Here is a 115,343-nt window from a genome sequence, read left to right as displayed (position 1 = left end):
GCTTGACAACTGACAACTTTAGTGATACTGTTGCTGGCTTAAATTTTTTAGTTTCTACCATCCAGCGGCGGTAACGCTTAATGTCGTCTTTAGTAACTGCGGCTGGATGAAGATTTATGCGATCGCACCAGTTCACAAACTGCTGAACCTGGCGGCGGTAGGTATTGACGGTATCAGCTGCAGCATCTCCTGCTGCCACATCGATATCGAGGAAATCAGCAAAAGCTTCTAGTAGGTTTGCTGTAGTAATGGTCAGGTGGTCAGGTTGAGGGGTGATTTGGTTTGGGGTATGACTATCCACGGTGCCATTGGTGCCATTAACGTGAAGTTGTTAAGCATTTAATACTATTATAGCCTATTTAAGTACCGATAATCCCCCAACTCGGCGTTATACAAGCGTTTCTCAATGTAATACCAAATCCGTTTGTCAAAACCCCTTTATAAAAATCGACAAAATCTTTGTATGCCAGGAATCTATGGCTATGCGGATAAGGGGGGTATGGGAACAGGATTTGGTATAACTAATACTCCTGGGGATTAAGATGTTCGGAAGTCCTGGAAAGGTAAGTATAGCGACCGGGGAATCAGAAAGATTTGGCAAAGTATGCAGAAGAGGTGGGACTCAGTAAGCGCATTTCACCCCATCAGTTGCGTCACTTTCTGCTCACTTGGTTGAAAAAAACAAGGGATTGATGATGCCCTCATCCAACCCTATTCCGGGCATTCTTCTCGACAGTCATTGGAAGTGTATTCAAGACTGAGTATAGGGGAAGTTCAAGAAATTTATGACCAAGTGATGGTGAAGTTTCTTGTATGAAAGGGTTTCAGGTACTTTGGCACTTCGTGATAGCTTCTCTAGCATTACGCCTTGAACGAGGATTTCAACAATGGAATTGATGCAGTGCTGGATGGTGTGGACTTTGAGGGAGGCATTAGAGCCTATGCCGACCTGATTGAAACGGCCTCAGGGAACAGCTGTTTTGTCCCTGCCCTGTTCATTGGCACCATTGGGTTGATAAATTCCGATTGATTGGGGATTGGATGGCGTGAACCACCTGGTGTCAATCTTGCTTTTGTTGGTCGCGCGTCTAGCGTATCAGGCTCCTTTGAGGTGTTCGTTCAAGTGGGAGTTGTTGATAACTATCAACCATCAATAAGTTTACTAGTCCTAACGAAAGTATTGTAATCACAGCTACAGAAAGCAGCATCATAAATAAAGCAGATACGGGATCAGCCAGAATCATAAGGAAAATAGATGAGGGATCAGTCAGATCAATAGGATTGCTTCGTCTACGCGAGGGTACATACGGTTTTTCTTCTGGTCTTGGTCGTGGTGGTCTTGGTTCTGGTTCTGGCACGCGATAGTTATCACTGTGCTTATACATCAGCCTTTTTACCCGAGAAAGTTCAACGTCGTTACTGAAATAAAACCATTCGGTACCTCCTCCGGCAGTGCTGGCATGAGATCGCAATATTGCATGGAGTTTAGACTCCACTTCACTCGGTCGGCTTGTTTCTATTACATATTCGATGGTCAAAGGGAAGTCGTTACCAGTTTGGAGTTCTTTCAGTCTTATCTCTGGACTCCTCTTTGTTTTTCCTATTTTGAATGCGCCGGTAAAGTGCCCACTACTAGGGTTTATCTTTGCTATTAGGTAGACGTATGGCAAGCCTAGGTTGTTCTCCTTTGTATCGTTCTTTAGCGATCGCAGTGACTGTGAAAGGCTCAGGGGAGTGAAGATTGACCGGGGCTGGTATCCGTTGTGATTACGGAACCTCACCAAGGTGGGTAGAGGGAGTTTGACACTCCCAAATCGGTATGACCTGTTCAAAGCTCTTTCTAGACTATACCGAATAAGGTTCCTACGAGGCAAGGTTACCAAGGCTGAAGCTCTGCGTCTTGCTCAACTGGAGCTGTTGCAGAGCGAGGCATTTAATCTCCCCCTTTACTGGTCGGCTTTTATTTTGCTGGGAAATTGGTTGTGAGAAGTAGGGAATAGGGTGTAGGGTGGCCAAACCTTCCATTTTCCGGAAAGTATCACAAACGACAACACAGCCACAACCCATTCTTGACCTTGAACGCCACAAAGGCAAGGCAGAAAAATTGCCAACGATTTCCGGAAAGCAATTCTCTATTCCCAAAAGACAACTTCTGGATGTTGGCGTAATGCTAGAGAAGCTGTCATGAAGTGCCAAAGTACCTGAAACCCTTTTATACAGGGAACTAACCGGCCTACCGGCTAAGAAGAAGTTTGCTATCCATGCATGTATAAAGGGTGCGCTTGTAGGTAGGCGAATGAATAGCATTAACGACTGGGTGTATGCTATCAAGAGGCTCAAGAAAAATGTGCCCAACAGCGAGGAAATAGAGTCCACGGAGAAAACTCCTGAACCACCCTCTGAAGAATCTCCCAAACCACCTTCTAAGTCCATGGCTAGCAGACTGAAAGAATTAAAGCAAAAGTTCACCGAATTAACCGGGGTTCCAGCTAATAAGAGATCAGCTTTACTCGTCTGCGAGGAAGGCTCACTTGAAGGCAGGCGGATGATGAGCATCGTAGACTGGGAACACGCGATCTCGCAGATCAAAAAGAGGTTGGTTGATGTGGACGAATCTACTCCTGTGGCAAGTCAACCCGAGCCGGAACAAGCAGCTACAGAAGAGTCCGAAATCAGGGTTGCATCTACTTACGAATTAATTTGCACTCAACCCGAGTACATTGCTGAAGCGATCGCAGAGGCTGAAATCAAAGTCGGAAATTACATGAAATTAATAAAAGTGTTCCATCCGGATAGCAGCAAACTTCCTAAGGATAAAGCTGAGTCAGTTTCCAAGATACTAAATAACGTAAGAGATAAATTGGAACAACAAGGTTATGATTTATCATCAGGACAACCACTCTCAAAAGAAGAGCAGATCGAAGATATCTTCAGAGACAACCCCTCTGACTATGGAGATTCTGGGGAATTCTAATGTCAAACTGTCAGAGGAAGAGCTGACGGATCGTATTGATTCATATTATGAATTGTTTCCCAAGGATTTTCAAGATGCGTTAGATTCGAGGCGTCATTACAGAGTAAAAGACGATCGCAGGTTTAGTCTCGTAAGCGAAAGAGAATTCGATGAAGTAATAAATTCAGTCAATCCTGCCTCCAAGCCAGGAACCATAGTCGTCGAATACAAAAAAGACTGGCTAACGATAGATGACATAAATGAATGTATAGTTACTCGTGGTTACATCGAACTAGCAGAAAAACATTTAGATGATTTTACTTTCTTTATTTTTGTTTCAAAAGGGGCTTCTAGAGAAGTAAAAAATGTGGCAAAGAGACTCAGTGAAAGATGTGGAGTAGAAATCAAACTGTACTCATATTTTGAATACCTGAAAGGTATAGCAAAGAATTATGCTAAGTGGTCTGTCGATCGCCATTCCGAACCAGACGTAGTGAAACTCATCTATGATATTTATTCGTTCTATAGATATTCTGATCAATGGTATACGTCCGTTATGTCTACCGTAAGAGACTCAAGGAAAAATTCGAGATCCGAAGATTTTAACAGTTCTTCGAGTGAGGCAGCTAGGAGAAAGTCCCTCAAGGAAGTAAGACAGCAATTCACTCAATTAACTGGTTTGCTCGCTAAGAAACGGTTCGCGCTCAAAGTCTGCAAAAAAGGATCTATAGATGACTTGCGGATGATTAGTATAGCAGACTGGGAACATGCGATAGCTAACATCGACCAGAAATTATTAGATATCGAGCGATATACCTAAAACAGCCCCTGCAATAAAACTAAAAAGATAGTTGACAATAGGTCTTTTTTTACCCCTATGCAAAAAAAACTCAGGTGTGTAAGCAGACCTGTCAACTTTATGTACTTGGAAATATAACCGATACATTACCTAGTTCTAATTCCAGGACTCAACTCTGTTCCTTTACCAGAATCCCGACAACGGAGCTACTTCCCACCAGACTCAAAACTATTGCGTAAAACTATTGTGTAAACAGGTCAACTGAAGTACCAATAACGCCCATTAAAGGAATTAATTATTTAATCACATTGCAATTAATCAATCGTTAACATCAAATTAGAACATCAAATTAGTGAGTACTAAAAAGCGATTGACCGTAGGTCACGCTACGCGAAGGCATTTCAGTGGCCGTTGTGCAGAGAGATGCCCAAAATAACAAAAAGGACAACAAGCATTCTTGATAATGCTTTGCTGTCCGTGAAGGGTTGAAGATTTAAGGTGATCCAGTTGTTCGCCTTTGACGTTCGGTGAAGGGTAGGTTATCCGGTTGTTCTTGCCCAGGTGTGCGGTATAGAGTAGCTTATACCAGGCTGGATCCCTTCTCCAGAAAATCCAGTAGAATACGCTGATGAGCAGGACCAAGGGGTCGCACCTGACCAGCCTTGGCAGAATAAGACTCGCCCTGACGAATCTGCTCAGGAGTCAACAAGCCCATATCCCAGCCTTCCCCTAAGACCAACTGTGAAAGTTCCACGGTCAGGGGTACTGCAAACACATGACGTAACACATGGGGTTCAGGATAATGGCCAAACAAAGATGCTGAGGGTAGTGCATAGCTAATTTCCTCCACCAATTCCCGCTTCAGAGCTTCGATAGGGGTTTCTCCGGGTTCGATGTGTCCCCCAAATAAACCCCACAAACCGGGGTAAAGAATACTAGGAATATTGTCCCGTAGCTGCATCAGGAACTGACCTTGCCGATAGAGAATAGCGATCGCTACTTGAACTTGCTTACTGCTCATCTGTTGGTGCTGGAAGTAAGGGGGACTTAGGTTGATAGACTTGCCGTTGTAGCTGCTCAAGCTCTTGAATAAATAATTCACCCAAATCTTGTCCAGCAATGGGAATGCTTTGAAATTGAGGCTTACCTTGGATCAAGACTTGATCACCGATATTGGGCAAAGTTCCCTGAGAGACTACCCAAATGGTACTAGTAGCATCCTGGAGTTCATAAGCATTCGCATCTAAAAGTGGTGCTTGATTAGTAACTTTACCCCGAAGGTAGACTGTATCGATAGTATTCTGATTTTGTGGTAGATCACGGATTTTTGTGACCTTTACACCAGGGTAGCTAATATTAAGCTGATGAATGCCATTATGGGCTAAGGGACTACAGCCAACAGTCCCGGCTCCTACAAGTAAAACCCAAAACGGTAAAAGAGTTGACCAATACTTAGTTGGCATATTGAAATCCTATGATGTTTTCAGTTGTCAGTTGCCAATGAACTCTGTTTGGAGGAGTGAAAAAGGAAGTAGGTTGAAACATAAATGTTCGTTCCCCAGCCTCAAGTAAGTCGCTCCATGCATCTACAGCATCTACAATGTTCTAACCCAAGTAGGCAGCATCTGTACACCCGTCTACACTGTTTAACCCAATTGACCAATGACCAACATACTCGATGGTAAGACCATAGCTAAAAAAATTCAGACCCAGCTGCAAGAACAGACACAGAAGCTGACGTTGAAACATGGACGACCACCTGGATTAGCAGTGTTGATGGTAGGTGACAACCCGGCTAGCGCTGCCTATGTTCGTAATAAAGAGCGTGCCTGTGCTAAAGTGGGCATTGCTTCTTTTGGTCGTCATTTTCCCAGTAACACGTCCCAAGCAGAACTCGAGCAAACCATTAACGCCCTCAATCAAGATCAGCGTGTAGATGGAATTCTGGTCCAGCTGCCCTTACCCGACCACCTAGATGCTGTTTCATTACTGCACCAAATCCATCCGGATAAAGATGTTGATGGATTACACCCTGTTAATCTAGGTCGTCTGCTCAGGGGAGAGCCTGGTTTACGTAGCTGTACACCAGCAGGGATCATGCACCTGTTGCAAGAGTACCAGATTAATTTGTCTGGTAAACAGACAGTAGTGGTAGGACGTAGTATTTTAGTAGGTAAACCTCTGGCACTGATGCTACTAGAAGCCAACGCTACAGTCACAATTGCTCATTCGCGCACCCAAGATCTGGGGGAGCTGACACGTCGCGCTGATATTTTAGTAGCAGCCGTCGGAAAACCTCAACTGATTACCAGGGACATGGTAAAACCAGGTGCTGTCGTAATTGATGTTGGTATCAATCGCGTTAGTGATCAACAAGAAAAATCTCGTCTTGTAGGAGATGTCCACTTTGACTCTGTTCAGGAAACTGCCCGATATATTACCCCTGTCCCTGGTGGCGTAGGACCGATGACAGTGGCTATGCTACTAAATAACACGATCCTTAGTTATACAAATAGGTATTCTTGAACAGTTTTGCTCTGGTTAAAATTGACAACAATCAATCAATAAAACCGTTGTTTATGATTAAAATAATTTCAGTTTACAGCAGGCTAGGTCAACAAAAGAACTAATTAAGAAGACTGAAAGCTATAAAATATAAGATTATTATAAATCTGTGTTGTTTGTTTAAGAATAGATTAAATGTTGGGTTTGAGAGGGTTAGACTTTAGTTTAGCGCCACTGATAAATTTCAAAACTCGACAATCCTAAGTACCATCAGTAAAGAGTTTTGTCCATAAAACGAGAAGCAGGAGAATTAGAGAAGGTTCTTTCAAGAAGACCCCCAGCCCCGTAAAATTGTTAGAGGAATCAGATAATCAAGGAATCAAGGCATGGTAGCGACGGAGGGGCGACCTACCCCCAAGAGGGAATCCCCAAGTTTAGACTTAGTAACTTACTTAAAAGAGCGAAAGGCTCTAATTGAGTCAGCTTTAGACCAGGCTCTGCCCCGAATGGAGCCCGACAAAATTTACGAGGCAATGCGTTATTCTCTTTTGGCTGGAGGTAAACGCTTGCGCCCGATTCTGTGCTTAGCTACCTGTGAACTGATGGGTGGCACAGTGGAGATGGCAATGCCAACCTCCTGCGCTCTGGAAATGATCCATACCATGTCATTGATTCATGATGACCTACCAGCAATGGACAATGACGATTACCGTCGGGGTAAACTAACTAACCACAAAGTTTTTGGTGAGGACATTGCCATCCTCGCAGGTGATGGTTTATTAGCTTATGCATTTGAATATGCGGCGGCTCAAACTAAAAATGTACCAGCTCCCCAAGTTTTGCAGGTAGTTGCTTGGTTGGGTAAAGCAGTCGGGGCATCCGGATTGGTTGGGGGTCAAGTGCTTGACCTCGAATCAGAAGGTAAGTTGGATATTAAAGAAGAAACCCTCACCTTTATCCATACTCATAAAACTGGTGCTTTGCTAGAAGCCTGTGTAGTTTGTGGTGGAATATTGGCAGGGGCAACGACAGCTAACTTACAAAAGTTATCCAAATATGCCCAAAATATTGGTTTAGCATTTCAAATTGTCGATGACATCCTAGACATAACTGCTACTCAGGAGGAACTGGGTAAAACGGCAGGTAAGGATATTAAAGCACAAAAGGCAACTTATCCTAGTCTCTTGGGGCTAGAGGCATCAAAAACAAAAGCCCAGGAGCTGGTGAATGAGGCAAAAGCTCAAATGGAATCCTTTGGGGAAAAGGCTCAACCCCTGATTGCGATCGCTGACTTTATTGTGAATCGCACTCATTAAGGTACTTGGTATTGGGGTAAGGCCAACGAAAGTTAAAGGATGAAGTGTTTAATCCTAGCCTACAGGAACACCAAAAACAAACTTCATCCTTAATTATACCATAGAAGGGACGCTATCCAGGGAACATACTTCATAATTCATACTTGATCCTTCATACTTCATCGTTTCCCCAATGCTGAGTTATCGATGACCAATGACCAATTTAAAGTAAATAATTATGCAGGACTTTAGCGACATCCTAAACAACCAGGTGTTGCTGGTTGCGCTCATTGCTTGTCTGGTGGCTCAACTATTTAAGTTTTTGGTTGATCTAACCAAAAATCGCAAACCTAATCTTCGGGTACTGATGACTGCTGGTGGAATGCCTAGTTCTCACTCAGCCTTCGTCACTGCCTTGGCATTTGGTGTAGGACAAACAGTAGGATGGGCTTCTCCAGAGTTTGCGATCGCTTTAGTGTTTGCGATCATAGTCATGTATGATGCTGCTGGTGTCCGGCAAGCTGCCGGTAAGCAAGCTCGAATTCTCAACCAAATTATCGATGAGTTGTTTAGCGAAGACAAAGAGTTGAAAGAAGACCGCCTTAAGGAATTATTAGGTCATACACCCTTTCAGGTGCTTGTTGGTTTGGTGTTAGGTATCGCTATTTCTTGCATAGCAGCAACGGCTTATTGATCGTGTTAATTGTTGACTACTCCCCCGCTTAAAAGACGGGGGATTCTAATAAGGATGTTTCGTGATGGGATGAATCCGCATCACTCCACACTGTTTTCTTATTAGCTGACCACAGGAATACCCTGTGGGGACGAGTCAAAACGCCCCTACCCAGTCGGTCTAGGCTAATACCTAGCGTTCTGCTTACTTTGCGTATTATATTGGCAGAACCGTTACAATCCGCATTGACATACCAATTCATTGCGGTTCGGTATAAACCGCGCTTCGTTCTTCTCCCTGACGGTTTCCAATCATTGGGTTTTTCACCATAATTAGGCAGATAGTCACCATCTAAGAACGATGCTTTACTGGTATAGCTTTCCTCTGTTTCTATGAACTCGATTCCATACTGTTCACAAAGCCCGGCTATTCTCTCTTTCAGTCTAGCTGTAGGTATTGGCACAAATTCCGAGTTAGTTTTTTTTCCTAACTCGATCGAGTTTTTGTTTCCTTTATTCCAACCAAAAACGACCCGACCGATTTTATTTTCTAAGCAATGTTTTATAACTAGTCTGGCGGCTTTGTTAATTCCATCGCGCATCTGACGGTTACGTTTTTCGGTGATCGTAGCTAATTTATTAGACCAAAACCCTTGTGGCTTGCCTTCTTTGATTGTTGAGATCTGTTTGTTATACCAACGATTCATCGATTTGATGTGCTTGCCATCAATAATAAAGCTAGTTCCTACATTAGAAACACAGGTTAGCCAGTTATCCAATCCCGGGTCAATCCCAAGTACATTCTCGGGTTCACCACTGGGCGTTTCTATTTCTTTTTGATAAACAAACTCTACATAAAAACACTTATTTCTTGGCAGTATTCTTAATTCTTTGATGTCATCAAATTCCAGGTTGCTCGCCATCGGCAACCTAAAACTATCAATGCCAAACCAGGATTTTACCTGTCTGCCCAATGGTATTCTTATGGTTCCATCTATTAATCTTAAGGCTTGCTTTGGATAACTAACTAATGCCAAACCTCCTTTTTTTCTATATTTGGGTAGTCTTGGTCTATTCTCAATCTTTCCTTCTCGGTATGCGTCCTGCAGCCTTTTGTAGGATTTAAAGGACTCGTAGACCGAACGAAGTATTTGTTGTGCTGCTTGGGAGTGAAGTGCCTGATAGTGACGATTGGGCTTGTATTCTTTTTCTAGCTCAAACTTGCTGATGTAGCGATTGGCTTTAAAGTAGAGTTGACGGGCAAAGTAGATTCCCATGTTTGTCAATCTCTGGGATTGTGTGCATAAAAAGTTGAGAATCGCCAATAACTCAAGATCTGGACTCAATAAAACTTGCTGACAGCCGTACACTGGCATCACCTCCTCGCTAATTGCTGATTATACTATAAACAGGACACATAAATGTGTCTGCTGTGACGGCTCGCTCGGTTTCATCCCCTGCTTCAAAAAAGACAGGGGCTTTCACCATCGCTTCTTGGTAATTTTAATTAGTAATTTGCCATTACCTAGTTCAAACGGAACTAGTTAAAAGCGAACCACCTTACGTTTTAGTAGGGTAACTCGGCGACTATCAACAACCATTGCCCAAAACCCCCCTGCGCTCAGTCGCCTTAAGATTGAGTTAGCTTGGGTTTCACTAGTTGTGTGTACTGTCAGTAAGTAAGGTCGCTGAGCATAAGAAACCAAGCCAACATTGACGCCCAGTAGTTGCTCTAGTCGGGATGCCATTTCTGGTTGATTGAAGTAGTCCACCAGAACTGCATAACCATCACCCAATCCCTGAGGAGTATAACCTCTATTAGTAGGCTGTATAGTAGTACTAGGTTGGCTTGACGGTGGAGATTGAACTACAAAAGCTGAGTATCCCACTACCTGATCCAGATAGCGTGCCCAATCTTTAGCATCGTTAATGCCTCTGAAACCGCCAACCCGAGTTACTGTGTCTTCCAAATATTGACAAAAATCAGTTTTTGCGCTATTGGGTAAAATTCTTTGAATTTGTTCGTGATTTTTCCTAATTCGGCTAAGCACTAACAAAATGTACTCGCCGTTTTGTGGTGGTTGGCATTGAGGAGTTATTGGTTGAGCATAAACCGAATCAAAGACACCACCAACTAAAGCAGCCAGTGCTATCGAGAAAATTTGTAAAATAAACTGTATTGTTTCCCTGGTCATAGATGATTAGAAAGTAGACCTATAGCCACTGTCTTGGAAGCAAAAAACTAACCATCAAACTGATGCCAGAGACGCTAGAGGGTCAGGTATACTATCTGATGGTGCCTGAAATTCACCAGTTTTGACAAATTCTAGGCGCAGCTTTAACCAGGTGATGAACTTAGGATTAGTAGAAATTATCGCCGTTGCTGGTTGCGGACACTCCTGCTTGACCTGGGACATTTGGGAACTTTCCAAGAATGCTGGCTGGTTGACTAACCAAAAGTCTATTTCTTTTTCCTGTTCATGGTAGTGCCTGGTACGTTCCCGAAGTACTTCCTCCAATGGTTCTTCTTCAAGGAACTTTTGACTGGCTAAAACGTAGTAGTAAGTTTGCATAGTTTCAGTTACTGAGGAAAGCTCAAAATTTACCTTGCATCGCTTGTTTCATTTCTCTAACCGCCCGTTCTATACCCACCAGAGATGCCCGAGCAATGATGCTATGACCAATATTGAGTTCTTCCATACCTTCGATACAAGCAACCGGGTAAACATTCCAGTAGGTAAGACCATGACCAGCATTGACTCGTAAGCCAGCAGCAATCGCTTGTTGGCATCCGGAGGCCAAAACTTTTAATTCTTTAGCCTGACTGACTTCATCAGTAGCTTCTGCATAACTCCCCGTATGAAGCTCAATAAATTTAGCTTTTGTTTGAGCAGAAGCATCGATTTGGGCAGGATCAGCGTCTATAAATAAGCTAACGGGAATACCAGCGCTCTGTAACTGGGCTACAACCTCACTAAGGCGAGGCATTTGCCCTGCTACATCTAGCCCTCCCTCGGTAGTCACTTCTTCTCGTTTTTCTGGTACGAGGGTAACGTAATCGGGTTTAACCTCTAGAGCGATCGCTACCATTTCATCGGTAGGTGCCATTTCCAAATTCAGATGAGTTCGCACCGTTTGTCTCAACAGAGCAATGTCCCTCTGTTGAATGTGACGTCGGTCCTCTCTTAGATGTGCGGTGATGCCATCCGCACCAGCAAGCTCTGCCAAAACCGCTGCTGCCACTGGGTCAGGTTCTACAGTGCGCCGTGCCTGACGAATTGTCGCAATATGGTCAATATTTACGCCAAGTGTTAGCACTAATGTTTTTCTCCTGGATTTGACATCCTAGCCACGACCATAGCGCAGCTTGGTCTTGAATTCCAAGGCTTTACAACCTTAGCTTTGAGCAACATAGCCTTTTCTAGTTTAACAGGGGGAGGGAACATCTAGAGAGATTATCTATCAAGTGTCTACAAGACAGTCCCCCGTGAATTAGAAAGCCCCTCGCGGGCGTGCGCAGCGAGGGGTAGTTCACCTGAAATTCTTAATCCTGGGATTAGATGCTTCTAGGTTGCAGTTCGTCTTTTGATGGTAATTTGACATTCCAGGCTAGTCCTAAGCGCTGAAGCAGCAGGATGAAGAACCAACCCAGGTCAAGTTGCCACCAATAATGTCCAAATCTTGCTGAGTTGGGAAAAGCATGGTGATTATTGTGCCACCCTTCACCAAGGGTCAAGATGGCGACGATAGGATTGTTCTTGCTCATATCAGAGGTAGTAAACAGCTCTTTTCCCCACAGGTGGCAAACTGAGTTGACACAAAAGGTGATTTGACGGACCAGAAAAATCCGAAATGCTCCGCCCCAGATTAAACCACCTAAGACTCCTGATACAGAACCAGTCAAGACTCCACCCAGGAAACCAGGAATTAACAGGGAAAGCAATACCCAAAAGACGTAGAGGTTGTCTATTCTTCGGATCAGCTTGTCCTTGATTAGGTCAGGAGCATACTTATAGGGAGGCTGCCAATCCACATTCACAATCCAAGCAATATGGGAATGCCAAAACCCTTGGATAAATCCCCAAAATCCTCCCTGGTGAAGATGGGGTGAGTGAGTGTCTCCGTCTTGGTCAGAGTAAATATGATGGCAGCGATGATGGTGAACCCAGCTAGTTACTGGTCCTTGAGCTGCCATACATCCAGCAATGGCTAAGAATGCCCTTATAAATGGTCCAGTCTGAAAGGCACGATGGCTAAAAAGCCTGTGATACCCGACGGTAATCCCGATAAAATTCAGGATGTACATCCCGAGAAAAAGACCAATATCGAGAGGCTGGACGTTCAGTTTCTCAAGGAACATAACTACTATCGCAGCAATTACTCCCAAAGGGGAGATGGCGATAACGATAGTAACTAAAGTTTTCTGGAGTGTGCTAACTTCTGGGGAAGTAGATGAAGAGATTGACACTTGTGTTGTTTCAATAAAATACTAATACACCAAAACTAAGCATATCCGATTGCTTGTGCAACATTTAACCTGTACAAACCTACTCACAAGCAGATAGGACGATGGTATAGCATTAGTTTTAACTAATGGTTGTTGCCGACAAAGCAATGCCAAAAGCATTGCGCTAATTTTCTTAATGGAGGCTCTGCTGCCTACTCTCAAACCGCACTGTAACTTCACTCAGTCCATTATTTTACGTCGCTTAACTTACGACCAGCTGCCAAAGCTTTTAGTTCTTCGTTGGGCGGTAGTGTTCCGAAGTTAAACAAGTTACTAACTTATTTCATTATAAAACAGTGGATAATGTTTGACAAGGTTTAGAGAGCTATAAGGCTAATAGTTGCACCTCTAAAACCTGCCAATACCCAAGAATCCCATGGCGGGAATTCCCTTATTCCCTCCTTGTCCTAGTGGAGCCGACTGCATTGCTTTATTAAATCAAAAAAAAAGCTGAAACTCTTGTCCGTGTCTTGATGCAAAGCGCGAGTGGGACAAATCCCCCCATAAAGGCCAACCCGTCGCTTCAGCATAGCTGCCAAATGCCTAACAGCTTACTACATCAAAGTAGATTCAAACTCCTACTAGAAAACTGATAGGAGTAGAATAGAGGACAGCACAAAAAACGGGGTTGTGGAGGGAAGAACGTTGGATGAGCTGAGAACTGCGTTAGAGTTAGCAACCGTTGAAGAATTACAACAAGTGACAGACATTCTATTCTGTCGTAGGTTTAATCCGTTAGATTACCTTCAGCTCCCTGAGCCAATCGATATCCAAAGCCAAAACCGTGAAGCTTGGTTGGATTCCCTGGAAGAGCGATTTCGCTTCTTGGCAGCAGATGGAGTAACAGTACTCAAGGGACGGACGAGGGAAGTAACCTACCGACAAGCCCTGATTCAAGTTTGTCGTTACCTCAAAATTCCTTACTCTCAACGTCTGACTACAACTGACTTGGAAGCAGAAATATTTCTTCACCTCATGGAGAAAACCTGGAAACGCTTACCAACCCAAGAGCAGCAATCCCTAACAGTACAGGTACAGAAATGCTTAGCTAAGTCAAAACTCCCTGAACCCTTACCTGTACAAATCCAGCACAACCCTATCGAGTTTTTACTCAAAGGTGGTAGCGCCCTAGCATTGACCTCGATTCTAAAGCCAATAATACTACAACAGGTTGCACGCCAGTTTGCCCTACATTTCGCTCGCTATCAGGTTGCTAAACAAGCCCTAGTGAAGGGAGGTTTGGCAGCAGCAGCTCAGTTTCAGAACTACTTTACACTACAAACAGCACGACAGGGAATGGCACTAAGTGCTGCTCGTTATGGAGTTACTAGGAGTGTTTTTGCCTGCCTAGGTCCGATCATGTGGAGCTATTTCTTTGTTGACTTAGGCTGGAGAGCGATCGCAACCAACTACGGTCGGATTATTCCAACAATCTTAACCTTAGCACAAATCCGCCTGACTCGTGCTGAGTGCTGGGAACCAGTTTAGATTTATTCATAGTAATGCTTAGTGGCTAGATTGGGAAAGAATAGACATTCAGACAATCACCTACAAATAGGTTGGAACTGCGCTAAGCTGGGAACTCTTATCTTTCCCCTGTTTCCAGCTTTAGGGGCAGTGGGGTTAGTTCTAGCTGTGGGAGATACTTGGCGGCAAAATTACGCCAGTATGATCTCAAAACCCCTAAACTGGGGCTTGGCTATTTTGAGTATCTGGTTGCTCATTACTGCTAGCTTAGCCTTTAACCCCACAGAAGCGTTCCTAGGTTTAGGGAATTTTATCCCCTTCTTCGCCGTTTTCGCTGCTTTCTCTACCCTCATCAAAACCCCAGCACAGCTGAGGCAATTAGCCTGGATTCTAGTTATTCCTTCCCTAGCAGTAACTATACTGGGTTTTGCTCAGATGGTTTTGGGTTGGACTAGCCCAAAAGTATTATCACTAGTCTTTGGTTCAACCTTGGTAGCTAACGGTAATCCTCCAGATCGGATGGATTCAGTGTTTTCGTATGCCAATATCCTAGCCGCTTATCTACAAATACCATTAATTTTAGGAATAGGGCTGTGGATTGAGAGGTTTCAAGCTAGGGGTTGGAGCTGGCATCGATTCGATTATCCGCTGTTGTTCTTGAGTGTGGTGGTGATCGGTAATGCGATCGCATTAGTTTTGACCAACTCCCGCAATGCTTGGATAATCGCTGTTTTGGCTTGCCTTGCCTTTGCCCTTTACTTAGGTTGGTACTGGCTGGTGACAGCAGTTACTGCTGCTGTTGGTAGTATTCTGTGGGCATCATTTGGTCCAATCCTAGGGCGTCAATGGCTGCGTAGTATTGTCCCAGCATACTTTTGGATGCGATTGTCTGACCAGTTGTATCCCAACCGACCCATCGCTACCTTGAGGACAACCCAGTGGAAATTTACTTGGTCAATGATTCAGGAGCGTCCCTGGTTTGGTTGGGGGTTACGCAATTTCACTCCTCTTTACCAGTCACAAATGGAAGTCTGGCTTGGTCATCCCCATAATCTACCTCTAATGTTGACTGCTGAAACTGGCATCCCAGGCACACTGATGTTGAGTGGCTTAGTTGGCTGGATTATAGTACAAGGTATCCAACTATTAAGGGTTTGGTCAACCGTTGCGACCACTACCACTAGACAAGATGGGCATCAAGACAACTTAATTCTGTTCAGTTATCTGGTGGCTTTTGGCAGCTGTACTCTATTCAATCTGCTGGATGTAACTCTGTTTGATTTTCGGGTTAATACCTTGGGGTGGCTGTTGTTGTCAGCAATTCGTGGCGTGGCGTGTCACATTTAACCTAATTTAGTTCTTGATATTGCAATTAGCTAAACCTTAGTTGAAAAGGAGTCGTCTAAGCACGAGTCAGGATAACCGTTCCCATGTTGCCTAGAATAGGTGAAGTTAAGCTTAGTTTACCGAAATTGTCGGATTTTGTGGGATGATTAGAAGATCAGGATCCTTCCAAATGTCACAATAATCGAAAGCGTTGTCTAACCAGTTAGGATAAAACTGCAGTGGCACAAGATCGGGTCAGACAAAACATTAGGAATCGCGAAAGCCCAAACTCCACGAGTTATTACGAAATACTGGGATTGCACCCTAGTGCATCACCCATAGCTATCCGACGTGCCTATCGGCAACTCAGTAAGCGCTATCATCCTGATACAACCGACTTACCCACTGAAACTGCCACGATTAAATTCCAAAAGCTGAACCAAGCCTATGCTACCCTGAGTAATCCAGAGCGACGAGCAATCTATGACCAAAAAATTGGTTATTCCCGCCTCAATGTGATTCAGCCACCCCCTAGTTTAAACAATCCAGTTAATCAAAAGCCACCAAGCTCCTCGTCCTCAGCTTACCTTGATCCCACTGACCGCCCCCTTTCAGCTGGGGAGATTTTTGTCTTATTCATTTTAGGACTAACCTTTTTAGGCTGCTTACTACTAGCCATAGCGATTGGATTAACCCAAGGTGAATCTGCTCTGCTAATTTCTAAACCCAGTGGCAATGATTTGCTTACCTTACCCGAGATTAATTTTATTCAACAGGCGAAACCTGATAATTTGGATAGTCAAATACCGGTTAATAACCAATCAGCCCAAAATACCCAGATAACCCATCTCTCAGAATAACTGATCAAGAATAACTTATAATATTAAGTCTGTTTAATCCCTTATAATGTTAATCCCTTATAATAGGGTTTATCCCATAAATGTTAATTGTCTTAATTGTTAATTGTCTTAATTGTTAATTGAAAATTGTCACGTGACCATTGACAATGTTCAATTTTCTACTGATGTACCACCAAGAATTATAAATAGTTAATCGGACTCGATATGACACTTCCGCCAGGTGATACCCCCTTGTATAACCACCCTCTACCTGAAATAGAGAGGTGGCTGAAAATACTAGGATGTGAACAAGACAGTAATGATCTACATTGCTGGCGTGTTGATCGACCTACCTGGAAAGCAGAACTTTGCCTTGAGGTAGAGGAGTTAATCGTGCGCTACGTCAAGTCTGGGGAAGATGGACAAGATATTCAACGATCTTTCAAGTATTCCCTCAGCCGCAAAGATATAGAAGATGCAGTTTTCTGTGGTCCTTAGTAGGTGAAGGGTCTGCGGTCGTTGAACGTTATAAGGTTGTCCCTTGTAGCGTGGCCTTTTGGCCAAGGTTAGAAGGTTGAAAGTTATAAGGTTGTTCCCTAGGCGAACAACTAAAAAACCTACCCTACAAGGAACGCCAAAAGCGAACAACTAAAAAACCTTTCACCATTCTTATCTTAGACTTTTCCAAACCGACGTTCACGCTGCTGATAAGTAGACAAAGCACGGTGAAACTGTCCACGGTCAAAATCCGGCCATAGGGTATCTGTGATGTAAAGTTCCCCATAAGCCATTTGCCAAAGTAGGAAATTGCTCAAGCGCATTTCCCCACTAGTGCGAATTAGCAAGTCTGGGTCACAGATATTGGCAGTGTAGAGATGGCGTGAAAATAGGGCTTCGTCAATGTCATCTGGTTGGATGTGACCAAGTTGGACCTGAGTAGCAATGGCTCGACAGGCTTGTATAATTTCCTGGCGGGCCCCGTAGTTAGTAGCCACAGTAAACTGAATGCCAGTATTATTGAGAGTTTCATTCATAGAATGCTCAATTTGTGCTTGCAACGATTGCGGTAAGGCGGTCAAATTTCCCACAAACTGAATCCGAACATTCTCCTCCATCATTTCTTGAAGTTCTCTAGCCAAAACCCGCTCAAACAAGGTCATCAGAAACTCCACCTCTTCTAAGGGGCGTCCCCAGTTTTCTGTAGAAAATGCATAGGCGGTAAGGGCTTTGATTCCCCAATCATCACAACAACGAAGTAGTTTTTTGAGAGCCTCCACCCCTTGCCGATGTCCTATAACTCGAGGTAGTCCCCGGCGTTTTGCCCAACGACCATTACCATCCATAATCACTGCCACATGCCTAGGCAAACGGTCTGGTGAAAGGTCGCTTGGTAATTTGTTTAGGATAGTTTGCATAGCAGTTATTTTTTCTCTTGAGACGTTGATGATGGAAGACGGAGGAAACGTGAAACTAGCACCCGTCCCTGGGACTTGAATTGGCGACCTAGGTTGCGTAGACCTGGAGCAACTACCTCACGATCCACGACTGGGGAAAATCGTTCCTCTAGCAATTGTTTGAGTCTCGTGCTAGTTAGTGGTCGGTACAATCCTCCTTTTTCCGCCAAAGAAATTGAACCCGTCTCTTCAGATACAACAATACAAAGGCAATTTTCGACACGTTCTGTAATTCCCATCGCAGCCCGATGGCGGGTCCCCAGCTTCCGAGAGGCTGTGCGCTCAGAAAGAGGCAAAATTACCCCCGCAGCTACAACCCGAGAGCCACGAATTAATACCGCTCCATCGTGTAACAACGTAGTTGTTTGGAAAATGGTTTGCAGTAGTTCTTTAGAAATTTCAGCATTTAGCTGAACACCCGGTACAGAAACATCCCGCTCATCAATTGGACCATTAGTTTCTAAAGTTATCAAAGCGCCAACTCGATTTTGAGACAACTCTTTGACCGCGTCTACGATTTCATTGATTACACTGTCAGGCTTAGGAGTGGGACGTCGTTGTCCTTGAAACAACTGCACAATCTCTCCTCGACCTAACTGTTCAAGAAATCGACGAAACTCTGACTGGAAGATGACAGCCATTGCCACAGCTGAGCCAACCACCAACTTTTCTAGCACAAAACTCAATAGCGTCAACCCTAACCTATTACTTACTGCTGCGGCTAACATCAGGACAATTAGCCCTCGCACCATCCATAAGGTGCGGCGCTCCCCAATGATGAGGAGCACAAGATAAGTAAGGGCTAGAACCAACCCAACATCGATGCTGTGAAGCAACAATGACTGAGCCCAGCTATGGTCAGTAACAGGACCCGGCAACGGAGGCATTGAACGTTCAGGAAAGAATTAAGGATGGAGATGGAGTCGAACTGGCTTGATTTTAGCGTCAGCTAAGTGATTAGCTCTTAAAAAGTTAATGGTTAATGATTGGCGGTTAGCCAAAAGTCAACCACCAACAACCAATAGCTTTTAGCTTTTAGCTTTTAGCTTTTAGCTAATTTCTGCTCTGGGTCTGAGTCGTTCGGGCAAACGATCTAGGCGAATTAAATCTTGGTAAGTTTCCCGCTGCACAATCACCTGGGCTTCTCCGTCCTTGACTAAAACTGCTGCTGGTCTGGGTAACCGATTGTAATTAGATGCCATGCTGTAATTGTAGGCACCAGTAGCCATTACCACCAAAATATCTCCTGGCTGAGTTTGAGGTAAGGTAGCATCTTTAATCAAAATGTCCCCTGATTCACAATGTTTACCAGCAATTGTGATTTTTTCGGTTAGGGGAGCTGACATCCGGTTGGCAATCACAGAGCGATAAACGGATTGGTAGGTAATCGGACGCGGATTATCTGACATACCTCCATCAACTGTCAAGTAAGTCCGGATTTCGGGGATGACTTTAGAACTCCCCAGAGTGTAGGCGGTGACACAGGCTGGACCAACAATGGAACGCCCGGGTTCCGATAGCAGTTTCGGTAGGACGAGTTGCCGAGAAGTGCAAGCAGCAACAACGGAGTCACAGACTCCCTTGACCCAATCATCAATAGTAGGAGGGTCATCGGATTCTAGATAACAAATCCCTAAGCCTCCTCCTACATTGATCTGTTCTACTCGCAAATCGTAGTCAGCCGCTTTAACAATACACTCGACTAGCACTTTCGCCAGATCTTGATGGGGTTGGCTCTCAAAAATCTGAGAGCCAATGTGGGCGTGTAAACCAACAAAGTTGAGGGTTGGGTGTTGGCTGATAAAGGTAAAAACTTCATCCCAGGTATCGGGATCAAAGCCAAACTTACTGTCTAGGTGACCCGTGCGAATGTAATCGTGGGTGTGACACTCGATCCCTGGGGTCAATCGAATCATGATCCGGATACTCTCTTGTGGTAACGAAGCCAGGGCTTTTAACTCCAGCCAGTTATCCACTACGATGGTGCAGCCACTCTCGGTAGCTAGCTCCAGTTCACTGGTAGATTTATTATTGCCATGGAAATAGAGTTTGTCAGCACTAACACCAGCTTGTAGAGCAGTGTAGAGTTCACCACCAGAAACCACATCGATTCCGAGGCTTTCAGAGTTTGCGATCGCACAAATTGCTAAACAATTCCAGGCTTTAGAAGCGTAGAGGACTAGAGATTCTCCGGGGTAGTAGTTAGCAAAGGCTTCCCGATACTGATGACAAGCAGTTCTAAAGGTTACTTCGTCCACAATGTAAAGGGGGGAGCCAAATTGCTCGACTAGAGTCGTCACATCGCAACAACCAATTTCCAAGCAGTCACGGCTGTTAACTTTGGCGGTTAGAGGGAGCAGTTTATGATTCGGTGAGGGGTTTGACCCACCATTGTTTGGGTCTGGAGTGATAGATGAATTGAGATACTGAAGCCCTGAATTCTGAACCTGAGTGGGTTGAGTCGATAGCATTATGTAATTATTTTCCTGATTTTGCTTTACAGTTGGAACTTGCGTCTCGTTAATCAGTGTACAATTGAAGGCTGTGACTGTCTTAAAACTTAAACCCCTCAAAGCAGAGCACCTAAGTGCTGCAGTGGCACTGGATCAGCTGTGTTTTGGTGGACTTTGGACTCGGTCGGGTTACGAGCGAGAGTTGGATAGCCCCAACAGTCAGTTGTTGGCTTTGGAAGCTCCTCCAAAAGGGGACAAAAAAGAAACTTTGCTTGAAGGCACAGGTGTTCCCATCACCTCATTACCCAATTGCCTGGTAGGCTTAGGTTGTTTTTGGTCAATTTTGGAGGAAGCCCATATTATTATTCTGGCAGTGCATCCTGACTACCAACGTCAAGGTTTGGGTCAATTACTGCTTTATTCATTGCTACAGGATGCTAAACAGCGTAATTTAGAGTGGGCAACCTTAGAGGTGAAACCATCTAATCAAGCAGCACTAGCTCTTTACCAAAAGTTCGGCTTCACTGAAGCTGGACGACGTAGAAACTATTACAAAGACACTGGGGAGGATGCTCTGATTCTATGGCGAGGGGGTCTGAAAAGCCCTGAATTTGAGAAAACAATGGCCGATTGTTACCAGGAAATTAAACAGCGCTTGGCAGCTATTGACCTGGAAATTGGTTAATGGCTAATAACTAGAAATGGCATCGGAAGTAAGTAAATAACTGTTTCAATTGCTGGGAGTTGTGTAAAAATAAACGGTGGGCTGATTTACCTGTGCTAGAATCAGCTTACACGGGCATGCAACAGGTGATGGGAATACGCCATGTTTGAACGCTTTACAGAAAAAGCCATTAAGGTGATCATGCTGGCTCAGGAAGAAGCACGTCGCCTAGGTCATAATTTCGTAGGCACAGAGCAAATCCTCCTGGGTCTGATCGGAGAAGGAACTGGCGTAGCTGCCAAGGTCCTCAAATCTATGGGCGTAAATCTCAAAGACGCTCGGATTGAAGTTGAGAAAATTATTGGCAGGGGTTCCGGCTTCGTTGCTGTCGAAATCCCCTTTACCCCCAGAGCAAAGCGGGTTCTGGAGCTATCCCTAGAAGAAGCTCGCCAGCTAGGCCATAACTACATTGGTACAGAACATCTGCTACTAGGGCTAATACGGGAGGGAGAAGGCGTAGCGGCTAGGGTTTTGGAAAACCTAGGAGTAGACCTGTCTAAAGTCAGAACCCAAGTTATCCGAATGTTGGGTGAAACGGCGGAAGTCACAGCAGGAGCCTCTCAAGGTCGTACAAAGACTCCTACTCTCGATGAGTTTGGCTCGAACCTAACCCAGATGGCTAGTGAAGGCAAGCTAGATCCAGTAGTAGGACGGGAAAAGGAAATAGAACGGGTAATCCAGATATTGGGACGCCGTACCAAGAATAACCCAGTATTGATCGGAGAACCAGGGGTAGGAAAAACGGCGATCGCAGAAGGCTTAGCCCAACGAATCGCTAACAATGATGTTCCAGACATTTTGGAAGAAAAGCGAGTCGTTACCCTCGATATTGGCTTACTGGTCGCTGGAACCAAATACCGGGGTGAGTTTGAAGAACGCCTGAAAAAAATTATGGATGAAATTCGTCAGGCATCTAACGTAATCCTGGTGATTGACGAGGTTCATACCCTGATTGGTGCAGGTGCAGCTGAAGGCGCAATTGATGCGGCAAATATCCTCAAACCAGCCTTAGCAAGGGGAGAATTGCAGTGCATTGGAGCGACAACTTTGGATGAGTACCGCAAACACATTGAGCGGGATGCAGCCTTAGAACGTCGTTTCCAACCAGTAATGGTCGGTGAACCGTCAGTAGAAGAAACTATTGAGATTCTATACGGCTTGCGGGAGCGCTACGAGCAACACCACAAATTGAAAATTTCCGATGAGGCTCTCGAAGCAGCAGCAAACCTCTCAGACCGTTATATTTCCGACCGTTACCTGCCAGATAAGGCAATTGACCTGATCGATGAAGCAGGAAGCCGAGTGCGTTTGATTAACTCCCAGTTGCCCCCAGCAGCAAAAGAGCTAGATAAAGAACTGCGTCAGGTCCTAAAAGAAAAAGATGATGCGGTACGCTCCCAGGACTTTGATCGAGCTGGGGAACTACGTGATCGCGAAATGGAAATAAAGGCGGAAATTCGCTCAATTGCCCAAAGCAAGAAGAGCGAGTCTCGGGGTACTGATGACAGCCCAGTTGTAGATGAAGAGGACATTGCTCACATTGTTGCTTCTTGGACTGGTGTGCCGGTACAAAAACTGACTGAATCAGAGTCAGAGAAACTACTGCACATGGAAGATACCCTGCATCAACGCCTGATTGGTCAGGAAGATGCGGTTAAAGCCGTTTCCCGAGCAATTCGTCGAGCTAGGGTAGGCTTAAAGAATCCCAACCGTCCGATTGCCAGTTTTGTCTTCTCTGGACCTACAGGGGTCGGTAAGACAGAATTAGCTAAATCATTGGCAGCTTACTTCTTCGGGTCTGAAGAAGCCATGGTGCGCCTAGATATGTCCGAATACATGGAGCGCCATACCGTTAGTAAGTTGGTAGGTTCGCCTCCTGGATATGTGGGCTACAACGAAGGTGGTCAACTAACTGAGGCAGTGCGACGTCGTCCTTACACAGTAGTGCTGTTCGATGAAATTGAAAAGGCACACCCAGATGTGTTCAATATGCTGCTGCAAATCCTAGAGGATGGGCGGTTGACTGACTCCAAGGGTCGGACGGTAGACTTTAAAAACACCCTGCTGATCATGACCTCGAATATCGGTTCCAAGGTTATTGAAAAGGGTGGCGGACAACTGGGCTTCGAGTTCAGCGATAATCAAGCGGAATCCCAATATAATCGAATTCGGAATCTAGTGAACGAAGAACTTAAACAGTACTTCCGCCCAGAGTTCCTGAATCGTTTAGATGAGATTATCGTCTTCCGTCAGTTGACCAAAGAAGAAGTCAAGGACATTGCCAAGATTCTGTTAAAAGAAGTGTTTGGTCGTTTGTACGAACAAGGCATTACTCTAGAAGTCAGCGAGAAATTCAAAGACCGTTTGATCGAAGAGGGTTACAACCCCAGCTACGGGGCCAGACCATTACGCCGAGCAATCATGCGGTTGTTGGAGGATGTGCTGGCAGAAGAAATTCTCTCCAGTCGCATTAAGGAAGGAGATATTGCCTATGTTGATGTCAATGAAGAGGGTAAGGTGCAAGTCAGTCGTAAGGAAAACCGAGAGCTTTTGCCTCAAGGAGTTGAGTAAGTGATTGTAGGGTAAAGCCCCTACTTATCCTGTGCTAACTCCCCTTAATCCCCCCTTACTAAGAGGGGGGAAATTTTTGGCATTGTTTATGACAAATTACCAGAATAAGTACGGAAGAAGCTAAAAAAGTGCTACCAGTATTAAAAATGGCACTATAAGAGTTTATAGGATAATGGAAGACTTTTTTAAAAATGTATCTCGTTACCCACGCTATCTAATCAGTATTACTCTAGGGATATTCTATTCCGTGTTTTTGCTGGTAAAACCACTACTGAACCGCCCCCTAACTGCGATCGCATTAATTGGCATAGCCGTAGGAGTTTCTCTATTCATGGTTTTCACCCTACGTGGGATGCTCGGCTTCAGTCCGGTTTAGACTAGGTTTAGACTAGGTTTAGACTGGGTGCGCGCAGCTTTCGATGATGCCCATACTTTAACAAAGGGAACGTCATGACTACAAATCGCCGTGTTTTTCGGGTTTCCTCCTTAATTCAGCAGGAGGTTAGTCAAATGTTGCTTAACGATATCAAAGATGACCGGGTCGGTAGTGGAATGGTTAGCATTACCAACGTTGATGTCTCTGGTGACTTGCAGCACGCTAAGATCTATGTCAGCATCTATGGAACTGATGAGGCAAGATCTAAAACAATGGCTGGATTAAAATCAGCTACAGGTTATGTCCGCCGAGAACTAGGTCGGCGGATTCGCCTGCGCCGCACACCAGAGGTCATGTTTATTGAAGACCGTGGTCTCGAAGGAGGCGATCAGATGCTGAACTTACTGAATCAGCTTTCTCAAGAACGCCAGAGCAAGCAACTCGAAGACGATATTTCTGGAGCACAAGCTTGAATTCTCTCCCAAAGTCACTGCCTGATCTAAAAAACCTTTCCCTAGCAGAACAGGTAGCGCAAATGGTAGTGGTTCGAGCATCCGGCTACCTATTTGATCACCAAATTCAGTATCCGATTTGGGAACCCCCAGCTGAACAATTGCAGCGTTGGTTGCAAGAGTTAGGTATTGGGGGTGTTATTTTACTAGGCGGGAGTGCTGTGGAACTCGCCCTCAGGTCGAAACAACTCCAAGAGTGGGCAAAAATTCCCTTACTGATCGCTGCTGATATTGAAGAAGGTGTGGGTCAAAGGTTTGCCGGTGCCACCTGGTTTCCCCCACCGATGGCACTGGGAGCGATTGCCCAAAACGATCCTGAGCCAGCTTTGCAGTATGTCCGTACCATGGGAGAAATCACCGCTACTGAAGCGTTGGCCATTGGGATTAACTGGATCCTGGCACCAGTTGTTGATGTCAACAACAATTCCAAAAATCCTGTGATCAATGTCCGGTCCTTTGGTGATAACCCTCAAATCGTTAGCCAATTGGCTTCTGCCTTTATCCAAGGAACCCGACCCTATCCAGTCTTAACAACTGCCAAGCATTTTCCCGGTCATGGGGATACCGCGACAGATTCCCATCTGGATTTACCAGTCTTGCCCCACTCACCCCCCCGACTAGCTACCGTCGAATTGCCTCCCTTTACCAATGCGATCGCTGCTGGGGTAGATGCCATCATGACCGCTCACCTCCTAATTACAGCTTGGGATGACCAACACCCAGCCACCCTCTCTGAGCGAATTTTGACTCAACTGTTGCGCACAGACTTGGGATTTGAAGGATTGATTGTGACCGATGCTCTAGTGATGGGGGCAATTGCTAATCGCTATGGTGCCGATGAAGCCACAGTCATGGCTGTAGAAGCCGGTGCTGATATTCTCTTGATGCCCGTTAATCCCGAGACAGCAATTGAGGCAGTCTGTCAAGCAGTCGAACAAGGACGGATCTCACGGGAGCGGATTCAGGCATCAGTAGAGCGCATCAGTCGTGCAAAACGTAAAGTGGGCTATCACTGTCAAAGAGAGGGTTTAGACGAACACTCCGCTGCACAACAAATACCATCTCTACAAAACCCACCCTCACAACCTGTCCTGGAGTCGGGCTTAGACGATGATCCAGCTCAACAACCGATAACATTTCAACCCAACCCCAATTGGCTCTCGCAACTAGCTCAACCAACCACCCTAACGACTGTAGCCGATATTCTCCAGGCTTCCCAGATAACTAGAGGTTTTCTAGCTTCAGCATCAATACCAAGCAGCAGTAATCAACCGTTACGTAATCTAATTTTGGTCGATGATCTCTTAGCTTGTAACTTTTTGGGACAGCACACACCAGCAGTCGCTTTACCAAGAAGGCTGGGTTACAAACTCCAACTGGTTGATAGTCACACTACCCTACCTTCGGAAGTAGTAGATAATTTTGTTGGTGCTAAATCTACTCTGCTACAGCTATTTATCCGAGGTAACCCGTTTCGGGGTAGTGCTGGATTGACAGCAGTAGCTAGGGCATGGTTTAAGATGTTGTTAAAAACTGGGAATTTACAAGCTCTGGTGATTTACGGTAGTCCTTATGTGTTAGAGCAGTTCCTGCCCGAGTTGCCACCGGAAACACCATATGTATTTTCTTACGGGCAGATGCCAGCAGCTCAAGCGATCGCTCTTGAAGCATTGTTACCCGAAAGCTCAACAATAGATACTTTTGTGAGATTTATTTAATTTTTATGGAGTTTTAAGCTAATTTTTGCCAATTTGCCCCTCTACAGCTTGATCAGAGGACAAGATGGATATGAACTACTGCAATACCGATAGTAAAGATTTTTTTTAAAAAAGACGGAAATATAACATAACCATATAGCTCTGGTCAATTAATAGGAGTTGACAAAATACCCAATCCAATCTCAAAAAACACCGAGAATTCCAGCTTTACTCCTATCCCCTATTCCCTGATTATTGAGAGACTCTTTATAAAAGACTATTTATAAAGTAAATCTTAAGACAGCTAGAGTAATGAATATGGGTGGGTTACGGCGGACAGCTCTGTTAGAAGATAAGCTTTTCTGTTGGTGCGCGTTCACGCTTGTCGGGAAACCCGACCAAGGTCGCACTGCTAAAGTACTCGCCCCCGATCCAACCCATTTAAGCTTTATTTAACAAACAGTCTCTAAAATATATCCCATATTCTGATTACCAAACCAATGTTATCTGATTGGGTTGATCAGAAGGGTTTGGCAGCCAGGTGGTCGATATAGAGATAGGGGGCTTGAGAGAAAGGTAGCTCCTACAGCCAATGACCAATGGCTCAGTCATAACCCAGTAGGCATTTTAGCTGAGCATGGGTTAGACTTTGACAACTTGCCCAAGGTATTTGAAGATCCTTATCAACAAATCTTGGTCAATGGTAACTTCTTATACTGAAATAATTTTAGTTCACAGTAAATAAATTTGGATTAATATAATCGTATCCCCGTTTTTTAGATCAAGCTGATAAGATATCCATGAGTGTTAACACAGTGCCATCTACCCCTTCTATCCGTTACTCAATCGATGTGATCCAAGACGAAGCACGTCGCTTGGTGGATAAAGGATTTGTCAGTCGTCAACAGCCCATTTACGTTCTTTGCCAATATATTCCAGCTCGAGAATGGCTGTGTGTGGAGTGTGAGCTAGAGCAGTGCGAATTCCTGCTAAGAGACCGCATTGCTGACCTGATCGGTTCTCAACAATGGGAAAATGACTAAGGGACCTCAGTGACACAGCATAGAAGCTGATCCTTAGACAAAAAAGTGCGATCAAGTCGGTAACCAGCAAAACCCCATCAATGCCACCGATAAAGGCTATAGTGACTTACCGGATTGGTTGGGCAACCGTCAGCGGTTGAGTAGATCTCAGCAAACTTCAGGGAATGGTGTTGGGGAGTAACAAAGCTGCCATTTTTAGTAAAAAGCCTTGAGTTGATGGTATCTCAGCGCTGAGTGGGTAAATCTATTAGATGGGAACAGAAATGTCAGAGATTGAGCGGAGTTTCTGTTTCCCGTGCTTGATTTCTTGCCTATTAGGCTCCCGCTCTAGTCTCCCACTCAGACCTGAGTTTTTTCACGCTCCGCGTAAATCTAACTATTACTGTCTGATTTACGCAACTCCTCTAACTCCTTACGAAGATCAGCAAGTTGTGTTGTCAGTTCCTCAATATCATCCTGTGCATTGGACTGAACAGGATTGTTAGATGATGGTGCAGTAGGATCACTGGAGGTACCTGTTGTCGGTGGATCCACGGAATTACCTGGTTGATTCCACATCTGCTCAATAAAACGTCGGGCTTCAAGTTCAGTAGTCTCTCCTTTTTCCGCCCACTCAGTCATCTGTTGATTGAAATCTGACTGAAACTGAGCCAGACTTTCTTCACGCTTGTCAGGGTCTTGCAGGGTTTCAACGAAAGAGGCTGTTGCCCCCAAGGAGGCGCGAAACCCAGTTTGCAGTAATTCCAGGAGATTGTTGGAGTTCATTTATACTAACGATTTCCCATAAATTTTTTCTTAAGAACGTCCCACGGACGTGCAGTGCATCTGCTATGGAAGAGCCGAAACGGTTAACAAATTCTTCCCCATCTTAACCATCTCCCCCTGTTGCCTCTGACCCGCCTGTTGCCTCTGACCTTAGTTTCTTGAGAGACATTAGGCAGGATCTGACACGACAACAGTTGCTGGAAATGACACCCAAGCCTTCAGCTGACTTGTTCCAAATACAGGTTAACATCTTCTACCACACGAGTCAGTTCAGCTTCCGTACTCAAGCGGATGCGATCATCTCTGAGAGTAATTAAGACAATAGCCGCAAATGGAGAAGGATAGATATTGGGATTGCAGAAAATCTCAAGAAAGACATCCCCAGTAAATTGGTACTCCATCGGTTTTTGAGGCTTGGGTCTACCACCACTAGATACCTGAGCAGCAGCTTTCAGACTCTGCATCAGTTGGTAAAGCTCACTTTGCAATTTTTTGGCAGCATCGGCGGTGAATGGAAAAGACACCGAACCATCATTAAGATTTAATTTAAGTGGTATAGCAGACATAAGGCAACTCTAAGATGTAATCGATTGTTTGTTAATCGTGGTTGATAAGTTAAGTCGGTAAAAATAAACGAGACATTCTACCCAGCCGATGCAGTTCAAGTCAACGGTAAACGGTTAACTTCAAGGGGAAAAACATTAAGTCCTTATTATACTTTCCTATTGGGATTATACTTTGCTGTGGGGACTAACATCGGTCCCCAATGACTATTAATCAAAGCTGATAATCAAAGCTGAGGCTCTGCTTGGGACGTGGTAGCCAAGCTTTTCTCTTTGTCCCGCTTCCGCTTTTTGGCATACAGCTGAATTGAGGCAGCCATTACTATAATCATCGCAAGAATTAACCAAGAGGTAATATCTGTAGGCAAACTGTTCTTAAACACTGCCAGTAAAACAATTACCATCAGCAAGACAGTAGGTGCCTCATTGAGAGCACGAAACTGCTGACCAGTCCAACTGCATTCATTGGCAGCCAGCCGTCGCATAATCCTACCGCAATAGAAATGATAGACCAGTAAAAGGGCTACAAAAGCCAGCTTGATATGTAACCAACCTTGCTTGAGCACTTCTGGTTCTGTTAGCAGTAAACCAATTGCCATCGCTACCGTTACCACCATACCTGGGGTAGTAATTATGTGATAGAGACGTTTTTCCATAATCTCATACTGATTTTTGAGAATGGTTTGGGCAGGTTCGGGCTCTTGTGAAGCCTCTGCATGATAGACAAACAGACGCACCAGATAAAACAGACCGGCAAACCAAACCACTACACCAATGAAGTGAAACGCCTTGAACCAGAAATAAGCCATAGATTGTGTCCTCCATTATTACAACAGCGTCATGCAGCTGAGCAGTGTCTAGCCTCCTGACTTCAGCTATAGCGCGTGTCGCGTATCAGCTATCAGGTTCTTGAGGGAAGTCCCACGAATAATCATATACTCACGGTCCTCAGCCAAATGCCTAAGTTTTCCTTGCTTCAAAAGCTTAGTAGACCAGAGCTGATCGCTAAATGCTTACGATTATCTCATGTCTTCTTAAACTCATACAAAAACCATACAGATTCAAACAGATAGATGAACCATAGCGTAAACCTGGGGTTGAGACAATGGACAAATAAAAAGCGATGCAGAGGTGCGACCCGTGGCGAATTTAATTCGACGACTGTAAACGCACCATTACGGTCTTGGGGTAAACCCCCACTTGCGCTTTGCATCAAGACAGGGAAACGTTTTACTTAACCAATGTCAAGGGTATGATTAATGCCAACAGCATGCGAGAAAAAAGAAGATCACCTCGCCAACAGACCTCCATTTCTTATCGATTGGCTGGTCTCTTCTCAGCTCGTCATCCAGTCGTTAATATTAGTCGAGGAGGTTGCAGCATTTACAGTGAAAAAGCTATTCCAGTCGGTCAAGTTATCAAAATACAGTTTTTCTTGCCACAAAATCACACAGTGAATGCTACAGTTAAAGTCATGTGGTGCAAAGAATCTAAAGGAAATTCCCTAGCAAACTATAGAGCTGGTTTACAGTTTGTTACAGTCTCACCAGAAAGTCTAGATTGTCTGTTGGGTCTGCCAGCAACACCTATTTCAACGCCTCAACTTCAGCTGAATAAGTTACTAAGAAATGATCCGGCTAAGACTTCTAACACCTGCTATACCTAATCCTCATACTAAGTTGCGCGTCCAGAAAAGATATTACCCTTTGAAGAGATGACGGGTGATGGAGTTAATGATTAATAGGGTAAGCAGTTACTACTGATTAATTTTAAGTATTAATGGCTCTCCTAGACTGATTATAGTAAATTAGTAGTTGAAATGAGCTTAACCCCTTAAATAGCAAGGGATTCAATCAACTATAGCGTTTTTTAAGCTAGTAAGGTACAAGTTTTCGGGTTTTAGGGAGCAGGGAGCAGGGACTTCGGAGCAGTGAAGTCAGAAGAGGGAAAAGGTAAAAAAATATGTGTACCTCATTAGGGGAAAAACCGCTATAAAAATACATTTTTATTGAAATTGCATTTTTCAATCACTCAAAGCATTACTGGGCAAGCACTATAGCGCTTATTTGATCAGAATTTATCATAGCCACTCTAGGAGAGCCCTATTAATTTTAAGTATTAATTTTAAGTAAACTTGGGATAAGTTGCAGGGCAAACGCATCTAAATTAGATTGACAAATAAGCAAAAATGTGCTAAACACAACCCAGGTTAAGTTGAGCACCAAATATGAGATAATGACTTCATGACTAATTTTTAAGAACTCGTTGGCGTGTCTGACAAATGAAAAATGGTGTATTGATGCAGTCGCTCATGGTTTGAATTTACCGTAAGATAGGGTCGCCTTATTAAAAAATATTTAACCCTTTTCTGCATAACCTGCTAACTATAAAGGCTCCACTATCTAAGGTTTTGTCTCCGGGGGAAACCACGGCAGTCGCTCATGGTTTGTTCGCGTTCGCCTTTGGCGTGGCCTACGGCCAAGCGTCGCCTTTGACGATAGTTACCGTAAGACAGGCTCGCCTTAATCAATAAGTTTTAACCATGCATCTGCATAGCCTACCAACCATAAAGGCTCAACGTAATCAGGTTTCGTCTCCGGGGGAGACCCCCAAGACCGCGCTGCCTCCCCTGTTCCCTTGCTGCATCGCTTTAATATGCTGACCTTGAATAGTTGAGGAAGTGTAAGCTATCGCAATTAATAAAACTAGAGAAATAAGTCGTTTACCTTCAACCTTAGTCTCCTCTATATTATAACCACCTGTCTTAAAATCTCTAAACATTTCCATGCCTCGCTTCGCTCACCAGGCTTCGCCAACGAATCAAATCTTTTTTTATAAGCTGAAATCGCCAACTCTAAGCTCTCAAGATTTGTCAGAATAAACCAGGCTTCTTTTGGGGCTATTCCCTTAATTTTACGTTGCCACTTACAAGGGACATTAAAACTTATAAACCCACGGGTTTTTGTCACTTTAACTCCTTGGAGAAACAAAGATAATCCTGGTGTTACGCCTAAATTATTTAATTGAATCCAAAGATAATTTTTCACTTCGATAAATTCGTTATTCTTAAGACGTAAGCAGAAATATACACCCAACGACTGGAGATGCTGCGCCAGCTTGAGTGAGCAAAATTATCTATCCCCTAATAGACCTTTATAATTTTTTAAAAGTGGCATCACTGAAGATAGGGCAGTTTTCTGTTCATTAATATTGCGCTTACCCTAATTTGGGAAGTAATTCAAAATATATAGGAAAGGCTCTGTCTTGATGCAGCCGCTCATGGTTTGAACGCGACTGCATCAAGACAGTGAGCGACTTTTGTGGAATAAAACAACCACTGAAGTTCGTTTTTACATAAGTAGTTTGGAAAATAATGCTGATAAAATTGCTAAAGCTATCCGCAGTCATTGGGGGATTTAAAACAGCTTACATTGGATATTAGATGTCACCTTCTCTGAAGAGAGTAGTCGTATTCGCAAGGATAATTCTCATGAAAACTTGGCTTTACTAAGTCGTTTAGCTTTAAATATACCAAAGGGAACAGGGAACAGGGAACAGGGAACAGGGAGTAGTGAGTAGGGAGTAGGGAACAGGGAACAAAATTATCACAATTCATTTAGGATTGCTATATAATGAAACAAGAAGCCAGCTTTAAAGGAAGTTTAAAGATGAAACGCGCTTCGTGCTGCTATGGACAATAACTATTTAGTCAAAATTTTAGCATCTGCCAGTAAATAACTAGGGACTTGTTAGTCAAGTTTTATCCAAGAGAATAAGCCGAATATGCACCCAAATTTATGAGTTAACATTTCGGGAACTAAGGGAGGACGCGGTCAAAAATTTTTAGTCAGCTCCAATCGCTTGATTGTTACTAGTTAAAATTGAGAAATATAGATTTTTGAAAACTTACTTAAGTTAGATGCGTTTACCCTGACATTTTTAACTCCCATACGAAGTTAAACCGGACAACAATGATGCCGAGCGAGGGTTGCGTCCTGTAGTAGTACATCGCAAAGTTAGTGGTGGAGCTAGAAGTGATTGGGGCGCGCTCGTTAGTTGCTCAAATGTTTAGCTTCTTAGAAACTAAGCGGTTAAAAGGTTCGTCGGCGATTAACAGTTTGTGTGAACTGTTGTCTAATGCTGGTCGCGATCCGCCTGGATTGCCATCTACTTAATACTTCAAGGGCTTGTAATTTATCTCAATCTTTTCAAGCCCTAATTTTGGCTGGTCGCTGTCTGCAACAGCTGGCAATATACATATACCATTAACTTGATGGAGCTTGTGATTTACATCTTTCTCAACAAGCTCTACTTTTTGCTCTGAGTAGTTACGAGCCGGGTAAAAAAAAAGGTAAAAGATTAAATATATGTGGACTATTATAAAGAGGAAAAAGTTTTGAGTATGGATTGGCTTTCAAAAGTTTTAAAAGCGGTGCGACCCAGGGCTTTTTCAAAGCTAAGCGTGAACGCGCACCAAGAGAGCGAAAGTTAGATCAAATTAATGAATTGGCAAGCAGTACAAGCAGAATAAAGATTAAATAAAACTGGAAAAATAACTGTTGTTGTTCAAGACCAAGGTTCTATTCATACAAGTAAATTAACGAAATCTAATTATGATAAATGGGAGAGTCTTGGACTTTATATAGCACTACGCGCTACTGTTAGGACATTCCTAAACTCCGAAACCTAGTCCTAGCTTGCTTTTGACTTCTGACTTATAACTTCTGACTTGCGCGTAGCGCTATATATTATTGTTACCTAGTTATTCTCCTGAACTCAATCGAATTGAGAAGGAGTAGCAACGACTGAAAGAAGATGAATTAGCTGGTCAAATGTTTGAGGATGAATACGAAGCGCGCAGTCGCTGTAATGGCAGGTATTCAGACGAGACAAAATCGGAATGGATTGGCGGTCAAAAGATTTAGATTTAATTAATTTTTGAGGTTTGATTTAAGAAAATGACTGGATAGTTAATCACTCTCATGTGCTCAGTATTCTGTCATTTTGCTTCGGTCTGATTCTGGTTATATTGAAGTGATTTAATTTGTTTCATGGCCGGTTTTTTTGAAGATTTTTACGATTTTCAACTGCTCTAGGTCTTGCTTTTTGAAAATTGACATCGGGTCACGTAATGTTAGACTTATCAATCCTTTACAAAACTTAATACAGTGCGATTTATTTTGTCCGACTACTTATTGCTTTTGCCATAGTGTATCAACCGAAGTTCCACTAAACTGGAAACTTTGGTTTTATATTGTTTAGTGATTAGTCATCTGGTAAGCATTCAGCTATCATACCAAATCCGGTTTAATAAGACTATATTCAAAACCATCAAAGTCTTTGCCTAGACTTGATTTGAGGATTTAGGTAAGTAACCTATAATAACCGGATTTGGTATCAGCTATCAGCTATCAGCGTGTCGCGTATCAGCCATTTGCCTGTGGCCACGCTACTTGAGGTGGTTTTGAATAAAATAAGCACCTCAAGTAGCGTGAGCCTTGGACTATGGCCACGCTACGCGAATGGCTCAGGGCTGACGGCTGAATGCTTACGTCATCTGACCAATGAAGAATGGCTAATCACTAATCACTAATCACTAATCACTAATCACGCTTTGAAGAAACTATTCCCACTCTATGGTTCCAGGGGGTTTGGAGGTAATATCATAGACTACCCGATTAACTCCCTTGACTTCATTAACAATCCGGTTGGAAATAGTTTCAAGTAACTCATAAGGTACTCGTGACCAGTCAGCGGTCATACCATCTTCACTGGAAACAAAGCGCAATACAATCGGATGAGCGTAAGTGCGCTTGTCCCCCATTACTCCCACACTGCGTATTGGGAGCAACACGGCAAAGGCTTGCCAAAAGTCGTTATACATCCCCTGTCGGCGAATTTCATCTCGAACGATAAAATCAGCATCCCGCAGAATATTCAACCGTTCTGGGGTCACTTCACCAATGATGCGAATCGCCAATCCTGGTCCGGGGAAGGGATGTCGGCGCACAATCGCTTCTGGCAAGCGGAGGTCACGACCGAGTTGGCGCACTTCGTCTTTAAATAGCTTGCGTAATGGTTCTACCAGCTTGAAGCGTAGGTTTTTGGGTAAGCCTCCGACATTATGATGGCTCTTGATTTTCACAGCTACCCGCTCACCGGTTTTGGGATCAACGTTGGTATGGGCTGATTCAATCACATCCGGATATAGGGTACCCTGAGCTAAATAATCAAATGGACCAAGACGTTGGGATTCTTCTTCAAAGACGCGAATGAATTCGTGACCGATGCGGCGACGCTTTTCTTCTGGGTCAGTGACACCAGCAAGGCGATCCAAAAAGCGATCGCGAGCGTTTACATACTCTACTTGAATAGAAAATTCTTCCTCAAATAGCTTCACCAACTGCTCTGGCTCGCCTTTGCGCATGAAGCCTTGGTCAATAAACATACAAGTTAGTTTATCCCCAATGGCGCGATGGAGTAAGAAAGCAAGGGTAGACGAATCTACTCCACCAGACAGAGCCAGCAGAACCCGTTTTTCCCCAACTTTGGCACGCACTTCTCGAATTGCTTCCTCGATAAAAGCAGCAGTGGTCCAAGTGGGTTCACACTCGCAGATGCTGTAAACAAAGTTACGGATTAGGGCAATACCATCGGTTGAATGCACAACTTCTGGATGGAATTGCACGCCATAAAGTTTTTTCTGATAGTTAGCGATGGTCGCACAAGGGGTATTCTGAGTATGGGCAAGGACTTCAAACCCATCTGGCAAAGTCACACAGGAATCCCCGTGGCTCATCCACATGGTTGAGTGGTCTCGCACATTGCTCAGTAAGTCAGTGGGGTGATCAATTAGTAAGGCGGCTTTACCATACTCAGCTTTTTTTGCCCTGGTAACTGTTCCACCTAGTTGTTGCACCATCAACTGCATCCCATAGCAAACCCCTAGCACGGGTATACCTAGATTCCAAATTTCTGGGTCACATAGGGGAGCACCATCGTCATAGACGGAATTGGGGCCTCCAGATAGAATGATGCCCTTGGGATGAAGCTGCTGTAGCTGTTCAGCTGTGGTCTGATAGGATAGCACCTCGGAGTAAACGTTAGTCTCGCGAATGCGACGAGCAATCAGTTCCGAGTATTGAGAGCCGAAGTCCAGAATCACAATCATCTGGCGATTCAACTGCTCTGCTAGAGAGGCTACAGCCAATGCCTCTTTCTGGTAAGATAGTTTGTTGGTCCTTAGGGTTACTGCTGTGTTCGTCATGTTTAGTTGTGTGAATGTACGAACAGGTCGCTGCCTAGGTGTTCTTCTTGGCAGCATAAATTGATTGCTATGAACAGATAGGTTGAAAGCTGATGGTTTCCGTAAATTAATCCTTCAACGCCCCAACACTTTGATGTGGATGGTAGCGCTGGCATTAACCAGTTAGTCTGAGTCGTAGACTCTCATCGACGATACAGAACTCAATCTGTTTACGGTTATGTCAGTTTCCACTCCCACACGCACTTCATAGACCTGCCTGGCAGTGGTATGTCTGTTGACAATCTCGTGACTTCTAGTCATGAGATTTTTCAGGGTTTCAGTCTATATGTCCTGAAATGCGAAGTTTCAGCTGATAATCAAGTTAATTTATCATACATTGGGTTCGGCTACAAGATCCGCCCGCCAATGTATTAAGATTTATAAAAATTTATCACAAATTTGAAATTAATGTGCAACCTGTGGGACTGGTAACAATAATTTTGCGATCGCGATCGAACAATACAGAGCCTACCTGGATATGGTGCTCACTGTGTTTGCGGATGTAGTCAAAGCAGCGTTGGTCAATGGTTAATGCGATCGCATGATAAACCTGATTGACCCAATCAGTGCCCTGAGTCTGATCCCATTGACGCAGACAATTGAGAGCAGCTTCAGTGGTTTGACTGCCAAATACTTGCCTGATCAGTGGGGTTGGTACTCCTAACTGCGCACAGTGAGCGGTGATAATTTCCAGTCGTCCATCAGCTAGGTGGTGGTGAGTATGAAAAATTCCTCCTGCCAGTTTAATTAACTTACCATGATAGCCAAATAACAAAATTTCTGGCACCTGGCAGTACCCAGCTGCTACCAACAACGGTCCAAGCCAATTAGCTGTTTTTACCAGCCGCTCGGGATTAATCCCCAAGCCTCGCGCCAAATCTAAGCCATTTTCTCCCACACAGAACACTAGTGTTGATGAATGTGAGGAGGATTGCTCTTTTAGCAATTTGCTGGCTTTTGCTTTTAATTCCTCCTGGTAAGCAGCTAATTGACCAGGAGCACTCAGAGGCTGGGAAATGCCAGTAGTTCCTAGTAGGGAAAGTCCTTCTACTACACCAAAGGCAGAATTAGAAGTACGCTGTGCCAACTTCCGCCCTTCCGGCAAGATAATCGTCACCTGAATTTTCTCTGGCGCTACTAGCAGACAACTCAAGTTATGGTGCAATAGTTTCTTAGCGTAAGCATAGATGGCTGGTTTCCCTCCGGCATTGATTTGTCGTCCAATTCCTTCACCCCCTAATAACTGTATCGATTCAGTTTGCTCCGAGGAACCCCATTCTACGACTGCCCAAATCGGGGTATTACGGGTAAGGTCAAGGTTATCACCAGGGTTAGAGTGAGTGATAGCTAGCGCTACCCCTTCTCGAATCCTAGCCACTTGCTCAATGGGAATGTCTACGGTTTCAGGAGGGTTAATTAAGTCCACTGACACCGTTTCCACAGGTTGGTCGTTGCGTAACTTATGGAGGGCGGCTATTGCTGAGGCACAGGCGAATACGGGTAAGGTATATCCAGATTTAGGTAGGGAGGTGGTCATGTAACCAGGTAAAATTTGCGATCGCTTAGTTCTTCATTGTCTAATTGGTAATTGGTAATTGGTAATTTGTAGTTACCGATTACCAATTACCAAAAATCCCCAAACTAGTTGATAAGTGATTAACTTTATTTGTATTATATAGTGTTTAACCTACTTATTATGTAATGTTAATAAAATCTACATTAGCGGTAGTTTTTTTTTATAAATAAGAGGCAAAAATCTATTTAATTTGCTGTCTGTTGAGATTTGTTTATCCCTATAATATCCAGTGTGATATTAATTTGTTTCTGCTTACATTCACTATCGGCAAGGTATTATTCCAGGTAAATATTGATTTATTATAAATTTTTTAATTATTTTTTTTAGTAACAATTTTAAACTAACAATACTAATCCGTGTAGGAATTGTGATAATTTTTGATGCCCTATTCCCTACTCCCTACTCCCTACTCCCTACTCCCTACTCCCTACTCCCTACTCCCTGCTCCCTGTTCCCTTTGCTATAATATTTCCAAGGGTTTGATATAAGGCTTGAGTATGTATCCAACCTACAAAACCACTGTAGAGACAGTCTCCTTCAGGGCTAGCTACAAATACATGGTGTATTAGTAAAGGATTCTGCCAAGTCCGAATGGAAATGCCATTTTTAAATGTTATATAAGTTTTGGCTCGCTTAAAATTTCGACCATGACCATCAGTCATACCTGGGACTGAGTGTAATTGTCGAATTAAGCTAGTAATAAAGTCTCCTGGTGGAGGAGATTGTGTGATAACTGGATTCGCCCAAAATTTCTGGATTTCTGCTGCGACTAACGGATGATTTTTGAGAGCAGCATGACGCAGATTAGGTAAACAAACGAATTGACTAGGAGAAAACTTGGTTGTCTCTATTGTTATCGTGCCGTCGCTACCATGATCACTATCACCAGCTATTACTAATGTGGGAATCACTGCGCCAATGGACTCTGCTAGTTGTCGGCGGTTGATACCTAAATCCTTTGCGATACCAATACCAATGCCAAAGGGGTCTATAATTCTAGCTAGATCTGCACCACCAATAGGAGAACCAATCAACACTAAGGATTCTACTTGTGACCACCAGTCTCGGTGACGGCTGAGGAGTTCTAGCCAAATTAAGCCACCCATGGAATGACCAATAATTCGGATTGGTGTTTGGGGATAAGTGACAATGGTATCTAAGACGATGTGTTCGAGTTGGTTGATTAGGGGTTCTATCCAGAGCCAAGTTTTGAACCAACCGAGATCGGGAGTAATGATGGCAGTGCGGGATGTGGCTAAGGATTGGGCAAGGCTTGCCATCGCTTTAGAGTTATCCGCCCATCCGTGTTGTGCGTATAGAAGAAAATCTGGTTTGTCGGTCATTTCCCCTAAATCTAGGATACTGGTAGTTTCTTCTCGATTTTAGGTACGGGAGGACACCATGAGTAAGCAATTGTGACAATCCCTTGAGGGTCACATAATAGGCTTTGCAAGAAAAGGAATGCACCCTAACCGTTGCAGTATCACTGGATTCTTGGGAAGAGATGCTGCATAGCATTAGCTACAAGGGCTAAGAGACAGATTCCGGAATACGTATAACCTATTACCAAAACCCTTTGAAACCCCATCCTCCCAGCAATTATGAATACTGTAGACTATCTCCGGATTAGCTTGATTGACCGCTGCAACTTCCGTTGTCAGTACTGTATGCCTCAAGGAGCAGAACTTGACTATATCCTACGGCAAGAATTACTCACTGATCAAGAACTGCTGACTCTGCTCAAGGAGGTGTTTATCCCGGTAGGATTTAGAAAGTTTCGCCTCACCGGAGGTGAACCCCTATTGCGTCCAGGTGTAGTGGAGTTAGTTAGAGCGATCGCATCTTTACCCGAAACACAAGATTTAGCCATGACTACCAATGCCTTTTTACTGGCTGGTATGGCAAAGGAACTCTACCAGGCGGGTTTACGGCGGATTAATATTAGTCTGGACTCCCTCAATCGAGAGACATTTCACAAAATTATTGGCAATCGGGGACGTTCGCGCTGGGAACAGACTTGGGAAGGGATAAAAGCTGCCCATCAGGTTGGATTTGACCCGTTAAAGCTGAATGTGGTGGTAATTCCAGGAGTTAATGACCAGGAAGTGCTGGATTTAGCTGCTCTAACCATTGACCGCTCCTGGCACGTTCGATTTATCGAGTTTATGCCCATCGGGAACTCCCAGCTATTTGGTGAGCGGGCGTGGGTACCTTCGGAAGAATTACGGCAACGGATTCGTGAACGCTGGGGTTTGATAGAATCAAGTGTCCGGGGTAATGGCCCAGCTGATGTGTTCCAGATTTCTGGTGCCAAGGGCACCCTGGGATTTATTAGTCAGATGTCAGAATGTTTTTGCGATCGCTGCAATCGGATGCGTCTATCTGCTGATGGTTGGCTGCGTCCCTGCCTACTTAATGAACAAGGTCAAGTTGACTTAAAAACTGCTCTACGCAGCGGCGTTGATACCGCTGACTTAAGAGAGCAGGTCAGACAGTTGCTGATGATTAAACCAGAAATCAATTTCAAGGAGAGAGACTCTGGTACCGATGGTTTATATACAAGGACGATGTCACAAATTGGCGGATAGTTTTTTAGGTTACAGGTTAGTCAGGTTGAACGCGATCGCGTTCAACCTGTTAACTTTCAACCCGGGTTAGACTTTCCTGGAGTAGTACTCAACCACCAGTAGCTCGTTAATTTGTAATGCTACCCATTCCCGATCAATAATCCCATTCACCTTCCCAGTGAAGGTGTTCTTATCAAACTCTAAATGGCTAGGAAGGTTTGCTAAGCCAGGAAATTCCAAGTTGCGTTCTACTAGACGGCGGGATTGATCACGGTTTCTAACCGCAATCACATCCCCAGGGCGACACTGATAGCTAGCAATATTAACTACTTGACCATTTACAGTAACATGACCGTGATTCACGAGCTGACGAGCAGCTGGGATGGTACCTCCCATACCCATGCGGAAGACTGTGTTATCCAGTCGCATTTCTAGCAGTTGCAGCAAAGCTTGTCCAGTGGAACCGGTGGCTCGACGAGCTTTACGGACATAGCGAATTAACTGCTTTTCAGTCACTCCGTAGTTATAGCGGAGTTTCTGCTTTTCTTCGAGACGGATCGCATATTCTGAGCGTTTCCTACGGTTTTGACCATGTTGACCTGGGGGATAGGCACGGCGGGGTGTTTTACGACTTAAGCCGGGCAAATCACCCAGGCGGCGAACCACCCGCAGACGCGGGCCTCTATATCGAGCCATATAAGTTCCTCTGTACTATATTGTGTACTATCTTTACTAAAGATTTCCCAAAACTATTATCATACAATTTATTAGGGCAGTGGGGATAAGGAAATTGCCATGGGGAAAATTTCCAGCAGGTGTTAGGTCAATAGCCCTATCTACGGAAATTTCTATACTGCAAACCACCTTAGTGCTATATAACGGGATTAGCGCTACCCAACCCATACGCGATCGCTTCACGAAAGAAGGCGGGGTAAAGGCTTTGACGCAACTACCCTAAATAATCACTTCTAGGTTTATATCATGTCCGGATAATTAGTGATAAAAAACCATCTCCGATTAAACCTTATTCCTTTACTTCTGCCAAATGGCTTCGATTGGGCACAAGCGTGTAAGTATTCAACCGGACATGATTTTACTGACCCAGGACGTAATTAAAAATCAGCGGAGCTACAATTGATGCATCCGATTCAATCACGTAACTAGGGGTGTCCGTATCAAGTTTGCCCCAACTAATCTTTTCACTAGGTAGTGCGCCACTGTAGGAACCGTATGAGGTGGTACAATCGCTAATTTGGGCGAAGTAACTCCACAACTTACAGTCTTCCTTGAGATCCTGGTGGATCAGTGGCACAACGCAGATGGGAAAATCTCCAGCAATGCCACCCCCAATTTGAAAGAATCCCATGGAAAAATCTCTGGTATTTTCCTTATACCAATTAACAAGAAATACCATCAGCTCAAGACCGCTCCGCACAACATTCAAGCGACTGATATTTCCTTTAATAACTTCAGAAACCAAGAAATTTCCCAGAGTTGAATCCTCCCATCCAGGAACAAAAATAGGAATTTGTTTCTGCCATGCTGCCATCACCCATGAGTCACGAGGATCAATTTCATAATAGTCTTTAAGCTCTTGACTTTCAATAAGTTTATAAATGAACTCGTATGGGAAAAAGCTTTGGCCAGATTGATCAGCTGCTTTCCACAGTTTCAGCAGATGCCGTTCAATTTTCCTCATCGCTTCTTCTTCAGGAATACAGGTATCAGTAACTCGATTCATACCGGACTCAAAAAGAGCCTTTTCCTCTTCTGGTTTCAGTGAACGATAATCCGGTAATCTCTTATATTTAGCGTGGGCAACCAGATTGAATATATCCTCTTCAAGATTGGCTCCGGTACAGCAAATGGCATGTACCTTGTCTTGGCGAATCATTTCAGCCAGAGAGATACCGAGCTCTGCTGTACTCATGGCACCAGCCATAGTCAGAAACATTTTATTACCAGATTCCAGGTGTTTCACCCATCCTTCAGCCGCCTGAACACACACGGCTGCATTAAAGTGTCGAAAATTTCTGTTCATGAACTCTCGAATCATCGTTTTTCCTCCAATAGTGGGTATTACAGTTGAGTACTTTACAGAACTATAGATAAACGTTCTAGAAACAGCAGAATCACCCATTGAGCAAATGGGAAAAAACCGGAAGCAGCAGTTAGTTAAGAGCCTTGATGAAAAACTGGCGACTGCCAACTTGAACTCTCCCTCAGCTAAAGCAAGAAGGAAACAAGCTACGATATCAAGTCTTCATATAATTGAAAACATCGTACCGTTCGCTCCGGAGCAAAACTCCAAGGCTGACTTTGATTAGACTTAAGCCTTGATGTAGTGCCTGATGGGGAGCCAGCTAGGTTTTTTTTTCAGCACCAAACACTGCTAGAAAATCCTTATCTAGTCAACTAGCTTTTGAGGTGTATGATTCCTCGTCACAAATTTAGTAGACAAGGGGAATCACGCCCCTAACTTGTTTTTATCCCCGCCGCTTGTACACAAGGGGTTTCAACTGGGTTTGAGATCAAGAAATCCCTGATCACCAGCAACGCTTCTCGATTTGGTGTTGTTTTTAACAATTATCACGAATTCCTATGATATATCAATCTGGTAACACCTGTCTTGAAGGTTACTGGTGGAACGGACAGGGAAATAAGTGACCTCCCTCATCTGGCGTTGCTCCCGTTGTGGGATTATTGAAGGGAATGGACAGCCAGTAAGTGTTTTGCTATGGTTAGTCTTAAATCTAGAATAGCATCGGCTGTTGATTTGAGGCACTGATGGCCTGTTCACCGATTACTTTTATCTGAGTCCTGATACGATTTACGCCATGACAGACTTGATTAGTGAAATTTTAAGTAAAGTAGGGTCAGTTGCTCCTCAAGTACCGCCATACTTTGAGTCCCTAGAGACCTACGCTGTTAAGAAAGTTTCCGATGCTGACACCATTGATGTGATTGATGGCTCCGGAGAAGAGATTACAGTGCGCTTCGTTTACATTGATGCACCAGAAACTCCTAAGGGGTGGGGTTACAAAAAACTTGAGGATAAAAATCAGGACAATGCCCTCTATCAAAGTCAATTTAAGTGGGGCAACGAAGGTAAAGACTGGGTCAAACAGTTGGTAGAAGAAAATGGTAATAAAGTTAAATTGAGAATTACCGACATCGACACTCGCTACAATCGTAGGATTGGCGAAGTTTACTTATTGGATGGCACATTTCTTCAGCATAGTTTAGTCAAAGAAGGATTAGCACTGATTTATTACGATTATTTTAGTAAGTGCCCTCGTGAGATGGCTATCTCTCTTCTGTTGGCAGAGGCAGATGCGGAACGCCAAGGAAAAGGGTTATGGCAAGAACCGAAGTCAGGATTTATCGAGCCTTGGTTGTTTCGTCCCCTTAAGAAAAAGCAAAAAGCCCTGCTTGAAGACCCAGATGCAGATCAGCAGCTGGCAGAAAAAATTCAAACCCTCTATGAAGACCTAGAAGCTGGCAAGATCACTAAAGATCAGTTTGAGGATAGGTTTAAGGAGACGCTGAAGTAAGATAGCAGTTCTCAATTGGTTGAGGTAATTTTGTTCTGGGTTTTAGGGAGTAGGGAGTAGGGAGTAGGGAGTAGGGTTAAGAACATTGAATGTAGGTGATCTAGCCATTTGCCTATAAGTTAATTAATAAAATTGGACAAAAAAGATACAGTCCACTTATATATTTGCAATAATCAATACTTATGTTGAATGCCAACTGCTCTATTCCCTATTCCCTATTCCCTATTCCCTATTCCCTATTCCCTATTCCCTATTCCCTATTCCCTATTCCGAAGTTCTCTAAAAACTTTTATATCCAAAAGATTAGCCTAATTAAGGGCAAAAAAAGGATTAACTTAGAAACCGCTACAGGGGTGCATGTCAGTTTTGTTAATCCCTGATTCAGATCCCCCGTTTCCCTTAATAAGGGGGACTTTTCAATCTAATTCCCCCCTTTTTTAAGGGGGGTTAGGGGGGATCTATGTACCTAATTACAAAGTTGACATGCTCCCCCGCTCCAGCTCCAGATTTAGTAGTATAAATTGATATTACCAGTAGTTCTATGAACCGTTTTGCTGTGTATGCAGAGTTAGGGGTTTCAGAAGTTTGGCGTTATGATGGTGAATCTTTTGAGATTTATCAGTTACGATATCGAGAATATAGTCTTTGTCAATAAAGTTTGGCTTTTCCTGGTTTACCTATAGGGTAAATTGAGGTATTTTTAGCAGAGGTGGACACCAAAGATTATTTGCAGTTGGTAGCATAATTTCGGAGTTGGGTGAGGAAGCGTTAAACTCGTCTAAATTCTCAACATCCCCTTTGATATCAGAAGATGTTGAAGAAAGTTTCTAAAGCATTAGATTGCAGAGTCTAAGCAACCGTCCCAGTAATAGAGTATTGTCCTAAGCTGCCGTAATCACTATATCCGGTAACTAAGTTTCCTTGGCCAGTACCATCAATGCTTAGATAATACTGTCCTGGATAGAGGTTAAGATTAAAGCTAGCGGACAGAGAACCGATGGGATTAGAAGAGCTAATCAGTTGACCGGAAGCATTATATAGCCTAGCCAGAATGTCTAAATTAGGTCCTCGCTCAAAAGGCTGAATATCTAGGGCTATGTTGCCCGTTGTTGAATTGAACGTGAACCAGTCAATGTCGTTATTTTGTTCAATAATGCCATAAGTTTCCACCTGACCATCATTGAAAGATAGCGCTGCTGCACCGATGAGACTGTTACTATAATCGTCCAGGCGATAGCCAAAACCATTTTGCCCAGTGATGATGTCTAGGTCATCTTCTTGGTTGCTGGCACCGATATACTCACCCTTGCTCCATTGAGTTAGATTTCTATCGTTGCCCTCTCCCATAATAGGAGCCCACCCTGTTTCGACACTGCCATTGCCATGACCATTGTAGTACTCGTTGGTTAAATTACCGTCATGTGTAAGACCCAAGGTATGAGCTACCTCATGGCTAATAGTTTCAGCCACCGCTTTCTCACTGCCTCCAGCGCGATTCTCTGAAAAAACAAAGGTGGGGGTATCACTGTTCCAGTTGAATGAATTAATATAACCCACACCACCGGTACCTTCTTGAAACCAGGAACCATCTCCCCCAATCACAACGCGAATGCCCCATTGGGAATCACTATTACTAGTTTTTTTGAGTTGGTCATCGGACGGTTGGGCAGTAGTCACATTGACATTAAAGGGACTAAAGTCTTCGGCCACCCGTTGCCAAATGCGCCAAATGGTCTCTGTTTCAGCAGTGGAAAAATTTGAAGTATCCCCATCCGTGTCATAGGCAGGGGTCACAATGGAATTCCCGAAGTTCTGGTTCCATGGGGTATTTGTGGTAGTATGACCATCAAAGTCAAGGTAAATAACGTGGTCTGCGTCTGGATTGCTGTTGAGGGAAAAGACTTGGTTCGGGCTCAAGGGCTGATAGGTATTTGGTTTAGTAGTTGCAGTAATTCCAGTAGTGGTAGTACTTTCAGGTAACTCTAAATCATCGGAAACAATGCCATTGCTACCAGAAGCGTAGGGTCTGACCTGGGCAAAGTAAGTCCCACTGCTAGCACTGTAGTTGATCACATCGTTAGCATTGCTACCCTGTAAAAAGCTAGCCACCTTTTGCTTGCCAAAGTCCAAGATGCCATTATTCTTAGTGTTCCGGTAGAGTCTGAAGTTAGCATTATCACCAGCACTAATATTGTATAGATTGAGTTTAATTTGACCGTTGTTTGAGACCCTAAACTTAAACACATCAGTGCGGTCTAAGAGCCTAAACTCCCCATTGCGGCTGATGAAATTCCTGGTGAAAGTGCCTAAATCCGCGAAAGTAACCATGATTCACTCCTGACTTTTTTTCTCTGTGAAAAGAAATATAAATTAGCCTAAAAACTTGATTTTTTTGAGCTTTACTACATCTACAGCGTAATAAAAAACACCTAAGTTTTGTAATATTTGTAAGCAAAGTTTATCAGCTCTTAATTTTAAACGAAATTCGCTTAATTATCACAGTTCTCAGAGCTGATTGGTAAACGAAGCTATAACCATGGCGCTGCAAGGCTTTCAAGAATTCGGCCTCGGTTTAGCCCTGTTCCCTGAAATCCATATCTGTCAAGGGATTTGAGCTCTTTATAGTTACTTTATAAAGTAGCTCTTATCATCCCCTATTTCAAAGAGTTTTAACTCAGAATTATTACTTTTAAATTGTTCAATCAAAGTAGATCCTTGAGTTTCAGTAAGTTCATGTAGGGTGGGCAGTGCACCAGACAGATCAGATCAGCTGTTAATAGGCTTGATAGGCACTGCCCACCTAGGATTAATAACGTTGAAGGTTGAACGCGAACGCGTGGCCGAAAGGCCAAGGTTGAACTTTCAACTTTTAACTTTCAACTTTTAACTTTCAACTTTCAACTTTCAACTTTCAACTTTCAACTTTCAACAAACCTTTAAACTGCCATGCCCCTTTCCACAGCGGGTCGCTGCTGCATTGTCTCGACCCAAAGTTTGAGGTGGGGATGGTTATCTAGGGTGACTCCCAAATACTCATAGGCAGCTACCCAAGGATAGGTAGCTATGTCGGCAATGGAGTAATCTCCAACAATGAATTCCTGTTTTGCTAATTGCTGATCTAAGACACCAAACAGACGTAGGGTTTCTTTTTCATAGCGATCAATAGCATAGGGAATCTGTTCTGGGGCAAAGCGTCGGAAGTGACTCAGTTGACCAAACATTGGTCCAACGCTTGCCATCTGGAACATCAACCATTCAATCACTTGTATTCTTGCTGCTGTATCAGTTGGCAACAACTTGTCTGTCTTCTCTGCTAAATAAATTAGGATTGCTCCTGACTCGAAAACTTTGATACCAGTATCCTGGTCAAGGATAGCAGGAATTTTACTATTGGGATTGATTGCTACATATTCGGGAGTAAACTGTTCTCCCTTGGTTATGTCAATTTTGTGAACGGTGTAGGGAAGTCCTACTTCTTCGAGCATGATAGCAGGTTTCCGTCCGTTAGGTGTGGAAAAGGTATATAGCTCAATCATGATTATTTTCTATCAATTTATCCCTGAATTTATCTAAGTGCTTGCCACAAATTTTGACTCCCTAAAGGTAATGGGTAATGGACAATTAGCTATTACCTTTAAACTATTAACCATTACCCATTATCCGATAATCCTATGTTACCTCCTTAAACAGAAATGAGATTAGTTAGGGCATTAATTTTGTCAACCAGAGTCGCTTTACGCACAAGACCTTCCAACCGATCAACTACTTTACCTTGGTTGAAGAACAATAGGGAAGGAATTGCTTCAATGTGATAGTTGCTGGCTAGTTGTTCGTAGTCATCAACATTTAATTTGCCTACTTTGACAACTCCATCAAATTCTGTGGCTAATTCAGTGACGATTGGATTCATTACCCGACAAGGACCACACCATGGTGCCCAAAAATCTACTATGACTGGAATGGAGCTGTTGAGCACTTCGGTTTCAAAGTTATCGTAATTTAGGGTAATATATTTGGCTGTTTCTGACATAGTTCAATTTCTCCTAAACTAGGAATGATTGTTGACTGTTGACTGAAATATTGATGAATTCAGCATTATTGATTTGCTGTATGAAGACAGGCTGGCACTAAGTAGTTTGATATCAAGAATTGCTGCTGTGTCGTAAGCATTCAGCCGTCAGCTAATGCTTACGATTTTTATTGAGCTACTTATACGGCTACAGCCAGGGTTTGTAATGCCCTGACAATCTCTTCTGGGTCAAGTCGCTTGGTGTAATCTAGGTCAACGAAGGCATGGGTGATGGTTCCATCGGAATTAATCACATAGGTGGCGGCAATGGGTAATTCAAAGGTTTCATCGCCGTTGTGGGCAGGTAAATCAATGCCAAAGCTTTGATAAACTGGTCGGAGTTCTTCTGGTACGGTGAAGACTAGACCAAACTCTTTGGCAATCTTATTCCCAACATCGCTTAGTACTTCAAAGGTTAGGTGGTTTTTCTCTGTAGTGGATAGGGAATTATCGGGAGTTTGAGGGGAAATAGCGACTAGGGTTGCACCTAATTTCTGAATTTCTGGTAAGAATTGCTGCAATGCTCGTAATTCTAGGTTGCAGTAAGGACACCACTGACCCCGGTAGAAGGAAATGACTACGGCTCCGATGGCTAGTAGGTCTTGCAATTCTACCAGTTTACCTACAGCATTAGGCAGGGTAAAGTTAGGGACTTTGTCGCCAACATTGAGGCTATTGTCTACAATGCCAGAATTAGCGAGGTCTTCCCCTGCTTTTGCCATGATGGCTTTGGCTTCTTCTGGTTGCTTAGCGCGAAGCTGGGTATTTAGGTTAATCAAGTCTTGGCTTAAGGTCATGATTTCCTCCTGGTTAGATGATATTTGAACAATCGTTCCAATTAAGAGCAAAAAAATTTACTCTGTCAATTTACTCTGTCAATTTACTCTGTCAATTTACTCTCTCAATCGAGAACGGAAAGTATGACCTTGACAATAGCTCTTAGGGTTTCTGGGTCTGGGTTGACTTTGGAGATAACCCGCAACCCTTGTATACTACTGGTGAAATATTGGGCTAATGCCTGAAGGTCATGGTTGGTTGTGATTTCCCCTTGCTCCCTTGCTGTGGATAAGGCTTTTTTAAAAGCGTTTTCCACTGAGCGCAAATTAGCAGTAATCCGGGATTTAGTCTGTGGATCGTGGGGACACAGTTCAACAGCGGTGTTGGTGAGCAAGCAGCCTCGATGGTCTTTATCGTCTACAGCCCCTTCGATGAGGTTGTAGAAAAAGTCGATAATGGCTTGCTTTGAGGCTGTGGGGGCTTCTAGGGATGCGATCGCATTTTTAACACAAGTATCATTGTAATGAGCGATCGCAGCGAGGAATAGGGAACGTTTGTCACCAAAGGTGTCGTATAGACTGCCTCGGTTAATCCCCATGGTTTTGACCAAGTCCTGCATTGAGGTTCCTTCATAGCCATAAAGCCAAAAGGTTTCCATGGCTTTTTCTAGGACATCTTCTGGGTCAAAGGTTTTGTGCCTTGCCATTACCGTTGCTGAACTCGTATCTTTACGATAACAATTCTGGAACGATTGGTCAAGTAATCCAGTTGATCCGCTGACACTGCTGGGATTTTCAGTAACTATAAGTATGTAATAAATAAATGTAATAATTTGGATGTCAGTGCAGGAGTGGACTATTGAATAACGCAGGTCTCCCGGGCGAACCAGCAAACCTTTCTGAGGTAACAGAGGTACCAGTAGATGATATTCCCGAGGCAGTAAGGGATAGACAGGATATTAAACCCCGGTCTCGTTGGCAGGTTACCTTACTCATTATTGGACTATTAGCAATAGGAGGAATCGCCTTTAGCCTGATTCCAATGGAACCAACTCCTGAAGCTCAGTCCAAGTCTGGTGAAGCAACATCGACTCAAAGTGAGACAGAAGCTAGTTCACAGAATCCACAAGCTAGTCTAAACACTAGGGGGAATGATGGTAATAACATTCTGGGACACTTACCCTACTCTGAAGTCCTAAGCTCACAACTGCAACCAATTACCCGTGATGGCCGGATCAAACTGGAGGCTGCAGCAGCTCGGAAATACAAAGCAATGGCAGCAGCAGCAAGAAGACAGGGGATAATCCTAGTGCCAATTTCCGGTTTCCGTTCTGTGGAACAGCAAAAGTACCTGTTTTTTCAAGTAAAGGAACAGCGAGGACAGGTGGCTAGTAAACGGGCTGAAGTAAGTGCTCCTCCTGGCTACAGTGAGCATCACACTGGTTATGCGATCGATATTGGGGATGGCATGACACCAGCTACTAACCTTAATCCTGAGTTTGAGAATACGGCAGCCTTTAAGTGGTTGGAAAAGAATGCGGCTTTCTACAGCTTTGAGTTGTCTTTTCCTAGAGACAATCCCCAAGGAATTAGTTATGAGCCTTGGCACTGGAGGTTTGTGGGAGATACCAAGAGCTTGGAAACGTTCTACAAAGGTAAGAAACCTACTCCTGCTCCTTCTCCTCCATCGGATACACCAAAGTTTGAGGATCAAGTATGAAGGTTGTCTGTCAGAATGTAGAATGCAGAATGTAGAATGTAGAATGTAGAATGTAGAATGCAGAATGTAGAATGCAGAATGTAGAATGTAGAATGTAGAATGCAGAATTAAGAATGTAGAATGCAGAATTAAGAATGTAGAATGCAGAATTAAGAATGTAGAATGCAGAATGTAAAATTCTTAATTCTTAATTCTTAATTCTTAATTCTTAATTCTTAAAAGTTGTTCACCTTTAGGGTTCCCGTAGGGTAGGTTATCTGGTTCCGTAGCGTGGCCTTTTGGCCAAGGTTTAAATATCAAGGATGAAAGGCTTGGATACTTGGATGGACAGTAAAAATTGCAATTAATCATAAAAATTTTATCTCATGTTTATATAAACATTTATCCAAAAAATTTGTTTATAAAAAGTAGTTAATATCCCTACTATTTGTCGGTTATCTGTTTCATGTTCCCTATTCCCTATTCCCTATTCCATGTTCCCTGTTCCCTGTTTCCTATTTCCTACTATTCATAATTGTTACCAAAAACATGATATAACTAACAATGAAGTAACAAGTAACCAAGAACAAATGCAACAAATTGCGCTGAATTTAATTGCTATTGGTGTTTTTGGCATGACCCTTTCGGTTTTGCTAGGACCACTGTTGAATATTTCTCCGGCAATCCCTGCGGTAACTACTTTTGGTGTCTTGAGTCTTGTTACCCTAGATGGCTTCAGCTTCCAAGGGAAAGGGTTAACGCTGCTGTTAGATGTATTGGCGAGTACCAATCCTGAACATCGCGGACGCATAATTCGCCATGAAGCGGGTCATTTTCTGGTGGCTTACTTACTTGGTATTCCAATCACTGGTTACACCTTAAGTGCTTGGGAAGCTTTGAAGCAGGGACAACTGGGTAATGGTGGTGTGACGTTTGATACTGAGGCACTATCGGCTAAGGCTTCTAGTATTCGGGAAATGCGATTAACCTTAGATCGATTTTGCACGGTTTGGATGGCAGGCATTGCTGCGGAAACTATAGTCTATGAGAGTGTTGAGGGCGGAGCAGAAGACTGCGAAAAACTCCGAGATGCTTTGGAAGGGTTAGGTTTTTCTGCTAGTGAGTACTCAGTGAAAGCACGATGGGCTGAGCGTCAAGCGACTAGTATGATTACTGAACACTGGGAATCTTATGAAGCACTGGTGGCTGCTATGGAAAAACGGGCATCTGTGGCAGAGTGCTATGAGGTGATTCAGTAGTTATAGCGCTTTAGTTAGGGAGTCGGGAGTCGGGAGTAGGGAGTAGGGAATCGGGAGTAGGGAGTAGGGAGTAGGGAGTAGGGAGTAGGGAGTTTTGGAATGTATTGGAGGTATGGGGAGAGGGAATAGTTATTAATGTTTTTCAAAGATACTTAGCACAACGGGTCCGAGGAGATGGTGATGTCCTAAGCATGACAAACCCGCTACCTGGCCAAATTCTTCCCGTTGCTGTCGGCTATAGAAACGAATCTGGTTAGGGGAAATTGGTAAAGACTTTTTTCTCTTTCTAACAGTATAGTCTACTAAGTAATAATGTCCTTTGGGTTCCAAGACCCGACTAACTTCTGAAAAAACTTGTTGAGGATTGAGATAGTGTAAAAAGCTGATGGTATTAAATACTGCTTCAAATTCCCTGTCAGCAAAGGGGAGAGATTCAGCATTGCCTTTTCTATAGATTATTCGCTGCCGATGCTGGTTTTTTTGTCGGGCTTGAGCGAGCATTTGAGTAGATAAATCTACCCCAGTGCCTCGAAGATTGGGAAACTCTTGAGCAAGACGATTCAGTAAACGACCTGTACCACAGCCAAGGTCTAATACATTGGGGTGATCTGTGAGTTCTACAAACTCTAACAGCCGTTTATGGAGTGCTTGGTAAAATACTGTGGTGAACAGGATGTCGTAGTTTGGTGCCCACAGATCAAAGAACTTTTCTTTTGTGCTAAAAAAATTACTAGTCATTATCAAGGTTGACAGTTTAAGGTTGAAGGTTGAAGGTTGTTTGGTTGTTCGCGTAGCGTGGCCTTTTGGCCAAGGTTGAAGGTTGTTTGGTTTAGGGTAGCTTTACTATTTAAATAGTACAGAAGGGAGCAAGTTTAATGATTAATCAAAAAATTAATCTTGAGTAAGTTGAAAATTTACTCCCTCGTAAATATCTTGAAAAGAAACGCTTAACTCTAAGGAATTTAGAGAAATAACGGAATTTTCTGATTCATACTCAGTGAACTGCCATTGATTGGTAGCAGTTTTATTATATTGCAGTAGACGATACTCACTTTGTTCGATTAGAATATATTCTTTGAATTCTGAGATAGAACGATAGTATAAAAAATTATCACCTTGGTCATAGTTTTTAGTAGAGTTTGATAAAACTTCGACAATTAACATCGGGTTCATTACTGTAGTTGTCCCCTTACCTGTGTAAACCGGTTCGCCTTGAATCACCATAACATCTGGATAGGTATACTGACGGTAACGAGGTATCCACAAACGCACATCACCAATATAAATTTTGTACTGTTTTCCCTTTAAACCAAGTTTGAAAAGGGTAGCAATATTAAGGGCAATTTGATTATGATTGGTAGTACCACCAGTCATTGGTATAATTTCTCCATCCCGATATTCAATCTTGTAGTCTGCTGTTTCTTCTAGTTTTAAATAGTCTTCTGTAGAATAATATTTGGTTTCAGATATTAGTTGCATTGGTATTTAAAATTTGCTTTTGTTATTATGTTTACCGTAAGTATAATTATTAGTTCTTAATCATCGTATTGCCTATTGCCTTTTGTATTTTGCCTGCATGCCTATTGCCTGTTGCCCCCTAGCTACCTAGCGCCAAATCTTGATGGTGTTATCGAAACTACCACTGGCAAGAGTTCTGTTATTCGGACCAAAAGCAAGAGCATGAATGGTGTCTGAATGACCGTTGAGAGTGCCAATTTCTTGAGTTGTATCAACATCCCATAGCTTTATAGTAGTATCTGCACTACCACTAGCGAGTATTTGGCCACTACGGTCAAATGCGATCGCATAAACCCAACCTAGATGTCCGTTGAGGGTGGTAATTTCCTGGGCAGTGCCAATATCCCAAAGCTTGATAGTACCGTCAGCACTAGCACTGGCTAGGGTCTGTCCATTGGGAGTGAAAGCGATCGCAAGCACCTGGTCTGAATGCCCTTCAAAGGTGTGCATTTCCTGACCACTTAAGGCACTCCACAGCTTGATGGTAGCGTCAGCACTACCACTAGCAAGGATTTTTCCATCTGGCCTAAAGGCTACTGAATGAATCCATGATGAATGTCCGGTCAGAGTAGTGAGCTGCGTAAGGCTACGAACATCCCAAAGCTTAATGGTGCCATCACTACTGCCACTGGCAAGGTGGTATCCTTGGGGGTGAAAGGCAATGGAATTAACCTCACCGGAATGCCCTGTGAAGGTGAACATCTCTTTACCAGTACGGACATTCCAGAGTTTGATGGTGTGGTCAGCGCTACCACTGGCAAGACTCCTGCCTTTAGGACTAAATGCTACAGCACGTACTTCAGCGGAATGCTTAGAAAACCAACCTCCAAAGGTAAGGATTTCCCAGGCTGTTTTCAACTCCCACAACTTGATAGTTTTGTCCCTACACCCACTGGCTAGGGTACGTCCATCAGGGCTAAAGGCTACAGAATAAATTTCATCGGAATGACCTTTGAGAGTGGTTGCTGCAAAAACGATAATCCTGGGATTACCTCTTGGTGGCCTAGAGTTAGTTTTTAGATTAGTTTTACCAGTGGATTGGGGAGTTAGTTGATTACGGTGGAATGGCTCCCAGGTAAGACCAGCTTCGGTTTCTTGGGTGATTCCTAAATCGTCCATCACTGCGATCGCGGATTGATACCTGAGCTTGATGGAACTCTGAATCATTTTGTCGAGAATCCGACTCAATTGTCTACTGACGGGATTATTGACCAAAAAATCCCGCCAGACAAAGCCATTTTCCATCGGATCGTATAAATTAAATGGCTGAGTTTGGGTCAATAAATGAATGCAGGTGACTCCTAAACTATAGATGTCACTGGCAAATACTGCTTTACCAAAGATTTGTTCCGGAGCCGCATAACCAGCACTACCAATAGTTGTGCCAGTTTTGGCTAAGGTAGTGGCTGTGGCATACTTCGCTGCACCAAAATCTACTAGTACCAGGTCTGGGGGAGTGATAACCTCCTGCCTAGCACTGGGGCGGAGGATACGACGACGAATGATATTCTCTGGCTTGATATCCCGATGAATTACCTTACCTTGGTGGATAAAGTGCAGCACTGGTAACAACTGACTCAGGAGTCTACGAATCTGACTTTCTCGGAATGGTTCAGTTGCTGCCAACTCTTGAGCTAAATTTTCCCCATGGATAAATTCCTGAACTATGTACCAGTGATGATCTTGTTCAAAATGGGCGAAGAGTTCAGGAATCTGGGGGTGTTTGCCCAACTGTTCTAAGCGCAAGGCTTCCTGGTGAAATAATCGAGCAGCTTTGGTAGGATGATTATTACCTTGGGGGTAAAATTGCTTAATCACACAGTAGGATTTAGACGCTTTTCCCTCGTCGATGGCCAAAAGCGTTCTGCCAAAGCCTCCTGCTGCAATCAGCTTAATAGGGCGGTATTGCTGTCCTAACAAGAGTTTAGTGCCGCAAGTTTGGCAAAACTTGTTGCCATCAGGATTGTAAGGCTTAGGGCAGTTGGGATTGAGACAGTAGCTCACACAAACAGCTGGTTAGATTACTTACATCCAATGCTAGGGTGGGTTAGGCGGCGAATACTCTAAAAGCTGACCTTTTAACCGACCTATCCGCCGTAACCCACCAATAACAGTGTCTCATAACCCAGAAATGGGCTTAAAATTCCGTAATCGCAATGCATTAGTTACCACAGATACTGAACTAAATGCCATCGCTGCACCAGCAATAATGGGATTGAGTAACCAGCCAAAGATCGGGAATAACACACCAGCCGCAATCGGAATTCCTAGTACATTGTAGATAAAGGCAAAAAAGAGGTTAGTGCGAATGGTGCTGAAGGTAGCACGACTTAGTTGAATGGCTGTAATGATGCCTTGTAAATCTCCCGAGATTAGGGTAATATCAGAGGCTGCGATCGCAACATCAGTACCTGTACCAATGGCAATCCCCACGTCTGCTTGAGCCAGAGCTGGGGCATCATTAATCCCATCCCCTACCATTGCTACAGTTTTGCCTTCTTTTTGGAGAGTAGAGATCATGCTAGCTTTTTGATCTGGTCGGACTTGAGCAAATACCCGATGGATGCCAACCTCGTTTGCGATCGCATCAGCAGTTTGTTGATTATCTCCCGTTAGCATTACTACCTCTAATCCCAACCGCTTCAAGGATTTCACCACCTCAGCTGAAGCAGGTTTGAGGGCATCAGCAATACCCAAAATCCCCTCAATTTTACCATCAACTGCGATCCAAACTACCGTCTTACGGCTCGCCTCCCAATCCCCCTGATAGTCTGCTAAAGACCGATTCGGTTGCACCGTCACATCTGTGTCAATCCCTAATTCTTCCATCCATCGTTTTGTCCCAATCTGCACCAATCTCTTGCCCTTTAGCCCACCCCCTGCTGGTTCGGAAGATAAGAGGGGATGATTGTGATCAACCATTGCCTGTACCCCACTGCCAGCAACAGCAGTAAAATTCTCTGGTGTTGGTAATTGCAATCCTATTCCCTGAGATTGGGCATAGCGCACCACTGCTTCAGCTAAGGGATGTTCCGAATGACTTTCCACTATTGCCGCTAGTTGCAGCAAGTTGATTTCATTGCTGCCGGTAAAGCTGCCCAGTTCTGACGAAGAGTCATAGATGCCTCCAACTGTAATAAAATCCGTTACCGTAGGTTTCCCTTCCGTTAGGGTTCCGGTTTTATCTAGCACGATAGTTTGCAGTTGATGAATCAATTCCAGACTCTCGGCATTTTTTATTAAAATCCCGTTTTCTGCACCTTTACCCGTCCCTACCATCACTGCGGTTGGAGTAGCTAGACCTAAAGCACAGGGACAAGCAATCACTAACACTGCCACCATATTAATCATGGCTAGGGTAGGATTTCCCGTGGTTATCCACCAAACTCCAAAAGTGATTATTGCGATCGCAATCACTACCGGCACAAACCAACCTGTCACCTGATCCGCTAAGGTTTCAATCGGTGCTTTAGACCCTTGAGCCTGGTGTACTAACTTAACAATCTGTGCCAGTACGGTATCTTTCCCGACCCGAGTCGCTTGGAACTGGAAGCTACCGGTTTTATTAATCGTTGCTCCAATCACTTCATCCCCCGGCTGTTTCTTGACCGCAACACTTTCTCCTGTCACCATGGCTTCATCCACACTAGAAGCTCCTTCCATAACTATGCCGTCTACCGGAATAGTTTCTCCTGGACGCACTAATACCACATCTCCAACTTGCACCTGGGCCAAGGGAATATCCTGCGCTTGACCATGGCGAATCACACGAGCGGTTTTAGCTTGTAATCCCATCAACTTACGAATTGCTTGAGATGTCTGTCCTTTAGCCCGGTGTTCTAGCAATCGCCCTAGCAAAATCAGGGTAATCACTACAGCAGTGGTTTCATAGTACACAGGGAGAGTTACCCCTTGGGGTAGGAATGATTTCAAAACAACCGGGGGCAACACCGTGGGAAACAGAGAATAGACATAGGCAGCACTAGTCCCAAGGGTGACTAGGGTATTCATATCTGCTGTTTTGTGTTTCCAGGCTTTCCATGCTCCAGTCAAAAAAGACTGTCCACACCAAAACAGAACCGGTGTGGTTAAGACCAGCTGTAGCCAAGGGTGATGTAACCAAGATGGAATCCAGGGGATAGATAATCCTGTCATCATCGGTAGTGAAGCAATCACTAACACAGTACTAAGCACAGCACCGACAATGAATTTTCGTTTTAGGTCAAGGGTTTCGGCTTGACGTTGCCATTCGAGATCATCAGGCTCATTACTGATATCCTCGATCGGGAAAGCTTGGTAGCCAGCATCACTCACTGTCTGTTGAATCAGTTTGGTTAGTTGCTGGTTAGTTTTGTGGGGGTTACTTTCCTCGGTATTGTAGGTAATACTAGCTTCTTCTGTACCAAAATTGACCCTGCACTCTACTACACCTGGAACCCTTTGAATCAGGGTTTCTATGCGTCTGGCGCAACCAGCGCAGCTCATTCCTTGTAAACGAAAGCTTTGTTGTGTCATGATATCCTCTAACCCTACGGTTAAAGGATAAACTCTCTAGTTTAGTGGAGAGTCAAGGGGATGAGTGTTAGTGGGTAAGCTATCAGCGGTCAGCAGTCAGTGGTCAGTGGTCAGTGGTCAGCCGTCAGCTTATCTTATTCAAAAGCTGTTCGGTGTAGCTTGGCCAATGGCTGATAGCTGATAGCTCATATAGCACTACGCATTAGGGTGTTTGACATTCCTAAACTCCAAAACTTAGTCATAACTTACTTCTGACTTCTGACTTCTGACTTCTGACTTGCCCATAGCGCTATACCCTATCGCAAGCTGAGTTTACTGTGTTTTATTTCCCCCAATCAGTTCACGAGCACGGAGTTTTACCAGAACTTTTACTCGCCGCTTAAATTCTTCAAAATCTTCTGCACTCAATTCTGTTTTCTGCCATGGTTCCCGTTGCATCAATCTTTTAAACCACTGATCCATGTTAGGATAATCAGTAAGATTAATCTCTAACTTCAGCAATAACGATATTGCTGCTCCAGCAACGATATCTCCTAAGGTTAACTGGTCCGAAGCAAAGTAAGGGCTGTTTCCTAATAACTCGGATAAAAATTTGAGTACTGTATCTAGCTTCTGCTTGGCTCGTGTAAATTGTGGTGAGTCTTCCTTTTGACAGATTAGTTGAACTACTGGGGGAAATAGCTCATTAGCTGTCAACAATTGTACCATGCGTACTTTGGCTAATGCCTCTGGTGAAGTTGGCAGCAGCGCAGGTGTGGGATATTTGGCTTCCAAGTAGTCCATAATTGCCAAGGATTCTACTAACCGCAAACCGTCATCCTCCAGAACGGGAATGTGATGAAATGGGTTAATGTCTAAAAACTCTGGTTGAAATTGATCGCCATCTAATTTAACTAATACTGTTTCAAAGGTAAGGTTTTTTTCTAGTAAGGTTAGCCAGACACGACGAACATTGGGCGAGAGGGGATTGTAGTAGAATTTGAGCATCGATTATTTATCCTGACGTTTACCTTTGAAATTTAGCTTAATTTTACCGAAAAATATGGTTGTGGTTGCTTCTTAGAAGGTAAGGGTAGTTCTGAAACTTCAGGGTCTGTGAACTCAAAAAGTTAGTTACGGCTTAAAATAATGGTGCGTTACGGCTTCGCCTAACGCACCCTACGAGATCTACAATATCAAATGATTGACCTTTGGTCACGCTACGCGATTGGCCTACGGCCACGCTAAAAGCGATTGACCTTTGGTCACGCTACGCGATTGGCCTACGGCCACGCTAAAAGCGATTGACCTTTGGTCACGCTACGCGATTGGCCTACGGCCACGCTAAAAGCGATCGAGCTTAGAAAGAACCGAAAAGATAATTACCAGGAGAATCTGGGTCATCACTTTTGTGAAATTGTTCAAGCAAGTCTTTAAACTGATCCTTAGACAAAGTGTTACCTGCTTTCAGATTTAGCTTAGAGCAAGCAATCTCTAATTCTTCATCGCTAACTCCCCAGGCTTTGATCAAATTAGAAAATTCTTCAGGACTTATAACACCATCTCCATTCTGATCAAACAGCTCGAAAACCTCATCAGCTTCTTTTTTTACAGTCTCGTACATTTCGTTGCTGGTAATTCGAGTGTAACCATGTTCGAGCCACTCATCTAAACTAATTTCACCATTATTGTTTTTATCTACATCTTTTTGGAGATGATCCCAATCAGCCATGACTTCGGCATACATCTTGTCATAACCAGCGGATCCCGGCTCAAGATTATGTAATTTAGCCACTGTCTGGGCTTTAATCTCAAAGTCTTCTTTGGTTACAACACCATCATTATTAGTATCATAAATATTAAACAAATGCGTCCATTTCTTGGTTTGAAATTCAGTAAGCATGTTGGCTAATCTCCATCAATAAAAAAGTAAGATTTGACTGGTGCAATTCACCAAGGTAGCTTCAAGGCTAGGTAAATTCCTACTACACAACAGCATTGCTACTGTTCAGCATAAAGAACTTCTAAACCTTTAGCTGACAAAACTATACTACCATAGTCTCGTTAATTTTTTGCCTTCACAAAATAATCTTTGTGCTACATCGATGGCATTACCAGCTGAGTTCAAATTCAGCAAATTACTGAACAATACGTCAGGGATATACTTACAGCTATTGAACTGAATCCTTACGATGTTTTCTGGGCACCACCGCCATATAAATACTTACTATTAGGTGCTTTATTTCGTTTCTATAGTTATCATTCGGTGCAATTCAGAATAATACTTAATCGTTTGTTCATTCCATTCCATCATCTTCCATTCAACTGGCTGCTGGTTCAATCCATTGAGGAAAGAAGGGAACACTATCGGCTCCTCAAATGTAGTTGAGTATAAGAAGTGGAAATCATCATGATACATCCTCTGAGTAACTTTGTTTTCACGATCAACCAAACAGAAAGCCCTTTTAGCTCCTAAGTCATCAATATATTTACCAAAAGCTGCTAATAGTAATGGCATGGCTCGCCTGTAGTGTCTGAGCATCACGCTGTATGTATTGATATCGACTGCCGGAATCTTGTCTTGAAAAACGTAATGTTCACCATTAGGTCTTTGCCCCATTTCAAAAGGGAACCTACTCGACTTGGTTCTATCGTTAATTCGTGATGTTAGTACTATTTCATTGTCTTTGATGACAAAAAAATAGGTTCCTACTAAATGATATTCATTGTCGATTCGATTACTAAATCCATCATATCCTGCTTTTTTTAAGTGCATTTTATGCACTTCGCGAACCTGTTCAGTCCAATTTTTAGTCTGGTCATTAACACCCATGACATAAACCAGGTATCCATCTTTTTCGAGATATAAATATGGAGCCAAAAGTTCTTGATCTGAATACCATAAATCACCGGGAGTTTTCCTAGACAGGCTATGGTCAGCTTTCGACATTGAATTGATCATCAGTGAAACTAAAATCTTCAGTGTTGGATCACTCCATGGCAATGGTTAGGGAAGACTAGCCATTTTTAAGCACTAATAGTGAATTACTCTACCAAATAAACCCTAAACAACTTGAGATTTAAGCTTAACTTAAGGATGATATAGCACTACCGATTCAGGTGTTTGAGATTTATACAACCAGCAAAAGCTGTTGCCATCAACTTTTGCCTCTAGCATGCATGCCTCTTGCCTTTCCCGTAGCGCCGCGATATCAGCCTTTGGCCTGTGGCTACGCTACGGGAATAGTTTTTGAAAAAAATAAGCTGACGGTTGATGGCACCTCAAGTAGCGTGAGCTAAAAGCTCACGTCTGTTCGCGTAGCGTGCGCGTAGCGCATATGCTTACCTTAAGAGTTTACTCTACGACTAAACTTAACCTTAAGTTCATCCCGGGGATGGGGAGTTGGAATCACCACCATTTCTAAATCTTGACCTGGCACTAGTTTCCAGTCATAATCCCGGAGCAATTGAGCCGCGAAAATCCTCATTTCTAATTTGGCAAACTCCCTGCCTAAACATTCCCGTAAACCACCCCCAAAGGGGATATATCCAAAAGTTTTTTGTTTATCTTCTTTCCTATCTAGGCCAAACCGATCTGGGTCAAAGCGTTGATGATATTGATAAATTTCCTCATTTTTGTGGGTTTCGGTAATTTGGCACAGTATAGTCCAACCTTGAGGAATCAAGTAACCGTTAAATTCAAAAGACTGAATAACCCTCCGAAAAATACCACTAACCGGAGGAATTATGCGCAGCACTTCTTTGAGAACTTGCTCTAGATAGGTCATCTGCTTGAGATGTTCCATGGTTAGGGGTTCTGAAGCAGAAAACTGCTGTTGTTCAGCACGGAGATGGGCAAGAACATCTGGATGCTGCGCTGTCAACAGACAAAAAGATGCGATCGCAGAGGTTAAGGTTTCGTGACCTGCAAACAACAACAGAATTACTTGGTCTTGGATGTCATCTAAACTTAAGGAATTCCCCTCGTCATCCTCAGCTTGTAACAATAGTCCCAAGGCGTCCTTTCCGGGATTTTTCTGTTGCTGTCGCTGTCGGACAATGGTTTCGATATGGGTCAGCAATCCTTGACGAGCACCCAAGGCTTTACCAAATCTTGTCCAAGGTAGAGAGATCGGAATAGTGAACAATCCCTGACAAAAGTTCTTAAATAGTTGAGCCAGAGCGGTTTGGGAACCTGCATCAGTTCCCATCAGCAAGGTACTAGCGATATCAAAGGTATAGTCTCGCAGTTGAGGATACCAGGTTAAGCTTCCCATCTGTTCCCATTTCTGCAGATAGTTGCTAGTAATGTTGGCCATGGTGGGAATATAACTAGCTAATGCTCTCGGTTGAAACGCCTGGGACATTAATTTGCGGCGCTTCTGGTAGAATTCTCCAGTTTGGTTGGTTAGTGAGGCGGCTCCAAGTAAGGTTGCTGTGCTTTTGGGCCAGCTAGCAGCAACATACTTATTTTCGTTAGTAAACAGAAATTGATTCGCTTCTGCAGTAGTCATCGTCACCGTAGGACTACCAAAAATGTGGGTTTTGTAGATGCGCCCATACTTGTCTAACCGCTTTTTGTGGAAATTTCGATCGGTTAAAAAGCTGATGGTCTCACCGATAATGGGTAAACAGACGTTACCAGGGGGCAATGGAAGCGAACGCATATCTTGAGTAGTGGTTTCCATGGAAATAAGCAAGCTGCAGGGTCAAGACTTATTATCTCTTGCCTGATCCAGGGGAAACCCATCTTATTTTGAAATCCCTACTGGATATGATTATTAATTTTGAAATCTTTTCTGAGTAACTTGGTAACCAATTGGTTTAGGAAGAAACGTTCTAAGTTAGTCAAAAGACACAACAACAAAAATGCAATACTTCATATCGGAGTAGCCCGCAACCGTAGACCAAGTGCCTGTATTACCTTGAGAAAAGTGGCTAACTTTAGATTACCTTCCATCAACAACGCCTGATCAAGACTCTCATGTCCGAGACCGGTTTCGTGAGCAATTTGTGTCATTGCTTTGGAACGAGCAATATCTCCTAGAGCAGCCACCACCAAGGCAGGATCGCCATCTTCAAGAGCAGCTTCGAGATAGGCAGCCATATCTTCTTTGGTCTCCAGATGTTCTGCCACATCCCAAGGATGGGTTTTGATGTTGGTCATCACCATCTCCTATAACTTTTGTGCTAGATCTAGGGCTGTCTTGATATCCCGGTCTTGGGTGCGCTTGTCACCACCTGCAAGGAGGATTATCAAGGTACTCCCGCGCTGCAAGAAATACACTCGGTAGCCAGGTCCATAGTCAATACGTAGTTCCGAAACTCCTCTTCCCACTGGTTTCACATCACCGGGGTTGCCCATCGACAAACGACGAATACGAATATCAATACGTGCCCTTGCTTGTCGATCGCGCAAGCCACTGAACCACTTGGAATAAGCTTCGGTCTGCCGGATTTCGATCATGGCTTGTATCCTAAGGGATACAGAAAGACAAGGAATGTCTAACTAATATTTTAAGATATTGTAGCTCGCCACTCCTGACCGACAACTCCCAAATAATGGAGTTATACACCAGACCTATAATACATTAAAGAACCTTTGCTTGCCCAAACCGGAGATTATCAGCAACAACCATAGCTAAACAAACCCCAGGAGCAGCAACTACGCCATCACCATCAAACCAGCTTGGTCTAGAATCGGTATCAGTATCAATAATTATTCCTGTGGCAACCGCTACAGTTTCCGAAGCAGCAACAGTGGATAGTAAAACGTTAACTACCAGAACTGAAATTACCAGTCCAACCCTGGGATTGGGAGAATTCATCTTAGGATTACTGGTGGTAGGGCCACTTGTACCCGCTTCAATCAAGCAATTGATGTATAGATGAATGTAGAGATAAACGATATGGTTAAAAATTGGTTTATTTACAGTATTGTCGCTATTACGGTGATGGGTTGTCAACCCACCACAATTAAAACCAATATCACTCAGTCAACCATAACAGGAGTGACCAATGATGTCACTAAGAATAACGTTATTCTTAGTGATGCTCCTGAGAAGTGGTGGCAGAAAACTAATATTCACGCTATGGCTGTCAGTCCAGAGAATCCAGAAATTCTCTACGTAGCCACCCATCATGGGTTACTCCAGCGTTCTGAAGCAGGGAAATGGCTGCAAGTTGGCAAAACTCGTTCTAATTTCACCAGCTTTGTGGCTCATCCCAAGGATAGCGGACGCTTTTATGCTAGCTTACATCCACCATCAGGAGGCAAGCTCGGTTTTCTGACTAGCTACAATCAAGGGCAACATTGGCAGCTCCAATCCCTGCTCGGAGTAGACTTTTTGACGTTAGCGATCGCACCAGCTAACCCCAAAGTAATTTATGGATGGGCGGTTTCTGGAAAACAAGGCTTGTTGGTTTCAAAGGATGGTGGCAAAACCTGGAATCAATTACCAGCGCAGGGACTGGAGGATAATCCCCATAACTTAGTAGTTGACCCGCGCAATCCTGAGCACGTGTTTGCCGCTACAACTCTGGGATTATTTGAGAGTAGGGATGGTGGAAAAAGCTGGATTTTAGTCCCCAATTCTCAAGAGTCCCTCGTTGCTAGTCTGGCTCTGAAATCCGAAGCAGAAAAAACAGTAATTTATGGATTTCACATCCTTTCAGAAGATTCCGGAGGATTCTTTAAAAGTACCGATGGGGGTAGGACTTGGGAAGCCATAAGCGCAGAAACTGGAGACTTATTTTTGTATATGGCGATCGCCCCGTCTAATCCCGATTTTTTATACGCTGCTAATGATCAGAATGGAATTTTACAATCTAAAGATAGCGGCAAAACTTGGCAACCATTATTCTAATACTATTACTATAACAAAGGGAGTAGGGAGTAGGGAGTAGGGAGTAGGGAGTAGGGAATCAAAAATTATCACAATTCATTGAGCTACTCTCTAGAATTTAGATTACTATTATATTACTATTAGATAGCGTTTATCATAGCTATGACCTACACATTATTTTTTCCCTATTGCCTCTTGCCTCTTGCCTATTCCCTGCTCCCTGCTCCCTGCTCCCTGATCCCTGCTCCCTAAAACCAAGATAGATATTTATTTGTACTTAAAGTGCCCTGATAATTGATAATTACTATGGCTATTAAGAGATTCCGTTTACGTCAATTGCACGCTTGGTTTGCCCCAATTATGGTCTTGCCAGTGTTGTTGACTGTGATTACAGGTTCCTTGTTTCAGGTGGCAGTTATTACTGATAAAAGTAGTGAATTTATTTGGCTTTTGGATCTGCACAAAGGAAAATTTGGTGCCATTAACTTACAAATGATTTATCCCTTTCTCAATGCCTTTGGTTTATTAACCTTAGCAATTACAGGTATTTCTATGTGGTTTCAGACTCGGCGACGGGTTATAGGGCAGCGCTCACGAAATAGGTAGGGAATAGGGAACAGGGAATAGGGAACAGGGAATAGGGAATAGGGCAAAAATTCTGTGTACCTCATAGCTAGGAAAAACGCTATAGCATTTTTATTTGAGATGTAAACATAGGATTAATAGACTAAGCGATGCATCGCTTAAACCACTCTTGAGCATGGCATTTTGCATTTTGCATTTTGCCTTAAAAGGCTAATAGCAATCCGTGTAGTAATTGTGATAATTTTGTTCCCTGTTCCCAGATCCGCTGTTCCCTATTACCAAAAATTCTGGGTTTAAAGTTCCTGTAGGGTGGGCAGGGTCGCAGACAGATTCACCAAGCTGGCAATGCAGGTTGCTAGGCACTGCCCACCTGAAAATTAACGACTATTTTCTCTTCCCGACTCCCGACTCCCGACTCCCGACTCCCGACTCCCGACTCCCGACTCCCGACTCCCGACTCCCGACTCCCGACTCCCGACTCCCGACTCCCGACTCCCGACTCCCGAGTCCCGACTCCCGACTCCCGAATCCCGATTCCCTTTTTACAGTCGACGTGTTATGCGGTCTTGTTCTTGAAAAAAGCAAACTCAAGCACTAACAAACANATTAGGCGATCGCGTATCAAAGCGATAGCTAGTTACTATACCGGTGCCAGTATCCAAGATACTAAACACAGTCACATCATTACTGGCGATATAAGGCAAGGGCTGGTTATTCTCTCCTAACAATGGCTCTATGGTTGGCATCACTGGCTGTAATCCATTGGGGTCTCCAGTAGCGGAATAGTTTTCTTTATAGCCAGTTGGTACTGGGCGCTTATTCTCACCAACATGAGCGCCATAACTATTCCCCACATTGGAGGATTCTAAAAAATGCATGCCATTACCATCAACAAAGCGATTCCATAGATGGGAATGGCCATAATACACCAACTGCACACCAGCAGCTTCTAACAATGGCACCACATCCCGAATGATGTAATCCTTGTCTTTGGGGTACTCATAACGCACTGCTGTCACTAACCCATCCCGATTCCGCTCAATGATCTGCACTGGGTCAGTATAAGCTGGGACAATATTCCCCCCTAGGCTATGGGGAGGATGGTGAAACATCACAATTTTATACTTGGCTTGTTGGAACTCAGTGCTATTGAGTTCTGCCTGGAGCCATTGGTACTGGGGACTCCCTTTACTCACCGGTTCAAAGATATGTTGTCCGTATCCCCAAGCGATGGGATTGTCTAAATCTTGTTCCCGTTCTTGATACCTACCTTTGGCATTAGGGCTTAAGCTAGGTGTCCGCCAAATATTAGTAATGTACAACACCACTAAGCGAATATCACCAAAGGTTACGGCATAATAAGGTTGGCCATTAGGTAGGTAAAAAATCTCGTTATAAGTGTCAGTATTATAGGTATTATTTTTTAGCCAAGCTTGGTAATAATTAGGGTCATTATCTGGATTTAACTGTTCAGCTTTTTGCTGATAGATGGCTTGTGCTGCAGCGCGAGGAAAAGGGTCATTGAATTGGCTATTCAAATCCTTTTCCATAGAAAAACGCCCCATCACTTCATGATTGCCAACTACAGGAAATATCGGGGCATTTTGAATAATTTCACCACCATGGTAGGTAGTTTTAACCCCATTCTTTTCCAATTGGTAATTGGCTCGACCCTGAAGACAGGGGAAAAAGGCACCACCCCGGTTATCATCAAACCATTCCGAAGCCCGGTCAGGAATATTAACTAAATCACCAACATAGAACACCCCATCAATTTGGCCTACAGTTTCTACCACCTTCTGGAGATTAGCTGCTGTCATCGGCATTAGTTGATGGTCAGAGGTCAGAAGAATTTTCTGGGGTGTCTGAGGGTTTGGTAGAGCACTGAGGCTAAAGAGTTTGCTCGTGAAAACTTGCCCATTGTCCTTGACACTGCTGACTTGATAGGGAACACGAACACCAGGAGTCAGTCCAGTTACGATCGCTTCATGACGCCAAATATCCCGCATAATTGGGTTCTGGTAGAGTTGGGCGTCTTCGGTCTGCTTGCCTACTCGGGATTTTTGGTCTTCCCGAGTGCGACTGAGTTTAGTAGTAGTAGCAGTGGCCTTACGGCAAGAAGTCGTGCCGTAGGTAACGGTGTGGTGGGAGCCAGGAAATTCGGTAAACCAAACCACTCGCACGGAATCTTCTGTAGGAAATTGCAAGAATGGGTCAGTCAGTAATTCGTAAGCGGATGTCATGGCTGGCTGCTGGGTAATTTGCTTGATAGTTGGAACAAGGACAATTACACCAATCACTATAGCTGCCATGAGGATAAAGCGACTGATAGAAAACTTGACCATGAAAGCTATAGGGCAGGGAATGGGGAATCGGGAATCGGGAATCGGAACCCACCCCTAACCCCTCCCAGGAGGGGAACGGGAATCGGGAGAAGAGTGTGGGGAGAGGGGGAAGTGTGGGGAGAGGGGGAAGTGTGGGGAGACAGGGAAGTGTGGGGGTATAGGGGAACAGAGGTAAGAAGTAGTTTTCGATGAAGTTGGTATAGCTTTGATCATACTTATTGTGATCATACTTATGAGGTAGATTCAAGCTTCTTACCCCGTCTTGATGCAAAGCACAAGTAAGGGTTTCCCCCAAGACTGAGCTGCATTCCGACTCCCAGGGAGTGCGCTTACAGTCGTCGAATTAAATTCGCCACGGGTCGCACCGCTCCCGACTCCCGACTCCCGATTCCCGACTCCCGATTCCCGATTCCCGATTCCCTAATACTTTGACTGCTCCTATGCCTCAAACGCTCAATGTATTTATGTAAAAGATTATTGCTGTAATCACATATTGTGTGAAAATAAAGTTAGATTAGATACAAAACGAACTGACTACAGGTTTTGTATAAGCAATACTATGACATTATTAACTACTAATCAAGTTCTTAAACAACTTAAGCAAGGACTGTCGTTACAGAAAGCCGAGCTGAGTCATATTGATTTACAGGGCTTGAATCTAGATAAGGCTGACTTTGCCCATGCCTACCTACGTAATGCCAATCTCTCAGGAGCGTCTTGTCAAGAGACAGACTTTAATCAAGCCAATCTCAGCTGGGCCAAGCTATCCGGGGCCACTCTGGTTTATGCCCAACTCTCAGAAGCTAAACTGACTCGTGCTGGTTTGGAGGAGGCGAATCTCCGAGGGGCTTGGGCAGCAAAAGCTAAGCTGTGTGGAGCAAGACTAGATGGGGTTGAGGCGTCCTTAGCTCAGCTGCAAAAGGCTGATTTGAGAGAAGCAACTGGCAAAGGGATAACCTTTATCAATGCCAATCTCAAGATGGCCAATTTAGGAGCTGTGAATTTCCCTGAGGCTAATTTCAGTGGAGCAAGTCTTGATCTAGCTACCTTAGAAGCGGCTAAGTTAATGGATACTAAGTGGCTTGGTGCTGATTTGGAACGAGCCAACTTAAGCCGTGCTAGTTTAGTCAGAGCAGATTTAACCTCTGCTAATTTGATTGTTGCTAATCTCAGAGCTGCTGATTTGACCGAGGTAATTTTGCGTGGTGCTCAGTTGCTGGAGTCAAGTTTGGAAAATGCCTTATTAAAGGATGTTGATTTAACTGAAGCGTCTTTATTTTCTGCAAATTTAGAAGGCGCTCGCTTATCTAAGGTTAATCTTAAAAATTCTGATTTACAGTACGCTAATTTGGAGAATACTATTTGGAATGGTGTTGATTTCTCTAACTGTGAGGTAGCAGGTGCAGTGTTTACCGATGCTAAAGGCTTAAGTGCTCAACAGTGCCAATGGCTGAATAAAAATGGCGCGTTGAATGTTCCTTTTGGGTAACCGTTGCGAAAGCCTAACTGTTAAACAACCATGGGATCACTTAGCGTCGGCTGTGGCCTACGCTAAGCCTTACGATGAAAAGCCATAGTCTATCCTAGAGATAATTTAATAGAAACCCTAGATTTAGCGTTCCCATGCTTCGCCCGACCCTAGTTGGCACCCAAGCCCTAATTTTTTTTCTCCTAAATTTAGTTCTCCCCATTGGCATCCTCCCGGTCTTATCCTATCCCACAACTGTTAAGCCAATTCCGCAAGATTGGTCAGCGTCAGAATTAGTGGAACAAGGCAGAGCACTATACACCAAAGGTCAGTTTAGTCAAGCAGCAAGCACTTGGGAACAAGCAGCACAAGCCTATGAATCCCAAGGGGATAGACTACATCAGGCCATGATTTTGAGTTATCTGTCCTTGGCTTACCAGAAACTGCAACAGTGGTTTGATGCCGAAGATGCGATCGCATTTAGCCTCAACCTGTTAGAGACCGGATCAGATCTCCGGGATACCCCAGACTACCAGCAAATCCAAGCCCAAGCTCTCAACACCCTAGGTAGTCTAGAATTAGCCTTAGGACAACCAGACACTGCTCTAGAAGCCTGGCAATTGGCTACTGAGATTTATCAACAAATAAAGGATGACATTGGCATTACAGGTACCCTAATTAATCAAGCTCAAGCGATGGAAGCCTTAGGACTTCACCGTCGCACCTGTAAAACCTTATTACAAGCCTTAAAGCTGGACAATAATTGCGATTTGTCCAATCAAGAACGGTTTGAAACGGTGCTGCAAACCTTTCAACAAACCCCTGATCCCCAGATTAAAATCCTGGGCTTACGTAGCCTTGGGAATAGTCTCCGTCTCCTCGGGGACTTGAACCACTCTCAGCAAGTGCTTCAGGCAAGTTTGAAAGTAGCTCAACCTCCTCTGCAAAAGCGAGAAACCTTACTGAGTTTGGGGCATACAGAACGTTCTTGGTACAACCACTATAAACAATTATACACCAGAACCAACCTGATAGTTAAACAAAAAGAAGTTAAAGAACAGGTTATTGAGCAGTTTAATCATGCTAGAAAATACTATCAAGAATCTCTTCAAGAGTCCAGCAAATTATCAGAATCAACTAGCTTAGACATTGAACCAAAACTACACCGATTAAGTCTACTCATTGATTACCACAATTGGTTAGAGACATTTAATGTTGAAAACAATAAGGATAATCAAAGGTCAAATATCCAAGAGTTAAAATCTCAAATTAATGACCAAGTCAAGGAATTACTCAACAGCGAGATTACTGAATTACCACCTAGTCGAACAGCAATCTATGCTCAAATCAATTTTGTGGAAAGCCTGATCAGCTATGAGCTAAAATCGAATAAGGATGAAGATAATCTTCAGGGGTCATCATTGAACCTTGAGCCTTACGAAATTGCCCATAGTTTAGTCAAAGCTGTCCAAGAGGCTCAAGTTTTAGACGATAAACGAGCGGAATCCTATGCCCTCGGTACCCTGGGTAAGCTATATGAACAAACTCAGCAATGGTATCAAGCTCAAGAATTTACCGAAAAAGCCCTCACCATAGCTCAAGGGATTCAATCCGATGACATTGCCTATCAATGGCAATGGCAGTTAGGACGAATTTATAAAGCTCTGGGAAAAACTGAAGAAGCAATCACCGCTTACCAAGCCACTGTCAAAACCCTAGATTCTCTCCGCCAAGATTTACTGGCTCTTAGTTCAGATGTGCAGTTTTCCTTTCGAGAAAATGTTGAGCAAGTCTATCGAGAATTAGTCGATTTACTCTTGAAAGACGAACAAAGCGCTGAACCGATCGCAAATAAACGGATTTCAGATAACCGGATTGCAGATAACCCGATTTCAGATAACAAGCTCAAGCAAGCTACCGAAGCAATTGACTCTCTGCAGCTAGCCCAAATTGAGAATTTTCTGGGGTGTAACCTTTCTGACATTGTGGAATTGGCCGAGCAAGAAATCGATCCGAGTGCAGCATTAGTCTATCCGATTATTCTCGATGACCGGTTAGCGGTGATCGTGAAATTACCAAAATCAGGAGAATTTATTCACTATACCACTGCTTTACCTAAAGCTAAACTTGAGCAAACCTTAGAAAGTCTCCGTATACAGCTAGAAAAACGTTTTATTTCTAAAAACAGTCTAGCCTTATCCCAACAGGTTTATGACTGGTTAATTCGACCGGCGGAAGGGTTGCTCGAAGCCAATCAAGTGAAAACCTTAGTATTTGTTCTTGATGGTGGCTTTCGCAATGTTCCCATGGCTACCCTTCATGATGGTGAACAGTATATAGTAGAAAAAGGCTATGCGATCGCACTCATTCCTGGTTTGAGTCTACTAGAGCCCAAACCCTTAGCTCAAGTAGAGTTAAATGCCTTAGCTTTTGGACTCTCAGAGATCCGGGAGGATTTGCCTGATCATCAAGGTTTCGCTAACCTACCCAATGTTAAAACAGAATTAGGGGAAATTAAATCCCAAATTCCGAGTCAGCAATTGCTCAATCAAGACTTTACCAGTCAGAAATGGCAAGAGTTAATCAGTTCAGTGCCATTTCCTGTGGTGCATTTAGCCACTCATGGTCAGTTTAGTTCAGTACCAGAAGAGACCTTTCTGCTGGCGTGGGATAAACGAATCAATATCAAGGATTTAAGCAATGTCATCCAGAACAGAAGTAACAATAGTTTAGAAGCAATTGAATTACTAGTGCTGAGTGCTTGTAAAACTGCCGATGGCGATAGTCGCGCTAGCTTAGGCTTGGCCGGGGTAGCGATTCAGTCAGGAGCCAGGAGTACTCTGGCTTCCCTATGGTTCATTAATGATGAATCTACCGCTAAACTGATGACATTTTTTTACGAAGAATTAGCTGCTTCTGGCGCAACGGTTACTAAAGCTGAAGCCTTGCGCCGTGCTCAAGTTAATCTTTTAAAAAGACCTGGTTATCAAGCTCCATTTTACTGGGGAGCCTATGTTTTAGTGGGAAATTGGCTGTAATCGGGAATCGGGAATCGGGAATCGGGAATCGGGAATCGGGAATCGGGAATCGGGGTCAGCTATCAGCTATCAGCTATCAGCTATCAGCTATCAGCTATCAGCTATCAGCTATCAGCTTTGTGGCACAGGCTTCGACCCTGTGACCTAACTCAAATTAAACGAATGCTGAGTAATGCACCACCCACGGGCTCGCTGATCGTGTTTTTCTCAATTCTTGTCCACTGTTCAAAGCTCCAAAGTTGCCTGTTGATGATAGCTTCCTCAGAACTACCACAAAGTAATCGGGAATCGGGAATCGGGAATTGGGGGAGGTGTGGGGAGATGGGGAGATGGGGAGGCTTGTCCTAACTTTAATGCGTAGTGCTATATAGGGATCGGTGTAGGAATTGTGATAATTGTTGATCCCGACTCCCGACTCCCGACTCCCGACTCCCTGCTCCCTACTCCCGACTCCCGACTCCCTGCTCCCTACTCCCTACTCCCTACTCCCTACTCCCTGTGCTGTACAACAATCAACTAGAGGTTTGAATGCGATCGCACGCAAACCCACCGAACCTAGGAAATCCTGCCAATCCCGTTCTAACCTAGAATCCTCTGGTTTCTGTTGCCGTAGTTCAGCTAAGGCTGTCATCCCATCATGCCAAATACCGTGACTGGCATAAATAGCAATACGCTCCCGTAGGGAAGTAGCAGCCTTTAGCTTACGACTTAGGGTAGAGTCTGGTGTGATGTGTTTGACTAATCCTTCCACCGTGGGATTCCCAGAGGGGTTTTGGGGATTAACTACAACAGAGAGCTGCCATCGATAGACCTGTTCAGTTTCTAGGGGTTCGGTCAACGGAACACTGACAATCCCAGGAGTTCCAGATAACGGAATAGATTCGACTAGTAGAGCCTGTTGGTTGTGATCGAGCAGTACAAACTCCGCCGTTAGTTCAGGAGTAGACTGTTCAGGAACATAAAACCAAAAGGTAGGAGACTCAGCTAAGGTCAGTGCTAAGAAAGAGTTGGAATCATTGTTGGCATCATTACTACAGTTTCCCGTTGTCTCGACAATCTCGCTACTACCAGGGACTATAGCAATCAGCTGATCCGAACACAGACCACGGTCTGCTCCTGATGTCCGTTTCGGTGGTCTGCCCACATCCTCAAAGCTTTCATTTTGTGTCGCATTTGGTGTAGTGACGTCTGGTGGGAGGAAATATAAACCTCCTCCAGCTGTTGTGATCTGATCAGTTCTGCCATCACCCTCAAAGTCTACATCTGGTTGAGCTGATGGGGTATCGGATTCGGATAAACTATCCCTAACAGAGTTGCTGTTTAGAGCAACAGACTGCGAACGCGCTCGTAGAGGGTAAATGGTGAAATTAACTAGTACCCAGGCAAGGGCCAAGATCAAGGAAGGTTTGTACAACGCTAGCTTTATTTTATACATACTGAGAGGTTTGACAAACGTTAATTTTTTTAAAGTATTCCATAATCTTTATCAGTCCTTGCCAAGGGATTTTACGCAAGCCTTTACATTTCTTATCAATTTTGGTCTGGGTGTTTTTTCGTTGACGCTTTCAGGTTGGTAGCTATGATAAAAATGAGGTAATTAACCTTGATGGCTGATTTATTTGCCAAAAACAGTATTACATGTCAATCCGGACTAATTGCTCTAGTTGAAGTAAAATTCACTAAATCTTAAACAAATAACGTTTTTATCAAAAAGACTTGGATCAGAAATCTAGTGCGGTTTTTATTCTAATGAGGTACACAATATTTTTACCCTCTTAGCTCTTAGCTCTTAGCTCTTAGCTCTTAGCTCTTAGCTCTTACGTATTATGACTTCACTGCTCCCTGCTCCCTCAAAACATGTACCTCACCTAATTGAAAACCGCTATAGCCTTTACATTTGAGATGTAAACATAATCGCGATTAGTAAAGGCTAGATGCCAACAGCAATAAGCAAGAGCTAATCAAGTATCTAGGGATTTTTGGTAATATAAAAAACTGTCATCCTTGTTTACATTTGATTTAAAAATGCTATAAACTACGATGGCTCCACTGGTTGCCACTAACGCCAAGGCTGATGGTATAAAGGGTATCCATCCCCCTTTGAGTAAGAGACCATAACAGACTCCAGATAAGAGGCTGATACCAACAAAAACAGCAACTCCCAAGTAGGATGGGGAATGTAAACGCCAAACTAATAGGCCTCCCACCACAGACCAACTACCAATCCAAAGCACTTCCCCCCACTGTGGCAACCACCAGAGCAAGGGTCGCTTATCCAAAACAGCACTAATAATCTGACTACTCATCTGGGCTTGAACCATAACCCCAGGTATTTTGTCAGACCATGGCCCTTTAGTATAGGGAGTCCGGTGTAAATCCTTTGAATCTTGACCCACCCCAATCAAGACAATATTATCCTTGACTAAATCCGGCAGTTGGGAGTCCAGTTTACCCTTGAGTAAGTCTTGAAGATGAACGTATTTGGGATTCTTGGCACGATAATTAAGGAGTATCTGATATCCCATTGCATGTTTTGGCTTTAACTGATACCCACCAGCATTGTGTGCGAATTTCCGAAACACCACATCACCGATTTCTACATCCCCTGCTGAATTTCTCTTCATCGGCGGGATTCCCTTTTGGGCTAGGTAATTCAGAGCGACTTGTAAACTCAGAGAGTAAGTAGTATTACAAGTATCCCAAGAGTTAATCCCTAAGCTCATCCCTAGAAGTTGGCGGCGGATAATATCATCTGGGTCACGAGGCAAATCACTAAAGCCAATCTGTTGTGATGCCATACCGGGTGGTGAAGCGATACCAGGCTGATCATTACTTTCCATTTGGCACACCGCAATGAAACGGGGATTTTGTTTCAATTGAGTAGCTAAGTTGGGTTCAAACTCGAAATCATGATAAATATCTAAGCCAATCACTCGCGGTTGATAACGGTTGAGTTTCCGCAACAGTTGTGCCAGGGCCGTATCGGATAATGACCCTTTCCTAGACCAACCCATCTTGTCCTGATACTGAATATCTGGTTCATCCACCGCAATTACTAAAACCCGCTCATCCCGCTTTTCAGGTGGTTGCAGAGCCATGAGATGGTCGAAAGCATGTAATTCTGATCCTTGTAACAGCCCAAGCGATCGCATTGTGATCACTGCGATAGTGACAATCAAACTTACCAGTAAAACCCTTGAGAGTTTGGGTTTATCCTTGAGATAGGATCCCTGAGTCAAGTCGTCCCAAGTTGGTGGTTCCAGAGCAGGATTCTGGAATATCACTGGTAACCAACTGGCACAGGGATAGTTATCTTCTACCTCCTCCTGCAATCTTTTCCGGGTTTCCCACACTGAATCCGATATGGATTTTTTCTTTGTGGCAAATGCGTTGAGAAAATACCTCAAAAACTTCTGAGCTACCTCATCTGGCACCCGTTCCCGCATTACCAGGGTTGTCGAGATTGGTAAACTAACCAATTCTGCTGCTAATCCTAACCCATCACAGGAATTAAAAATAGCCAACTTTAAACCATTCTTAATCCCATTGATTAGACCATACTTTAACTCCTCAATGGTAATGCTTTCATCCTGATTGATGTAAAACCGTCCTTGGCAATTATTATTATGGGTAAAACTATGACCAGCAAAAAACAATATATCCCACTTTTTATCCCATAATTCCTGGCTTAATTTTTTTTTGGGGGGACTGATTAAGGGGACAATTTCTGCATTCGGTAATTCCTCCTGGAGTAATGCTAAATCATGCTGGATATTAATCCCGGTGTCATCTCCTAGAATTGCCAATATTCTTACTCTATTTCTATATTGGTCGATTTGTTTTGAGGATACTGGAAATTCTGAAGGACTGAAATTAACCTCAATATCACAATCGGACAAGACATCCCAGAGATGCCAAGGCAGTTGCCAAAGTTTGATATTATTAGTTTGAATAATAAACCGAATCTTGCCATGGTTCGATAAAGCTTTTAACACTTGATCCCGGAAGCGTTGAAACTTTCTATCGGTTGAATTTAGCCAATTATTGATCGCCTCTTGTAAATCCTGAGCTGAGTTGATAACTGAATAGTTGGTTATTTGTTCTGGGGGAGCTATAAGTTTCCGATGCACTTTGATTCTCCCTTGAGCACGATAGCTTAAGAGCCAACTGTCACACAATTGGTTAATCTGAGGTGCTGGTGGTAACCAACCATCAATTTCTCTAGCCATTAAATTATTTTCATTGGGATCAATCCCAATTTTTAGGATAACTAGAAACCCCTGTTTAAAGTCACCATCGACTATTTTTAATGTTACTAAACTCGTCGTCATTTTTCATTCAGTATTATTTAATTTATTTTTAGTATTTTTTAATTTTATTATGAAAAACGGGGAATTTATAATTATATATTATGCCTTCTGGCTTCTGGCTTCTGCTTTCTGGCTTCTGGCTTCTACATTCTGACATACAACCTTTAACCCAAGATAGGTTACAGGAAAAACTCTTTGGAAAAGCTGGCATCTCCCAGTACCAGTTTTACTATAAACCTATCCCCCCTTTCGCCATTAAACTCTAGTTGGATCCAATTATCAGCACTTCTCGACTGAGCCGACAAGAAAATTTCTCCCTGCTGATCAAGTACTAGCAATTCGAGATTAGGTTTTAGATATTTACTCTTAGTAGGATACACCCGTAAGTGAACATTAATTCCCCCATCTGCTTCAGGTATGAAAGTAACCATAAATGCTACTTTGCTCCCATTCAGTTGCATTTCTAAATCAATTATCTTAACTCGCCTAATCCCAGCTTGGGGATGATTTGGGTCAAGTTTTCCCAAACTGACAGCGGCTTGGCGACGTAAGTCATGATCGTCAGTAGTATTGATCATCTCAGCAAGCAATGCGATCGCCTCTAAGTTACTATGACCAATTTCACCCAATAATTCTATAGCGGGTAAGTTAGTTTGTTTACTGCTATTGGTTTTTAATAGTTTAATAATTGCGGTCACAGCTTCAGGGATATTTTCGGTAAAGGGGGAAGATGCTGAAGAATTACCGTTCAAACTATCTTTCAAACGAGTCGGTTGAGACCGGTAAGCTAAGGTTAGATTAGGGTTACCATTACCTGATCGAATTTCCTCAACAGTTTGCCAACCAGCCTCCAGGAAATTATCCAGCCATGAGAGTAAGTTTATAGATGGCTTACGAGAGTAAACTAGGGAACGTTGTTTATATAATTCCTTGCGCCATTTAGAATTTGATACCAGTGCCTGCCACTTAGCAAAAGGAATATCTAGCCTCGGAGAATAAGGAGTTTCCTGGCTCAATTGCTTGATTAACGTTGTTGCTTCATCAGAGGATAATCTTGGCATTGGCTTTACTAGCAGTTTGGGACTAGGAGCAAGTTCTTCCGTTACCCACATCACATTCAAATCTTCAATTAAATCTACCGCATCCACAGCGTAGGTTTCATCGATGATGTCATAGTTACCATGATCACGTAACTGTTGATAAGTTGTGTATCCCAACACCTGTAACCAGCATTCTTCTAAATTCAGTTGCATCGCCACATAATAATGACTAGCCCACTCAGGAATATCAACCCACTCTCGCGGTACTCGCAACGCTGTAAAATTGATTTCTTCACTAGGAATTAATACCAGTCGCATCTGGTTTAGCTCAACAGCTGTACCATTCACTACGTCCCAGAAACTTGGTAAATCCCCCAACTCTGGCCATACTAATGGTTTGTTTAGTGGTGTATCTAGTGGTTTGTTTAGTGCTTTGTCTAGTGCTGTTTCTAGTAAATTTGGTTCTGTTAAATTTGGTTTGGTTAAATTTGGTTCTGTGTCCAGATAACTTAAAAACGTATTCAGACAGAGACAATTCAGATACGCTCGCCAATAAGCAGCTTGGTTAGAATAACCTTGAGCTTGGGTTTGTTGCCATGCTTGTTCTCGTTCTTCTGGGGAGAATTCTATCAATACTTGGTCTGGGTGTAGGCAAGCTAAATCCTCTAAACGTAATTTCATTGACTCATCTCCTGTTTGGTTAATCGTTAATTGGTATTTGGGATATTTGGTGTTTTAACCTTTCACGTTTCAGATTTCACTTTGCCTACATGGCTTTTGCCTGTTTCCTGATTGGGATTGCTCTAGTAGTGCCTGATTTTGCTGGAGCCACCGCTCAATAAATTTAGCGCTCGCTGGCTTAGCTGATTTGAATTTAATCAGTTTTATAGCAAAATTTTTCTCAATCACTACCTCAAATTTTGGTTGAATTAATTCCCTTAAAATCTGGTTGCTGCTAATTAGTTGTTTTTTTTCTATATTACTAAGCTTTGTCGTGATTATTTGATCGACAATTTCATCATAAATTTTATCAATAATTTTAGCAAATAATTCTTGACTATCAGCACTTAAGTAAGATTTGAGATAGTTATTAATATAGTTAGTTTGAGTGGTTTGATTAAGGCGCTGTTTGATGTCTTGGGAGGTTAGAGTTGTGCTCATAGCATCCTGAAAATAAAAGGTTACGACTGCCTTCAAAATCCGTTTAAAATAACGTTGAAACTGGCGAGCCACTTGATATTGCTTTTTCAACCCGAAAAGCTCGATAAAATCTTGTTGATTGATGCCTAGACCAAGCCAAAGTCTTAGGGATTTCTGAGCTAGCTGATCTAAAGCCGTAAATTCTTTTAAGACAATAGTCCTGACTTGATTCAACTCATCCTTTTCTTCCTCTTGGATTACCACCTCTAAAGGATTAGATGCTATATCAGTAATTTCCCCATACTCATCTAAAGATACTGAATTCCTCTGTTGAGACATCCGCACCGCTTGGATGCAAATGGCTAGCATTTCTTCAATGTGCTGTTCGCGTAGGGTGGGCGTAGCCCATGTGCTGATTGCTGTTCGCGTAGGGTGGGCGTAGCCCATATGCTGATTGCTGATTGCTGAGTAACGTACTACTTGTCTTAACCAATCTGAATCTCTTCTTTTAGGGTTATTCCTCTCAAAATCAGCACTTGTTAACTCAGAATTAAGCATTGTAGTTAACCGATTTAACTGCTGGTTGTAACGAATAGCAATTTGGTGAAGCTGTTGCTGACTTAGGAATTTAATTGGGTAATTATGGCGAGGATTACCCTTGCTGCTGGGAGGATACATCTCGTTAAAGTAGTCTTTAAAGGATTGCCAAGCCAGACGATAATATTTTAAATATTGATTAGTGATTCCATAGTTATTAAGTGCTTGCTCAAGTTCGGTTTTATCCAAATATCGCAACAAGCCATAATCCGAAAATTTGATAGATTTTAACCTGAGTTCCTTGGCGACTTGATTTCTAATAATTCGCTTGAGGGCATTGAAAGCATAGGCATTGATAGAAGACTTAGCATAAAAATTAAATCCTCTGAGGAGTTTAGCTGGCTGGCTGGCTGCTTCACTAGCAATGATGAAACATTCTTCTACAGGATAATGTAACGCAAGATTATAAGATTTGCTTAACTGATGAGCGATCGCTTGAGCTGCAGACCAACAAACAAACTGTAGGTAATTGAATAAGAGCTGATCAGATAACCTTAACAATAACAGATAAGCTCTAATCACCACTATCGGAGGATTAGTCATGGATAAAATCCGGTAAATACCAGATGCTTGTCTCAACTGATATAAGAAGCAACGAGCCCACTCGGCTTCGCTCCTGTCTGGCTCAGACTCGACTAGATGTGCCATGAAACCCTCTAATCTAGAATTAGACTCAAAAACCGGATCGATCCCCCTATTACCTTGGCGGTCTTTTAAATAAATAGATGTCGAAAACGGTTTGATACCTGAGTTGTTATCTGAGTTGTTAGTAGGCATTGATTATTTACCGTAGCTTGTAGTAGCACTTTAGCCTAACTCCTAACTTGAATCCATTCATAGCTCAAACAACTAAGTAGAAGTAAACCTCATTAGTTACTTAGTACCCAAGCTTAGGGGTTATGCAGCTTCTCTATAAAATAACTAGATAATAGTTCACCAGAGAAAATTATGCTCAAGGGTAACTTAACCCATTATCCCTACCCATCAAGACGAAGAGTGGTCATGGGTAATCGATTTGCTGTAGCCACCAGCCAATCCCTAGCCACCTTAGCTGGTATGGAAATGTTTTGGGCTGGAGGCAATGCCGTAGATGCTGCTATAGCCACAGCGATCGCGTTGACAGTGGTTGAACCTACCTGCAATGGTATCGGTTCTGATGCCTTTGCTTTAGTATGGGATGGGTCACTCCATGGCATCAATGGCTCTGGCAAAAGCCCTCAACACCTGACCCTTGAGCATTTTGCTGGCATGAGTCACATTCCTGCTATCGGCTGGTTATCGGTAACAGTGCCAGGAGCGGTATCAGCATGGCGTAGTTTGTGGCAACGGTGGGGAAAGCTACCCTTTGAGCAATTGTTTGCCCCAGCGATTAGATACGCCGAAGCTGGATTTCCGGTCTCCCCAGTCACCGCAAGAGCTTGGAAAAAAGCGGAAGCTCTGTACCTCCCCCTGACCGGAGCAGAATTTGAACCATTTAAACAGGTATTTTTCCCTAACCAGCGCGCACCAGTAGCTGGGGAGGTATGGGGGAGTAACGATCATGCTAAGACCTTGAAAGCGAACGCAAACAGTGGTGGTGAGAGCTTTTATCAAGGGGAAATTGCTGATGCGATCGCAAACTTTGCCGCTAGCACTGGTGGCGTGCTGACCAAAGTTGACCTAGCTACTCACCAAGCTGAGTGGGTAGACCCGATTTCAACTAACTATCGTGACCTGACCGTATGGGAGATTCCCCCCAACACCCAAGGGATGGCGGCATTAATGGCATTGAATATAATCGAAGGTTTTGACTTAAGCCACTATCCCCGTGAATCAGCCCAAAGCTATCATCTACAAATCGAAGCCATGAAGCTAGCCTTTGCTGATGTTCATCGCCATATCACTGACCCTCGGTTTATGGAACTCCCAATCGAAACGCTATTAGACCATGGGTATGCCAGGGAACGCCGGAAGTTAATTGGGGAAAACGCGATCGCGTTAGCAAAACCCGGTTTACCCAAAGGTGGCACAGTTTATCTAGCAGCAGCAGATGGGGAATTAATGGTATCCTTTATCCAATCCAACTTTCAAGGCTTTGGGAGTGGGATTGTTATTCCTGGCACTGGGATTGCCTTGCAAAACCGAGCCTTGGGGTTTACCCTAGAATCCGGTCATCCTAATCAAGTCGCACCAGGTAAGCGGTCATATCATACCATTATTCCCGGTTTTCTGACTCAAAATGGTCAACCTCTAGGGCCCTTTGGAGTTATGGGAGGTCCCATGCAGCCTCAGGGACATGTACAGGTAGTGGTTAATCTGGCAGATTACGGGATGAATCCTCAAGCTGCTCTAGATGCTCCCAGATGGCGATTTGTGGATGGGTCACAAGTCCTGTTGGAACAGAGTGTACCCCGTCATATTGCTCTGGAGCTAGCTGAGATGGGTCATGACATTCAGGTTATGGCCGATAGCATAAATTTTGGTAAAGGTCAAGTAATCTTGCATCAGTCAGGGGTTTTGGTAGCGGCATCTGAACCCCGTGGTGATGGATTAGCGTTGGTAGGATGAAGGAGTAATGACAATCCAACTAATGTTTAGTGAAAGATTAATCCCGCTGTTGACTATATCTAGCACTACGGTTATCTTAACTATGGCTACAGGGATAGTCTATCCGGTAACCCTAGGACGCTCACATTATCAACAACCATTGCTAGCCCAGTCGTGGCAAGAGGCTCAGCTGACTCAACTAATTTCAGGTCATCGGTCAGATGTTAATTCTCTTGCCATTAGTCCAGATAGCCAAACCCTAATTAGCAGCAGTAAAGACAAAACCATCAAGTTTTGGAATCTCAGGGATGGTAGGCTACAGAGGACGATCAAAGACTTTACCAGAACGCCCAGTTCTCTAGTAATCAGTGCTGATGGTAAACGTCTCGCTGCCGCAACAGAAAGACAAATTAATATCTGGAACCTAGAAACTGGAGCACCACCTCGTACCTTGAAAGGACATACGGGTATAGTCAGATCAATCGCAATTAGTCCCGATGGCAAAATCCTAGTAAGTGGCTCTCCTGACAAGACCGTTATGGTGTGGGATCTCCTCACTGGCAAAACTTTAGGCACCATTACCGATCATTCCGACTGGGTTACTGCTGTTGCCATTAGTCCCGATGGAAAACATTTGGTTAGTGCCAGTGGCGGGTCAGATCGTTCCATCAAGATTTGGGATTTGTCCACCCTAGAATTGCGGAAAACCATCTCAAAACAACCTGGTCAGATTTCTGATCTTGCCATTAGTGAAGATAGCAACATCCTAGTTGCTAGTGTTGATAAAATCGTCAAGTTGTGGGATATTAACAGTGGCGAAGAATTAGCTATCCTCGAAAGTCACTCCGCACCAATTCTATCCATTGCGATTAGTTCCGATGGCAAAACTATCGCTAGTGCTGGTAGTGATCAAACTATCAAGCTATGGGATGTAGACAGTAGACAATTGCTGCGCACTCTATCTGGACATGATGGCTGGGTTTGGTCAGTTGACATTAGCCCCGATGGAAACACTCTAGTTAGTGGTGGGGAGGATGGTACTATCAGGATTTGGTCGTTAGTCCTGAATCCCATTAGTTTTGAACAGGAAATCAAGAATCGGGAATCGGGAATCGGGAATCGGGAATCGGGAATCGGGAATCGGGAATCGGGAATCGGGAATCGGGAATCGGGGGAAGTCTTACTTGTAGGGTGGGCAAAAACAGTTTGGTTCAAATGAGTATTAATGAAATGATTGCTTTGCCCACCTGACTTGAATTGATATTTTTTTTACTTGATTATATTATTAGGCCACGAATTCCTTTATTGTCCATGAGGGATATAGTTTTTCGCGATTCCCTTAGCACACTGGTTTTTAATCCCTGCTAACCTGACAAAGGTTTAAAATTGGCTCAATTTTTGATAAGCTAGAGCCATGGGGAAAAATTTGTGAATAATAGACCACCTTCTCAGGAAAAGACACCTTTATTAGACGCTCTGCGGGCATCAGCCCACAAGCCCCATGCGGCCTTTTATACACCAGGACACAAACAAGGCAAGGGAATACCAGAGCCATTAGCGGATTTGCTGGGAAAATCAGTATTTAGGGCTGATTTGCCAGAATTACCGGAGTTAGATAATCTTTTTGCTCCAGAAGGGGTAATCCAAGAAGCCCAAGACCTAGCAGCAGCAGCCTTTGGTGCTAGAAAAACTTGGTTCCTAGTCAACGGTTCCACCTGTGGGGTGATGGCTGCTATAGTAGCCACCTGTTATACCGGGGACAAAATCCTATTACCGCGCAATATCCACCAATCCGCGATCGCAGGATTAGTCTTGTGTGGTGCTATCCCCATCTTTATTAACCCCGAATACGACCCATCAACTGACTTGGTTTATAGCATAACCCCAAGTGCAGTTAACCAAGCCCTGACTGAACATCCGGACACCAAAGCAGTGATGATGGTCTATCCCACCTATCAAGGAATCTGTGGTGACATAAAAGCGATCGCTAAAATAGTTCACCAACATAATATTCCCCTACTGGTGGATGAAGCCCATGGACCTCACTTTGCCTTCCATCCCGATTTACCCCTGGATGCCCTATCAGCCGGAGCCGATTTAACCGTACAATCAACTCATAAAGTACTCGGTGCCATGACACAGGCATCGATGTTGCACATTCAGGGCAATCGCATTGATGCTCAGCGCTTGAGTAAAGCATTACAACTAGTTCAATCCACCAGTCCCAGTTATTTACTACTCGCTTCCCTAGATGCCGCACGACAACAAATGGCACTCCATGGAGAACGACTGATGAGTCGTACCTTGCAGCTAGCCCAGGATGCCAGAAGTAAAATCAGCCTTCTTCCAGGATTATCAGTTTTAGAACCGATAAAACCCCTAAAATTCCAAGCCCTAGACCCAACTCGCTTAACCGTAAGAGTGACCGAATTAGGATTAAGTGGATTTGAAGCCGATGAAGTTCTTCATCAACAGCTTGGTGTCATAGCGGAGTTACCAACACTTCAACACTTAACCTTTATCATTAGCCTAGGCAATACCCAAACCGATATTCAGCAACTTGTACAAGCTTTCACCAAACTTGCCCAAAATCATGACAATTCCTCCACCGAGCAACCTGTCTTCTGTAACTGGCAACCAGCAATCTGCAACCTGCAACCCTTACTTTCCCCCCGTGAAGCCTTCTTTGCTGCCACCGAAACCCTACCGGTAACCGAAACCATAAACCGGATCAGTGCCGAATTAATCTGTCCCTATCCACCAGGAATACCAGCCCTAATGCCAGGAGAACAAATCAAATCAAATACTATTGAATACCTCCAAAAAATTCTCAGCTTAGGTGGTTCAATTACCGGTTGTAGCGACCCCAGCCTCCAAACCCTAAACGTCATCATTGACTAATTAGGTGAGGTACCTCGTCCTGGCTTAATGGGAATAGGGAGTAGGGAGTAGCGCTGCAAAGCGGTATTGGGGGTTTCCCTTAATAGGAATAAAATTGAATGTACCTCATAAGTATGATCAAGGCTATAATATTTGTAAATATTTATGGTTATTTCGTACAAAGGGATGCTAATTTGTAATAATATTGAGCTCCTATTTAGGATAAAAAATAAATTATAAAACTATCAAAAATCGACACAGTAATCGTTTTAGTCGATTACTGTGTCGATTAAACTTAAAAAAATAGCCTAACAGGTAACGAATCGCTGTATTTATAATACTCTTTATGTGTTCTATACCTCAAGTGGTTAGTTTAATAAATCAAAATAACTAAAGGAAAAAAAATACCCCGAAACCTAAATACCACAAATGTCATCCCCAATTTGGCCATACATTACTCCTGGAATCCCAGATCACCTCTTTGAACGCCTACCCGGTATTCCCTTAAGTAAGCGAGAAGTCAGGCTGCTGATCATTTCTGCTCTACGACTAGGAAGCCAAGACCGGTTGTGGGACATCGGTGCTGGAACCGGTACCATTCCTGTAGAAATTGGACTACTGTGTCCCAAAAGTGAGATTATTGCCGTAGAACGGGATGAAGAAGTAGCCAACCTGATTCGACACAATTGCGATCGCTTTAATGTCACCAACGTAGAAGTCATCGAAGGTAACGCCCCAGAATGTCTCAAAGATCTACCATTGAAACCCCACCGAGTTTGCCTTGAAGGAGGACGACCAATCAAAACTCTACTCAAAGAAGTCTGGCCCTACCTACAATCTCCAGGGAGGATAGTCGCAACCACCAACAATCTAGAAGGACTCTATGCCATCTCAGAAGGCTTAGCGGAGTTACAGGCTCGCAATATCGAAGTCGTTCAGTCAGCCGTCAATCGCCTAGAGACACGGGGGAATTATCAAACATTTGCAGCAGTTAACCCCATTTTTATTCTTAGTGGAGAGAAGTTAGAGTAAGGAATAGACCCATTCAGGGAACAAAATTAACAATAATAATATAAATAATCTGTTCTTGTGTCAGAACAGGAGTGTCAAAAAAAAACGTCATATGCCCTGGTTACGGATTTTTAGTGGAATAGTTGCGATCGCCCTGGCGATGGGGATGATCTTACTTGGGGGATGGTATTTTACCATCGGCTTCTGTGTCATTGTCTATTTAGGTCAGTTAGAACTTTTTCAACTAGTAAAAGCGAAAGGCATGGTGCCAGCAACCAAAAGCACCATGTTTGTGTCTCAGCTACTACTAATTACAGCTACCATTTCACCAACCCTGGCTGATGCGGTGTTTCCCATTGCTGGAACATTTATTTGCTTTTACTTACTCTTCCAACCCAAGATAGCAACCATTGCGGATATTGGGGCTTCCATATTGGGTTTACTCTATGGTGGTTATCTGCCCGGCTATTGGGTCCGTCTGCGAGTAGGTTTGACTGAAACGTCCTCCCTAGCTAGAGATGCTACAGTCGCCGCTACCAACCTACCCGGGAGTGGATACTGGTCTAATTTTTCGATAAATCTGAGTCACCTACCTGCTGGGTTAAGTACAACTCTCCTAGCATTTAGCTGTATTTGGGCAGCAGATATCGGAGCTTACACCTTCGGAAAATTTTTTGGTCGCACTCGCCTTTCTATGATCAGTCCTAAAAAAACTGTGGAAGGCGCTATATTTGGCCTTGTCAGTAGTATTGCTGTAGGAATCGCAGGAGCTTGGTATCTGAATTGGCCGTGCTGGCAGTTGAGTGGCATGATGCTCGGAGTAATCATTGGTGTAGCTAGCCTCTTAGGAGACTTAACGGAGTCCTTAATGAAACGGGATGCTGGTGTCAAGGATTCCGGGCAATTAATTCCTGGTCATGGTGGCATTTTAGATCGAACAGACAGCTATGTGTTCACTGCCCCTTTGGTGTATTATTTTGTCACTCTGTTACTACCACTGTTACCGACCTCCCTGTAGTCTGGTTTCAAGGTCAGAATTGGTTCGGTTGATTGATGGCAATACGCAATACATTGATGGCAATACCAAGTTGCGCTACCTTGACTTCGATTGTTAGTTGAGTAGACTAAAAATTTATAGCGGTTTCCAGCTCAGTAGAATACATATTAGCTTCTGGGAAATTCCCACTGCAATCACCAGCTGTATTCGAGAATAAAAACCTGAAAACCGCTATAAAAGTGCATTCTGGATTGGGTAGACGGTAGAAAACACACATGAGCAGATGGGAGTAAATGGTGCTACATATCAATGCAACTTGGGATAACTATCATGTCCGGATTATAATTAATGTAGGCAAAGACAGAACCAGCAAACGGTTTTTTTGGTTCAAACCCAGCTTGGTGCTAATCACTAATTACGAATTACGCTAATCACTAATTACGATACTAATTAATTAAGATGATTAGTGAGATGATTAGTGAGATGATTAGTTACTAGTGTGATTGTTGAGTTCGAACAGAGCCGAATGAGCTACTTCTAGGCTTAGGCGGACTTGTTCTATAGAAGACAAAGAGTGCCACTGTTCAGATTTAACTGAACCACTGACATTCATGGAGTCTGAGCTACTGCGCATGGCGTAAGCCCACGGACGAGCTAACACCAATAGATCGTCTTCTGTCCAGTTTTGTAACAATGGCTTGACACAAAGCACAAGTTGCTCTGCTAAGGACAAGTTCTTGTGAACAACCTCTTGAGCTCTCGAAGCGATCGCTTCGAGCCATTCTGGAGGCATGCAAGAAGCACATCCGTTAGCTAAAGCTGCCTTCAACGAGTCAATGGTGGATTCGATGCTCGATTCGATGGTTGATTCGATGGTTGATTCGAGCGGTAATTCCCAACACTGATTTAGTCGCTGAAAAAAGGCAAGAGATTCCTGAGCAATTTCCTGGTGATCTTGGATTTCGTCCAGGTAAAAACCTGCTTCTAGCTTAGCAAAATAAGCTTCTGCTTCTGGATGAGTTGGATCCCAAGGATAAAACTCCTCTTCTGGCTGTAATAGTAATTCTAGTAGTTCTTCTTGGATTTGAACCGAAGTATCCTCAAAATATGATTGTTGATGTTCTTGATATTGAATAGCTTGGCTGTTCATAATGCCCCTCCTGTTTGGGTTAGTAGATGAAACCTGACATAAAATAGCTACATCAATTTTTGAGGAAGTTCCGCAACAGCTGAAAAAATAATCTGGACTTCTCAGCGCGTGTTTAATTCCCATGGCAACACCACTTTCGTTCCTCAACTTATGTGTGATCTATGTGAGCTATTGAGAGAAGCTCTTAGGTAGACAGCCACTAGTTGCAATTTGACTCTAAGCAGTGTTTAGCGTGAAACTTCCATTGTTAACAGCATAGTTAACAGCATAAGCTGCACTTTATCCTCGGCACGAGGATAGTCCGACTCAAGATTCTGGGGAGTCAATAATAAACTCGAAGATCTGACCACGAGGACCACCAAACTTAAGCTGAATACCCGACCTTAGCTGAACTTCCTGATGATGAACGGTTTTCCAACCATTATCGATTAATATTCTCGTCCCATTACGAGAAAAATCCCTCAAGAAGTAAGTTGGATCCGAGCCTTGGTCAGTGAAAGCATCACGGCAGATAATTTCAGCATGTTGCTTACTAACACAAACTTCGGGAATCACCAAATCGTTGTAAGATTGTAGGCGTCCCACTCGCATCACTCCACCTCGAATCGGCCAGACCTGATCGGTTTTTCCAATCGAACGCAAAGATGCCGTTGGGGCAGGACTTTCAACCCAGCTTGAGGTGATGGTGGGCAGTTCTGTAATTCCTTCTCCCACCGGTTGGATTAATTCCCCTTCAAACTGAGGATGCATATAAAGGATAGGCAAGGTCCAGGCTGGTTGGTTAAACTTGTAAAGGGTCAACAGGTGCTGTCTGGCCACAGCTACAGCATGGTCAATGGGCATCCGCTCTGCCAAGGCTTGGGCGAATGCTTTAATAAAACTCACGGCTTCTTGGTCAGCAATGGAGTCCCGCATCCCCAAAACTGCTGGAACACCTTGGTGAATGAGCACCTCAGCTAAACTACTACGGGGAATGGTTTGGGAATTCACTTGGTCAGGTTTGGCACTCCAACAGGCATTGAATACAGCTAAGGTAACCTGGGTGCGCACCAGAACCTGAGCCAATTCCGTACCACTAATTTTCGCATCCGAGCGTAAAAATAGCAAACCTCCGTCTGGTGCGCTTTCACCATGACCGGCATAGAATAGGATGTTATAGGCACCGGTTTCCAGTGCTTTAATCAGTTCAGCTGGTGTCGGTTGTATTAGTTTTGAGACGTTGCAGGTAACTGGTGGAACGGATTGGTTCCTAGAAGTTTGAGCGGCTCTACCAGCTTGAAGGGCATTTACCAAGGTAGCCGCTTCTTTTTCGAGATCCAAATTGGTAGTCGAACCATTAAATTTTTGAACCTTCTCTCCTAGAACTAACAAAATATTGAGAGCCTGGTGGGAGCGCAGGGGTTCGAGGGCGTCTACATCACTAGTTGTGCGGCTAAACAGGATTTGCTGAGAAAGGGAAATTGCCTGTTTACCCGCCATGGGTTGTATAATTTCCCAGGGGAGGGGAATGAAATCTGGAGCGCGGACTTCCAAGCGCAGGCGAAGGGGTTTATTTTGTCCCAAGGCAATGCCTTGACTTCGTTCGAGGGCATTGCGAATTGAGCCTTGAAACAGCCACTGCCACAGGTCAATGCCCAAACCTTGCATCAAACGACCACTGTAGCTAATCTCCGGACCTGTAGCACCGTTTTGATTCTCTGAGAGCAAAGTTGTGGGATACTGGTTGTGATGACCACTAATCGGCACATGGTTTGAAAATGGGGAAAACATTTCCTGCCAAGCCAGCCAGGACTGAGTCATGTATTCAGACCAAGTAGAATCATGATGAACCATACCCCCTGGGTAAGGAGCTTTCAGCACCCAGATAGCCAGGTTTTCTCTGCCAGCGGCAGATAGACGAGCGATCGCTAAACTGAGGCAAGGATTTTCGATACCAGACATTAAAGGTTCATCATTATAGGGAATATACCGATGTTTTGATCACTCTATCGAGTCTTGGGTGGTATTGGCGCTATCAATAATGAGGAATTGGTCATTAGTAGGACATCATTAGTTTCCAGTTCTTAGTTGAGGAGTTGAGTGGTTAGTCAGAATCAATGGTGATCTAAAAATTAAAAGCGATAAGCTAATAACTAATTTCTCAAGACTTAGGGAGATTCAGGAGGTTTAGGGGTACTAGACGGAGGCGTCTTTGTCTGACATTGAGTGGCGTGTTTTGGGGTTGGTGTAAAATTACGAGCCATCATAGGTAAAATCTCCTTTTCTCTTATCCACCCTTCTTGTCCCTGTGACACCAAGGTAGCAGAGGGTTTAGTCTGCTGAGAGTTTAACGGTTCTGAAGATGAGCCAACTTTGGGGGAGCTAGCCGTTTGATCCGATGGAATATCCGATGGAATATTAGTTTGTTCGGTTCCAGGTGAGCAAACTCTTAATTTAATCCACCAAGTCTCTTCCTGAGGATACCTTGTTCTAGTAATAACCTGCAAAACGCTACCAGCAGGAACTCTCCCAAGGATTGATTGCTCTTGAGGCTTAACCAAAAGTTGTACAGTTGGACCTACTGTTCTAATAATAGTATCTTGCTTTTTAATTAAGGCAGCTGACTGAGCCTTGGTCGCGGAGTCAGGGGTTTGTGCTGGGAGAGGTTTAGTTTCTGGACTCTGTGTAGGGGTTTTAGAACGGGTTATTTCTTGCTCCTTACCGAGACTCAAAACCCCACTCAGGAAGCGATTTATCTGTCCACTCGCCTTTGGACTCAACATTGGACTCAACAGATAAACGACTACCCCTCCTAAGACCAACAGCACGAATATGCCCAACAACAGTCTCCCAGTCTTCTCAGGAGAGGTTGAAGCTGAATAAGTAGGATTTTGGTCACCAGAGGCATCCCCCTCTTCCATGAGGTTAAGTGTGAGCAACGCTGTTTTTTGTTCATCAGTAGAAGCGGGTTGCTGATCACTCTTAACGAACATTACAGTATTGTTGGTCTCGAGAGTGGGAAGGGATTCTAGCTGTGGCGGTGATAGTTGGATTGGCAAGGAAGGCTGGCTTGGTGTGACTTGACAGTAAATCAACGCCACCGTAACATTGTCGTGTCCGTTTTTGGTATTAGCAAGCTCAATGATGCGTTCTGCTGCTTTCTTCAAATCAATTTGACCGTCGAGAATGGGCAGGATTTCTGTTTGCCAGTACTGCTCGACTCGGTCATTGTCACTAAGACCATCAGAACACAGCAGAAACACACAATCTTCATCCAACACCAAGCGCTGTACAGTCGGGTGCAGTGTGGTTGATGAACCCATGCCTAAAGCCTGCACTAGGGCACCAGATGTTGGTTGTTGTAGAGCATGTCGGTAAAGGGTATATCCAAGCCGCACCTCTCGAGACGCTAAATCATCATCTAGAGTAACTTGGTGACAACCATGGCGACTCACCCAATAGATTCTGCTATCCCCGACATGGGTAATGTATATTTCATGGGCATGGGTTCTAGCCATGACCAAGGTTGTTCCCATACGCTGCCGATCAAATCGGTTCTCATGATCATTGCGTTGGCTAATGGAGTCATTGGCAGCACAGACAGCTTTTTCCAATTCCAGGGTTAGAGTGGTTGGGTTCCACACCTTCAGTTTAGCTGGAAGTTGTTTGAGCTGTTGTCGGAGAGTGTCAATCGCCAGTTGGGAGGCAATTTCACCACCTGCTTGTCCACCAATGCCATCGCAAACCATTGCCAAAGCTTCCTTACCTCTTGAAGAGCTAATTAGCTTACCACTAGGAGGGTAGCAAGCGTCTTCATTGTGGCTACGACCCGGACCGGTATCGGTACGAGTGAGAGTCTTATAGGTTCTCGATTGCCATGACCGGCATTCAAACAACCCTTTCGCCAGTAATGCTAACAGCTGCTCTGATGTCTGTATCTGTCCTTTTGTAAGCTGGGAACAGAGTTGTTGGCAAAACTCACTAATAACAGGGGAAGCCCCCTCAAGCAGTTGTGACCACAGCTGACCCAGCTGTTTTAAGGTTGGTGCTGGCGTTTGATCAGGCTGCAATTCCAACAACCTTAGCAAGGCTCCTTCCACCCGCACCAGGTTTGATTTCAGTAAGCTAGACGCTACCCCTTCTCGGCTCAAAGGTTGCCACAGTGAAGCCCATTGCTGCAGCCAGTTGAGTTGGCGTACTGGTGAGGCATCTTTCCAGACGCTAGTGAGTTCTGGTGACAGTTGTCCAAGAGTATTAATGTTCCCTGTTGCCTGAATTGGTACTCCTTCGAGTAACCAAATCTCTTTGTTATGCCTTGGCTGAGGTGTTAGCAGACCATACACTTGAGGCAGGTGTAATCCATAGGAAACCAGTCTCAAGTATGGGGTTATGGTTTGAGGAATCTCTAGTGGGGTCTCTGGCGGTACCGCTGGTTGAGTATCTAAAAGAACACGAGAATGAATCAGGAGGTAGCGCTTAGCAATAACTTCTCCCGGTTGAGCGGCTTTTATGCCTGACCCAATAGCCCACAAGTATCGTCTGAGCAGCGGCGTGCGACATTTTTGGCAGAACTTGTTGGTCTGGGGATTGGGAGCCTGACATTGATGGTTTGGGCAGTGGAGCGTTGCCGCCGGATTGTCCATGAAACTCTTTGCTGCTAAAGATAGCCTGATGGAACCGGGTTAACATTAGCACAGCTTTCTTTGAAGGAGTGATGTGCCAACAAAGGAAGTGCCAAAATCAGCCCATTGATTACAGATTGTAGCGCTTGACTTACGGGCTGGTTAATGATTTACGTCAATAGTGAATGAATTCCCCTGAAACATTCGTTCGCAGCAATGATTACCCTATGGTCTATGGGGAAGGTCAGCATTAAGTTTTATGTATTAATTTTATGTATTAATCATTGCGCAATATTGACCGGTTCCCCTCACTCATAGCACTAATCTTGATTAGCTCAGGCCAGATCAGCAAAAAGTACGTCCACCAAAGCAGAATTGGCATAGCAACGAGTAGTGTTATCCAGAGGGTTTTGAAAACTACCCAGATACTTAAGATGATGCCCCCTCCGGTCAATAGGATTGACCAGGGTTGGCACCACCAAGGCTTATAACTCCAAGGATTGAATTTTTTTTCTGTAGACAAGATTAGTCTTTTAAGCTACCACGACTTACTTCTTTGCACTAAGCAAGGGATTGATTAAAAGCATGAGAACCTCAAGTAAACCAGCTACAGTGTGGCGGGGGATGAAGGCAGACAGGCGCTTGAGTTATTCGCTCCCGTCGTGACTTGGTTTGAAAGTAGCTTGTCAGCCCATCTCCTACTGCCTAATTCTCAGGTTCTACTTGGGGCAATCCCATACTGTAATTAATCACTCGGCTTTCCGTATTGTAGCTAATTTGTCCATTTTGCAAAAGCGATCGCACAAGGTGTTCTAGGTCAGAACCGATACGACGGAGGTTGTATTCGGTCAAATCAAATCCGCTGTAGGATTCAACCAACTCATCGAACTTCCGGTAAACCTGCTGTAGAGCGTCTTCATTCCAATTGAATTCGTTATCGGGGTCAATGTCTAAGGTTAAGACATTATCGCTCCCGACTAGTTCGTTATTTTTTACCTCTGCTGTATAGATTCGGACGTGACGAGTGGTGGACTTTAACAGCATCTAGAAACCTCCTGCTCACAGCCTTTATTTTTTCATCTTTTCAGGCACTAGTCAATGCTGACCATTTGAATTACCCACAAACCAATCAAAGATTTGGGGTTGAGGGCTTCGAGTTTGAGCCGCTTTTGCCTCTAGTCCTGTACAAGTACAGAACTAGAGCACATACCCCAGATATAGATTCGACGCATTCAAGGGATCGTAGGAGCAAACCAACTATTTAGCTAGTCAAATCCCAATTACTGACCTCTTGACCTATACGCTATATGTAGTGTTTGTGATTTCGCCAGTAAGGAGATAATGGTCTGACAAGCACGTGCATGAGATTTGACAGACATTACCAAAAAGTTACTTACTCTCATAGTAGGTTTCCCTACAACCTTAGACAGCAGTCCCCTTGACCTGTTCCCGCCGTGCGGGCCATTGGCGCTACTGGATGTGATCGATATATATCATTTATCAATTTGGTGAGGTACAAATTACTGGGGAGTCGGGAGCGGTGCGACCCGTGGCGAATTTAATTCGACGACTATAAGCGCAAGCCCTGGGAGTCGTCGGGAGCGGTGCGACCCGTGGCGAATTAAATTCGACGACTGTAAGCGCAAGCCCTGGGAGTCGGTTTAATAAGAGTTTATGGATTATGGTTTTCCGGGACTGGGGGAATAAAAAAAACTGTGTACCTCATGATTCTGATAATTAATAGAGCAACCTGGGTTTTAGCGGCGGTCTCCACGGGGGAAGAAAAATGAACAATACATGCACTAGACATCTGCATAAAATCGGTTTTGACCCAGGCATTACAAGGGTTTGAGGTTAATTTTTGGAGATGTCTACTAATAGCATATCCTGATACTCTAAAGGGAAAAACTATATTAAGTAAAGTCAAACACACTAATCCAATGTCATAGCTTAAAAAAATGTCTGGTACCATGGAAGATATTGCTAGACAAGCCCACCAGGGTAGCGTGGTGGCAATTATTCAAACACTCAATGAACGATTAGCCGATTTTGGGGTGAGAACTAGAGCCATTCTGGCTGATGGTGTATTGCAAGTTTTGTGTGAAGCAGCAAAACCAGAACAGCTGGAACAATCGATTCTAGTCAGTCAAATCCAGGAAATTCTGGAAGAAATTTCACCGCGTAACATTCGTCGTGTCAGGATCAACAGCCGCATCGTGCGAGAGGAACAATTACTCTGGTTAGAAGAAATTAGCCGTGACCCAGACAATCAGCTGTTGTGGTACGAAGACATAACCCTTACTAGGCCAAATTTCTTCAAGCAACTGGCTCAAACCCTCAACAATCGCCAAAACCTACCAAGCCAGCAACTGGCTCTAACACCAGGATTTTCTCGTCAAATCGGCCAAAAAAAACTACCGATTCAGCAACTGGTCTTACCGCCAGCTTCTTACGGTCAACTACGTAAAAAAGGTCGATTGCGGCAGGGTGTTGTGATTGGGTTAGGTTTGGGTTTACTCCTGATCCTAGTAGGTTGGTTACTGAATGATTGGTTTGGGAGGGAAATCAAATCCCATTACCCAACTCAAGCCGACCATTCGGCAACAGACCCAGCCAATTCTTATTCATCGGGATCTTCTAGTCAACCACCGGACCCCTTTACTGAAGCAATGCGCCTAGCTCAAGAAGCAGCCGCAGCAGGTCAAAGTGTCGAAACCTCAGCTCAATGGTTAGATGTGGCAGCTAAGTGGGAACGGGCATCAAATCTAATGGAGACGGTAAAACCTGATGACCAACGCTACCAAATAGCTCGTTATCGGGTTATACTTTATCGAAAAAACAGTGAGGAAGCTCAAAAACAAGCTAGAAAGAAGCGCTCCTAGTGGTGTTGAATCCAAGTTTTCAATCAGTTTTGTTAAAAAAACGCTATAAAAAGGTGCTCAAGGTGTTTAAGGTGTTCAAAGTTAATCGATTTCAATCCCAGAGGTGCGACCCAAGGCCGCGAGGGATTGCTCGCGGCCTTGGAAAGCGCACCTTGGAGAGATATCTGGAGTTTCTCAATTCTCTCCTGGGTTTCCAGGTACTAGTAGTTTACCCAACTCAGAGGCGCGACCCTAGGCCGGGTTCCCCGGCCTAGGAGGCGCGCGCCTTTTGGGATTTTTACGCTCTGTGCCTTAGCTCGAAACTCCAACAAGCCCTCACCCAGTCTACCGATCAGAATTAATTGGGTCAACGAATCTCGAGCAGTAACCATTTTGAGATCGCGGTGCGACCCGTGGCGAATTTAATTCGACGACTATAAGCGCACCGGGAGCGAGTTTAACTCAACTGTGACGATTACATGATTTAGTTGTGCCACCGACCCACAGCTTCTCCTCTAACCAGAGTTCGGAATTGAACGGGTGTGTCGGTCGGTTGTCGTAAAAAACTCCAATCTCTTGATCAAAAGCACTCTGATGCCGGGAACACTAATCCTAGCGAGATTACTGTTTTAACAGTTGTTCTTGTTTTAACAGTTGCTCTAGTCAAGACCAGTATTCACAAGTTGTGCAACAAGCATAATGGATGCAGAAAGCGCGATTTTTGCCCCAAGAGTAAATTCCATCAACTCCCGTCTCTCAGGTACATTTGAACCAACCTTTAGCCAGGAGCATCAAGGTTCACTCATGGCTTACCCGACAGAGTTAGCTCAGATCGGGCAACAAATTGCTAAGACGATACTAAATACCTCAGAAACGCAAACTCTGTTGGCGATGCTCGCCCAGGCTATAGGAGAGAGTTTTCAGGTGGATAGCTGTTTAATTGGGGCGCTGGCTAACCCTAGCACTACGCCCCAACTAGCCTGGTGGCGTGCTGATCAACACCTTGACCCAGAACACCGATACTACAAAAATCCAGTGCAACTGCTGGAACTCTTAACCACAGAGGATGACTTAGGCAGTGACTCAGTACTGGCAATTTCAGATTGGCAAAAATCCGATGCTTGGTCTAACTTAGATTTGGGTGAAGAAGTGCTATCTGCCAGGGCAATACTGAAGACCTCCACAAAGTTTCAGTCTGTAGTCAACGGGGTAATTGTTTTAGGAAAAGCCCAGCCTTACCAATGGACAAAGACAGAGCAAGAACAGTTAATTTTTGTATCCCAATGGGTATCAGTAGCAATTTCTCAAGTTCAGCTAACCCACCAAGTGAAGGCGGCTACTCGAGACCAAACTCTGCTCAACCAATTGAGTCAAGTGATGCATAGCTCTCTCAATCTCCTGGAGATTTTCCAGATAGCTACCACGGCTGTTGCTGAAGCACTTCAGGTGTCACAGGCATTACTGCTACTGTTAGATGAAACGAATCCTCTGTGTTGCAGTCTACCAGCAAAGCATTCACCAAAACATGATCTGACAGTGGTTTGTGAATGGTTAAAGGAAAGCTCTACTACTGATCTATTTTCAACAGGGGACGCACTGTTAAATAAATCCTTCCCAGTTTCTGAGTGTTCTTGGTACCAACAGGCTCTCAAGCAAGCCCCTGAACCGATAGTCATTACCGATAGACCAGATCACCCGATTGGTAAAGCTAACCACCAGAGCATCTCACTCCTAGATCAGAACCTAAAGCCAGGGTTACTAATCTGTCCTCTGGTTGGGGCAGATAATCATGGTTTGCTATCCGTTAAGGTTTTGGGGTTCTTGGTCTTGCAAAATACTCAACCTCGCCCTTGGCTAGAGAATGAAATTAACTTGGTCAAGTGGGTCAGTACACAAGTTAGTAGCACTATTATCCAAAATCAGACTCTCCAGCAAGTACAATCCCTTGTTGAAGAACGCACGGCTCAGTTACAACATAGTCTGAAAGTTCAGGCAGAGTTATACGAAAGAACTCGCCAGCAAATGGGTCAGCTAAAAGAATTAAATCGCCTCAAAGATGAATTTCTCAGTAGCATGAATCATGAATTGCGGACACCTTTGACGGCAATGAGTCTAGCGATTCGGATGTTGCGTCAACCCAAACTTGATCTTGAGCGTCGTGCCAAATATCTAGAAATCCTTGAGCAACAGTGTAATCAAGAAATTGAGCTAATTAACGACCTGTTGAGTCTACAGCAGCTGGAATCTGACCAGTCCCAACTGCACTTGCAAAGAATTGACCTGATGCCGATGATTAAGCACTTGGCTAAATCCTTTGAGTACAAATGGGCGGAGAAAGGCTTAACCTTAACAATCAATAGTTCACTACCATCGCTGTTTATCAACACCGACGCTGAAAGCCTTAACCGTATCTTGCTGGAACTTTTAACCAATGCTGGCAAGTATTCTCACCCAAATACTACAGTGGTGATCGAGGTAACTGAGCAAATCCAGCAATCGGTGAAGCAGATTGTGATGAGTTTGAGCAATATTGGTCAGGGGATATCTCCAGAAGACCTCAGACATATTTTTGATAAATTCCATCGCGGTCAGGGGATGACCCAAAGGGCAGTTCAGGGTACTGGTTTGGGTCTAGCGCTAGTAAAATGCTTAGTGCAGCATCTCAATGGGACGGTAGATGTCTCCACTGGCCCGTCTGACACTCCTCGCACGTCCCGGGTATCTTTCACAATTACTCTGCCCCAGGTTCAATCTTTTATGTAAAACTTAGTCATTAGTAAGTAAGAAGGCAAAACTAATGACTAATAGCTCGGAAGACTAACTGGGAAGAATAGGTATTAAAGCGGATATGATCTGATTTATACTCCCGGATTGGATCGGAGTAACTATGAATAGCTGAGTATGCTCACAACTGATGCGCCCAAGCCACCACGTTGGCAACAACCTAACTATTCCCCCCTGGCTCGCCAGATCGATATTTTTACTGCGGCAGCGCAGTTTATGGTTTATTTATGGTGGGACAAGGTATCGGCTAATAATTCCCCCAAGCAAAGAAATCGTCGAGCCCAGTGGTTAGTTAGAAAGCTCTTAGACTTAGGTCCAACATTCATCAAGATTGGGCAGGCACTATCCACACGCCCTGATTTACTTAGCTTAGAATATGTGAATGCCTTGGCGCAATTACAAGATCGGATCCCAGAATTTAGTGTAACCGATGCTATAAGTCTAATTGAATCAGAACTTGGTCACGACATTCATAGTTTGTATCGGGATTTTGAGCATTTTCCTCTAGCCGCTGCCAGTTTGGGACAAGTTCATAAAGCCCGATTGCACACCGGGGAAGATGTAGTCGTTAAGGTTCAGCGTCCTGGCTTAGAAAAGCTATTTAACTTAGATTTTGAGATTATCCATCGATTGATTCGTTTTGTCAATCGATTTGTTCCGGGAACCAAAAAATATGATTTGGATTCCATAATCCATGAGTTTTTTAACCTGCTCTATCAAGAAATTGACTACATCCATGAAGGGAAGAATGCTGAGAGTTTTCGTCACAATTTCAGCAATTATCCTCGCATTAGTGTCCCGAAAGTCTACTGGCGATATACAACTAAAAAAGTTTTGACTATCGAGTATATGCCGGGGATTAAAATTGATGACCGTCAGACCCTGGAATCCCTCGGCATAAATCCTAAAGAAATTATTCAGCTGGGAATTTGTTGCTACCTCAAGCAGTTATTACAAGATGGCTTTTTTCAGTCTGACCCCCATCCTGGAAATATGGCAGTCTCTACAGAGGGCAGTCTGATTTTCTATGACTTTGGCACAATGCTGGAGGTCAAGTCCATGACTAAAGACCAAATGCTCCAGACTTTTTTTGCTGTACTGCGTAAGGACACTGATCAGGTAGTTAATAGTTTAACTTACATGGGGTTAATTGAACCCATGTCAGATCTCAAGCCAGTCAAGCGATTAGTTGCTTTTCTACTGGAAAAATTTACCGAAAAGCCCATAGAATTACAAGCTTTTGAGGAAATCAGTAGCGAACTTTACATAATGTTTGAGCAGCAACCTTTTCGCCTACCAGCACAACTGACATTTATTTTAAAGTCACTAACAACTCTTGATGGGATCGCTCGTGGCCTAGATCCCCAGTATAATTTGTTAGCTGCTACTGAGCCTTTTGTTAAAAGCCTGGCTGTTTTTCAAGGGCGGGGGAATATAGTGGGGGAACTAGCCAAACAAGCTAGGGATTTTGTGAAATATAACTTACGTAAGGCTAGCCCTACCGAACTAGCCATTCGACGCTTAGAAGAGCGGCTCGAGCTGGGAGAGTTACAATTACACGTGCGTTCTGTAGAAAGCGATCGCACTCTCAAGCAGATCACCCTTGCTCTAAAAAGCCTAATTTATGCTTGTTTAACTGGATTTACCCTGGTAGCTGGTACTATTTTCCTCTCAGGTCCTCATAGTGGATGGGCGATAGCCGCCTTTGCCTTTTCCGGATTCTGGTTTTTGATTTTGCTACGTTCTCTGATTAACTTAGCAATTAGAGAAAGACTGGATAGATTAGCTAAAAGGTAGGCAATCTTATCTAAAATCGCCTACCTTAAGCTGTCGAATTTTTTCTGTTGTATTTTTTTCTTGTTTAGATACCCCCAAGGGAATTCGAATCCCTGTCGCCTCCGTGAAAGGGAGGTGTCCTAGGCCTCTAGACGATGGGGGCTTATTGATTTCACTTTTATAAGTGTAGCGGATATTTTGGTTTGTGTCAAGTGTTTGATCAGGAAAATTTTTTCCACTCCCGTTACTTGATACTATTTCGTAACTGTTCTAGGCGCTGCTGAGCCTTGGCATCCAAGGAATTGACTAAAAAACGACCACTAGAGGATTTCTGTGGTCGGTATTTGCGGCGGGTTCGACGAGCTGTGAATTCAACATCGCTGAGCAACTGCTGGGAAGACATGCATTGAGCACCATACCCCACAACCGTCAATTGCTCTGCCCGATCTGAGGTAGCGACGATCAGACGTTTAGTGGGTTTAACAAGATTGGTTCTATAGGAGGCGCAAAATTTTTCGATGTAAGTGTCTGCTGTCTCCCCGAAATCGGTGTAGTAAACCGATAAGTGATTAGTTATCACCTCACGACTGTTAGGGGTATTGAGTGAGTGAGCATCAAAGACAATCTCAGTGTCATAGCCGACAAAGGCACTGTAATTGGCTAGGGTCTCAATTAACTCTTGGCGAGAACTCATGAGACCATCACGATCACGGGTATTTTTCAGGAAAGACCAAGAGCCAATGACGTTATAGCCATCAACTAGTAAAATAGCCAGCGGTGAAGAACAGGACATTTTTCATGGTATTATACTGTTTACCGTCCGTATGGACTAAATATTAGCGCTAATTTTAACATTTCTTTATTTTAGTATAAATTGCACTTGAGCAAAAGGCAAAAGGATTGAGCAAAAATGACACTCAACATTTAACTATTAACATATAAAATATTATAGTCACAACTTTAAGTATTATAATTAACGCTTAGCAGTTAACAGTTAGCCGATTACAAACCCTACGACTTTCTGGAAACTTCCCGAGAATCAGTGATTATGACCTACCAGTCTTTGTTTCAGGCGTTCCGGTTCACCTTGGTCAATGACTCGACCCTGGTCTAACAAAAATGCTCCATCACAATAATCCAGCTCATCCAAACGGTGGGTAACCCAAATAGCTGTCAATCCTCGACTTTTGACTAAATTTCGCACTTGTGACACTAAATCCATTTGGGTATCTGGATCGAGTAGGGCAGTGGGTTCATCTAACAATAAAATCTGGCACTGTCTTGCGATCGCACCAGCGATCGCAATTCGCTGCTTCTGACCACCGCTGAGGGCATAGATCGGGCGTCGCTCTAGCTCTAGTAAATTCACCGCAGCTAGAGCTTCTTTTACCCGGGCTTGAACTTGAGCTAGGTCGAGCTTTTCGGCTACCAGTCCAAAGGCTACATCGGCACCTACGGTAGGCATGACTAGCTGATGATCAGGATTCTGGAAAACAAAACCTGGTGAACCGGCTAGGTAAATGTCACCGGATTGGGGGGACAATAAACCAGCCAGTAATCTAAGTAAGGTTGATTTACCACTGCCATTGGTTCCCAAGAGCATCCAAAATTCCCCCTTAGGGACTTCCAGGGAGCAAGATTGCAAAACTGTCCCCCCTTTAGGCCAGTTGAAGCCAACCTCTGTTACTTGAATTGCTGGTTGATTCATTAATATATCTTGCTCCATGAATTTATTCAGCCATGGCAAAGAAGCCGGGAGTACGTCCTGAGCCTGTGGCTCCAGATTTTTGAGAAATAATTGCTGCACTAATCTGATCGCTGAGAACGCCAATTTTCTTCTCTGGCTGGTGATCGCAGCTGAGTTCTAACAACTGAGGATGCCCAGAGCGCATGGCTGTCAAAATTTCCTGGTAGGTCGCTTGCGCCTCTTCTTCTGACTTACGTTGCACAGACAGTGGCATGGGTGTATTCCTTAGAATCAAGTCAATGGTGAACATGGAGTATCAAGCTGTAGCGCGTTCTATTAATGTACTTCTTCTTATCTTAGACCCCAGCCCAAACCGGCGTAAGAGCGGTATCTTGGGTACAGTTATTACCTAATTTTTTTTTAGGGGGTAGCAAAATTAAGAATTATGACATATTATGATAGTTATATTAGACGAAGTTTACTTTTCTTTACTTAGACTGCCTTTAATAAAGAAAGTAAATCGCCTTACCGTACTTATATATATCTGGAGATCCTTGCTATGACAGTAGCAGTAGGACGCGCCCCCAGCACCAGAGGATGGTTTGACATCCTCGATGACTGGCTCAAGCGCGATCGCTTTGTATTCGTCGGCTGGTCCGGCATTCTATTGTTCCCCTGTGCCTACATGGCTTTGGGGGGCTGGTTGACTGGTACCACCTTTGTGACTTCTTGGTACACCCATGGTTTAGCATCTTCCTACCTAGAAGGCTGCAACTTCCTGACCGTAGCAGTATCATCTCCTCCCAACAGTCTGGGACACTCCCTGCTGCTATTGTGGGGACCAGAAGCTCAAGGAGACTTGACCCGCTGGTTCCAACTAGGAGGGTTGTGGAGCTTTGTGGCATTCCACGGAGCGTTTGGTCTAATTGGGTTCATGCTGCGGCAATTTGAAATTGCGCGTCTAGTAGGCATCAGACCCTACAACGCGATCGCATTCAGTGCGCCGATTGCAGTATTTGTCAGCGTGTTCCTGATGTACCCGTTGGGACAGTCGAGCTGGTTCTTTGCTCCCAGCTTCGGAGTAGCAGGTATTTTCCGTTTCATCCTGTTCCTGCAAGGCTTCCACAACTGGACACTGAATCCCTTCCATATGATGGGCGTAGCCGGGGTACTCGGTGGTGCTCTGCTGTGTGCCATTCATGGGGCAACGGTGGAAAATACCCTGTTCCAGGATGGGGACAAAGCCAACACCTTCCGGGCGTTCAACCCGACCCAAGCGGAAGAGACCTACTCAATGGTCACCGCTAACCGCTTCTGGTCTCAAATCTTCGGGATTGCCTTCTCCAACAAGCGCTGGTTACACTTCTTCATGTTGTTTGTGCCAGTAACTGGCTTGTGGATGAGTGCAGTGGGAATTGTAGGTTTAGCATTAAACCTGCGAGCCTATGACTTCGTGTCCCAGGAAATCCGGGCAGCAGAAGACCCAGAGTTTGAGACGTTCTACACTAAGAACATTTTGCTGAACGAGGGTCTGCGGGCTTGGATGGCTCCGGCAGACCAACCTCACCAAAACTTTGAGTTCCCTGAGGAAGTACTGCCTCGCGGTAACGCTCTGTAACACTCCAAGGCGGAACCAGAATTAAGGTTAGCTGTTGGATTTTCTCAAAGCCCCACCAGGAGGTGGGGCTTTGAGCAGTTCTAGAAAAAGAAAACTGGAACGCTCTGAGCAATATTAGGCGAATTTATCATGATCCTAGTTTGCAGAGGTTGCAATTTGATCGATAGTCTGTTAACTTAAGGAAAGGTGATAATCCTGGAAAGGTAAAAAAAACCGCTTAGGGATTAAAGGAGGTGATGCCCATGGAAGATAGTAGTAAAATCATGGGTCATCTGGTTGGAGTTAGCCGGCTGTGCGCCGGGGCTGTTCTCTAGGAGTTAGCTGGATTCTCTACGGAGAATCTATATGACTGCTTAGGCAGGGCTACCTAAGAGTTCCTCTCGGCAGCCTGGTTTCAATCAGAAGACCCGCTAGACCGCTCTCACACCAGGTGTTATGGATTAACCAAAACACTACCCGTGAGAGCGGATAGTTTTTTGTATGGGATTGTTTAAGGAGTGCATCTAAGAATCATGGCTCAACTACTCAGTGATGCAGAAATTAAAGCCAAGGCGAGTCAGCTAGAAGACTGGAGTGTGGAAGGGAAAACCCTGCGTAGTAATAAGACATTCAAGGGTTTTGTAGAAGCGATCGCGTTTGTGAATAAACTTGTTGACCCATCTGAAGCTGCAGAACACCATCCTGACCTAGAGATTTCCTACAATAAGGTAACGATTACTTTAACCACTCATGATAGTGGTGGCTTAACCTCGAAAGATTTTGACCTAGCGCAAGTTATTTCAGAGCTGGGTTAATATGCTTTAAATAACTCTAAATAAGTGACAATCGCTTCAGCAATAGACCCCAAGCCAGAAGAAGTTCATCCACTGGCAAAAGAAAAAAAGTTTGTATAGCACTTTGTCGATAAAGGCTATAGTATAAGAATTGTTCCTCTAATAAATTGTTCCTGTAATAGGTTAATAGGTTTTATCGCAATAGCGCTGATTCTTAGATAAAACCAAATACCGGTTTAGGCTGTGGAAAATCGGCTAGCTGGAAATTAACAACGCCAACAAGAAAAAAGTAACGATCCAGCTAGGAATTTCTATAGTCAAGGTAGGTCGGGAAGTTTTGAACCTTCCCAAACGGGATGATGTATTCAATAACCGTGAAGATATCATACCGTAAGCATTACGAGATGTGGCTAATGCCCTCGGTTGTAACATCAGCTTAGTATCCTCCGTGATTAATCCGGAGGAGAGTTCAATAATTTTAAAGGTGTGAGGATTAAGAGAAGATGTCTAAACTACTGTTGAAGTCCCTACTGATAAGTCCTGCTGTAGTGGGTGCTGCTCTCGCCCTTGGTACCAATGAGGTACAGGCAGCCAACAAGGCCAACTCGTTAACAGTTGAGAGTCAAGTTACTACGGAAGCTGCCCCACTTCAAGCTGTCCCAGTAAAGACAATTGCGATCGCTCTTCAGAGCGCGCCAAAGGCGAACGCGGCGGCCCCCACTGCCCCAGAAGTAAAGGATACGCCAGTTTTTTCCACGGAGATGGGCTCCAGCTTGGGTGAGGGAACATCATTAACTTTAAAGGCCGATACCCTAGTTCCTAAGGTAGACGTACCGGAGGCAGAAACAAAAATAGCCCAAGCCGTACCCTCAGCCTCAGATAACAGCCAGCTGTTAAATCAAATTCAACGCTACGGTAAAGAAGGTAGTAACAGCCAAGATCAGGTAACTAGTGTTTCCCAACTGCGGGATGTTTCCCCTGGAGACTGGGCTTATGAAGCTCTGCGTAGTCTGGTAGAGCGCTACGGTTGTATCGCTGGTTACCCAAACCGCACCTTCCGTGGCAACCGTGCTACCACCCGTTACGAATTTGCGGCTGGCTTGAACGCTTGTTTAAACCAGATTGAGCGTTTAATTGCTGCTAGTACCGCTGACTTTATTACCCGTGAAGACTTAGAAACGCTGCAACGGCTGATTCAAGAGTTTGAGGCAGAACTGGCTACCCTCGGAGCACGGGTCGATAACCTGGAAGGTCGAGTCGCATTCCTCGAGGATCACCAATTCTCTACTACTACCAAACTGGAAGGGGAAGTCATATTCGCCCTGACCAATAACTTTGGTGATTTTGGGGAAGATGACAATAACCAAGTTGTATTTGGTGACAGGGTTCGTTTAGTTCTCGACACCAGCTTCACTGGTGAAGACAGTTTGGTAACTCGTCTGAGTGCTGGTAACCTGAATGCCTTTACAGAGGGGGGTGACATTGCCCCAGAACTCACCCAGACCTTTAACACTGAGATTGATGGTACTGGTGACGGGAACGATATAGGGGTTGACTGGTTAGCCTATTACGGTGACATTCCTATTGGTCCGTTTGGTCGAGTATCAACTTACATTGCTGCCTTTGGTGGTCGGCATGATGATTACGTTCCTACACTCAATCCCTATTTCCAAGACTTCGATGGTGGTAGTGGCTCTCTATCCACATTTTCTCAACAAAACCCCATCTATCGGATTGGTGGTGGTGCTGGTTTAGGGGTTAGCTTCCAACTTGGTTTACTAGAGAGCGTGATTGGACCAAGTACTGTCACACTGGGTTACCTAGCTGGGAATGCGTCAGATCCTGATGAAGGGTCAGGTCTGTTCAATGGTGATTATTCTGCCTTGGGTCAGTTGAACTTCAATGTCAACGACCGGATTGGTGTCGGCTTTACTTACGTCCATGGTTTCCATAAAGAGGACAGTGCCATATTCAGCAAAGGCGCGGGAACAGATGGTATCGTAGGTACCCGTGCTGCCAACTTAAATCAAGACGCACTTCTTGCTAGTCGTATAGCTGATTCAGCTGACAAGGTAACCAACTCCTACGGAGCAGAATTAGCGTTTCGCCTCACCGACAAGATTTCCTTTAGTGGATTTTTCAACTACACCGATGTGATTGTGATTGGTGAAGGAGATGGTGAAATTTGGAGTTACGGCGGTGGTTTAGCCTTCCCCGATTTTGGGAAAGAAGGTAGTGTGTTAGGTTTCTTTGGTGGTGCAGTGCCCTATTCGGATTTGAATGAGATTGATACCCCCATTCACATCGAAGGCTTCTACAAGTATCAGCTATCCGATAATATCTCTATCACTCCTGGTGTGATCTGGGTGATTAATCCAGAGCAGAGTGATGATAATGATGATGCTGTGATTGGTACCATCAGAACCACATTCACGTTCTAGAGACCCTGGCTAATTACCCAAGGACTATCGAGCATTAGTTAGGTTTCCCTGCCCCTAGGCGGGGATTTTTGTTTGAAGGGGTGGGAGTGTCAAAAAATACTAGGATGATGGATAACAACTAATAACTCAGAATTTCCAACAGTTATGCGAATTGCTCCAAATATTACCGAACTGGTTGGTCGGACGCCTCTAGTGCAATTGAATCGTATTCCTCAAGCAGAAGGCTGTGTGGCTAGGATTGTAGCCAAGCTAGAGGGCATGAATCCATCTTCGTCTGTTAAAGACCGGATTGGTGTTAGCATGATCAATGCAGCGGAGCAGCAAGAGTGGATTACCCCCGGCAAAACTATTTTGGTGGAACCGACGTCGGGAAACACAGGTATTGCTCTAGCAATGGCAGCGGCAGCCAAGGGTTACCAACTGATCCTAACCATGCCAGAGACAATGAGCATCGAGCGACGGGCTATGTTGCGAGCTTATGGTGCTCACTTGGAACTGACACCAGGTAGTGAAGGCATGGGTGGCTGTATTAGGCGAGCTCAGGAAATTGTAGAAACCACATCCAATGCCTATATGCTGCAACAGTTTCGTAATCCAGCTAACCCAAAAATTCACTATTATACCACAGCTGAAGAAATTTGGGACGATACGGAAGGACAGGTGGATTTCCTGGTGGCTGGAGTCGGTACGGGTGGTACAATTACTGGTGTTGCTGAAGCGATTAAAAAACGTAAGCCCAGTTTTAAAGCGATCGCAGTTGAACCAGCTAGTAGTTCTGTACTTTCTGGAGGCTCTCCAGGACCTCACAAAATTCAGGGTATCGGTGCGGGTTTTATTCCAGAAGTACTCAAGGTGGAATTTCTGGACGAGGTGATTACAGTTACGGATGATGATGCGATCGCATACGGTCGTCGTTTAGCCCGTGAAGAAGGAATTCTTTCCGGCATTTCCACTGGAGCCATACTATCAGCGGCGATTCAAGTTGCCAAACGTCCAGAAAATGAAGGATGCCTGATTGTGATGATTCAACCAAGTTTTGGGGAACGCTACCTAAGCACCCCCCTGTTCCAAGAGCCGACGGCCACCACGGATTAGTGTTATGGGGCAAGGCACTTCCATTCACTAGTTATCCTAAAACCTCTGGAAATCTATGGAAATATTGGATTGAGCTTACTTGGTACCTTAATTATACTATCGCTGCCGGTTTAAGTAGGTTTAGTGTCGCCCATGTCAGACTCGAATCACTACCAGACTCTGGATGTTCATCCCCACGCTACGACCCTAGAAATTAAACAAGCCTACCGACGGCTAGCCAAGCGCTTTCATCCAGATAGCAACAGCCCCACCGCTGATCCGGAAAAAATTATCCAAGTTAATGCTGCCTATGAGGTCCTCAGTAACCCTGAGCGACGGCGTTCCTATGACCAAAAGAGGCATTACTTTCAGCATTCATTAGAGCATCAGAATCGACAACAGCGAACAGCTGATGCCCAAAGACATTACCAGCATCATCGGCAAAAGGGAAAAAAGACTGATGCCCAGCTAGGGTACTGGTTGCAGCAAATTTATCAACCTGTAAACTACTGGATTAGTCATATCCTTGAGCCTCTAGAGGCTCAACTCGATGAACTCTCGGCTGACCCGTTTGATGATGAACTCATGGCAGAGTTTGAAGCTTATCTGGAAGAGTGTGGTGATCATCTCCATCAAGCTCAGAGGCTGTTTCATTCTCAACCTAATCCTGCCACCGTTGCCAGTGCTGCTGCTAACCTCTACTACTGTCTTAATCAGTTAGGAGATGGCATAGAAGAATTAAAGCTGTTTACCCTTAACTACGACGACTACCACCTACACACAGGTCAAGAACTGTTCAGAATTGCCTCCCATCTGCTCTGGGAAGCTAAAGACACAGTTAAAGATTTTTGGTAATGGGTAACCAATAGGATTTTTGTAGCAAACCCAAGAATGATCAATCTTGACTTACATGCAAAAGGGACTTGATTAATGAATAATCATTAATAACTAATGACTAACGACCACTAATCCAAATTAGTTTATGCTGAACATAAGTCTAGTTTACCTAACTTGACATGGAATGCGTCATTAAGCGCCGTGCTGAGTTTTCAGCCAGCCACCGATACTGGTTACCAGAACTGAGTGAAGCTCAGAACATTCAGCGGTTTGGTTTGGGTAGCCGATTTCCTGGACACGGACACAACTACGTTCTGTTCGTTTTCCTGACCGCTCAGTTGGATAAGTATGGCATGGTGGAAAACTTTTCTAAAGTCAAAAGGGTGATCCAACGAGAGGTCACCAGCCAACTTGACTACGCTTATCTCAATGAGGTTTGGTCAGAATTTCAGCAAACCTTACCTACTACCGAAAACATAGCACGAGTAATTTGGCAGCACTTGGTTACTTACCTACCACTACTGAAGATTCAGCTATTTGAACATCCAAAACTCTGGGCTGACTATCAAGGAAACGGTATGGAAGTATATCTGACTATCAGTAACCACTTTAGCGCTGCTCACCGACTAGCTCATCCTGACCTCAGTGACGAGGAAAACTACCAGATTTACGGTAAGTGTGCTCGTCCCAACGGACATGGACATAACTATCACATAGAAGTGACTGTTAAGGGTGAAATGGATCCGCGCACTGGCATGATTGTTGATCTAGGCTCCTTGCAGCAAGTCATGGATGAATATGTCGTGGAAGCTTTTGACCATACTTTCCTCAATAAAGACATTCCATACTTTGCCCGGGTTGTTCCTACTGCCGAAAATATTGCTATCTATATTTGTCAGTTGTTGCAACAACCAATTCAAGAATTGGATGTCCAACTTCATAAGGTGAAATTGATTGAAAGTCCTAATAACTCCTGCGAAGTCTACTGCACACCAGACACTACCAAGTCAGCAGCAACATCATCTAGAGAAACTCTGCTGACCTTGATGTAGTTGAATTATAAAGTTTAGCTAAACCGCGAGAAGCCCCGCACTTTAACGGATAGGGTAAGTGTCGTATGGGAAGCGCGGGGCAAGGGTCGGAACGTAGCTTGCCAATGCGATATACTAGGGACAGTAGGGAAAACAAATTAAGAGCTAACCGCCACCTACTAGCTAAACATAGAACTTTTTGTATTGTAAGGCGTGCGGAGGGGCATCCCGGAGACGAAACCTTAGAAGAGTGGAGCCTTAATCATAAAGTTTTAACCCTTTTATGCATAGCCGACTAACCATAAAGGCTCCACTCTTCTTGCGGTAACTTCTGACCGTGTCGTTAATAAAGCTTACCGAGTAACCGAATCGTTGGATGGTGTTGGTAAGAAGCCCGCGCTGTACCGCGCTTGTCAGCGTCGGGAGTATGTCACCCCAGTCCCCACCTAAAATTTTTGATGCGCGGTGGGGTGCTTTCAATAGCTGGCAAGCGTAGCATGGGCTACGCCCATTAGCCCTAGGTTGAATGCTGACCTAGGGATTTTTATTTGCTGAGATTAAATCATCCATAAGTTAGAGTTAGTATATCATTTGTTATGATAAGGGTAAAGTGGCCGGAATCAGGATTGATGCGGTTATCATAGTAGTCAAGTATCCGCACTCGTACTGTTAGGTCCAGCTGCGCTAAATCCGAAAGCCTTCATATCCTCGTATTTTGCCCCGTGGTATCTCACTCAAAGGATGAGATACGACCTTGAGCAATTCAAAACAAGGGAATATATGGCAAAGGATTTTACTCGATTGCGCAAACTTAGAAAACTACAAAACTCTTGATGATCCGTAAGAGGCAATAGGAATGGAGAGCCGGTTGCCGTGTGATGACAGCCAATATAGGGAGCGTCTAGCAGAGGCAGCACGCCAAACTTTCGTTCCTACATTACCAAACAACATTCCAGATAATGTTGATGACCTTGCGCGGTTCCCTCGCGCCGGTGAAGCTGCTCAACTTTTAGAGAAAGGGATTGAGCAGCACCAGCGATGTCAATTCTTCGCAGCAAGACAGTCGTTCCAAGAGGCACTAGCAATATATGCGCAATTGGGAAATAGACGGGGTCAAGGAAAAGCTCTGAGTGGTATGGCACTAACTGCTTATTCCTTAGACAACTTTCCACAAGCGATAAAATATAGTAACAAAAGTCTTGCGATCGCAAAAGACATCAAAGACCAGCGTCTTGAGGGCCAGGTTTTGGGAATTTTGGGAAATGCCTACCGTCACCAAGGAAATCACCTCAAGGCCATTGACTATGGTCAAAAAAGCCTAACTATTATGCGGCAACTCCAAGACCGACTGGGAGAGGTGACTGCCTTGAACAATCTAGGATTGGCCCATAAGGCACTAGGAGATTTGCCCCGAGCAATGGCTTGCCAGCAACAGAGCCTCTATGTTGCCCAGACTCTTGGGTTACCTGAGCTGGAGGAGCGAATTCTGAGAAATCTCAGTAACTCCTGCTACTCCATCGGTGATTATGCTCAAGCTATTGACTATTACGAGCAGCGTTTTGCGATCGCACAGCAGATGGGTGATCGTCCCCTAGAAGGACAGATTCTGGGCAAGCTGGGTAATGCTTGCTTGGCACTAGGAGATTATATTCAAGGGATTTACTATATTCAGCAGCAATTGCTCAAAGCTCAACAAATGGGTAATCGCCGTCTAGAACAACAAGCCTTAGGTCGCTTGGGAAAGGCTTATGATGCCTTAGACAATTATGGCCAAGCGGTTGAATACTATGAACAACGCTTGAGTATTGCCCAAGCCATCGGTGACCGGAAGGCAGCAAAAAAAGCCATAGCTAGTCTGAAAGCTGCTTATTACTCTCAAGGAAACTACACCAAAGCTATGGAGTACCATCAGAAAAATTTAGCACTGACTAATCCCTAATCGGAATGGTAGTTCTGGTGGGGATAAGGCTCGTAGCCATTAGCCATTCCCACAAAACCGACACTAATCTCTATCAAAATACCTATAATATCATGTCGGGATAATTACCCTTAATAAAATCTCCCCCATCTCCCCATCTCCCCATCTCCCCATCTCCCCATCTCCCCACACTTCCCACCCTCCCCACACTTCCCACCCTCCCTCTAATTATGGGTATTCAACCTGACTTGATCTAAAATTGGGATCACTCATTGTCTATATACTTGCGCTGGCTCGGAGGGGCGACCCAAAGTAGACAATAGCCGCTAGTCGCTTTTTTGCCCCCAAAGTTTAACCGGATTCCTGCCTCTATGGCATCCTTTTGACATTCTAAGTTATCCAAATAGCCCGCATTCCACTTGGTTATATTTCTGGCTAATTTGCCCTCTTTACTGATTGCCCAATTTAAGGTAGCTGCTTCGTCTAGGGTTAGTTGTCTAGAACCATTGGGGTCTAATTTTGGCTGACTTAACTGAGATAGTCCCCAACCCGCTCCTAGTCCACAAACCAATGACAAAACCACAGCTCCACAGATGGCTGTAATGTTTATAAAAGGAGATGTCTTAGCAACCATAAAATCCCTTGAGCCTTTGGGTGGATAGGCACAGGGCTGTCTTTCTGACTTGGATTCTATGGTTACCTTTGATTGCTCTATGGCAGACGCGTTCGCCTTTGGCGCGCTCTTCAGAGCGTTCGCTTTAGAAATTTCTTGGCGCTGAATATCCATGGTGGATTGCCCGACGACATCAATCATCTGCTGGATATCCTTTTCCCAACTTCGGAATAACTGCTCTAAGGATTTAGGAGTATCTGCTAACATTGTTTCCAAACTGGACGTTGCTACCAAAAATAGGAATAGCGGGTCATTAGCGTCCAATTCTGTCGCAACAACTAAATCTAAAATTTTTGCCTTAAAGCTATCCGAACGTCCTTCTAACAGCTTTTCCAATAGAGAGTAATCCGTCTTATCCCTCTCGTCAATTAAATCTGACAGACTTTCAGGTTGCTTGATGTGGGAGAGGTTTTCTTGAGAAAGATTACTTCCTACCATTTCCCTAATTCCTTGTTTGCTTACTTCTTTATAAATAGCCATAAAATTCGAGAATAACAAGATTTGTAAATATTTGTTACATAGAGACGTTAAAATCCTGAAACGAGAAAAATTCTCTGAAAAAAGGAACGTTACTATAAGGGGTTATATGTACATAATCAATCCGTTGCTCTGCTTAGAGAGTACTACCAAGAAAGAGAAACAGTCAAAAACTTGAACAGGTTAAATCAGTAAGCATTCAGCAGTTAGCTAACGCGCTAAGCGCAGGCTGACTGCTAATAGCTTAATGCTTACTTAAATCAAGGGATTTAGAAGAAGGAATTTATGGCTATGACCCACCTAAGTGCTGAAACTTATCACACTGATCCTCAGATAATTGATGATGATTTTTTGGATTATCCCCACGTAGATCATATCTGTCTTCAATTAAACGAAGTCACCCTAGGAGCTTATAGCCTTGATAACCAAATTATTTTTAGCTTACGGCAAATGTCTATACCGATTAGACAGTCTCCAAGACAAGCTCAACAATTTCTTGAAGAAAATGGCTATCAAAAATTATGGGTTACTACTCCTTCCCAGAGAAACTTGACTGTTTATCCTCTCAAGAGCTTACTGGCTTATTGGAAATATTTAGTGTCAGACAATCTCATCCCCGCCTACCTGGATAAAAATCAAACAGTTTCCTTAAAGCAACTCATTGAACAATTAGAGCAAGACCCAAATCAATTAATCAAACCAAGGGTGAACTTAATTAACCAAGATTCAGATTGGCTACAAGCAACCCCGACTAGGATTACAATTGGTCAATCCCAATTAGAAATATTAAAAACAGAGGATGATCAGGAGTTTCGGGTTAGTTTATCCGCTGCCATGGATGCCATAGGCTCATCGGTTGCTTTACTGGTGGGAATTATTAACTCAAGGAGAAAACTAAAAAAATTGAAAGCAAAAGGTTTTTCTGGTAAGATACTATTCTGTTATACAGAAACTGAAGGGATAATGAAAACTATGAGTTTAGGAGATTGTCTTCATATTTGGGAATACTTTGCCCTGAAAGGCAATACTAAAGCTGTCTATCTCCTATCGTCTTGCAGCAAACTGGGGATAAATTCTCTGCTGGAATTTAAGTCTTAATCAGCAGTTATAGCAAGGAAAGTATAGTTTAGGACATAGTATTTTGTTTTCAAGGTAACAGGGATCCCCCCTAACCCCCCTTAGTAAGGGGGGAAGGGAACAGGGAACATAAATATGTCTTAACCTTTACTTCGACTGCTATATTTAAACCTAATCAAGGTATAAAATTCCTTGATTAAACTGGTTGGTAATCGGTAAGGCTTAAGTGGTAATGGGTAATGGTACGAGAGTAATCACAATTACCCATTACCCATTACCCATTACCCATTACTCATTAAATCGGATTAGATATCAGATTAAGTCCGGTTGAATACCCATAATAAAGAAGATTGATGGGGAGATAGTGTGCTGTAAAAATTGGTATTAAGGATAATTATCGGGACATGATATCACTTAAGACCCAACATTTAATCTTTCTCCCCACAAGGTAGTTATTTCCCTAGCAAAAATTGATTTATCTGGTGAAGAGGAAGGCTTACAAACCCCTTCTGCTCGATTTTCCATTGCTAAAACTCTCTCTGTATCCTGAGAATACAAGGGAGTCATTGCTTCTCGCTGCTCTAATAGATTTTCCAATTCAATTTTAAAAGGAGTTCTCTGACCTTGATGGAACACTCGCTGCACTGCTGATTCTACAATGGCACGAATTTCTGCTCCAGTACATTTTCGTGTTGCACTCAATAATCGACGCCATTGTTTTTCTGTTAATGGTCCATTTCCCTCCCGATAACGAGGATCAAATCGGCTAGCATGGAGTTTAAAAATCTCAAACCGCTCAATCTCTTTGGGAAAACCCACATAAAACAGTTTGTCAAATCTGCCAGCACGAGTTAATTCTGGAGGCAAAGCATCTAATCGGTTGAGAGTTCCAATCACAAATGTAGGAGTTGTCTTCTCCTGCAACCAGGTTAAGAGAATTCCTAGAATTTGTTTGGTGTTATTTGTTTGGGAATCAAAAAACTTATCCAGTTCATCGAGAAACAAAACACAAGGACTCGCGGCCTCAACTCGACGCAAAAGTCGTTTTAAATGGGTTGGACTACTACCAATTACTAAATCCACTCCCATGCTAATTAAAGGAAATCCTAAGGTTTGAGCGCAGACTTTGGCAGCAAAGGTTTTTCCTGTTCCTGGAGGACCAATCAATAGCCATCCCTTGGGCAATGGAATCCCATAAGCTCTGGCTTGATCAGAAAAATCTTGTTTCACCCATTCCAAGGCTTGTTTAAGTTTATCTAATCCCCCAAATTCCCCAACATCAGGTTTGAGGAATTCTAAACCAAATCCTTTGAGTCTGTGAATTTTGTAATTGATTAATTGCTTGGCTAGCTCTGATTGAGATTGGGCTTTATTGACTGCTATATGAAATTGCTTGCGTTCGCCTTTGGCGCGCTCTGAAGAGCGATCGCTGAAAGCGGGGCTTAGCCCATCGCCTTTGGCGCGCTCTGAAGAGCGATCGCTTAACAGGCAAGACACTATGGGAGCGTATTTATTTTTTTTCCCCGCCAGTTTGACAGCCATCCGAATTTCTTCCGGGGTCAATCCCCCGATAGACCGAGCTAGTCTATCGTCTAGAGGTGTTTCTTGGTCAGCCAAACCATATTCTACTAAATGAGTTTTTAATAATGCCGTGACTTCCTTGGGTTCTGGAAAAGGAAATTCGGCAGCAGGAATAATTGAGTTTAAAATTCGAGGTAACTCATTCTCCCCCGTATCCAAAAGAATTAGAAACTTATCGCTTGATAGACCAAAGTTGTAGAGAACATTAGACAATGAGGTTCTGATGGTTATGGTTTGCCCACTGTCAGCACTATCGAGTAAAGACGGTAAATCTTCTAAGATAAATAAGGCTTTACCAGAATAGGCTTGGCAAAAATTCAACACTTCAACAACCTGTGAAAATGCCTCACGCTCTTCTAGGACATTAACCATTGAACTTTCTAAGGTTTGAGAATTTCCATCCCACTCAATTTTCTGAAATCCACGACTAGCTAAATTCCAGAGGTAAACCAAGAATACTCCATGGTGAGTAAGACTCTGACAAATCCACCTAAGTACATTGTGTCTTTCAATCAAGGGAATTCCTATAGATACTGCTCTATAGCATTCTAATAATGTCCCAACTTCGGGTATATTCATTCTCAATCAAACGTTATTCAGTCAAAATTAAACTATAGCATTTTCAAAATAAGTGAGGTACAAATTTATGGGTTTTAGGGAGCAGGGAGCAGGGAGCAGGGAGCAGGGAGCAGGGAGCAGGGGGCAGGCAATAGGAATCCCCCCTAACCCCCTAAGGGCAGGGCTGTTTCATTCTCGCCAAAAATAGATGGGGAGATGGGGAGATGGGGAGATGGGGAGAATTTTGGACGAATAGTCGTGATTTTGGCCAAATTTATCTAACCCTCCTCGAAGGCCGAATCACG

The 115,343-nt window shown here is 43.9% G+C and carries 105 protein-coding genes, 1 tRNA gene and 2 pseudogenes (1 of these 108 running past the window's edge); 49 read left to right on the top strand and 59 right to left on the bottom strand.

Features of this window, described 5'->3' with window-relative positions:
* Positions 1-301, bottom strand: the start of a protein-coding gene (locus F6K57_RS06830; RefSeq protein ID WP_293066002.1) for a tyrosine-type recombinase/integrase. It extends 695 nt beyond the left edge of the window; only the first 301 of its 996 coding nucleotides appear in the window; its start codon is at positions 299-301; its stop codon lies beyond the left edge, outside the window.
* Positions 302-868: 567 nt separating this feature from the next.
* On the opposite strand from F6K57_RS06830, the gene F6K57_RS06825 reads away from it, so the two are divergent.
* A complete protein-coding gene (locus F6K57_RS06825) occupies positions 869-1,030 on the top strand; it encodes a hypothetical protein (RefSeq protein WP_158069812.1) in 162 nt (53 codons plus the stop codon).
* Between the two features lie 58 nt (positions 1,031-1,088).
* Here F6K57_RS06825 and F6K57_RS06820 read toward each other — a convergent pair whose 3' ends face one another.
* Positions 1,089-1,781: a GIY-YIG nuclease family protein gene (locus tag F6K57_RS06820; RefSeq protein WP_293066068.1), complete on the bottom strand. Its 693-nt coding sequence runs from the start codon at positions 1,779-1,781 to the stop codon at positions 1,089-1,091.
* Positions 1,782-1,785: 4 nt separating this feature from the next.
* Between F6K57_RS06820 and F6K57_RS06815 the strand changes: the two genes are divergently transcribed.
* From F6K57_RS06815 to F6K57_RS06800, 4 genes are all read left to right on the top strand, one after another.
* Positions 1,786-1,986, top strand: a complete 201-nt coding sequence (locus F6K57_RS06815) for a CHAT domain-containing protein (RefSeq protein WP_075903926.1) — start codon at positions 1,786-1,788, stop codon at positions 1,984-1,986.
* Positions 1,987-2,008: 22 nt separating this feature from the next.
* A complete protein-coding gene (locus tag F6K57_RS06810; protein ID WP_143727848.1) occupies positions 2,009-2,188 on the top strand; it encodes a hypothetical protein in 180 nt (59 codons plus the stop codon).
* 108 nt (positions 2,189-2,296) lie between these two features.
* Positions 2,297-2,974 carry a hypothetical protein gene (locus tag F6K57_RS06805; RefSeq protein ID WP_075903925.1) on the top strand — a complete coding sequence of 226 codons (678 nt, stop codon included), beginning with the start codon at positions 2,297-2,299 and terminating at the stop codon, positions 2,972-2,974.
* Positions 2,952-3,773 (top strand): hypothetical protein, encoded by an 822-nt coding sequence (locus F6K57_RS06800; protein ID WP_075903923.1) that lies wholly within the window; start codon positions 2,952-2,954, stop codon positions 3,771-3,773. Before F6K57_RS06805 ends, F6K57_RS06800 begins: the two co-directional genes overlap by 23 nt.
* A gap of 559 nt (positions 3,774-4,332) precedes the next feature.
* Here F6K57_RS06800 and F6K57_RS06795 read toward each other — a convergent pair.
* A complete protein-coding gene (locus F6K57_RS06795; RefSeq protein ID WP_293065995.1) occupies positions 4,333-4,773 on the bottom strand; it encodes an NUDIX hydrolase in 441 nt (146 codons plus the stop codon).
* Entirely contained in the window at positions 4,763-5,215 is a 453-nt protein-coding gene (locus tag F6K57_RS06790; protein ID WP_293017942.1) for a hypothetical protein, read from the bottom strand. The genes F6K57_RS06795 and F6K57_RS06790 overlap by 11 nt, the downstream gene beginning before the upstream one ends.
* Positions 5,216-5,414: 199 nt before the next feature.
* Between F6K57_RS06790 and folD the strand changes: the two genes are divergently transcribed.
* From folD to F6K57_RS06775, 3 genes are all read left to right on the top strand, one after another.
* Complete coding sequence (folD, locus tag F6K57_RS06785; protein ID WP_293065990.1) at positions 5,415-6,278, top strand: bifunctional methylenetetrahydrofolate dehydrogenase/methenyltetrahydrofolate cyclohydrolase FolD; 864 nt, start codon at positions 5,415-5,417, stop codon at positions 6,276-6,278.
* A gap of 365 nt (positions 6,279-6,643) precedes the next feature.
* Positions 6,644-7,573 (top strand): geranylgeranyl diphosphate synthase CrtE, encoded by a 930-nt coding sequence (gene crtE, locus F6K57_RS06780; protein WP_293065987.1) that lies wholly within the window; start codon positions 6,644-6,646, stop codon positions 7,571-7,573.
* Between the two features lie 217 nt (positions 7,574-7,790).
* On the top strand, positions 7,791-8,246 hold the full coding sequence (locus F6K57_RS06775; RefSeq protein WP_293017938.1) for a divergent PAP2 family protein: 456 nt from the start codon (positions 7,791-7,793) through the stop codon (positions 8,244-8,246).
* Between the two features lie 28 nt (positions 8,247-8,274).
* Here F6K57_RS06775 and F6K57_RS06770 read toward each other — a convergent pair whose 3' ends face one another.
* The 5 genes from F6K57_RS06770 to F6K57_RS06750 form a co-directional block, all read right to left on the bottom strand.
* Complete coding sequence (locus tag F6K57_RS06770; protein ID WP_293066065.1) at positions 8,275-9,600, bottom strand: transposase; 1,326 nt, start codon at positions 9,598-9,600, stop codon at positions 8,275-8,277.
* A 168-nt stretch (positions 9,601-9,768) separates the two neighbouring features.
* Positions 9,769-10,419: a hypothetical protein gene (locus F6K57_RS06765; protein ID WP_293017937.1), complete on the bottom strand. Its 651-nt coding sequence runs from the start codon at positions 10,417-10,419 to the stop codon at positions 9,769-9,771.
* 54 nt (positions 10,420-10,473) lie between these two features.
* A complete protein-coding gene (locus F6K57_RS06760) occupies positions 10,474-10,797 on the bottom strand; it encodes an MgPME-cyclase complex family protein (protein ID WP_075903987.1) in 324 nt (107 codons plus the stop codon).
* A gap of 22 nt (positions 10,798-10,819) precedes the next feature.
* Positions 10,820-11,542 (bottom strand): pyridoxine 5'-phosphate synthase, encoded by a 723-nt coding sequence (locus tag F6K57_RS06755; protein WP_293043811.1) that lies wholly within the window; start codon positions 11,540-11,542, stop codon positions 10,820-10,822.
* 238 nt (positions 11,543-11,780) lie between these two features.
* Positions 11,781-12,692 carry an acyl-CoA desaturase gene (locus tag F6K57_RS06750; RefSeq protein WP_293017933.1) on the bottom strand — a complete coding sequence of 304 codons (912 nt, stop codon included), beginning with the start codon at positions 12,690-12,692 and terminating at the stop codon, positions 11,781-11,783.
* A 684-nt stretch (positions 12,693-13,376) separates the two neighbouring features.
* On the opposite strand from F6K57_RS06750, the gene F6K57_RS06745 reads away from it, so the two are divergent.
* The 4 genes from F6K57_RS06745 to F6K57_RS06730 all read left to right on the top strand — a co-directional run bounded on the left by F6K57_RS06745 (position 13,377) and on the right by F6K57_RS06730 (position 16,861).
* Entirely contained in the window at positions 13,377-14,219 is an 843-nt protein-coding gene (locus tag F6K57_RS06745) for a YaaW family protein (RefSeq protein ID WP_293017931.1), read from the top strand.
* Positions 14,220-14,240: 21 nt separating this feature from the next.
* Positions 14,241-15,545, top strand: coding sequence for an O-antigen ligase family protein (locus tag F6K57_RS06740; protein WP_293065979.1), 1,305 nt, complete (start codon positions 14,241-14,243; stop codon positions 15,543-15,545).
* A 218-nt stretch (positions 15,546-15,763) separates the two neighbouring features.
* Positions 15,764-16,384 (top strand): DnaJ domain-containing protein, encoded by a 621-nt coding sequence (locus tag F6K57_RS06735; protein WP_293065976.1) that lies wholly within the window; start codon positions 15,764-15,766, stop codon positions 16,382-16,384.
* 204 nt (positions 16,385-16,588) lie between these two features.
* Positions 16,589-16,861 carry a DUF3143 domain-containing protein gene (locus F6K57_RS06730; protein ID WP_070395455.1) on the top strand — a complete coding sequence of 91 codons (273 nt, stop codon included), beginning with the start codon at positions 16,589-16,591 and terminating at the stop codon, positions 16,859-16,861.
* A 176-nt stretch (positions 16,862-17,037) separates the two neighbouring features.
* On the opposite strand, the gene F6K57_RS06725 is transcribed toward F6K57_RS06730, so the two are convergent.
* The 3 genes from F6K57_RS06725 to lysA all read right to left on the bottom strand — a co-directional run bounded on the left by F6K57_RS06725 (position 17,038) and on the right by lysA (position 20,288).
* Positions 17,038-17,778 (bottom strand): isoprenyl transferase, encoded by a 741-nt coding sequence (locus tag F6K57_RS06725; RefSeq protein WP_293017925.1) that lies wholly within the window; start codon positions 17,776-17,778, stop codon positions 17,038-17,040.
* Positions 17,779-17,783: 5 nt separating this feature from the next.
* Complete coding sequence (cdaA, locus tag F6K57_RS06720) at positions 17,784-18,704, bottom strand: diadenylate cyclase CdaA (RefSeq protein WP_293017924.1); 921 nt, start codon at positions 18,702-18,704, stop codon at positions 17,784-17,786.
* A 162-nt stretch (positions 18,705-18,866) separates the two neighbouring features.
* Positions 18,867-20,288: a diaminopimelate decarboxylase gene (gene lysA, locus F6K57_RS06715; protein WP_293065971.1), complete on the bottom strand. Its 1,422-nt coding sequence runs from the start codon at positions 20,286-20,288 to the stop codon at positions 18,867-18,869.
* A gap of 73 nt (positions 20,289-20,361) precedes the next feature.
* On the opposite strand from lysA, the gene rimI reads away from it, so the two are divergent.
* The 6 genes from rimI to F6K57_RS06685 all read left to right on the top strand — a co-directional run bounded on the left by rimI (position 20,362) and on the right by F6K57_RS06685 (position 27,193).
* A complete protein-coding gene (gene rimI / locus F6K57_RS06710; RefSeq protein WP_293035787.1) occupies positions 20,362-20,955 on the top strand; it encodes a ribosomal protein S18-alanine N-acetyltransferase in 594 nt (197 codons plus the stop codon).
* A 141-nt stretch (positions 20,956-21,096) separates the two neighbouring features.
* Positions 21,097-23,565, top strand: coding sequence for an ATP-dependent Clp protease ATP-binding subunit (locus tag F6K57_RS06705; protein ID WP_075903969.1), 2,469 nt, complete (start codon positions 21,097-21,099; stop codon positions 23,563-23,565).
* A 172-nt stretch (positions 23,566-23,737) separates the two neighbouring features.
* A complete protein-coding gene (locus F6K57_RS06700) occupies positions 23,738-23,941 on the top strand; it encodes a DUF751 family protein (RefSeq protein ID WP_075903966.1) in 204 nt (67 codons plus the stop codon).
* 74 nt (positions 23,942-24,015) lie between these two features.
* A complete protein-coding gene (gene rbfA, locus F6K57_RS06695; protein ID WP_008179934.1) occupies positions 24,016-24,414 on the top strand; it encodes a 30S ribosome-binding factor RbfA in 399 nt (132 codons plus the stop codon).
* The gene (locus F6K57_RS06690) at positions 24,411-26,171 is read left to right on the top strand and encodes a glycoside hydrolase family 3 N-terminal domain-containing protein (protein WP_293065966.1); all 1,761 of its coding nucleotides are present in this window, start codon (positions 24,411-24,413) and stop codon (positions 26,169-26,171) included. The genes rbfA and F6K57_RS06690 overlap by 4 nt, the downstream gene beginning before the upstream one ends.
* Before the next feature lie 779 nt (positions 26,172-26,950).
* Positions 26,951-27,193 carry a DUF4327 family protein gene (locus F6K57_RS06685; RefSeq protein ID WP_070395448.1) on the top strand — a complete coding sequence of 81 codons (243 nt, stop codon included), beginning with the start codon at positions 26,951-26,953 and terminating at the stop codon, positions 27,191-27,193.
* Between the two features lie 372 nt (positions 27,194-27,565).
* Here the strand turns inward: F6K57_RS06685 and F6K57_RS06680 are convergent, their stop codons facing one another.
* The 3 genes from F6K57_RS06680 to hemJ all read right to left on the bottom strand — a co-directional run bounded on the left by F6K57_RS06680 (position 27,566) and on the right by hemJ (position 29,330).
* A complete protein-coding gene (locus F6K57_RS06680) occupies positions 27,566-27,958 on the bottom strand; it encodes a hypothetical protein (RefSeq protein WP_075903958.1) in 393 nt (130 codons plus the stop codon).
* Between the two features lie 218 nt (positions 27,959-28,176).
* Positions 28,177-28,524 (bottom strand): hypothetical protein, encoded by a 348-nt coding sequence (locus tag F6K57_RS06675; RefSeq protein ID WP_293017912.1) that lies wholly within the window; start codon positions 28,522-28,524, stop codon positions 28,177-28,179.
* Between the two features lie 224 nt (positions 28,525-28,748).
* Entirely contained in the window at positions 28,749-29,330 is a 582-nt protein-coding gene (gene hemJ, locus F6K57_RS06670) for a protoporphyrinogen oxidase HemJ (RefSeq protein WP_293017911.1), read from the bottom strand.
* A 398-nt stretch (positions 29,331-29,728) separates the two neighbouring features.
* Here hemJ and F6K57_RS06665 point away from each other — a divergent pair, with 398 nt between their 5' ends.
* Positions 29,729-30,187, top strand: coding sequence for a PilZ domain-containing protein (locus F6K57_RS06665; RefSeq protein WP_293065960.1), 459 nt, complete (start codon positions 29,729-29,731; stop codon positions 30,185-30,187).
* 732 nt (positions 30,188-30,919) lie between these two features.
* On the opposite strand, the gene F6K57_RS06660 is transcribed toward F6K57_RS06665, so the two are convergent.
* From F6K57_RS06660 to F6K57_RS06650, 3 genes and pseudogenes are all read right to left on the bottom strand, one after another.
* Positions 30,920-31,051, bottom strand: coding sequence for a hypothetical protein (locus tag F6K57_RS06660; protein ID WP_293065957.1), 132 nt, complete (start codon positions 31,049-31,051; stop codon positions 30,920-30,922).
* 119 nt (positions 31,052-31,170) lie between these two features.
* Positions 31,171-31,782: pseudogene (locus F6K57_RS06655) on the bottom strand (IS4 family transposase); the annotation flags it as partial.
* A 184-nt stretch (positions 31,783-31,966) separates the two neighbouring features.
* A complete protein-coding gene (locus tag F6K57_RS06650; RefSeq protein WP_293017909.1) occupies positions 31,967-32,137 on the bottom strand; it encodes a hypothetical protein in 171 nt (56 codons plus the stop codon).
* A gap of 336 nt (positions 32,138-32,473) precedes the next feature.
* On the opposite strand from F6K57_RS06650, the pseudogene F6K57_RS06645 reads away from it, so the two are divergent.
* Positions 32,474-32,696 (top strand): annotated as a pseudogene (locus tag F6K57_RS06645) (transposase); the annotation flags it as partial.
* Positions 32,697-33,937: 1,241 nt separating this feature from the next.
* Positions 33,938-34,114 (top strand): hypothetical protein, encoded by a 177-nt coding sequence (locus F6K57_RS06640; RefSeq protein WP_293040708.1) that lies wholly within the window; start codon positions 33,938-33,940, stop codon positions 34,112-34,114.
* Between the two features lie 30 nt (positions 34,115-34,144).
* Here the strand turns inward: F6K57_RS06640 and guaA are convergent, their stop codons facing one another.
* The 4 genes from guaA to F6K57_RS06620 all read right to left on the bottom strand — a co-directional run bounded on the left by guaA (position 34,145) and on the right by F6K57_RS06620 (position 38,746).
* A complete protein-coding gene (gene guaA, locus F6K57_RS06635; RefSeq protein ID WP_364301620.1) occupies positions 34,145-35,788 on the bottom strand; it encodes a glutamine-hydrolyzing GMP synthase in 1,644 nt (547 codons plus the stop codon).
* A gap of 162 nt (positions 35,789-35,950) precedes the next feature.
* A complete protein-coding gene (locus F6K57_RS06630) occupies positions 35,951-36,088 on the bottom strand; it encodes a hypothetical protein (RefSeq protein ID WP_293017907.1) in 138 nt (45 codons plus the stop codon).
* A gap of 130 nt (positions 36,089-36,218) precedes the next feature.
* Positions 36,219-37,364, bottom strand: a complete 1,146-nt coding sequence (gene cbiD / locus F6K57_RS06625; RefSeq protein WP_293065952.1) for a cobalt-precorrin-5B (C(1))-methyltransferase CbiD — start codon at positions 37,362-37,364, stop codon at positions 36,219-36,221.
* 473 nt (positions 37,365-37,837) lie between these two features.
* Positions 37,838-38,746, bottom strand: coding sequence for an alpha/beta hydrolase (locus tag F6K57_RS06620; RefSeq protein ID WP_293017905.1), 909 nt, complete (start codon positions 38,744-38,746; stop codon positions 37,838-37,840).
* A 258-nt stretch (positions 38,747-39,004) separates the two neighbouring features.
* Between F6K57_RS06620 and moaA the strand changes: the two genes are divergently transcribed.
* Positions 39,005-39,991 carry a GTP 3',8-cyclase MoaA gene (moaA, locus tag F6K57_RS06615; RefSeq protein WP_293065949.1) on the top strand — a complete coding sequence of 329 codons (987 nt, stop codon included), beginning with the start codon at positions 39,005-39,007 and terminating at the stop codon, positions 39,989-39,991.
* A 66-nt stretch (positions 39,992-40,057) separates the two neighbouring features.
* Here the strand turns inward: moaA and rpsD are convergent, their stop codons facing one another.
* Positions 40,058-40,666: a 30S ribosomal protein S4 gene (gene rpsD / locus F6K57_RS06610; protein ID WP_293017903.1), complete on the bottom strand. Its 609-nt coding sequence runs from the start codon at positions 40,664-40,666 to the stop codon at positions 40,058-40,060.
* 79 nt (positions 40,667-40,745) lie between these two features.
* Between rpsD and F6K57_RS06605 the strand changes: the two genes are divergently transcribed.
* Positions 40,746-40,928, top strand: coding sequence for a hypothetical protein (locus tag F6K57_RS06605; protein ID WP_293017902.1), 183 nt, complete (start codon positions 40,746-40,748; stop codon positions 40,926-40,928).
* A gap of 135 nt (positions 40,929-41,063) precedes the next feature.
* Here F6K57_RS06605 and F6K57_RS06600 read toward each other — a convergent pair whose 3' ends face one another.
* The gene (locus F6K57_RS06600) at positions 41,064-42,026 is read right to left on the bottom strand and encodes a deoxyhypusine synthase family protein (protein ID WP_293065946.1); all 963 of its coding nucleotides are present in this window, start codon (positions 42,024-42,026) and stop codon (positions 41,064-41,066) included.
* Positions 42,027-42,807: 781 nt separating this feature from the next.
* Here F6K57_RS06600 and F6K57_RS06595 point away from each other — a divergent pair.
* Together F6K57_RS06595 and F6K57_RS06590 are read left to right on the top strand one after the other, a co-directional pair.
* Positions 42,808-43,524 (top strand): thermonuclease family protein, encoded by a 717-nt coding sequence (locus F6K57_RS06595; protein ID WP_293065944.1) that lies wholly within the window; start codon positions 42,808-42,810, stop codon positions 43,522-43,524.
* A gap of 182 nt (positions 43,525-43,706) precedes the next feature.
* Complete coding sequence (locus F6K57_RS06590; protein WP_293065941.1) at positions 43,707-43,904, top strand: hypothetical protein; 198 nt, start codon at positions 43,707-43,709, stop codon at positions 43,902-43,904.
* A 469-nt stretch (positions 43,905-44,373) separates the two neighbouring features.
* Here F6K57_RS06590 and F6K57_RS06585 read toward each other — a convergent pair whose 3' ends face one another.
* The 5 genes from F6K57_RS06585 to F6K57_RS06565 all read right to left on the bottom strand — a co-directional run bounded on the left by F6K57_RS06585 (position 44,374) and on the right by F6K57_RS06565 (position 49,076).
* Complete coding sequence (locus F6K57_RS06585; RefSeq protein ID WP_293065939.1) at positions 44,374-45,852, bottom strand: hypothetical protein; 1,479 nt, start codon at positions 45,850-45,852, stop codon at positions 44,374-44,376.
* 608 nt (positions 45,853-46,460) lie between these two features.
* Complete coding sequence (locus tag F6K57_RS06580; protein WP_293065936.1) at positions 46,461-47,060, bottom strand: glutathione S-transferase N-terminal domain-containing protein; 600 nt, start codon at positions 47,058-47,060, stop codon at positions 46,461-46,463.
* A 146-nt stretch (positions 47,061-47,206) separates the two neighbouring features.
* Positions 47,207-47,554 (bottom strand): thioredoxin, encoded by a 348-nt coding sequence (gene trxA / locus F6K57_RS06575; RefSeq protein WP_293065933.1) that lies wholly within the window; start codon positions 47,552-47,554, stop codon positions 47,207-47,209.
* A gap of 179 nt (positions 47,555-47,733) precedes the next feature.
* Positions 47,734-48,390: a peroxiredoxin-like family protein gene (locus F6K57_RS06570; RefSeq protein WP_293065930.1), complete on the bottom strand. Its 657-nt coding sequence runs from the start codon at positions 48,388-48,390 to the stop codon at positions 47,734-47,736.
* A 104-nt stretch (positions 48,391-48,494) separates the two neighbouring features.
* On the bottom strand, positions 48,495-49,076 hold the full coding sequence (locus tag F6K57_RS06565; protein ID WP_293065927.1) for a TetR/AcrR family transcriptional regulator: 582 nt from the start codon (positions 49,074-49,076) through the stop codon (positions 48,495-48,497).
* A 152-nt stretch (positions 49,077-49,228) separates the two neighbouring features.
* On the opposite strand from F6K57_RS06565, the gene F6K57_RS06560 reads away from it, so the two are divergent.
* Positions 49,229-50,089, top strand: coding sequence for a M15 family metallopeptidase (locus F6K57_RS06560; protein WP_293029336.1), 861 nt, complete (start codon positions 49,229-49,231; stop codon positions 50,087-50,089).
* A gap of 569 nt (positions 50,090-50,658) precedes the next feature.
* A complete protein-coding gene (locus tag F6K57_RS06555; RefSeq protein WP_293065924.1) occupies positions 50,659-51,327 on the top strand; it encodes an ATP-dependent Zn protease in 669 nt (222 codons plus the stop codon).
* 14 nt (positions 51,328-51,341) lie between these two features.
* Here F6K57_RS06555 and F6K57_RS06550 read toward each other — a convergent pair whose 3' ends face one another.
* From F6K57_RS06550 to F6K57_RS06495, 12 genes are all read right to left on the bottom strand, one after another.
* The gene (locus F6K57_RS06550; protein ID WP_293065921.1) at positions 51,342-51,473 is read right to left on the bottom strand and encodes a hypothetical protein; all 132 of its coding nucleotides are present in this window, start codon (positions 51,471-51,473) and stop codon (positions 51,342-51,344) included.
* On the bottom strand, positions 51,460-52,065 hold the full coding sequence (locus F6K57_RS06545; protein WP_293065918.1) for a class I SAM-dependent methyltransferase: 606 nt from the start codon (positions 52,063-52,065) through the stop codon (positions 51,460-51,462). Before F6K57_RS06545 ends, F6K57_RS06550 begins: the two co-directional genes overlap by 14 nt.
* A gap of 153 nt (positions 52,066-52,218) precedes the next feature.
* Positions 52,219-52,806 carry a Uma2 family endonuclease gene (locus tag F6K57_RS06540; RefSeq protein WP_293065915.1) on the bottom strand — a complete coding sequence of 196 codons (588 nt, stop codon included), beginning with the start codon at positions 52,804-52,806 and terminating at the stop codon, positions 52,219-52,221.
* A 126-nt stretch (positions 52,807-52,932) separates the two neighbouring features.
* Positions 52,933-54,849, bottom strand: a complete 1,917-nt coding sequence (locus tag F6K57_RS06535) for a WD40 repeat domain-containing serine/threonine-protein kinase (protein WP_293065912.1) — start codon at positions 54,847-54,849, stop codon at positions 52,933-52,935.
* 114 nt (positions 54,850-54,963) lie between these two features.
* Positions 54,964-57,360: a heavy metal translocating P-type ATPase gene (locus F6K57_RS06530; protein ID WP_293065909.1), complete on the bottom strand. Its 2,397-nt coding sequence runs from the start codon at positions 57,358-57,360 to the stop codon at positions 54,964-54,966.
* Positions 57,361-57,672: 312 nt separating this feature from the next.
* Positions 57,673-58,347, bottom strand: coding sequence for a glutathione S-transferase family protein (locus tag F6K57_RS06525; RefSeq protein WP_293065906.1), 675 nt, complete (start codon positions 58,345-58,347; stop codon positions 57,673-57,675).
* A 352-nt stretch (positions 58,348-58,699) separates the two neighbouring features.
* Positions 58,700-59,242, bottom strand: coding sequence for an EF-hand domain-containing protein (locus tag F6K57_RS06520; protein WP_293065903.1), 543 nt, complete (start codon positions 59,240-59,242; stop codon positions 58,700-58,702).
* A gap of 336 nt (positions 59,243-59,578) precedes the next feature.
* Positions 59,579-60,301, bottom strand: coding sequence for a hypothetical protein (locus tag F6K57_RS06515; protein ID WP_293029954.1), 723 nt, complete (start codon positions 60,299-60,301; stop codon positions 59,579-59,581).
* Positions 60,302-60,686: 385 nt separating this feature from the next.
* Positions 60,687-62,006, bottom strand: a complete 1,320-nt coding sequence (locus F6K57_RS06510; protein WP_293065900.1) for a cytochrome P450 — start codon at positions 62,004-62,006, stop codon at positions 60,687-60,689.
* 212 nt (positions 62,007-62,218) lie between these two features.
* Positions 62,219-62,506 (bottom strand): addiction module antidote protein, encoded by a 288-nt coding sequence (locus tag F6K57_RS06505; protein WP_293065897.1) that lies wholly within the window; start codon positions 62,504-62,506, stop codon positions 62,219-62,221.
* Positions 62,507-62,515: 9 nt separating this feature from the next.
* Positions 62,516-62,806, bottom strand: coding sequence for a type II toxin-antitoxin system RelE/ParE family toxin (locus F6K57_RS06500; RefSeq protein ID WP_293053070.1), 291 nt, complete (start codon positions 62,804-62,806; stop codon positions 62,516-62,518).
* Between the two features lie 124 nt (positions 62,807-62,930).
* Positions 62,931-63,167, bottom strand: a complete 237-nt coding sequence (locus tag F6K57_RS06495; RefSeq protein ID WP_293065894.1) for a hypothetical protein — start codon at positions 63,165-63,167, stop codon at positions 62,931-62,933.
* A gap of 81 nt (positions 63,168-63,248) precedes the next feature.
* Between F6K57_RS06495 and F6K57_RS06490 the strand changes: the two genes are divergently transcribed.
* Together F6K57_RS06490 and F6K57_RS06485 are read left to right on the top strand one after the other, a co-directional pair.
* Positions 63,249-64,205 carry a F510_1955 family glycosylhydrolase gene (locus F6K57_RS06490; protein WP_293065892.1) on the top strand — a complete coding sequence of 319 codons (957 nt, stop codon included), beginning with the start codon at positions 63,249-63,251 and terminating at the stop codon, positions 64,203-64,205.
* A 916-nt stretch (positions 64,206-65,121) separates the two neighbouring features.
* Positions 65,122-65,367 carry a hypothetical protein gene (locus F6K57_RS06485; protein ID WP_293065890.1) on the top strand — a complete coding sequence of 82 codons (246 nt, stop codon included), beginning with the start codon at positions 65,122-65,124 and terminating at the stop codon, positions 65,365-65,367.
* Here F6K57_RS06485 and F6K57_RS06480 read toward each other — a convergent pair.
* Together F6K57_RS06480 and F6K57_RS06475 are read right to left on the bottom strand one after the other, a co-directional pair.
* Positions 65,357-67,081: a metallophosphoesterase family protein gene (locus F6K57_RS06480; protein WP_293065887.1), complete on the bottom strand. Its 1,725-nt coding sequence runs from the start codon at positions 67,079-67,081 to the stop codon at positions 65,357-65,359. The two genes, F6K57_RS06485 and F6K57_RS06480, sit on opposite strands and share 11 nt — an antisense overlap.
* Positions 66,984-67,409 carry a hypothetical protein gene (locus tag F6K57_RS06475; protein WP_293065884.1) on the bottom strand — a complete coding sequence of 142 codons (426 nt, stop codon included), beginning with the start codon at positions 67,407-67,409 and terminating at the stop codon, positions 66,984-66,986. Before F6K57_RS06475 ends, F6K57_RS06480 begins: the two co-directional genes overlap by 98 nt.
* A gap of 264 nt (positions 67,410-67,673) precedes the next feature.
* Between F6K57_RS06475 and F6K57_RS06470 the strand changes: the two genes are divergently transcribed.
* From F6K57_RS06470 to F6K57_RS06455, 4 genes are all read left to right on the top strand, one after another.
* Entirely contained in the window at positions 67,674-68,603 is a 930-nt protein-coding gene (locus F6K57_RS06470; RefSeq protein WP_293065881.1) for a pentapeptide repeat-containing protein, read from the top strand.
* A gap of 134 nt (positions 68,604-68,737) precedes the next feature.
* Complete coding sequence (locus tag F6K57_RS06465; RefSeq protein ID WP_293065878.1) at positions 68,738-71,620, top strand: CHAT domain-containing protein; 2,883 nt, start codon at positions 68,738-68,740, stop codon at positions 71,618-71,620.
* Positions 71,611-71,763, top strand: coding sequence for a hypothetical protein (locus tag F6K57_RS06460; RefSeq protein WP_293029756.1), 153 nt, complete (start codon positions 71,611-71,613; stop codon positions 71,761-71,763). The genes F6K57_RS06465 and F6K57_RS06460 overlap by 10 nt, the downstream gene beginning before the upstream one ends.
* A 245-nt stretch (positions 71,764-72,008) precedes the next feature.
* Positions 72,009-72,140, top strand: coding sequence for a hypothetical protein (locus F6K57_RS06455; RefSeq protein ID WP_293029758.1), 132 nt, complete (start codon positions 72,009-72,011; stop codon positions 72,138-72,140).
* Here F6K57_RS06455 and F6K57_RS06450 read toward each other — a convergent pair.
* The 4 genes from F6K57_RS06450 to F6K57_RS06435 all read right to left on the bottom strand — a co-directional run bounded on the left by F6K57_RS06450 (position 72,096) and on the right by F6K57_RS06435 (position 79,484).
* A complete protein-coding gene (locus F6K57_RS06450) occupies positions 72,096-73,055 on the bottom strand; it encodes a DUF928 domain-containing protein (RefSeq protein ID WP_293029761.1) in 960 nt (319 codons plus the stop codon). The genes F6K57_RS06455 and F6K57_RS06450 overlap by 45 nt on opposite strands.
* Before the next feature lie 526 nt (positions 73,056-73,581).
* Complete coding sequence (locus F6K57_RS06445; RefSeq protein ID WP_293065874.1) at positions 73,582-75,951, bottom strand: CHASE2 domain-containing protein; 2,370 nt, start codon at positions 75,949-75,951, stop codon at positions 73,582-73,584.
* A gap of 158 nt (positions 75,952-76,109) precedes the next feature.
* Positions 76,110-77,651: a DUF1822 family protein gene (locus F6K57_RS06440; protein WP_293028564.1), complete on the bottom strand. Its 1,542-nt coding sequence runs from the start codon at positions 77,649-77,651 to the stop codon at positions 76,110-76,112.
* Positions 77,652-77,720: 69 nt separating this feature from the next.
* Complete coding sequence (locus tag F6K57_RS06435; protein ID WP_293065872.1) at positions 77,721-79,484, bottom strand: hypothetical protein; 1,764 nt, start codon at positions 79,482-79,484, stop codon at positions 77,721-77,723.
* Positions 79,485-79,655: 171 nt separating this feature from the next.
* Between F6K57_RS06435 and F6K57_RS06430 the strand changes: the two genes are divergently transcribed.
* The 3 genes from F6K57_RS06430 (at position 79,656) to F6K57_RS06420 (ending at position 84,134) form a co-directional block, all read left to right on the top strand.
* Positions 79,656-81,254 carry a gamma-glutamyltransferase family protein gene (locus tag F6K57_RS06430; RefSeq protein ID WP_293065869.1) on the top strand — a complete coding sequence of 533 codons (1,599 nt, stop codon included), beginning with the start codon at positions 79,656-79,658 and terminating at the stop codon, positions 81,252-81,254.
* 7 nt (positions 81,255-81,261) lie between these two features.
* Positions 81,262-82,452 (top strand): WD40 repeat domain-containing protein, encoded by a 1,191-nt coding sequence (locus F6K57_RS06425; RefSeq protein ID WP_293065866.1) that lies wholly within the window; start codon positions 81,262-81,264, stop codon positions 82,450-82,452.
* Positions 82,453-82,661: 209 nt separating this feature from the next.
* Positions 82,662-84,134, top strand: a complete 1,473-nt coding sequence (locus F6K57_RS06420) for an aminotransferase class I/II-fold pyridoxal phosphate-dependent enzyme (protein WP_293065863.1) — start codon at positions 82,662-82,664, stop codon at positions 84,132-84,134.
* On the opposite strand, the gene F6K57_RS06415 is transcribed toward F6K57_RS06420, so the two are convergent.
* Positions 84,131-84,295 (bottom strand): hypothetical protein, encoded by a 165-nt coding sequence (locus F6K57_RS06415; RefSeq protein WP_293028549.1) that lies wholly within the window; start codon positions 84,293-84,295, stop codon positions 84,131-84,133. The genes F6K57_RS06420 and F6K57_RS06415 overlap by 4 nt on opposite strands.
* 247 nt (positions 84,296-84,542) lie before the next feature.
* Between F6K57_RS06415 and cbiT the strand changes: the two genes are divergently transcribed.
* Both cbiT and F6K57_RS06405 read left to right on the top strand, forming a co-directional pair.
* Positions 84,543-85,145 carry a precorrin-6Y C5,15-methyltransferase subunit CbiT gene (gene cbiT, locus F6K57_RS06410; protein WP_075897007.1) on the top strand — a complete coding sequence of 201 codons (603 nt, stop codon included), beginning with the start codon at positions 84,543-84,545 and terminating at the stop codon, positions 85,143-85,145.
* Between the two features lie 91 nt (positions 85,146-85,236).
* Complete coding sequence (locus F6K57_RS06405) at positions 85,237-86,142, top strand: phosphatidate cytidylyltransferase (protein WP_293028543.1); 906 nt, start codon at positions 85,237-85,239, stop codon at positions 86,140-86,142.
* A gap of 466 nt (positions 86,143-86,608) precedes the next feature.
* Here the strand turns inward: F6K57_RS06405 and F6K57_RS06400 are convergent, their stop codons facing one another.
* The 5 genes from F6K57_RS06400 to F6K57_RS06380 form a co-directional block, all read right to left on the bottom strand.
* The gene (locus F6K57_RS06400) at positions 86,609-87,271 is read right to left on the bottom strand and encodes a hypothetical protein (RefSeq protein ID WP_293028540.1); all 663 of its coding nucleotides are present in this window, start codon (positions 87,269-87,271) and stop codon (positions 86,609-86,611) included.
* 306 nt (positions 87,272-87,577) lie between these two features.
* On the bottom strand, positions 87,578-89,212 hold the full coding sequence (locus F6K57_RS06395) for a CHAT domain-containing protein (RefSeq protein ID WP_293028537.1): 1,635 nt from the start codon (positions 89,210-89,212) through the stop codon (positions 87,578-87,580).
* Between the two features lie 206 nt (positions 89,213-89,418).
* The gene (locus tag F6K57_RS06390) at positions 89,419-91,893 is read right to left on the bottom strand and encodes a protein phosphatase 2C domain-containing protein (RefSeq protein ID WP_293065858.1); all 2,475 of its coding nucleotides are present in this window, start codon (positions 91,891-91,893) and stop codon (positions 89,419-89,421) included.
* A 256-nt stretch (positions 91,894-92,149) separates the two neighbouring features.
* Positions 92,150-92,326 (bottom strand): DUF6737 family protein, encoded by a 177-nt coding sequence (locus F6K57_RS06385; RefSeq protein ID WP_324293478.1) that lies wholly within the window; start codon positions 92,324-92,326, stop codon positions 92,150-92,152.
* A 251-nt stretch (positions 92,327-92,577) separates the two neighbouring features.
* On the bottom strand, positions 92,578-92,916 hold the full coding sequence (locus F6K57_RS06380; RefSeq protein ID WP_071102827.1) for an NAD(P)H-quinone oxidoreductase subunit M: 339 nt from the start codon (positions 92,914-92,916) through the stop codon (positions 92,578-92,580).
* A 914-nt stretch (positions 92,917-93,830) separates the two neighbouring features.
* Here F6K57_RS06380 and F6K57_RS06375 point away from each other — a divergent pair.
* From F6K57_RS06375 to F6K57_RS06365, 3 genes are all read left to right on the top strand, one after another.
* Positions 93,831-94,754, top strand: coding sequence for a hypothetical protein (locus F6K57_RS06375; protein ID WP_293019497.1), 924 nt, complete (start codon positions 93,831-93,833; stop codon positions 94,752-94,754).
* Between the two features lie 678 nt (positions 94,755-95,432).
* Entirely contained in the window at positions 95,433-97,496 is a 2,064-nt protein-coding gene (locus F6K57_RS06370) for a GAF domain-containing sensor histidine kinase (RefSeq protein ID WP_293065853.1), read from the top strand.
* A gap of 138 nt (positions 97,497-97,634) precedes the next feature.
* Positions 97,635-99,314, top strand: a complete 1,680-nt coding sequence (locus F6K57_RS06365) for an AarF/ABC1/UbiB kinase family protein (protein ID WP_293065850.1) — start codon at positions 97,635-97,637, stop codon at positions 99,312-99,314.
* A 69-nt stretch (positions 99,315-99,383) separates the two neighbouring features.
* Here the strand turns inward: F6K57_RS06365 and F6K57_RS06360 are convergent.
* The 4 genes from F6K57_RS06360 to F6K57_RS06345 all read right to left on the bottom strand — a co-directional run bounded on the left by F6K57_RS06360 (position 99,384) and on the right by F6K57_RS06345 (position 101,290).
* Positions 99,384-99,456: transfer RNA gene (locus F6K57_RS06360), tRNA-Glu, on the bottom strand.
* 81 nt (positions 99,457-99,537) lie between these two features.
* Positions 99,538-100,086, bottom strand: coding sequence for an NYN domain-containing protein (locus F6K57_RS06355; RefSeq protein WP_293019505.1), 549 nt, complete (start codon positions 100,084-100,086; stop codon positions 99,538-99,540).
* A gap of 246 nt (positions 100,087-100,332) precedes the next feature.
* Complete coding sequence (locus F6K57_RS06350) at positions 100,333-101,001, bottom strand: energy-coupling factor ABC transporter ATP-binding protein (protein WP_293019506.1); 669 nt, start codon at positions 100,999-101,001, stop codon at positions 100,333-100,335.
* A 22-nt stretch (positions 101,002-101,023) separates the two neighbouring features.
* On the bottom strand, positions 101,024-101,290 hold the full coding sequence (locus F6K57_RS06345) for a hypothetical protein (protein ID WP_075896983.1): 267 nt from the start codon (positions 101,288-101,290) through the stop codon (positions 101,024-101,026).
* A 249-nt stretch (positions 101,291-101,539) separates the two neighbouring features.
* Between F6K57_RS06345 and psbD the strand changes: the two genes are divergently transcribed.
* From psbD to F6K57_RS06310, 7 genes are all read left to right on the top strand, one after another.
* Positions 101,540-102,598, top strand: a complete 1,059-nt coding sequence (gene psbD / locus F6K57_RS06340) for a photosystem II D2 protein (photosystem q(a) protein) (RefSeq protein WP_008183309.1) — start codon at positions 101,540-101,542, stop codon at positions 102,596-102,598.
* Positions 102,599-103,110: 512 nt separating this feature from the next.
* Positions 103,111-103,392 (top strand): 4a-hydroxytetrahydrobiopterin dehydratase, encoded by a 282-nt coding sequence (locus F6K57_RS06335; protein ID WP_293019508.1) that lies wholly within the window; start codon positions 103,111-103,113, stop codon positions 103,390-103,392.
* Between the two features lie 482 nt (positions 103,393-103,874).
* A complete protein-coding gene (locus F6K57_RS06330; RefSeq protein WP_293019509.1) occupies positions 103,875-105,812 on the top strand; it encodes an iron uptake porin in 1,938 nt (645 codons plus the stop codon).
* 144 nt (positions 105,813-105,956) lie between these two features.
* Positions 105,957-106,907, top strand: a complete 951-nt coding sequence (gene cysK, locus F6K57_RS06325) for a cysteine synthase A (RefSeq protein WP_293065844.1) — start codon at positions 105,957-105,959, stop codon at positions 106,905-106,907.
* A gap of 132 nt (positions 106,908-107,039) precedes the next feature.
* The gene (locus F6K57_RS06320) at positions 107,040-107,741 is read left to right on the top strand and encodes a DnaJ domain-containing protein (RefSeq protein WP_293019511.1); all 702 of its coding nucleotides are present in this window, start codon (positions 107,040-107,042) and stop codon (positions 107,739-107,741) included.
* Between the two features lie 161 nt (positions 107,742-107,902).
* The gene (locus F6K57_RS06315; RefSeq protein WP_293065841.1) at positions 107,903-108,775 is read left to right on the top strand and encodes a 6-carboxytetrahydropterin synthase; all 873 of its coding nucleotides are present in this window, start codon (positions 107,903-107,905) and stop codon (positions 108,773-108,775) included.
* A gap of 835 nt (positions 108,776-109,610) precedes the next feature.
* Positions 109,611-110,693 (top strand): tetratricopeptide repeat protein, encoded by a 1,083-nt coding sequence (locus F6K57_RS06310; RefSeq protein WP_293019513.1) that lies wholly within the window; start codon positions 109,611-109,613, stop codon positions 110,691-110,693.
* A 244-nt stretch (positions 110,694-110,937) separates the two neighbouring features.
* On the opposite strand, the gene F6K57_RS06305 is transcribed toward F6K57_RS06310, so the two are convergent.
* Positions 110,938-111,825: a DUF6753 family protein gene (locus F6K57_RS06305; RefSeq protein ID WP_293065838.1), complete on the bottom strand. Its 888-nt coding sequence runs from the start codon at positions 111,823-111,825 to the stop codon at positions 110,938-110,940.
* Positions 111,826-112,107: 282 nt separating this feature from the next.
* Between F6K57_RS06305 and F6K57_RS06300 the strand changes: the two genes are divergently transcribed.
* Positions 112,108-112,920 carry a hypothetical protein gene (locus tag F6K57_RS06300; protein ID WP_143727475.1) on the top strand — a complete coding sequence of 271 codons (813 nt, stop codon included), beginning with the start codon at positions 112,108-112,110 and terminating at the stop codon, positions 112,918-112,920.
* A 393-nt stretch (positions 112,921-113,313) separates the two neighbouring features.
* On the opposite strand, the gene F6K57_RS06295 is transcribed toward F6K57_RS06300, so the two are convergent.
* Positions 113,314-115,059, bottom strand: a complete 1,746-nt coding sequence (locus tag F6K57_RS06295; RefSeq protein ID WP_293065835.1) for an AAA family ATPase — start codon at positions 115,057-115,059, stop codon at positions 113,314-113,316.
* Positions 115,060-115,343: the final 284 nt, after the last annotated feature.

Source organism: Moorena sp. SIO4A5 (assembly GCF_010672005.1).
Taxonomy (GTDB): Bacteria; Cyanobacteriota; Cyanobacteriia; order Cyanobacteriales; family Coleofasciculaceae; genus Moorena.
This window is presented reverse-complemented; position numbering and strand designations above follow the sequence as displayed.

What these genes read in the sequence shown, in the direction of transcription:
- F6K57_RS06805 (WP_075903925.1), top strand. Translation starts at nt 2,297, where the DNA reads ATGAATAGCATTAACGACTGGGTGTATGCTATCAAGAGGCTCAAGAAA.
- F6K57_RS06800 (WP_075903923.1), top strand. Translation starts at nt 2,952, where the DNA reads ATGGAGATTCTGGGGAATTCTAATGTCAAACTGTCAGAGGAAGAGCTG.
- F6K57_RS06795 (WP_293065995.1), bottom strand. Translation starts at nt 4,773, where the DNA reads ATGAGCAGTAAGCAAGTTCAAGTAGCGATCGCTATTCTCTATCGGCAA.
- F6K57_RS06790 (WP_293017942.1), bottom strand. Translation starts at nt 5,215, where the DNA reads ATGCCAACTAAGTATTGGTCAACTCTTTTACCGTTTTGGGTTTTACTT.
- folD (WP_293065990.1), top strand. Translation starts at nt 5,415, where the DNA reads ATGACCAACATACTCGATGGTAAGACCATAGCTAAAAAAATTCAGACC.
- crtE (WP_293065987.1), top strand. Translation starts at nt 6,644, where the DNA reads ATGGTAGCGACGGAGGGGCGACCTACCCCCAAGAGGGAATCCCCAAGT.
- F6K57_RS06775 (WP_293017938.1), top strand. Translation starts at nt 7,791, where the DNA reads ATGCAGGACTTTAGCGACATCCTAAACAACCAGGTGTTGCTGGTTGCG.
- F6K57_RS06770 (WP_293066065.1), bottom strand. Translation starts at nt 9,600, where the DNA reads ATGCCAGTGTACGGCTGTCAGCAAGTTTTATTGAGTCCAGATCTTGAG.
- F6K57_RS06765 (WP_293017937.1), bottom strand. Translation starts at nt 10,419, where the DNA reads ATGACCAGGGAAACAATACAGTTTATTTTACAAATTTTCTCGATAGCA.
- F6K57_RS06760 (WP_075903987.1), bottom strand. Translation starts at nt 10,797, where the DNA reads ATGCAAACTTACTACTACGTTTTAGCCAGTCAAAAGTTCCTTGAAGAA.
- F6K57_RS06730 (WP_070395455.1), top strand. Translation starts at nt 16,589, where the DNA reads ATGACACTTCCGCCAGGTGATACCCCCTTGTATAACCACCCTCTACCT.
- F6K57_RS06725 (WP_293017925.1), bottom strand. Translation starts at nt 17,778, where the DNA reads ATGCAAACTATCCTAAACAAATTACCAAGCGACCTTTCACCAGACCGT.
- cdaA (WP_293017924.1), bottom strand. Translation starts at nt 18,704, where the DNA reads ATGCCTCCGTTGCCGGGTCCTGTTACTGACCATAGCTGGGCTCAGTCA.
- lysA (WP_293065971.1), bottom strand. Translation starts at nt 20,288, where the DNA reads ATGCTATCGACTCAACCCACTCAGGTTCAGAATTCAGGGCTTCAGTAT.
- F6K57_RS06705 (WP_075903969.1), top strand. Translation starts at nt 21,097, where the DNA reads ATGTTTGAACGCTTTACAGAAAAAGCCATTAAGGTGATCATGCTGGCT.
- F6K57_RS06700 (WP_075903966.1), top strand. Translation starts at nt 23,738, where the DNA reads ATGGAAGACTTTTTTAAAAATGTATCTCGTTACCCACGCTATCTAATC.
- rbfA (WP_008179934.1), top strand. Translation starts at nt 24,016, where the DNA reads ATGACTACAAATCGCCGTGTTTTTCGGGTTTCCTCCTTAATTCAGCAG.
- F6K57_RS06685 (WP_070395448.1), top strand. Translation starts at nt 26,951, where the DNA reads ATGAGTGTTAACACAGTGCCATCTACCCCTTCTATCCGTTACTCAATC.
- F6K57_RS06680 (WP_075903958.1), bottom strand. Translation starts at nt 27,958, where the DNA reads ATGAACTCCAACAATCTCCTGGAATTACTGCAAACTGGGTTTCGCGCC.
- F6K57_RS06675 (WP_293017912.1), bottom strand. Translation starts at nt 28,524, where the DNA reads ATGTCTGCTATACCACTTAAATTAAATCTTAATGATGGTTCGGTGTCT.
- hemJ (WP_293017911.1), bottom strand. Translation starts at nt 29,330, where the DNA reads ATGGCTTATTTCTGGTTCAAGGCGTTTCACTTCATTGGTGTAGTGGTT.
- F6K57_RS06650 (WP_293017909.1), bottom strand. Translation starts at nt 32,137, where the DNA reads ATGAATTGTGATAATTTTGTTCCCTGTTCCCTACTCCCTACTCACTAC.
- guaA (WP_364301620.1), bottom strand. Translation starts at nt 35,788, where the DNA reads ATGACGAACACAGCAGTAACCCTAAGGACCAACAAACTATCTTACCAG.
- F6K57_RS06630 (WP_293017907.1), bottom strand. Translation starts at nt 36,088, where the DNA reads ATGACTAGAAGTCACGAGATTGTCAACAGACATACCACTGCCAGGCAG.
- cbiD (WP_293065952.1), bottom strand. Translation starts at nt 37,364, where the DNA reads ATGACCACCTCCCTACCTAAATCTGGATATACCTTACCCGTATTCGCC.
- F6K57_RS06620 (WP_293017905.1), bottom strand. Translation starts at nt 38,746, where the DNA reads ATGACCGACAAACCAGATTTTCTTCTATACGCACAACACGGATGGGCG.
- moaA (WP_293065949.1), top strand. Translation starts at nt 39,005, where the DNA reads ATGAATACTGTAGACTATCTCCGGATTAGCTTGATTGACCGCTGCAAC.
- rpsD (WP_293017903.1), bottom strand. Translation starts at nt 40,666, where the DNA reads ATGGCTCGATATAGAGGCCCGCGTCTGCGGGTGGTTCGCCGCCTGGGT.
- F6K57_RS06600 (WP_293065946.1), bottom strand. Translation starts at nt 42,026, where the DNA reads ATGATTCGAGAGTTCATGAACAGAAATTTTCGACACTTTAATGCAGCC.
- F6K57_RS06595 (WP_293065944.1), top strand. Translation starts at nt 42,808, where the DNA reads ATGACAGACTTGATTAGTGAAATTTTAAGTAAAGTAGGGTCAGTTGCT.
- F6K57_RS06590 (WP_293065941.1), top strand. Translation starts at nt 43,707, where the DNA reads ATGTTGAATGCCAACTGCTCTATTCCCTATTCCCTATTCCCTATTCCC.
- F6K57_RS06585 (WP_293065939.1), bottom strand. Translation starts at nt 45,852, where the DNA reads ATGGTTACTTTCGCGGATTTAGGCACTTTCACCAGGAATTTCATCAGC.
- F6K57_RS06580 (WP_293065936.1), bottom strand. Translation starts at nt 47,060, where the DNA reads ATGATTGAGCTATATACCTTTTCCACACCTAACGGACGGAAACCTGCT.
- trxA (WP_293065933.1), bottom strand. Translation starts at nt 47,554, where the DNA reads ATGTCAGAAACAGCCAAATATATTACCCTAAATTACGATAACTTTGAA.
- F6K57_RS06570 (WP_293065930.1), bottom strand. Translation starts at nt 48,390, where the DNA reads ATGACCTTAAGCCAAGACTTGATTAACCTAAATACCCAGCTTCGCGCT.
- F6K57_RS06565 (WP_293065927.1), bottom strand. Translation starts at nt 49,076, where the DNA reads ATGGCAAGGCACAAAACCTTTGACCCAGAAGATGTCCTAGAAAAAGCC.
- F6K57_RS06555 (WP_293065924.1), top strand. Translation starts at nt 50,659, where the DNA reads ATGCAACAAATTGCGCTGAATTTAATTGCTATTGGTGTTTTTGGCATG.
- F6K57_RS06545 (WP_293065918.1), bottom strand. Translation starts at nt 52,065, where the DNA reads ATGACTAGTAATTTTTTTAGCACAAAAGAAAAGTTCTTTGATCTGTGG.
- F6K57_RS06540 (WP_293065915.1), bottom strand. Translation starts at nt 52,806, where the DNA reads ATGCAACTAATATCTGAAACCAAATATTATTCTACAGAAGACTATTTA.
- F6K57_RS06530 (WP_293065909.1), bottom strand. Translation starts at nt 57,360, where the DNA reads ATGACACAACAAAGCTTTCGTTTACAAGGAATGAGCTGCGCTGGTTGC.
- F6K57_RS06525 (WP_293065906.1), bottom strand. Translation starts at nt 58,347, where the DNA reads ATGCTCAAATTCTACTACAATCCCCTCTCGCCCAATGTTCGTCGTGTC.
- F6K57_RS06520 (WP_293065903.1), bottom strand. Translation starts at nt 59,242, where the DNA reads ATGCTTACTGAATTTCAAACCAAGAAATGGACGCATTTGTTTAATATT.
- F6K57_RS06515 (WP_293029954.1), bottom strand. Translation starts at nt 60,301, where the DNA reads ATGATCAATTCAATGTCGAAAGCTGACCATAGCCTGTCTAGGAAAACT.
- F6K57_RS06510 (WP_293065900.1), bottom strand. Translation starts at nt 62,006, where the DNA reads ATGCGTTCGCTTCCATTGCCCCCTGGTAACGTCTGTTTACCCATTATC.
- F6K57_RS06505 (WP_293065897.1), bottom strand. Translation starts at nt 62,506, where the DNA reads ATGACCAACATCAAAACCCATCCTTGGGATGTGGCAGAACATCTGGAG.
- F6K57_RS06500 (WP_293053070.1), bottom strand. Translation starts at nt 62,806, where the DNA reads ATGATCGAAATCCGGCAGACCGAAGCTTATTCCAAGTGGTTCAGTGGC.
- F6K57_RS06495 (WP_293065894.1), bottom strand. Translation starts at nt 63,167, where the DNA reads ATGAATTCTCCCAATCCCAGGGTTGGACTGGTAATTTCAGTTCTGGTA.
- F6K57_RS06490 (WP_293065892.1), top strand. Translation starts at nt 63,249, where the DNA reads ATGGTTAAAAATTGGTTTATTTACAGTATTGTCGCTATTACGGTGATG.
- F6K57_RS06470 (WP_293065881.1), top strand. Translation starts at nt 67,674, where the DNA reads ATGACATTATTAACTACTAATCAAGTTCTTAAACAACTTAAGCAAGGA.
- F6K57_RS06465 (WP_293065878.1), top strand. Translation starts at nt 68,738, where the DNA reads ATGCTTCGCCCGACCCTAGTTGGCACCCAAGCCCTAATTTTTTTTCTC.
- F6K57_RS06450 (WP_293029761.1), bottom strand. Translation starts at nt 73,055, where the DNA reads ATGTATAAAATAAAGCTAGCGTTGTACAAACCTTCCTTGATCTTGGCC.
- F6K57_RS06445 (WP_293065874.1), bottom strand. Translation starts at nt 75,951, where the DNA reads ATGACGACGAGTTTAGTAACATTAAAAATAGTCGATGGTGACTTTAAA.
- F6K57_RS06440 (WP_293028564.1), bottom strand. Translation starts at nt 77,651, where the DNA reads ATGAAATTACGTTTAGAGGATTTAGCTTGCCTACACCCAGACCAAGTA.
- F6K57_RS06435 (WP_293065872.1), bottom strand. Translation starts at nt 79,484, where the DNA reads ATGCCTACTAACAACTCAGATAACAACTCAGGTATCAAACCGTTTTCG.
- F6K57_RS06430 (WP_293065869.1), top strand. Translation starts at nt 79,656, where the DNA reads ATGCTCAAGGGTAACTTAACCCATTATCCCTACCCATCAAGACGAAGA.
- F6K57_RS06425 (WP_293065866.1), top strand. Translation starts at nt 81,262, where the DNA reads ATGACAATCCAACTAATGTTTAGTGAAAGATTAATCCCGCTGTTGACT.
- cbiT (WP_075897007.1), top strand. Translation starts at nt 84,543, where the DNA reads ATGTCATCCCCAATTTGGCCATACATTACTCCTGGAATCCCAGATCAC.
- F6K57_RS06405 (WP_293028543.1), top strand. Translation starts at nt 85,237, where the DNA reads ATGCCCTGGTTACGGATTTTTAGTGGAATAGTTGCGATCGCCCTGGCG.
- F6K57_RS06400 (WP_293028540.1), bottom strand. Translation starts at nt 87,271, where the DNA reads ATGAACAGCCAAGCTATTCAATATCAAGAACATCAACAATCATATTTT.
- F6K57_RS06395 (WP_293028537.1), bottom strand. Translation starts at nt 89,212, where the DNA reads ATGTCTGGTATCGAAAATCCTTGCCTCAGTTTAGCGATCGCTCGTCTA.
- F6K57_RS06390 (WP_293065858.1), bottom strand. Translation starts at nt 91,893, where the DNA reads ATGGACAATCCGGCGGCAACGCTCCACTGCCCAAACCATCAATGTCAG.
- F6K57_RS06380 (WP_071102827.1), bottom strand. Translation starts at nt 92,916, where the DNA reads ATGCTGTTAAAGTCCACCACTCGTCACGTCCGAATCTATACAGCAGAG.
- F6K57_RS06375 (WP_293019497.1), top strand. Translation starts at nt 93,831, where the DNA reads ATGTCTGGTACCATGGAAGATATTGCTAGACAAGCCCACCAGGGTAGC.
- F6K57_RS06370 (WP_293065853.1), top strand. Translation starts at nt 95,433, where the DNA reads ATGGATGCAGAAAGCGCGATTTTTGCCCCAAGAGTAAATTCCATCAAC.
- F6K57_RS06365 (WP_293065850.1), top strand. Translation starts at nt 97,635, where the DNA reads ATGCTCACAACTGATGCGCCCAAGCCACCACGTTGGCAACAACCTAAC.
- F6K57_RS06355 (WP_293019505.1), bottom strand. Translation starts at nt 100,086, where the DNA reads ATGTCCTGTTCTTCACCGCTGGCTATTTTACTAGTTGATGGCTATAAC.
- F6K57_RS06350 (WP_293019506.1), bottom strand. Translation starts at nt 101,001, where the DNA reads ATGAATCAACCAGCAATTCAAGTAACAGAGGTTGGCTTCAACTGGCCT.
- F6K57_RS06345 (WP_075896983.1), bottom strand. Translation starts at nt 101,290, where the DNA reads ATGTTCACCATTGACTTGATTCTAAGGAATACACCCATGCCACTGTCT.
- psbD (WP_008183309.1), top strand. Translation starts at nt 101,540, where the DNA reads ATGACAGTAGCAGTAGGACGCGCCCCCAGCACCAGAGGATGGTTTGAC.
- F6K57_RS06335 (WP_293019508.1), top strand. Translation starts at nt 103,111, where the DNA reads ATGGCTCAACTACTCAGTGATGCAGAAATTAAAGCCAAGGCGAGTCAG.
- F6K57_RS06330 (WP_293019509.1), top strand. Translation starts at nt 103,875, where the DNA reads ATGTCTAAACTACTGTTGAAGTCCCTACTGATAAGTCCTGCTGTAGTG.
- cysK (WP_293065844.1), top strand. Translation starts at nt 105,957, where the DNA reads ATGCGAATTGCTCCAAATATTACCGAACTGGTTGGTCGGACGCCTCTA.
- F6K57_RS06320 (WP_293019511.1), top strand. Translation starts at nt 107,040, where the DNA reads ATGTCAGACTCGAATCACTACCAGACTCTGGATGTTCATCCCCACGCT.
- F6K57_RS06315 (WP_293065841.1), top strand. Translation starts at nt 107,903, where the DNA reads ATGGAATGCGTCATTAAGCGCCGTGCTGAGTTTTCAGCCAGCCACCGA.
- F6K57_RS06310 (WP_293019513.1), top strand. Translation starts at nt 109,611, where the DNA reads ATGGAGAGCCGGTTGCCGTGTGATGACAGCCAATATAGGGAGCGTCTA.
- F6K57_RS06305 (WP_293065838.1), bottom strand. Translation starts at nt 111,825, where the DNA reads ATGGCTATTTATAAAGAAGTAAGCAAACAAGGAATTAGGGAAATGGTA.
- F6K57_RS06300 (WP_143727475.1), top strand. Translation starts at nt 112,108, where the DNA reads ATGGCTATGACCCACCTAAGTGCTGAAACTTATCACACTGATCCTCAG.
- F6K57_RS06295 (WP_293065835.1), bottom strand. Translation starts at nt 115,059, where the DNA reads ATGAATATACCCGAAGTTGGGACATTATTAGAATGCTATAGAGCAGTA.